Origin of the sequence: Planktothrix pseudagardhii (assembly GCF_904830925.1) — a bacterium.
Classification (GTDB): domain Bacteria; phylum Cyanobacteriota; class Cyanobacteriia; order Cyanobacteriales; family Microcoleaceae; genus Planktothrix; species Planktothrix tepida.
In genome coordinates this window covers 4,152,343-4,267,685 of record NZ_LR882967.1, presented here as the reverse complement: position 1 = coordinate 4,267,685, position 115,343 = coordinate 4,152,343, and the positions used below count along the sequence as shown (strand labels likewise).

Below are 115,343 nucleotides of genomic sequence, written 5' to 3'. Positions count from 1 at the left end.
TTTGAGAGTCAGGATGTTGCTGGAAGTTACGGATTAAATGAACACCCCAACGACCTGCACCAAAGATAGCAATATTAATTGGATGAGTCATAGAAATTCAGGGTATATTTTGTCAGTTATCAGTTGTCAGTTATTAGTTGTTCAGTGTTTAAGGGATTAATGCTGAAGAGTTGTCAGATTTTGGGTATCTACTAAAGAAAGAAATGCAACTTGAGCCGCCGCTTGTTCAGCCGATTTAATTGACCGTCCCGTTCCTTCACCCAGTTTACGACCTTTTAACCAAACTTCTGCGGTAAAACGTTCTTCATCATTATGAATTTGGCGATTTTGCTGCACCTTATATTCGGGCAAAATTTTATGATGGCTTTGCGTCCATTCCTGTAAGGCAGCTTTATAATTATGACGAGCCGGATCTCGAATAATCTCTGCGGCTCGTTGTCGAAAATGGGGATCTAACCAAGGACGAATTAAGGTTAAATCGTGAGTCCCAAGATATAATGTTGCTAACACCGCTTCAAAACAGTCCGCCAGACGAGATTCTTCCCCAGCTTTATCCCGCATTGCACTACCGGCGGCGAGCAAAAATTGGGACATTCCGTAATAATCTGCGATTTCTGCTAAGGTGCGATCGCTCACTAAAATTGAACGAATTGCCGCAAATTCTCCGACCGGACAGTGGGGATAAACTTCAAATAGCAACTCAGATGCCACCAACCGCACCACCGAATCTCCGACAAATTCCAATTGTTCATAATTGGCTTCTGCTGACAATGTAGGGTGAGTTAAAGCCAAATCTAACAAGTCCCAGGGAATGGGAGCCTGATTAGAAAGTCCCAAACGTTGGATCAGCTTTTGTAACTGGCGTTTTCGATTTGGATAGCCAAGAGTCATAAGTGTGAAAGTAGAACAGGCATCTTGCCTGTCAATCAAGTCAGGTGTGTGTCACAGGCATCTTGCCTGTTAGTCAAAAAGGGAGGGAAAGAGTCAGACATAAGCCGGGTTCTGTTATCCAGGCTGAAATCAGCTTTAGATGGCGATTATCTATCTGGGATGTCTGTTACCAAACACCTCTAGCGGTACCACTTTTGATCGGAACGGGAAAAAGACCAACCTTAGTTCCTCCGACCTTGCTCCCAACCGGGGTTTACCGAGCCAACGCCTCACGACGTTGCTGGTGCGCTCTTACCACACCTTTGCACCCTTACCCCTTATCAGTTATCAGTTATCAGTTATCAAAAGATTGACTGTTCACGGTTGACTGTAAAAAGGCGGTATCTTTCTGTGGCACTATCCTCACGATTACTCGCACTGGGCGTTACCCAGCAAGTTTGGTCTTTCGGGAGCCCGGACTTTCCTCAGACTCTTAACAAGTCCGTAATCGCCTGCGCTTACTCTTTACCCCCTTTCCCATACTACTGCAACTGTTCTCCAGTTGATAGCATTTCCCCATAGACGAGAAGCTGACTAATCCGTTAGCATCGATTCCCCAGACAAGTTTAAATCCCTGAAAGAGATTCGTGGTTATAACAAAACAGCGATCGCCCTAACAAAGATTACATTTGTATTATGTTTTTAACAAACAGTAAAACGCAGATGAATAGGACTCTCCTATACTTAGGGTGATAAGTAAAGATTATATAAAAAGGCAAGCTAGTAGCTTTTCACGGATCATCTCAAAATTTTTGAAGCCATAGCTTTGACGAAGAATTAATTTGATTCGGTTGTTTAATCCCTCCATGACTCCACTGGTTGTTCGATATTGTTCGTTTTGGCTGACTTGTTCTACAGTTAATTCTTTAACTCTTTCATAGATATATTCTTCATAACGAATGATGTAATTCCTTTAATAGTTCTAACTTAAGAACAACAAAACCTTCTTTTTCTTGGCAACTGAACACCGTAATATTCGGGAGGGTGAGTAAGACTTCCAAATCATTTGTCTTTGGGGATTAATTTCCCCCTTTCATCTGCCTTTATCACGGTGTACAAGCTGAGGTTTTATTACAAGAATTAAACCGCTAGAGAATTATCCAGCAGGCGGACTCGGAAATTATTGGCGAAAATCTGCAAGAAACGCGGCGGTAGAATACCCACGATTTTACTCAAACCCAAAAGGTGATCGGCAAAAATCACTGTGGGATTTTGTAGAATTTGTTCGGGAAAACGAGCCAAATTTAGCAGTCTTAGAGCCGACGGGTATTCATTATAGTCGCATCTTCTATCAGATTTTAAAGGGTGAGGGAGTTGAGGTTAAATGGGTCGGTCACATGGAGCTTAAACGCTATCGTGAGGGAAAAAATTTACCCGGCCACGGGAAAAACGATGCGGTGGATGCGTTGGCAATGGCGGCTTATCCGTTTGACCCGGAACATTTTTTATATTCTATTATCGCTCCCCCTTTCTCCTGTTGATGTCTAATTCCGTCCCCAGCCCTGGCTATGCGCTCGCTTCGTGGTCTTGTGCTCAGGTGCGATGCCGACAGGCGGCGGCTACGCCATCGCTTCGTCGAACTCACGTTAACTTGCTTTACTCAGAATTACTTAAGCGGTTTAAACGCTAAACTTTTTAAAGCCCTACTGAGTTCCTTAATCTTGGTAGGGTTTTAAAAATAGGGTAATTTCCAAAGTAGAGTAAAATGTGAAGCGTGTGGATAACATCATCGCTTGATACCGTATTAACGCCCACTGCCATTGCTTTGGGGAACTTTGATGGCTTACATCGTGGTCATCAACAGGTGATTCAGCCGATTTTAAAGCGACACTCACCTTTAGATTCCCGACAACGGACAGAGATGCTTTTAACGAACCCCGTCACCCTGTTGACGTGGGATAGAGGGCTGTTGGATAACAATTTAGGAGAATCTCAACCCTGTTATAGTACAGTGGTAACGTTTCATCCCCATCCTCAAGAATTTTTTACAGGTCAACCCAAAAAGTTACTCACCCCCTTAGATGAAAAAGCTGAATGGTTAAAAACAATGGGGGTAGAACAATGGGTGTTGTTACCGTTTGATGAACAAATGGCAACCTTAAGTCCGAGGGAATTTGTTGAAAGAATTTTAATTCAAAAATTGCAACCTCGTTGTATTAGTGTAGGATTTGATTTCCGCTTTGGAAAAAAGCGAACGGGAACAGTGAAGGATTTAGAAAAAATTGCCGGACATCACGGAATTAAAGTTAAAACAGTTCCTTTATATTTATGTGAAAATGGGGAACGAATTAGCAGTTCAGAAATTCGCACGTCTTTAGAAAAGGGTGCAATTCGTCGCGCCAATCAATTATTAGGAAGATCCTATCATTTAGTCGGTTCAGTGGTTCAGGGTCAACAGTTAGGACGAACCATCGGATTTCCGACTGCTAATTTACACCTCCCCCCAGAAAAGTTTTTCCCTCGGTCTGGAGTTTATGCGGTGAAAGTCTCAGAAACCGAAAATAATGCTAATTTGGGATTAGTAAATCATCCGGGGGTGATGAATATTGGCTGTCGTCCAACGGTCGCAGGTCAAACCATCACTGTCGAGGTTCATTTATTAAATTGGTCAGGAGATTTATATGGGAAAACCTTAAAGGTTAGCCTAGAAGAATTCTTGCGACCGGAACAGAAATTCCCCTCTTTAGAGAGTCTCACAACTCAAATTCAAGCTGACTGTTTACACGCAACAGAGGTGTTAGCAGTGGAGTCACAGAAATAAGCAGGGGAAGTAGGGACAAGGGGATAAGGGGACAAGGGGAAAGGGGAAAAGAGAAGAGGGAAGAGGGGACAAGGGGAAGAGGGGAAATTATGAACGTCTGACTCGTGACTAACTAACGGCTAACTCTTACACTGATAACTGATAACTGATAACTGATAACTGATAACTGATAACTGTTAATATGAAAGAACGAATTGAACGTCTAAAACACAATTTAAGCCGGACGATTGTAGGAAAAGAAGATGCTATTCGGCTAACGTTAGTTGCCTTATTAGCGGGAGGTCATGCGTTATTAGAAGATGTACCGGGTGTGGGAAAAACCTTACTCGCAAAATCCCTCGCGCGTTCCATTGCGGGACAATTTCAACGGATTCAATGTACACCGGATTTATTACCGACAGATATCACCGGAACCAATATTTGGAACCCCCGCACGGGAGAGTTTGAATTTCTCCCTGGGCCAATTTTTACCAATATTTTATTAACGGATGAAATTAACCGAGCAACCCCTCGAACTCAGTCCGCGTTATTAGAAGTCATGGAAGAACGACAAGTCACCGTTGATGGGGTATCTCGGTTTGTTCCTAAACCGTTTTTTGTGATAGCGACTCAAAACCCCATTGAATATCAAGGGACATTTCCTTTACCGGAAGCCCAAATGGATCGATTTTTATTATCCTTAACGTTAGGATATCCCAGCGAAGCCGAAGAATTGCAAATGTTACAACGATTATCCGATGGGATAAGCGTTGAGGAATTAGAACCTTGTATTTCTCAGGATGAAGTCTTAGAACTGCAACACTGGTGTCATCAAGTTAAAATGGAAACTTCGTTACAACAATATATTCTCAATTTAGTGAGAGCTACAAGAGAATCAGAAGAAATTACATTAGGAGTAAGTCCTCGTGGCGCAATTGCTTTACATCGAGCCACACAAGCCTTAGCCTTTTTATTAGGAAGAGATTATGGCACACCCGATGATGTGAAATATCTCGCACCTCATGTTTTATCCCATCGTTTAATTCCAGCCGGAGGAAGACGGTCAAAAACAATTATTGAACAGTTATTAAGAACAGTTCCTATACCCTAAGTTGTGAGGCGTTCAGGGTTCTTTAGGATGCACTCAAGCGCAACAACGGTTACAATAAAAACGCATAGTAGTGAGTGTTTACCGTTGTTAAGCTATGACTGAACTACTTCGACAAGCGATTGCTCAAATTGAAAAACTTCCACCCGATCAGCAGGATGCGATCGCTGCTTGGAGATTATCTGTTAGTATTGGAAAGCAAATTATCGAAAAGCTATCTTTAAGAATTATGTATATTAGACATCTCCGAAAATCTCCAAATGCCCTCTATCGCTACTTTTGGAATCTCTAGCACTCCTGTGCCGGCTTCTCCAAAAGTAACGGATTCATAGGCTTTTTCAGTCACATTAATAATAACTAATGAATTTTATCTCTGATATACAATTATTTCTCAAAAGAATTCTGGGCAATTCTTAGATGGTAATACAATCGCTCCTATTCGCCATCTTATTAATCCACATACTGTCAAGATTACTGCTTCATAATTTTGCCTCTTTAACTGAAATCTTTCTGAAGCAACTCGATAAATTTTTATCAGTCTTATTAAATGTTCAACTACAATCCTTTGTTGGGCTTTTAACCGATTTTCTTCTCGCTTTTCCGCCGACATCTCTTGATTCCTCGGTTTCTTATACGGTGTATTAATTGCTGTTTCTCCTACATAAGCTTTATCCCCTCTGTATTTTTGATTATTCCCCAATTCCTGGCTTCTTTCTCTCCACAATTTCAGATCACTTGTTGCTCCGGTATAACCCACAGCTACATCCACTATTTCTTTTCCATTTGGCATGACAATGACTTGATTTTTAAAGGTATGTGTCTTTTTCTTTCCTGAGTAATATTTTTTCTGCTCTTCATTGTCTGTTGGTCTTTCCCTGGGCTGTTCATAGCTATCTACTACTAACTCAAATTCCACCAGAATTTTTTCTACCCACTCCCAATCACTCTCGTTTTTTTTTACTTGCTCTAGCAAACTCGCTGGTAGTAATTCTCTCAAGATTTTTATCCAGTTATGGAAAATATCATTCGCTGTTGATTCACTGACTTCAAACTGTAACCCTAACATTTGAAATGTCGGCATTTGATGCAGATAAATTAGAGTCAGTAAGATTTGTTCCTCCACAGATAATTTCTGCCGACGACCCCCACCTGCTTTAATCAACCTGATTTTAGTTTTTTCTTTTTCCTGTCGTTTTTCTTCTTCTAATAACTCCGCAGCTTGAATGAGTTCTATCATCTGTTCATATTCCATCCCTAATAGCCTTTTTGCTTGCTGGGGATTCTTGTCCAGATAGTCTCTTAATTTACTCATCTCTAATCCGGGGTAAAATTTAATTTTATCATCTTTTTACCCCTCCTTTTTTCTATTTTGGAGATGTCTAATGAGGTCTATCTGAGTGCAGTTTCAATCTGGGAAGCAATTGTCAAGCACCAGTTGGGCAAGCTACCTTTGCCGGAGCCACCCGAAACATATTTACCTAAACAGCGCGATCTGCATCAAATTGCCAGTCTTGCTCTTGATGAAAGTAGCGTGGTTCAATTGGCTAAACTGCCCCCATTACACCGTGATCCATTTGACAGAATTGGGAAGAATTTGAAGCAGAATATGAAGAATTATTCTCATCTGTGATGGGAGCACCAGCCAAAAGATTTAGAATGGCATTGGGAGCCTTAATCATTAAAGAAAAATTAGGGATAAGTGACAGATCCGACGGACTTAAAAATTTTAAATCAAGCCAGAGAACAAACGGAAAAAATCATTGATAGTTTGTATAAAAGCCGTCAGGATAAATCAGAGAAGAAACCTAGAACTTATAGAAAGAAAGCCAGAAAAGACTACCTAGAAATAGCCAAACAACGCCGACCTTCCCGACAAAAAAGACGAAAGGCAGTTAAAAAACAACTGCAATATATTAAACGAAACTTAGGACATATAGACCAACTTATCGCCAATAGAGCAACGCTGGATAGCTTAAATAACAAGCAATATAAGAGTTTATTAGTAATATCAGAAGTTTACCGTCAACAGCAATGGATGTTTGATAATAACAAACAGGGCAAATTTGGGCAAGGGAAAAGAAGATTTAGCCTGAATCGGATTATGAATAAACTAGCTCATACTTCCGAAACGGCAATTGCTATTACTTTTTTAGTCATGAATCTCTCTGCCATTCTTAGGCAGATTTTGGTGTCAATTTTTTTAGTCAATTACTTTTTTCGAGTCATTGATTATCATAACTTATCGGTTAACTTCTTTCCTCAAAAAAAAACTGATTTACCCTTCTAACTTCATTCGCTAGTTCATCATTCGTTTCCTTTTCTGTTACTTTTTCAGCAAGCCCTATGTAGCAGCACAACCCAACCATACCTTAGTGCGGACGGAACAGAGCTTATCGGTGAGAGTTCAAGGTTATCTGTCGCCACACAACTTTACCTTTATCTCCCATCCTAAACTACACTAACTCAATGGAGTTGCAAGTTCATCCTTGAGAAAATCAATAAAGCATCTTAACTTGGCGGGTAAAAATCTTCTTCTTGAATCTAAATTTAACCGATTGCATAACGAGTAAATTGGCGTTTGAAAGGGGAATGAAAACCCAGAATAATATCGGAAGTCGGTACACCCATTTCAACTAATCTCTCGGCAACGGAGTCTTCTGTCCCGTTATATTGAATCCAAATTTTGCCCTCTTGAATATCAAAGTGCATTACAGGGCCAAATACTCGCTTATCTCCTTGCCAACCGACATAGGCGAGTTGATAATGGTCATGTTCACTATCAAATATTAATTCTGCCTTTACCGTATCCGTAGTCATTGCAATCTGAGCGTGTTCGGTCAAAATTTGTTTAATATATTGGCGATAATATTCTACTTTATCCATTGCTTAATTTCCTCCAATTTGGGATTGTAAATTATCAACCTGACTTGATAACGTCTCAAAGCACGTTGGATGAAAGCAAGTTGAAAAAAATCTTCATAAGTTTCAGAAGGAATTGCTAAATAAACAATCCGCTCAGGTTCTTGTTCTTCAAGAGCCTGACAATAGTTAAGATATTGCCCCAAGGCCGTATGAAAGGCACTAATATCAGAATCTCCAATAAAGCTTTTAATTTCTACAGCAATTTTTTCAGAATCTCGTTCTGCGCCGATGGCACTTTCTGCCGCTAAATCAATTTGTAATTTAACAGCTTCACTAATACGAATCGTTAAAGGGTCATGAGTAATATTCCATCCATCTTTGATCAAGGCATTTCTAACCTGTTGATGGAAAATATCTTTAGCCATTGTGGATGCTGTCATCCTGATCAAGATTAACTTTAGTTTATCATAAAATCCCCGGAAAGTCTATTCATGTAGCAATACCCTAATTGGGGAGGCGTGAACGCCTCTTTAAGATGCGCTAAAGCGCAACAACTTCTACTTTAGTGAGCCCTGAAGGGCTCTATTGTTTGCCTGAGCATAGCAAAATCGGGGCTAAATGTGTTAAAGTTAAATTATATCTTTATCAAAATTATTTGACAAAACGTCAAATAATAAAACATTAAGAAATTCCAGTGAAACTAAGTTTAAAAACTCGAATCAAGTTAAATTACTCATCGATGAACTGATCGAGATAAACATGGAATTTTTGTCCGATACTGTGGTTTTGTCACGGATTCAATTTGCCTTGACTGCAATTTTCCATATGCTATGGCCAGTGCTAACAACTGGAATGGCAATTTATTTAGTCATTGTTGAAGGCTTATGGCTAAAAACTCGCAATCGAGACTATTATTATCATGCTCGATTTTGGTCAAAACTCTATGTGCTTAACTTTGGAATTGGCGTAGCATCCGGTTTACCGATGGAATTTCAATTTGGCACAAACTGGGCGCCCTTTTCAGAAGCCGTCGGAGATTTTTTTGGTAGTATTTTAGGCTTTGAAGGCTCGATGGCGTTCATGCTAGAAGCCGGATTTTTAGGAATTATGCTATTTGGCTGGGAGCGAGTTAATCCCCGGATTCATTACCTAGCAACTATCATGGTCGCATTTGGGGCGAATCTTTCTACCTTCTGGATTTTAACCGCTAATTCCTGGTTACAAACGCCATCGGGTACAGAATTAGTTAACGGTAAATTTATCGTTAATGACTACTTTCAAGCCATTCTAAATCCATTTATGGCGAAAAGTTTTCTCCATATGTTTTTCGCCACCCTAGAAACCTCCCTATTTGTAATTGGTGGAATTAGTGCTTGGTATATTCTGAATCAACGTCATCCTGCTTTTTTTGCTAAGTCTTTCAAAATTGTCTTAGCGGCGACGATTGCAGTCACTCCCCTACAAATTTATATTGGGCATTTAAGTGCTGAACAAGTCTATCATTATCAACCGACTAAATTAGCGGCAATTGAGGCAAAATGGGAAACGACTCCCGCCGGAGAAACTGCTGATTGGACGCTGTTAGCCTTCCCGAATGAAAAAGCCCAAAAAAATGATTGGGAATTGTCAATCCCCAACGGTTTAGGATATGTATTAGAGTTTAAAAAACAACTCTCTGAACCCGTTTTAGGATTAAAAGCTTGGAAACCTGAAGACCGTCCTCGGATGGTGGGATTGATTTATTATGCCTTTCGGATTATGAGTGGAATTGGTTTCTTTTTAGCAGGTTTAATGCTAGTCAGTGTATTTCAATGGTGGCGAGGAAAATTATCAGCTTCAGAAATTTCTCAACAACGTTGGTTATTACGCAGTTGGTTGTTAGCTGCACCTTTAGGATATATTGCAGTTGAATCGGGTTGGATTGTGCGTTGTGTGGGACGACAACCTTGGACAGTTTATGGACAAGTTCGCACCGTTGATGCAGCGTCTCATTTACCGCCAGGAGAGGTTTTAAGCTCGTTATTAGTATTTACAACAATTTACACAATTTTATTGATTTCAGCCCTCTATTTTGGGAGCAAAATTATTCGCCAAGGGCCGAATTTACAACTCTCAATTCCTGGGGAAGAAAAACAGGCATTAGAGACAACTCCAGCGACCCATATCCCTGATAGTCGTCCTTTAGAAACTCAACAATAGGAGAATTATGGAGAGTTTAACGCATTTTTTGGATCAGGTTTGGTTTGTAATTCTAGCTTTGTTTCTACTTTTATATGTAATGTTAGATGGGTTTGATTTGGGGGTAGGAATTTTATCTCTCACCAGTTCTGATGAACAACGTCGCAGTATTTTGATGACCAGTTTGGGCAATGTTTGGGATGCCAATGAAACTTGGTTAGTGTTAATGGGGGGTGCTTTATTTGGGGCGTTTCCTTTAGCTTATGCTACTATCCTCAATGCTCTTTATATTCCCATTTTTGGGATGATTTTTGGATTGATTTTTCGGGCGGTGGCTTTTGAGTTTCGAGAACACGCAGACAACAAATTACTCTGGAATTTTGCTTTTGGGGCGGGGAGTTTTTTGGCTGCACTTTCTCAGGGATTTGCATTAGGAGGAGTTTTACAAGGGATTGCGGTAGATGAGCTTGGACATTTTACTGGGGGAATGTGGGATTGGTTAGATTGGCGATCGCTATTGGTGGCATTAACTTTAATTCAAGGTTATGTTTTAATTGGCTCTACCTATTTAATTATGAAGACTGAGGGAGAGTTGCAAATCATCCATTATCGCACCGCTAAACTGGCTGCTTTAACAACATTAGTCGGTGCAATTTTAATCACAATTACCACGCCTTTTGTTTCTGAAAATATCAGAATTAAGTTGTTTCATGAGCCAGAGATTTATGTGTTTGCGGTGATTCCGATTTTAGGTCTTCTTTTTGTTAGGTTGCTATTAAAAAGTCTGAAGCAACGGGAGGAAACAACACCTTTTATTTGGACTATTTTAATCTTTTTGATCACGTTTATCGGCTTAGGATTAATCGTTTTTCCCTATATTATTCCTCCTTCGATCACCATTTATCAAGCCGCAGCTTCCCCTAGCGCGTTAGTGTTCATGATCACTTTTATTGGTTTCCTAATTCCGATTATGTTGTTTTACAATATCTATAACTATGTTGTGTTTAGAGGTAAGGTGATTGAATCGTAGTGAGCCCTTCAGGGCTCTTTAACATCTGTTCAAGCGCAACAACAAATTATCCCCATAGGATTATCGATATCAATCCAGAATTATAGCAACCGCTTTAGTGGTTAGGACATACAATTTCGGGAGTTTGATGCAAAAGTTTTCCGTATATCGTAACGACACAGGATTAGTAGGTATAATTAGGACTGATACTTTTGACTTAAAGCCTGCTCTAGTAGTCCCTAATGGAGATAAAATTGTGAGTCTTGTCTTGGAGTGCGAGTCCCCACCACTTAGAAAAGATGCAACAGGAGCAATTCGGGTTGGTAACTCAAGGGTTCTCCTGGAACTGGTAATCCGAGGATTCCAGGATGGTGCTTCTCCAGAAACCATTGTGCAAAGATACTCAACACTTTCTCTGTCTGACGTTTACATCACAATTGGTTATTATCTTCGGCATCAGCAAGAAATAGAATCCTATCTGAACGAGCGCGAACAGTTAGCAGAATCCGTTCATCAACGATTTTCTGAAATTCAGCCTGATCTGAGCTTGATTCGATCCAGACTTTTAGCACAACAAACTCCCTAAGCTTTGTTATGTTGAGGTTGCTGAGTGATGAAAATTTTAATGGCGATATCGTGCGAGGATTGTTTCTTCGTCAACCAGATCTTGACTTATTGCGTGTTCAGGATGTTGGGTTGCGAAAAGTGGATGATCCAGAAATTCTAGATTGGGCCACAAGCAATGGGCGCATTCTCTTAACTCATGATCGTGCAACAATGCCAGACTTTGCTTATGAGCGGTTATCTCAGGGACACCAAATGTCGGGGCTATTTGTGATCAATGATCGGATGCCGGTTAGGCAGGTAATCGATGAATTGCTACTACTGATTGATTGTAGTGAACAAGATGAGTGGAAAGGCATCGTCCTGTACTTGCCCTTGTAAACTCAGTAGCGATCGCTGCATAACAAATTGATAGAGCCGACCGCCGATAGATTATGTCAATAAAGCCTCTTAGCTTGGCAGGTAAAAATCTTCCTTATAACGAATTATCCCCATAGGATTATTGACATCAATATTAGATATCAAATATGACTGAGCTACTTGGGGCTTGCTGAAAAAGTAACAGAAAAGGAAACGAATGATGAACTAGCGAATGAAGTTAGAAGGGTAAATCAGTTTTTTTTTGAGGAAAGAAGTTAACCGATAAGTTATGATAATCAATGACTCGAAAAAAGTAATTGACTAAAAAAATTGACACCAAAATCTGCCTAAGAATGGCAGAGAGATTCATGACTAAAAAAGTAATAGCAATTGCCGTTTCGGAAGTATGAGCTAGTTTATTCATAATCCGATTCAGGCTAAATCTTCTTTTCCCTTGCCCAAATTTGCCCTCAATTGAATTCCGAATCTTTTCATCGTCTAACGCCTGCTTCTTAGTAGCTTCACTCAGATTTACTGGGGGTCTCCCTAACGGAGGGCCACTGATTCTAATTCCTCTTTCTTTACACCAAGCTCGGTTGTCTCTAGTTCGGTAAATTTTATCTACATGGACTGACTCAGGATAATACCCCGTATATTCTTTAAAAGCCTCTATTTGTGCTTTTAATATATTGCAGTTGTTTTTTAACTGCCTTTCGTCTTTTTTGTCGGGAAGGTCGGCGTTGTTTGGCTATTTCTAGGTAGTCTTTTCTGGCTTTCTTTCTATAAGTTCTAGGTTTCTTCTCTGATTTATCCTGACGGCTTTTATACAAACTATCAATGATTTTTTCCGTTTGTTCTCTGGCTTGATTTAAAATTTTTAAGTCCGTTGGATCTGTCACTTATCCCTAATTTTTCTTTAATGATTAAGGCTCCCAATGCCATTCTAAATCTTTTGGCTGGTGCTCCCATCACAGATGAGAATAATTCTTCATATTCTGCTTCAAATTCTTCCCAGGGTATCACTTTTGCCATGATGACCCAGCGATTCTCTTCCGACAGCTTTCCCTCAAACGGCAGTTTGAAATCTTCTGCTGGTGTCCTTGGTTGTTCGTCTTTACGGTACATTTTCCCCGACTCCTGCAAGGTTTTTGGGCTATTTTACACCCCTCCCTTGCACCTGATTCATTTTTTCTTGTCTTCTCCTCCCCTCTGTTCTGGCTTTTCGCCTTTTTTCAGCAAGCCCTACTTAGATTCCTGTCCCGCCACTGAGTCCGGTCTATGGCTAATTTTAAAGGATGCTCAGGTTTAAACTTTTCTTTTAAAATTATTTCTATCAGAGGGAACCATAAAGTTTCGATTTTTAAACTTTCTAAGTTTAGGAATCTTTGGATGTTGCGTCGGCGACTTTCAAATTTAATCGGATACGGCATTAAAGTGGCTAGTGCTTCAATGCTGACTGTTTTATGACATTGCAACAAATACACTCTTCTGTTTGAGAGTTAGATATTCAGTCTCTTTGAGTTGTTGTTGCAGATAGATTTGGTAAAATTGAGGAATCATTTTGACTTGATGGGGCTTTTCACGAATACTACCCCATCTTTTTTTACCGCAATTTGGCTCCCTTCCCTCTAGCTCAGGTTTTTGACGGGGTTGTCACCCCGTGAGGAGAAATAGTTGAGATAAACTGAGTTTTCAGACGATCTGCCTCAATCAATTGCAAATTTTGAAGTTGTGTTTGGTGTAGTTCTTCTTCTGCTTGCTTGCGGGTTGTAATATCTCGTAAATTCTATTAGCAGCAATCTCAATTTTATGTAAAAGAATATTTTCCTGTATTAAGATAACCTACAGATCTTTGTAGAGTTACTTTATATCCATTGATTTGTAATCTCTCTTAAGAAAGAGAAGATCGGTTTTATTTATTTATTGAGATAAAGAAAAAAATTAACCACCTCCGTCATGATAACAAACTTGGAGATGGTAAGAATAATAGTATAGAAATACTTTTTTATTTTAAATTTCCATTCAGAAAAAACTAAATGTAGGTACTTTCTAATTCAGAATCAGGAGCACTGAAGATTGCAGAGAAAACTGGAGAGATGAGGTCAAGCCCTCGGTCTGTTAGTGTGTCTCGGCTGCATCCATCGCTGGACTTCGACCTAACACCTATAAACGGGTGTTCTGCCCGTGACCTTACTTGGTTAAGCCAATGAGAGTAATCATCTTGAGGTGGGCTTCCCACTTAGATGCTTTCAGCGGTTATCCACTCCGCACATGGCTACCCTGCGTCTACCGTTGGCACGATAACAGGTACACCAGAGGTGCGTTCCTCCCGGTCCTCTCGTACTAGGGAGGACTCCTCTCAATACTCTTACGCCTGCACCGGATATGGACCGAACTGTCTCACGACGTTCTGAACCCAGCTCACGTACCGCTTTAATGGGCGAACAGCCCAACCCTTGGGACGTACTTCCGCCCCAGGTTGCGATGAGCCGACATCGAGGTGCCAAACCTCCCCGTCGATGTGAACTCTTGGGGGAGATCAGCCTGTTATCCCTAGAGTAACTTTTATCCGTTGAGCGACGGCCTTTCCACACAGTACCGTCGGATCACTAAGGCCGTGTTTCCACTCTGTTCGACTTGTAAGTCTCACAGTCAAGCTCCCTTATGCCTTTACACTCTGCGAATGATTTCCAACCATTCTGAGGGAACCTTTGCGCGCCTCCGTTACATTTTAGGAGGCGACCGCCCCAGTCAAACTGCCCCCCTGAAACTGTCTTGTTCCCGGATTCACGGGAACCAGTTAGAATTCTAGCCTCTCTAGAGTGGTATCTCACCGATGGCTCCATCATCCCCACAAGGATGACTTCAACGCCTCCCACCTATACTGCGCAAGAGAAGCCCGAACCCAATTCCAGGCTACAGTAAAGCTTCATAGGGTCTTTCTGTCCAGGTGCAGGTAGTCCGTATCTTCACAGACAATTCTATTTCGCCGAGTCTCTCTCCGAGACAGCGCCCAGATCGTTACGCCTTTCGTGCGGGTCGGAACTTACCCGACAAGGAATTTCGCTACCTTAGGACCGTTATAGTTACGGCCGCCGTTCACCGGGGCTTCGGTCATCAGCTTTAGGTTTCCCCTGACCGACTTCCTTAACCTTCCGGCACTGGGCAGGCGTCAGCCCCCATACTTCCTCTTTCGAGTTGGCGGAGACCTGTGTTTTTGGTAAACAGTCGCCTGGGCCTCTTCACTGCGACTTACTTTCATAAGCACTCCTTCTCCCGAAGTTACGGAGCCATTTTGCCGAGTTCCTTAGAGAGAGTTATCTCGCGCCCCTGGGTTTTCTCAACCTTCCTACCTGTGTCAGTTTCGGGTACAGGCATTGATAAATTAACGGTTTTAGGGCTTTTCTAGGAAGCTTGATGCTCTCTACTTCCCCTCCTTAGAGGGTCGGACTCCCGCCTTAGCTCAGTCTGTTTTCTCCAGACCTCAACACCTTGAACGGTTGCACCGGTAACCATCGTCCGGCTAGCACACACCTTCTCCGTCCCCCTGACCAATCTACCAATGGTACGGGAATCTTCACCCGTTGTCCATCGACTACGCTCTTCAGCCTCGCCTTAGGCCCTGACTTACCCTCCGTGGACGAGCCGTGCGGAGGAACCCTTAGGATTTCGGGGTGTAGGATTCTCACCTACATTTTCGCTACTCAAGCCGACATTCTCACTTCTGGTTCGTCCACATCTGCTTTCGCTAATGCTTCTCCCTACGCCAGAACGCTCCCCTACCAATACAATACAATCATATTCCACAGCTTCGGTACATCACTTAGCCCCTTTCATTTTCGGCGCAGCAACGCTTGACCAGTGAGCTATTACGCACTCTTTTAAGGTTGGCTGCTTCTAGGCAAACCTCCTGGTTGTCTGAGCATTCCCACCTCCTTTCTCACTTAGTGATGATTTCGGGACCTTAGCTGGTGGTCTGGGCTGTTTCCCTCTTGACGATGGAGCTTATCCCCCACCGTCTGACTGGTTGCTTTCCTCTGGGTATTCAGAGTTTGACTCGATTTGGTACCGCTCTCGCAGCCCGCACCGAATCAGTGCTTTACCCCCCAGATTTTTCTGCAACCGCTGTGCCTCAACACATTTCGGGGAGAACCAGCTAGCTCCGGGTTCGATTGGCATTTCACCCCTAACCACACCTCATCCGCCGATTTTTCAACATCGGTCGGTTCGGACCTTCACTTGGTTTTACCCAAGCTTCATCCTGGACATGGTTAGATCACCCGGGTTCGGGTCTAAAAACGATGACGACTTCGCCCTGTTCAGACTCGCTTTCGCTTGGGCTTCGACCTCTTCGGTCTTAACCTGCCATCGCCTTTAACTCGCCGGCTCATGCTTCAACAGGCACGCGGTCATCCGTTTAATCGGACTCCCACTGCTTGTAAGCTGACGGTTTCAGGTTCTATTTCACTCCCCTCCCGGGGTTCTTTTCACCTTTCCCTCGCGGTACTGTTTCTCTATCGGTCACACAGGAGTATTTAGCCTTACCTCGTGGTCGAGGCGGATTCACACGGACTTTCACGGGCTCCGTGCTACTCGGGATTCAGCTTGGCTCTTCAAACTTTCGACTACAGGACTTTCACCTTCTCTGGTGCAGGTTTCATCTGCTTCGTCTAATTCTCTAAGTCCAGTCTTGCTGTCCCACTACCCCAACTGGATACCCAGTTGGTTTAGGCTGTTTCCCTTTCGCTCACCACTACTGGGGAAATCGCTTTTGCTTTCTTTTCCTCGGGCTACTAAGATGTTTCAGTTCGCCCGGTTCGCTCATCTACATCTATGGATTCAATGTAGTGTTTCTAGGTTGCCCTATTCGGATACCTCCGGCTCATTGCTTGCTTCCCGCTCCCCGGAGCTTTTCGTCGGTCGCCACGTCCTTCTTCGCCTCTGTGTGCCAAGGTTTCCACCGTCAGCCCTTTCTATCTTGACCAATTCTCTTTTTTTGTTTGTGGTTAGTTCTTTTGCTTTTGGGTCTGTTTCCTTTCCCTGAGCTTGAGTTCTAACTACGAACTACTACCAGTTTTTTCTTTCTCTGCAATTTTCAAGGTTCTGGCTGGAATCCTCTCCAGCAGTCTTGCTGTTTTCTAACAGCTAAGGTGCTGAATTATCCTGCTTTTTGAACCGGACTTGGGAGTTTGAAAGCTTTTGTTTGACTCATTCTTCTCGACCGACCTGGGATGACTTCTGTGAGTGCTTTTTTTGTTGGGATTTGGCACTTCTCCAGAAGTAGGTCTCCCTAAAAAGGAGGTGATCCAGCCACACCTTCCGGTACGGCTACCTTGTTACGACTTCACCCCAGTCATCAGCCCTGCCTTCGGCACCCTCCCCCCTTGCGGGTTAGAGTAATGACTTCGGGCGTGGCGAACTTCCATGGTGTGACGGGCGGTGTGTACAAGGCCCGGGAACGGATTCACCGCAGTATGCTGACCTGCGATTACTAGCGATTCCTCCTTCATGCAGGCGAGTTGCAGCCTGCAATCTGAACTGTGCCAAGGTTTCTGAGATTCGCTCTCCCTCGCGGGTTGGCTGCTCTCTGTCCTTAGCATTGTAGTACGTGTGTCGCCCAGGACGTAAGGGCCATGCTGACTTGACGTCATCCTCACCTTCCTCCGGTTTGTCACCGGCAGTCTCGCTAGAGTTCCCAACTTAATGATGGCAACTAACGACGAGGGTTGCGCTCGTTGCGGGACTTAACCCAACATCTCACGACACGAGCTGACGACAGCCATGCAGCACCTGTCTTCTGGTTCCCTAAGGCACTCCCCCCTTTCAGAGAGATTCCAGAGATGTCAAGTCCTGGTAAGGTTCTTCGCGTTGCATCGAATTAAACCACATACTCCACCGCTTGTGCGGGCCCCCGTCAATTCCTTTGAGTTTCACACTTGCGTGCGTACTCCCCAGGCGGGAAACTTAACGCGTTTGCTCCGGCACGGCCCGGGTCGATACAGGCCACACCTAGTTTCCATCGTTTACCGCTAGGACTACTGGGGTATCTAATCCCATTCGCTCCCCTAGCTTTCGTCCCTCAGTGTCAGTTGTAGCCCAGCAGAGCGCTTTCGCCACCGGTGTTCTTCCTGATCTCTACGCATTTCACCGCTACACCAGGAATTCCCTCTGCCCCTACTACACTCTAGCTCTCCAGTTTCCACTGCTTTTACGAAGTTAAGCCTCGCTCTTTAACAGCAGACTTGAAGGGCCACCTACGGACTCTTTACGCCCAATCATTCCGGATAACGCTTGCATCCTCCGTATTACCGCGGCTGCTGGCACGGAGTTAGCCGATGCTTCTTCCTCAGGTACCGTCACTTTCTTCTTCCCTGAGAAAAGGGGTTGACAATCCAAGAACCTTCCTCCCCCACGCGGTCTTGCTCCGTCAGGCTTTCGCCCATTGCGGAAAATTCCCCACTGCTGCCTCCCGTAGGAGTCTGGGCCGTGTCTCAGTCCCAGTGTGGCTGATCATCCTCTCAGACCAGCTACTGATCGTCGCCTTGGTGCGCTCTTACCACACCAACTAGCTAATCAGACGCAAGCCCCTCTGTTGGCGATTAATCTTTTACCTCTCGGCTCATCCGGGATTAGCAGTCGTTTCCAACTGTTGTCCCCGTCCAACAGGCAGGTTCTTACGTGTTACTCACCCGTCCGCCACTAGAATCCTAAGATTCCCGTTCGACTTGCATGTGTTAAGCAGACCGCCAGCGTTCATCCTGAGCCAGGATCAAACTCTCCATTTTGAAGAATCTGTTTTTTTGGCTCTAAAACTTGTTTCTCAAAGTTTTAGAATTTTTTGCTTTTTCAGAAAGTTTGTGTTAAACTCCCCGATTAAGAAGAAATTCTTAAAGACGAGATATACAGAATGTGCTAACTTGGCTTTCAAACTCTTAAGTTGTCCAGGTTCGGCGTGCCGTCTTTGTTTTTCGACACTCTTATTAATCTAACAGCCTTTCTTGGCTGTGTCAACCCCTTTGGGGGATTTTTTGCATTTGTAATATTTATAAAGTAGAGTATTTTGCATAAATTTAAATTATATATACCTCAAACACTGATACAGCTTGAATTACAGTTCATACTGATCTGTTAAAAGTTCTTATATATATAGATATAACTTGAGGATAGAGCCGTTGAATCTTTTAGAGATAGGTTTTAATGGGTGCGTTAGTCCTGAAGGATTTATGTCTGTGTCTGAGGATGCCCATTTCAAGCTAAAGTAAGAAACGTTGCTCTATCGGTCAGCATGATTGAAGTTGAGAAGTTGTGTAAAACCTATGGTTCTACTGTGGCGCTGCGGGATGTTTCCTTTGCGGTGGAACCTGGGGCAATTTTGGGATTTTTAGGGCCTAATGGGGCGGGTAAAACAACCACCCTGCGAATTTTATCAGCCTATCTTCCCGCAACAAGTGGAACGGCCAGAATTGCTGGGTTTGATGTCCACGAACAATCAATGGATGTGCGACAACGAATTGGATATTTACCAGAAAATCCGCCGTTATATCCTGATATGACGGTTGAAGGATATTTGCATTTTGTCGCACAGATTAAACGAGTTGTCGCTGGTGATCGCAAAACCAATGTAGAAACGGCGATGGCAAAATGTGGATTATTAGAACGACGAAAATCTTTAATTCGGAAATTATCAAAAGGTTATCGACAACGGGTCGGAATTGCTCAAGCTATTGTTCATGATCCGCCTGTGATTGTATTAGATGAACCAACGGTAGGGCTAGATCCCCGGCAAATTATTGAAGTCCGTAATTTAATTAAAAGTTTAGCGGGAAGCCATACGATTGTTTTATCAACTCATATTTTACCGGAAGTAAGTATGACTTGTAGCCAAGTTGCCATTATTAATCGAGGTCAAATTGTGGCAACGGGAACACCAGAAACCCTGATGGAACAGTTAACTGGGGGATCAGGATATGAAGTAGAAGTTGAGGGGGAAATCACGTCTGAAAAATTAGTTACCTTAAACCAGATCTCCGGGGTGAAAGTTGTTGAGCAACTCAAAATTTCAGAGGGAAGCAATCGAGAACAGTTAAGGCTAAGTTGTGAACTGGATCAAGAACCTGCGCCTGAAATTCTTGCAGCTTTATTTGCCTTAGATTTAAAAGTGTATGAACTGCGACGAACTCGCGCCACTTTAGAAGATGTATTTTTAGAGTTAACGACCCAAAATCCGCCTCAAAAAACTGAGTTTATAACAGACACAAACTCAGATATGATAACGGATACAGAAACAGAGGAAGACCTGGCTTCAGAACCGGAAAATCAGGAATCTGAAAGACGAGAAGATACTGACTTTCAACCCGAAAATTTAACATCTGACTCGGATAAATAATAATTATGTTAGTGATTCTGAACAATATTCTGGCAATTTATCGGAAAGAGTTACAGGGGTATTTTGCCTCTCCCTTAGCCTATGCCATTGCAGGAGTTTTTTGGCTGATTACGGGTTACTTTTTTATTGCGATTTTATTGGGGCCAGATGGGTTAATTCAACAGGTTGCTTATCGAGATCAAATGGGAATGACTGACCCACCAATTGATTTACCTTATGAATTTTTACAAGTCTATTTGCGATTAATTGGAACGTTATCTTTATTCGTATTACCGATGTTATCAATGGGATTATATGCGGAAGAACGCAAACGGGGAACCTTAGAACTATTAGCCACTTCTCCCCTAACAAATTGGGTAGTAGCAACCGGAAAATTATTGGGGGTACTGACCTTTTATTTCACGATGATTTTACCATTGATGGGATTAGAAGCGTTAGCGTTAAGTGCTTCTAACCCGCCTCTTGCGCCGCAGGTATTTCTCTTGGCTCATCTAGGGTTAATTTTATTTGCGGCGGGGGTTTTATCCTTGGGAATGTTTATTTCTTCTTTAACGGATAGCACAATTTTATCGGCTGTATTTACCTTTGCCCTAATTTTATTTTTATGGGTTATAGACTTAATTGGAAGCAGTGTAGGGGGAATTTTGGGAGAAGGGTTAAAATATTTATCTCTAATTTCCAGCTACACCAACTTTATTCGAGGAATTGTTGATAGTAGTAGCATTATTCTATTAGCTAGTTATATTATTGTCGGAATATTTCTAACAGCCCAATCTATTGATGCGTTACGCTTCCAACGAAGTTAATAATCAGCTACCTTTTGAATCTAAATCTATCAAAGTTTTTTATCCTAACTCTTGATTAAATTATGAAAAAAAAACAATTCAAAATCAATAGTAAACTCATTCCCTTTCTATTTTGGCTGGGGCCGTGTCTAATGGTGATGGGGATATCGGCGGGTGTAGTTATGGGAAGCTGGGAACCGATTTCCTTAATTTTAATCATTACGGGAGTGGTATTTTTAGGCTTATGGTTTTTGTTCCAAGCTTATTTTAAACCCCAGGATAAATCTCAAACACCTTATTGGAGTCGTCGCTCTACCCAAGCCGGAACAAATGCTTTAGCTTCTACAATTTCTGTCTTGGTTATTTTAGGACTCATTAATTTCATTGCCATTAGAAATAACTGGCGAATTGATTTAACGGAAAATCAACAATTTACGTTATCTCCACAAACCCAAACTTTAGTAAAAAGCTTTAAAAAACCTGTGAAAGTTTGGGTTTTTGACCGAGGAGAAAATCCTCAAACCCAAGAATTATTAGTCAGTTATGAACGCATTGGCGGCAAAAATTTTCAATATGAATTTGTAGACCCCCAAGCTAAACCGGGGCTGGCTCAACAATTTGGAGTACAAGAATTTGGAGAAATTTATTTACAATCGGGAGAAAAACGTCAACGAGTCAGAAAAGAAGCGTTAGAACCGTTAACAGAAATAAAACTAACGAATAATCTTGAACAATTAGTCAGTAACCGCGCCCCAAAAGTTTATTTTCTGCAAGGTCATGGGGAACGGCCTTTAACCGAAGGACAAGGCGGATTATCAGAGGCTTTAAATAGTTTAAAAGAAAAGAATTTTATAGCAGAACCGATAAATTTAGCCGAAAAAACAGCAGTTCCAACGGATGCGGATGTGATTATTGTTGCTAGTCCTCAACGGAAATTATTTGAAGGAGAAGTCAAAGCATTAGAAGCTTATTTAGACCAAGGTGGCTCTATTTTATTAATGTTAGACCCACAAACCAATCATGGTTTAGATGATTTATTAGAAAAATGGGGCGTTAAAGTTGATACTCGCCTTGCTATTGATGGGTCAGGAAGTGGGCGTTTAGTAGGGTTAGGGCCTACGGTTCCGATTGTGCGAGAATATGGTCAACATCCGATTACGCAAGATTTTGGCAATGGCATTTCCATTTATCCCTACGCTAGTCCCGTTGAAACTCGCACCATTGATGGAATTACGGAAAGTCCGTTAATTTGGACAAATGATCAAACTTGGGCTGAAAGTGACCTGAAGAGTCCCCAACTTCAGCTTAACCCAGGAGTTGACCGACAAGGCCCCCTATCTCTAGGGGTAGCGTTAAGTCGTACCCCAAAAAAAGCTGAGGATGCGACTAATAAACCATCACCAAGTCCAACACCGACATCCCAGCCCACCCCGGAAAAACCTGAAGCGCGGTTAGTGGTGTTTGGAAATTCACAATTTGCAACCAATGGATGGTTTGGTCAACAACTCAATGGAGACGTGTTTCTAAATTCAGTGAGTTGGTTAAGCAAGTCTGACCAAGAAACGTTATCCATTCGCCCCAAATTACCCACCAGTCGTCGCCTTGCTATAACTCCAACTTTAGGACAAACTCTCAGTTGGTTAGGGTTAGTCATTTTACCCCTATTTGGATTTGGAATGGCTGTGTTTTTGTGGTGGAAAAGACGGTAAATCTAGGTGTAGAAACCCCGTTTCTGGTTGAAAAGTAGTTTAATGCTGAATTGGTTATGAAATTTCAACGTTCAACTTTAATTTTAATGACTTTAGCCCTAGGTTTAGCAGGGTTTGTTTATGTGTTTGAAATTCGAGGAAAAACACAGCAGGAAGAAATCCAAGCCAAACAACAAAAAATATTTTCCTTTGGTAAGGATGAAATTCAATCTTTTACGGTGACAACTCCTCAACAAATCATTACTGTGGAACGAGTTACGAATGCCGATGAGTTAAAAAAATCCCCTTGGAAAATTACAACCCCAACACAATTTTTAGCAAACCCTGCTTCAGTAAATTATCTTTTGATGGAATTATTAAAAAATCAAAGCATCCCCTCTGACCCTCATTCGGGAATTCAAAAGTTAACCGTTTCACCCGATAAAATCAAGGATTATGGGTTAGATACCGTAACCGATAAAATAGATATCAAACTCAAGAACAATACAACTTATCAATTACGATTAGGAAAAAAAGATTTTCAAGGAAAGTCTTTATATGCTCAAATTAACTCACCTCAACCTACACCAAAAGATATCACAGTTTTAGTCATTTCTGATGAGATTTTATCGGCAATGAACCGTTCCCTGGAAGATTGGAAACTTCCCCCAGAAACGCCTAAAGTTCCTCAACAAAGTCAAACACAAACTCAAACTCCAAACCCGTCAGCAACCCCTAAATAACGAATTTGTGCTGCGTTCTCGCTACAAAATCTTTGACCAAATGGTGCTAGCACCCTGACAATTAGTTTCTCCTGGGTACTTCAGGTGATTGAGAGAAATTTATGGCAGCGATCACTGATCGTCTTGTAAACTTAGAGAAGATGTTAATTTTTCAGAGGGAAAGTATGAAAATTTTATCTTTGTGGGTAAAAGTAATCATTACCTTTATCTTAGCCGTTGTTCTAGGCTTCAATGTATGGGGTGGTCAGGCATGGGCAATTGGTGAATTTAGTAATACCTGTACAGATATTACTGTTTCGAGTGGTACAGATATGGCAAGTTTAGGAAAAGCAATTCTCTCAGCAAACTGCGAGAAAATGAACGGTTCTTATCAGCAAACAACGCTGGAATTAAATCCATATCTTGAAAATAATCGCGAAGGAATTCTATCTTGGAAACAAGAAAACTTAGGACGGCAAGCATTAATTAATTGTTACGACTTGACTGTATCTGATCAGGGGGTACTTCAAGGGATGTGTTTCAATTTATCCAAAAAAATGAGTTCAGATGTGGAAACATCAATTAACTTGAATGAACATATTGCCAATATTGATGGCAGCCTCAAATATGAATAAGATCACAAAGTTTCCCTAAATTTTGTGTCTGTTTAACCTTAACTTTCATCTTCAGTTGTGGGTTAAGGTTAAGAAGGATTGCCAATTTTAAGTCAGATTAAGAGCAATGACTGAAAGTGTCGGTAAATATACGGATATAGAGTTAAGTTTAATATTTATTAATTATTATTGCAATTTAGTCAACTGCCCAATATAACTGATATTTATATCATATTTATGAGTTAAAATCCCATTTTCAAACCCGTGAATTTAAACCCTGAAACCTTTTCTTTAGAAGTTGCTAATCGCTTTGCTGAATTCGGCTTGAAATGTACCCTTCAAGAATATCCTCATGTTCAGTGTTACTGGTTAGAAAGTGATGCTGATTTGATTCCTCCTCGAAAACTCAATCCGGCTTTTTATGGCTGTTTAGATTGGCATTCTGCGGTTCATAATCATTGGATGTTAACCCGATTAATTCGATATTTTCCAGAAGCAGATTTTGTTACCCCCGCTAGAGAAATTTTAACTCAAAATCTCACACCTGAAAATATTAGAATTGAAGCAGAGTTTTTAAAGTCTCAACCTCGATTTGAATGTCCCTATGGGTTAGTTTGGTTTTTACAATTAATAGCAGAATTAACCGAATGGAACGACAACCAAGCTAAATGTTTATTGGAAGATTTAGCACCATTAGAAACCGTTGTCGTGAATAATCTGCGAAATTGGTTAAATACTTTAACCCATCCTAATCGCACCGGATTACACAATCAAACTGCCTTTGCATTAGGATTAATGTTAGATTGGGCAACGATTACGGATCAGGAAAACCTCTTAGATGAAGTTGAATATAAAGTTCAAAAATTCTATAGCCAAGATCACAATTATTCCTTGCATTGCGAACCCTTGGGTTATGATTTTCTTTCTCCGTGTTTAGCAGAAGCAGACTTAATGCGACGGGTGCTTCCGGCTGTCGAATTTAGCGAATGGTTAACTCTTTTTTTACCCGAACTTCCCCTTGACTTGAAAACGGACTGGCTTTATCCGATTACTCTGGAAAATACTGAAGATTACGGACAATCCCATTTTGATGGGTTAAACTTAAGTCGGGCATGGATGTTAGACGGGATTATCTCAGGCTTATTTCCAGAAGATAACCGAATTCCTGCTTTAAAAGCTGTGGCAAATCTTCATCGCCAAGTCGGTTTAAATCCTTTATCAGGAAATTCCTATGGGGGAAGTCATTGGTTAGGGAGTTTTGCTGTTTATCTAGGGACAAAACGAGGACTAACTCTACCTAATTAAATCATTCTCTCTGTTCCTCCTTTTATATTCAGCCTTTTCAATTCATTTTTGATAATATGACTGAACTCAGACAAAATTTAATTACAAGAGATTGGGTGATTATTGCCACTGAACGGGCTAAACGACCCGATGAATTTTCTAAGCCTGAAATGTCTCTCACCCCTATTCCTCACTATCGTTCTAACTGTCCCTTTTGTGCTGGGAATGAACCGTTAACAGGAGGTCGAGAAATGTTAAGGTTATCGAATGATTTAGAATGGCGAGTCCGCGTTGTTTCTAATAAATATCCCGCTTTATCTCCTGAAGGTGAAAGAGTCCGAGAAACTGACGGTATTTTTAGAGCTTTATCAGGGTTTGGATTTCATGAAGTTGTGATTGAACATCCTCGCCATGATTTAACAATGGCATTAATGGAAATTAACGATTTAGCCAATATTATTCGAGTTTATCGCAAACGCTATGCTGATATTCGCCTAGATTCTCGTGTGGAAACTATTATTATCTTTAAAAATCATGGTCGAGGTGCGGGAACTTCCTTAGAACATCCGCACTCTCAAATTGCCGCCATTCCCATTGTTCCCTATCAATGGAGAGATCGTGCACGGGAAGCAATTCGCTATTATGATGATACGGGAGAATGTATTTTTTGCCGAACTTTAGCAGAGGAATTACAAGCACAAGAACGAATTATTTTTACCAGTGAACATTTTGTGGCGTTTATTCCTTATGCCGCTCTTTCACCGTTTCATACTTGGATTTTTCCCCGTCGCCATACGTCTTCCTTTGATGAAATTACCGAAGTGGAAATTTTAGATTTAGCTAAAACTTTAAAAACTGTCCTAGCCAAACTTTACTATGGGTTAAATAATCCTGATTATAACTATACCATTCGTTCAATCCCGACTGCTGAACAACGTACCGATTATTCCCATTGGTATATTGCTTTAATTCCCAGAGTTTCTTTATCCGCCGGATTTGAACTCGGCAGTGGAATGTATATTAATACGGCTTTACCTGAAGAAAGTGCTGCATTTTTACGTTCGATTGAAATTCCCCCATATTCTATTTTTAATAAAAACTAATTTTTTTTAACGGGCTTTAAAAGCAGCTAAACTCTAAACTTAACTCTATAATAAGATAGAAAAATATCTGAGGTTATCAGCCTATGGATAGAAGCTTAATTTCCCCCTTTTCATAGAGACTTTTGCGGAAAATAACCGTTATATTATAAAGATAAACCTTTTTAGCAGGGTGTATTTCATTTAAAAGGAATACTCTTTAATCATCCCACAAAGAGGGAGGTTGATATGACTCATAAAGTGAATTGCCCCTATAAAAATCATGAAGGTCTTCAAAAACTTCCCTGTGACTTTCTACCCCATCCCTACAACAAAAACGTGATGTTTTGTCAAAGTTGTGGCGGGAATGAATATGATATTCGAGAGATTGGAGAAAAATCCGCTAGCTCTAAACAGAAATCCTCCGAAGATTCATTCTGGCCGTTGATGGGAGTGATTTTGGTATTATTAATAGGATTAATTCGGGTGGCAAGTCAACCTAAAACCATTGATACCAATCTTAATCCCTCAGCCCCCATCGAACAAAGCCGTTTATAGCTTAATTTACAGGAGTAAAGGTAATTAAAATTATCTCTACCTTTTGTTAGTTAGAAGAAGCAATTTCTGCTAATTCTAGCCACCGTTCTGTGGCATTATCAATCTCTTGGGTAATGGTTTCTACTTGTTGATGTAAGTCTTGAACTTTAGAAACCGCCCCCGGAGGTGCATGATATAATTGCTGTTCTAACTCTATTTTTTTCGCTTCTAACTCAGCAATTTTTGTCTCTAACTTTTCATATTCTCGCCGTTCTTTAGACGATAATTTCCGTTGTCCACTTTTATCCCAAGAATACCGTTGAGATTTATCAGACTCTATTCCTGCATCTTTCAGTTTTTCTTCAACTTTTACCGTCTGGCGACTTAACTCTAATTCCTCGGATTTTTTATAATCTAAATAAACCGAATAATTCCCTGGATATTGTCGTAAAATCCCCCCAGATTCAAAGGAAAAAATTGTTTCAACGGTTCGGTCTAAAAAATAACGGTCGTGGGAAACCACTATCACACAGCCATTAAAATCCTCTAAATAATCTTCTAAAACCGATAAAGTTTGCACATCTAAATCATTCGTGGGTTCATCCAAAATTAATACATTCGGCGCACTCATTAATACTCGTAATAAAAATAACCGTCGTTTTTCACCTCCTGAAAGTTTGTTTAATGGTGAATATTGTTGATTGGGAGGAAACAAAAACCGTTCTAACATTTGAGAGGCGGTAATTTGGGTTCCATCGGCGGTTTTAACGTATTCAGCTACTTCTTTTAAATAATCAATTACACGCTGGTTTTCATTCATGGCGGCTAACAAATCTTCGGAATGTTGGTCAAAATAACCGATATGAATCGTTGACCCTATTTCTAATATTCCGCTATCCGGTTGGACTCGACCTGTAATCATATCTAATAACGTTGATTTTCCGACTCCATTTCCCCCAATAATTCCTAAACGGTCATCGGGATTAAAACTATAGGTAAACTCTTGAATTAAAACCCGATTATCATAGGATTTAGAAACGTTATTTAATTCAATTACCTTTTTCCCAATCCGACGACCTGGAGTTGAAATTTCCACTTTCCCCTGAATTTGTTTAAACTCCGTTTCTTGCATTCCTTCGATGCGTTGAATTCGAGCTTTTTGTTTGGTACTTCTGGCTTTTGGCCCTCGCTTCAACCATTCTAATTCTCGACGTAAAACCCCCCGATGTTTGCGTTGTTGGCTTACCGCAATATCCTCCGCTTCTGCTTTCTTTTCTAAAAAATAAGAATAATTCCCTGAATAGGTAAATAAGTCCCCTCGGTCTAATTCTAAAATTCGATTCGTTACTTGGTCTAAAAAATAACGGTCATGGGTAATTAAAAGTAAAGCACCACGATAATTTTTCAAGTAATCTTGCAACCATTCAACGGACATTGCATCTAAATGGTTAGTCGGTTCATCCATTAATAAAACATCCGGTTCAACTAATAACGCTGTTGCTAAAGCAATGCGTTTGCGATATCCCCCGGATAACTTACGAATAGGTGTGTCAAAATCTTCAATGCCTAATTTTGTTAAAATAATTTTAGCTCGGTTTTCTAATTCCCAAGCGTTGGTTGCATCCATTTTTTGAGTCACTTGGGAAAATCGCGTTAAGAGTTGAGAATCTTCAGGATGTTTTGCTAATTTATGAGATAAATCTTCATACTCTTGAATTAAGTGCATTTGTTCGCCACTATCGGCAAAAATTTGTTCTAAAACCGTGCGATTTTCATCTAAATTCGGTTGTTGCGGTAAATAGATGACTTTAGCTCTAGGGTTCACCCAAAGTTGCCCCCCATCAATGGGTTCCTGTCCAGCAATCATTTTTAATAAGGTTGATTTTCCTGACCCATTGGTTCCAATTAAACCGACTTTATCCGTTGCATCTAAACTAAAGTTAGCTTCTCTGAGAATTTCTTTGGTTCCAAATTCTTTTTTAACAGATTGTAATGTAAAGATAGACATGATTTTTAATTCTTTAAAATATAGAAATTAGGTAAATCTGATATGATTATACTCTAATTATTCTTCAAGTTGTATTAAACTAACGCCAAAAGCTCCGAAATTTATTTGGGGCGTAAGTAAGGGCGAGGTCACCTCGCCCCTACAGATGGTCTAAAAAAATTTACCTAAAAAACTGATTAGTTCATTTTCTTAGGATTTTTTTAACCCTTATTCATAACCCATTTCTGGGAGATTTCCTAAATTAAATAAAAACGGCACCATACTTTTATTATCCCCATTCAAAATCAACACTTTTGGCATTTGGGCTCCTCCCTTTTCCCAAGCTTCAATAGCTTCTTTTTGTAAGACTAATTGTCCCCCTGTGGCTTTCAATGTTTCTGCTAATAATCGTTGAGCTTCCGCCGTTCCTTTTGCCCGATTAATATCAGCTTGAGCTTGTTGTTCTGCTTCTTTCGCAATATAAACTGCCCGTCTTGCTCGTTGTTCAGCAATTTGTTTTTCTTCAACCGCTTTGGCAAATTCAGGAGAAAAAGCCAAATCAACCACACTGGTATCTAAGACAATAATTCCATATTTATCTAATCGTTCATTCAGTGCTTCATCAAAGTCTGATTTCAATAATTCCCGTTGCGTAATTGCTTCTTCAATGGTTCGTTTTGCTGCTGCAATTTTAAAAGATTCTTGAGTTTGGGGAGCAACTACTTTAGAAACAACATTTTGTAACGTTCCCTGTTCTCGTCTAATTCTGACGACTTGTACCGGGTCAAGCCTAAAGTTAATGGCAAAACTCGCCGATAACTGTTGTAAATCCTTTGTAGAACTTTGGGCAGGTACTTCAAATTTCTGCACCGTTAAATCATAAATGTCAACATTAGAAACTAAGGGAGGTTTAAAATGAATTCCTTCTAATAATACCCCATCTTGCGCTTTTCCTAAAATACTCAATACTCCTGCTTGACCAGGGTTAACAATAACAAAGGAATTGACAGAGATTAACGCCAATATTGCTAATGCAATTCCTAAAATAATACTGGTTAAACCTGTTTGAGGTTCTGCTCTTTTCATAATGTTCACTCTAATTGATAAATTCATTATAGCGGGATTTATCCAATATGAACTACAATCAGTCATTTTGTAGAGCTAATTATCTTAATCCTTATCATTTACAGAATTTTCGTTGTCGAGTTTCTTCCAAATCTTGCCAATCATAACCATAATGACTAAACGCATTAATTTGAGGAATCATTGCAGAAATATTCACCATTTGCTGTTCTAAAGAAGGGCGATTTTTTATGGATTTTCCCCAGTCTCCGGCTAAAGCGGGAATCACTTGAGTTCCTGGGGGAGCTTGCTGAATAACTTGCTGAACTTGTGCTGTAATACAGTTCGTTTCCCCACACACTGCATAGGACATGGGATGCCATTCAATTGAGGGTGAAAATTGATCCCAAGGCTGCATTCGGGAGTCAAACCCCATGGCTCCTATTTTACGATTTCCTTCAGGAAAAAACACGGCTCCCGCAGGAATTCCTTGGCTTTGAACAGGTTGAGTTACGGTTGCTAAAAAGTCTAAAACTCCCTGTCTAGCATGGGCAACACTTAACCGCCATAATTGTAATTGTAATGTTTCTCCCAGTTTAGGAACAGAAGCTAAAGTTTTCCACTGTTTCTCATCAGGCCAATAAGGTTTATCTTTTTCATCAGGGTATTTTTCTGTCACCGCTTTTACATCATTTTCAGTAATAAATCCTTGCTGTATAAATCGCTGCATTAAGTCTTTGCCTTTTTGACTACTGGCTCGATTTAAAAATGCTTGTTGAGACGCTTCTCCATAAATCCATAAATCTTTTACTTTGGTCGCAACGGATTCTCCTCCTAACCCTTTGGGATAGCGGACATAATCAAATAAAACGCCATCTGGACGACGTTGTAAAATAGCATTTAATAAGGTCAAATAATCTTGTCTAGCAGTGGGATGATAGGGGTCAACAAACCCTTGATTGACAAAACTTTCGCCATATTCGTCGATTTTCGTTTGATCAATGACTGCTGTTGTTGTTGTTTCTCCCTTACCATTACGAGCTAAAACAGTTTGTTTATCGGGTTTTAAAGTATAAGTATAACCATAATTTAACATAAACATCCAAGCATAAACTTTTAAGCCCCGTTGTCTACCTTTTTGGATGGTTTCTGCTAATAAATCGCGGTTTTCCATTCCTGGTGATCGCATTGCTGATAGCCAAGCAGTGGGATTTTTACTAGCAGGTAACAACACTTGACCATCATAAAATACTTCTAAATAAACTTTGTTATAGCCTTGATTAATAATATTATCTAAAATCCGCTCAATTTCTCCGGGTCGAGCATCACAGGGATATAATCGTAACCATATCGCTTGAGTTTTGGGGTTAATTCGTTGACGACATTGATTGACTTGTTGAGCGTGTTGAATTAAAATGGTATTATAGTTTTGAATACCCTGGGCATCTCCGGTTAATGCGGTTTGTCGTAAACTTTCTTTTTGAGCGATCGCTTGCGGAGATAATTTACAATAAGCTAAAGTTTGAGAACGAGCGACAGACGCTAACAGGAAAGGATTCAAGGAAAAAGTTATCAAGAAACTCAATAACAATCTGGAAAAATGCTGTTGATGAATCATTAAACTAAACATAAATTATTACAGAATTTCACTATATTAAATGATTCACAACATTCTTAAACAGATCAGTGGAAAAGAGGGATGTTGGCTCTTCCCCATTCCCCATTCCCCATTCCCCATTCCCCATTCCCCATTCCCCATTCCCCATTCCCCATTCCCTATTTCAAGATTCCCTATTTCAAGATTCCCTATTGACTGATAACTGAGTCCGGGCGGTGAAATCCATCCCTGAAAGGGATTAATGGCTATTATAACGGGTCAAGTACCAACGCATCGTTAAAGAACGCGGCAAGGTTTCAATCCCTGAAAGGGATTAATGGCTATTATAACTATTGCGCTACAAACGCCAGCCCTTGCCCAATCTCGTTTCAATCCCTGAAAGGGATTAATGGCTATTATAACTCATCATCACTAATGTTTTTACCTTCACTCCAACCATGTTTCAATCCCTGAAAGGGATTAATGGCTATTATAACCATGGCAACTGATGAACCATACTTATTAATTAGTTTCAATCCCTGAAAGGGATTAATGGCTATTATAACAATAAGAACACCCCGACCACCTTACACCTAAACCCGTTTCAATCCCTGAAAGGGATTAATGGCTATTATAACCACGGGCTGGACAATTTGATGTTGTTCATAAGTGGTTTCAATCCCTGAAAGGGATTAATGGCTATTATAACAGCTCTGAATCCTTCAGCAGTCCATTCACCGCTAAAGTTTCAATCCCTGAAAGGGATTAATGGCTATTATAACGTTTGATGGGGAGTGTGCCTACTGTAGTAGTAAAGTTTCAATCCCTGAAAGGGATTAATGGCTATTATAACAAATCATTTTATGAGCAGGAAAGAAATAAGAGTCAAGTTTCAATCCCTGAAAGGGATTAATGGCTATTATAACTTTAGCATCGAACAGGAACCGCCCACGACTAGGTGATTCTGTTTCAATCCCTGAAAGGGATTAATGGCTATTATAACTTGGAAGGATAAATGGGCTTATACAGTTTTGCACGTTTCAATCCCTGAAAGGGATTAATGGCTATTATAACCGAATGACATGATCTTTAAACTCCTGTTTTTGTTGTTGTTTCAATCCCTGAAAGGGATTAATGGCTATTATAACCGCTGTCATTGGTTCCACTGATTCGGCACTTTCAGCGTTTCAATCCCTGAAAGGGATTAATGGCTATTATAACACAAATCGTTCGGACTAGCAAAATCTGAACTAATGGGTTTCAATCCCTGAAAGGGATTAATGGCTATTATAACATCTAACTTATAAATGTCTGAAATGATTACCAGGTGTTTCAATCCCTGAAAGGGATTAATGGCTATTATAACAGATTAGGACAACACTCATCTTTAGAAATGCTTGCACAAGGTTTCAATCCCTGAAAGGGATTAATGGCTATTATAACTTATAAGATTCAATTCCCCTAGAACATAGCAGAACGTTTCAATCCCTGAAAGGGATTAATGGCTATTATAACGATGCCACTAATACCACCAAAGCTAAATATCGTCAGCAGTTGTTTCAATCCCTGAAAGGGATTAATGGCTATTATAACTAGAAAATTTTAAGATAGACTCCAGAAAATTGTTGTTTCAATCCCTGAAAGGGATTAATGGCTATTATAACTGGAGATTTCGAGGGAGTAGGAGCGAAGCCATAAGCGGGAAGTTTCAATCCCTGAAAGGGATTAATGGCTATTATAACCCCCTATCTTGTCACTTGCTGGTTTCATCTTCTCACTATGTTTCAATCCCTGAAAGGGATTAATGGCTATTATAACCTCGGCGCCCAACCTATAAGTGAAAATGGGCGTGTTTCAATCCCTGAAAGGGATTAATGGCTATTATAACCGCAGGCTTTTGAAACCCTTAATTTATGAAGTTTTCGAGGTTCGATTGCGCCAACGTGATCTAAATATACCATTTCAGCCATTGACGTAACAAGGGGTAAAAAGAAAAATATCCTAAAATCCCTTTCCCATAAGACTTTCAGAACTTGCGCCAACCCCTTAATCAAGTAGATAGGCTTCAAACCCAGAATAGACAAAGATTTCAGCCCTAAATTTTACCTTCCTTGTTCCCAACACCTATCAGTTGTCGCTAGTAGAAGCCAAAAGATTGATCAAATTAAGTTTGTTTTCAATAGCGATCACAAATTTCCCGATTCTATCTCGTTATAGCAAACCATAATCACTTGTCAACAGCGTTTAAACAGTACGGTTATCCCCCAAGAAAGGGTTTAGGAAAGACAACATATAATATTAGTATGGTTTCCAAAAATTAAGCCATCGTGAAATAGTCCAGATAAACAATCAAATCTGTTATTATATAGGAGGGGATTTTGAGAACTAATCCTCTAAAAAAATGGTTAGTCATTGGAATGATAGAAGTTTTTATTTCTCTATTCTTAATTGCAATGGCTCCTCATTTTTTAAACTCTAATCTACCAATGATTGGCTTTTTAATGTGGCTTTTCGTTTTTATCTTATTAAGCAGTTCAGGAGTTTATAGCTTATTAAAGATAGGGCAAGCTTCTCAAGCAAAAAAAGTATTTATTTCTTACTTTCCTGAATATAAAAAATTAAAAATCTGGGATTTTATCGAATTATCTCCAACTTCAATTCAGGAAAAAATAGAAATATATCAAACCTTAAAAAATGATCCTGATTGTTCTCAATTAAATTTTTCACCCCTTGATTTATTACAGGGAGCTAAAAAGCGATGAAATTCACCCGTTTTTCATCTATTCTATTCACCACTCTTTTAGGAACCAGTTTAAGTTCCTGTGGTATTGTTCCAGGAACCAGTGTCACCACTGTTGAACCGGGTTACGCTGGGTTAAAAATTCAACTTTATGGCGGAGAAAAAGGCATCGAAAACGCCAAAGTAGTTACAGGAAGAGTGTGGTATAATGGTTATACAGAAGAAGTTGTAGTTTTCCCTACATTTATTAATACCTATCCCTTTACTCAAGCTGCAACCGAGGGTTCACCGACGGATGAATCCGTGGTATTTTCAGTCGGAGGGAGTCCCGTTTCTGCGGATGTCGGAGTTTCCTTTGGATTTAGTACAGAAGCTCTTTCAGGAACAACAAAAACCAAACTTCATCAATTTTATGAAACCTACCGAAAAACCCCTGAGCAATTTCGAGCTAATGAGTTAAGAAATGGGTTAAGAAATTGTTTTGGAGAAGTCGCAGAAAATCAGAAATTAACGCCAGCCATGTTACCGATGAATCAACAAAAATTAGTGAATGGTGTGAGAGATTGTACCCAAAAGCGGTTTCCAATTATTGTTGTTCAAGATATTTCTTTATTGAATCCTCTACGTTTACCACCTGAAATTCAAAAGAGTATTGATGAACAATTTGCGGCGCAACAAGCGGCTCAAACGGCTGAATCTAATCGTCGTAAAGTCGAAGCAGAAGCTGCATCTAATGTTGCTAAAGCTAAAGGAGAAGCTCAAGTCACCATTGAACAAGCCAGAGCCGAAGCAGAATCAAACCGTTTATTAGCCAATTCCATTACCCCCCAATTATTAGAATTAGAACGTTTAAGAGTAGAACGAGTCAGGGTGGAAAAATGGAATGGTCAACAAGCGAATATTATTCAAACCCCTAATGTGCAGTTAGGAAGTGGAACGCCTGGGGGAACACCATAATTAAGTTAGAATCAGAACTAACGTTTATTGGTGGGTTTTGGTTGTTCAGGAATTGATTTGAGTTGAGATTGACTAACTTGCCACCAAATCGCAAAACCTGCGGATATTACTATAGCAAATAAACTCAGAATAAAGGCAACTTCCTTCCATTTGGAGGGAGGTTTTGGTGTGGGTTGAATTTCTGGTTCAGGAATAGATTCACCATATAATAAAACTTTGGATGCTTCCGTTGGTTCTGTTTCGAGGGGTTCTGGTTTTGTGGATAACGGGATGGTTTCTACTAACACTAATTTTTGAGGAGAAACCCCACAATACGTTAAAACAACGGAAACATTATCATGACCATTTTTGTCATTAGCAACATCAATCCATCCTTGCACAGCAGATTCTAAAGATTGTTCTCCATTTAACACCGAAGCGGAAAAATCTTGCCAACATTGTTCCACCCGTTGATTATCACTTAATCCATCGGAACATAATAATAATAATCCATCTTCTTCGATAATAAATCGTTGCACCATTGGGCGTAAAAATTCCGCTTCTCTAGTTCCTAACGCTTGGGTTAAAGCACCGGAACCAGAGCGTTGAGCAGCATCCCAATATAAACAGCGACCATGACGGACTTCTCGATTTACCACGTCATCATCGATGGTTAATTGTTGACAGGAATTCTGGGTTATCCAATAAGCTCGACTATCCCCAACATTAACAATATAAAGTTCATGGCAATTATTCAATTCAACTCCCTCTGGGGTTTTGACTTTTTGGGGGAGTTGCAACGCCATGACTAAGGTTGTTCCCATCCGTTGTCTAAATTCTCGTCCCTGTTGATTATTTTGTGCCGCAATTACATTATTAACAACGCGGGCAATTTCTTGCAATTGTTCCATAATTAATTCCGGCGGTGCTAACTCTTCTTGAGCATAAATTTCCGCCATTAAACTATGAATTAACGGTTTAACAGATTGTACCGCTAATTGACTGGCTACCTCGCCCCCGTCATGACCGCCCACACCATCACAAACAATACTTAAATTAGGAATTAATTTATCATTGGGATAAATATAAAGATTCCGTACATCGTGAAGATTCGGATAACAACTATCCTCATTATGGGAACGTTTAATCCCCACATCGGTTAAGCCCATGACCGCTAAATGTAAGGGTAATTGAGCCGCTTGTTCCATTAATAAGTGATTCAGTTGACTCGCCACTTCTTTTAACGAGTCTTCCTGATGACGCAGCAATTGATGCAGGGTTTGTAACCGATATTGGATGGTGGGATGGGCGGTTTCAATAAACGCTGTCCAAGACTCGGCTAAATCTCGTTGGGTAGGTTGAACTTTACCTTGATGCAGTTCTCGCAACCGCACCCGCCATCCATCTACTCGTAAATTATCTTTGACTAATAAACTATAGGAGGCACCTTGTTCAGTTAACGGTGTCCATAATTGCAGCATTTGCCATAACCAATACACCTGACGTACCGGGTTCGTTTTTGGCCATGCTTCTACTAACGTCGGTAACAATTGACCCCGACTATCAACGGGAATGTTATCTAATAATAAAGTTTCCGTTGCTTCTGGGGGAATTCCCAAGGGATACACCCCAAACACCCCAGGAATATGGAGTCGATGGGGATGTAAGTATAAATAGGACAAAATTGACTCCGAGAGCATATCGGGCAAAATCGGCGGAGCTCCGGGTTTGGTATCTAACCAAACTTGCGGAAAGGTCACATAATAGCGATTTCCCACTAACTGACCCGGTTGAATTTGATTCGCCCCAGAACCCGTCGCCCACAAATATCGATAGGTTAGGGGAGTTTGACAAGCTTCACAAATGTGATTTCCTAACGAGTTACGCGGTTGGGGACAGGCGGGATTTGTACAATGGATAGGCGGCGGCGCCGAAGTGCTAATTTGAAATAATTTTTGTAAGGACACGGCTAGAACTGTTAATAGGGGGACTTAATCGTACAAGGATTCATAATATAAAACGATTGTAGCTTTTATTGATTTATCAGAGGGTTTTCCCTCAACATCTTTGATTGGGTGTAGTCGTTGGTCACGTTAGCACAACCATCTTGTAGATTGATAGATAATAAAGAATTGATGGAATTTTTAACAGCCATGAACACGGAATCTTATATTTTTGTCGCTGGTGCGAGTCGAGGTGTCGGACGAGAAGTGGTGAACTGCTTACGAAACCAACAGCAAAACGTGAAAGCATTGTTAAGAACACCGGACACTCGCCCCGAATTGGAAGCAATGGGGGTACAAGTGGTCATGGGGGATGCGTTAGAGATAACAGCCGTTGAACAGGCACTATTAGGCCCAGAACCCATTTCCGCCGTGATTAGTACCATTGGCGGTTTACCCAAAGAGGGAGAGAGGGCTGATTATTTAGGAAATAAAAATTTAATTGATGCGGCGGTGAAAGCGGGGGTCAGGAAGTTTATTTTAGTGTCTTCGATTGGGAGTGGGGAGAGTGTGGTGGCTTTACCGCCCCAAGCGTTGGAAACCTTAAAATCGGTTTTGGTGGAAAAGGAAAAAGCAGAACAACATTTAATTAATAGTGGGCTGACTTACACCATTATTCGTCCGGGGGGGTTAAAGTCTGAACCCGCAACGGGAAATGGGATATTAACGGAAAATTACCGAGTTGCAGGTATCATTCATCGGGGGGATGTGGGTCAGTTGGTCTGTGATTGTTTATTTTCAGATTTAGCAAATGGTAAGATTTTGTCAGCCATTGACGGCAATATGACCTATGGAGAACCGGATTTTGAGGTTTTGAATTTAAGTTAAAATTGGCAACCGGGAATAGGGGGAAAAGTTTAACAAAAGGGTTTAATCCAACCTTTTTGTAAGGCTTTATCTAAGATTAATCCCGCTATTCCAAATAATAATAAACTTTCGCCAGCTACAATAACTATTTGTTCCAGGGAAGTTTGGGTTTTAAGTTGGATGTCAATTTCTGCCAAGCCGCGAACCAGTCCAAAGGCAAAAATTCCTCCTAATTTTAATTGCGGGTTATTGTCACCCCGAATAATATATCGATAGGTGACACCAAATAAAAACCCGCTAACTCCTGCGATGGGGACGGAAAACCAAACATTAATCGGTTGTCCCCAAAGCCACAGGTTAAGGCTACTGAGGAGAATATGAGTCAGTCCGACACAAAATCCGGCTAAAAGACCTCCCTTGAGAGATTCTAACCGTTCGGTCGCCGTAAAATTTGAGGAGGAGTTTAGATTCACGCGATCGCTCCGTTTCAAGTTATGATCTACAGTGCAGTTATTTTGCAACGTTTTTTTTAACATTACTATGGATATTGTCTCACTGGGCTGGGTTTCGCTGTTAGTGCTGTTTACTTTTTCAATTTCAATGGTTGTTTGGGCTCGTAACGGATTCTAACATTGATTCCTTCTCTAACCCTTACCAAAATCTGTAGAGACGTGCCATGGCGCGTCTCTCTAAATTATGGCGCGTCTCTCTAAATTATGGCGCGTCTCTCTAAATTATTTATAGGTCACGTCTCTATAATTATTAGGATAAATCGCCATATTGTTCTCGATAACGCTGCAATAGGGCTTCTAATTCTTCAACTTTTTGTCGTTCTTGTTCTATTTGTTCTGTCGGTGTTGGTATCCAATTCTGATTTTGATCATACCAACGCAACCAACATCCTGCAATTCCTTGATAACATCCTTGCCATAATCCTAAACCTAATTCTAATTCGGGCATCCAAACCCGTGAATTTGAAACCGTTAATTCCTGATAGCGACTGGCATTATTTTGAAACACCCGCAGTTCATTGGTATAACGACTAAAAACTACATAATAAGGAATGCGTAAAATCCGTTCGTAGACTTCCCATTTTGTCGGAGGTTGATGAATTTCCCGCAAGGTTTGACCTAAATCTTCGGCTTCTGTTCCGGGTGATAATAATTCTACCACCACAAACGGGTTTACTCCTTCTTGCCAAGTTACATAACTTAAGCGTAAATCCCGTTGTTCATATAACCGAGATACCCCCATAACTGCAAACCAATCTGGGCGTTTATACCAGTTCAAATGGTGAGGGTCATAATAGAGATTGAGGTCACTGGCAATAAAAACCGAGTCAGGAGAATAACCGGGGGGATGAAACGTTATTCTCAATAATTCGGGTTGTAAATCATGGAATTCGTCTGGCAAACCGGGTTCCTCCGGGTCTTCACTTTTGAGGTCATACATCGTCGGTAGGACTTCTTTCGGGGAACGTGGGGGGTCAGTTTGAACCATAGCAGACTGAATAAATGCTTAAGGATTAAGATAGCATAAAATAACCGAAATAGCCATTAATTTCAAAGGAAATTATAGCCGTTCTCAATCATTAATGAATTCAGACCAGAAGCTGGGTTTTTAGCTGTTTGATGATCTAAAATAATTATTAATAAAAATCTAACTCGCAAGATTAGCCGTTATCGTAGACATACATCAAAATCCATTCCGTCTTTTCCCCAAAACCCTATTTCTCCCCATGTCCCCTTCAAAACACCTGATTCGCATCTTAATTCAAGCTGATACAACTAATCCGATGATTTTAGAAGGGTTAGAAGCTTGGTTGCGTTTAGGTTTATTATCCGATGCCCAAGTGCGCGAAATTGGTGAACTTTATTTAAGTGACCCTATCCCTCGAAAGGTTGTCTCTTCTGAGAAAACTAAAGTGGTTAGCACGGAAACAACAACTCGAAATTCTGTTGTTTCTAAACCGCCTCAACCTGCTTTTGAATTACCAGCGATTATAACAGATTTAGTGGAATCTTTAAAAGCTGAATTGAGTGTTCGCTGGCTATTATTTTTAGGGTTATTTTTAGTCATTGTTTCCTCTGGGGTTTTAGCAGCGAGTCAATGGGAAAAATTTCCAGCCACCGGACAATATTTAATCTTATTTGCCTATACCTTTGCGTTTTGGGGGACGAGTTTATGGGGAAGTCAACAGTCTAGCTTACCCGTGACGGCGGAAGCTTTAAAATTAGTTACCTTACTGTTAATTCCTCTAAATTTTTGGGCAATGGATGGATTAAAGTTGTGGTTATATCCTTTGGGTTTAGTTACAATAGCGATCGCTACAATTGCGCTAACTGCCCTCACTATTATCTTATATCGAAATCAAGGACAATTGCAATGTCGTTTCCTCTTCAACCAGTTAGGATTAAGTTATCTAAACTGGGGGTGGCAAATTCCAGGTTTTCCCATCATAGCGGTTTATTTAGGAATTATCATCAGTGGAATTTTAACTATTGCTAACCTGCCCTCAACATCTTCGACTCCCAACCAACGCATCGACCCTAAAATTATTGTGATTTATCTTTTAGCCTTGCTGTTTGGTCGGGCAATTTTTGGGGTTGATATTCCCATTAGTGAACTCGGATTAGCATTAGGAATCTTTTCAATATTTTTATATCTTTCTCCTTCTATTATTTTACATCGGTGTAGCTATGGTATTCTAATTTTCGGCTGGTTAACAACTCTTTTTACTCAACCCGGACAAGCCTTTTTAATCAGTGGAATTGGAGTTGGAATTTTTACTCATAATTTATTAAAATACTGGAAACGACAAGATTTAGCTGCAATTTTTGGTTTTGGATTATCAATGGTGGTGTTAGTAGGTCGTTTAATTCCACCGGAACTTAGACAAACAGCCATTACAGTTGGAGTAGAAGTTGCCCGTTCTCAGCAGTCTCCTTGGGCTTTACTCAGTTTAACCTGGTTTCCCTATCTCATTGCAATGGTTGTCTTTACGGATTGGATTTACCACCGTCCCCAACGAAAATTAGCTCAGTTTGGAGATCAAATGGGTTTAATTTTCGGGTTATTTTTAACCAGTTTATCATTATTAAACCCCCCATTGCGATCGCTAAATTTATTAGCCTCTACTATTACTTTAGCGGTGATTACGAGCCGTCGTCAACCCCTAAAACCCCCCTTAGTTTTAGCCACCCATCTTTTAGGGTTAGTTACCGTTTGTAATCTAGTTTACTGGCAATTTCCCAACTTAACCTTAGAACTTTGGGCAATAATTTTATTGGGCTTAATGCTGGGTGAATTTTTATTATTTACGGTCAATAGCCCCTTAGATAATATTATCCGAAAAGATGCCTTAAACCTAGGAATAGTATTATCTGAACTCAGTTATATGTTATTTTTAACTAACTTTTATTTTGATAACAAAACTTTAGAAATTACTTGGTTAATCACACCCCTAGCCTTAACAGTTGTAGCAACCCAAACCACAGACACCCAACGAATAAAAGCCAGCCAATTTAGTCTTGTAGCTTGTGGGTTAGTTCAAATTTTAACGTTACCCCATCCTGAAATCCGTTTATGGAGTTTAGGCTTAACAACGCTATTAATGGTTGTTAATACTCAAATCCTAAAAACATTATTTACATCAACTTTTACCGTTGGTTTAGGATTAACTTTACTCTTTTTATCCGTACAGGATTTTGTAGTTAGAGAAGGATGGTTAATGCTATTGAGTTTAACCGTCACCGGGTTATGGATATTACGTTTAATGTTATCTCGCTATGGTTCACCTCAATCAAAGATTATTAAACTTTATAAAAAATCCATTGATGGTTGGGCAATGGTACTATTAGGGTTTGAACTTTCAGCGATAACCCTTCATTCCTTTGGATTATATGCAGCGAAATTTCCAGCGAATTCTAACCTGATTTCAACGTTAATCATTGTAATAATTGCCTTAATTCTCCGAGGATTCAATATAGCAGAACCACCCAGAAGAGACAGGTCTGGATTCTCCCCTTGGATATTATATAGTTTAGCTTGGGCGGTTGAATTACTGATTGTTGAAATTCTAATTTTTAACGACCGTTCTTTAGTTAGTTTAGCAGTTACTAATATTATTTTAGGACTGATTACACAACTTTTTGGAGATTGGTGGCAACGTTATTATCAAATTAAAAAACTGCCTAACCCTTGGCAAGTTATTCCTATTCTTTACGGTCTTTTAGGTGTTATTTTCCGCTTCCAAACTGTTGCTAATTGGACAGGATTAACATCTTTAGGGCTGGCTTTAATTTTAATCGGTATTGGCAGACGCAGTAACGACACCAAACCTTTAACTTATTTAGGATTGATAGGGGTTTCTGTTTCTACCTATGAAATTTTATTCTATCAAATTCAGTCTCAACCTTTAGCCACACAATGGATTGCTTTTGCCACATTAGGAACCAGTTTAATGTATGCCTATCGAGTTCTCAGTCCTGGGTTAACGGTTTATTTACGACTGCTGGAAAGTGAAATCAAATTCATTGCCCATCTTCATTGGTTTATTAGTAGTCTATTTTTAGTGTTAGCCAGTTTAACTCCAGGTTATTCTCAACCTTTTTTAGCCATTGGAACCAGTATATTAGTCGTGCGTTATGCTATTTTCCAAGGTCGTTATAATTCCAATCCTACAGCCTCTGAAATTTGGGTCTATCTCGGTTTAGCAGAAGCAACCGCTTTAATTCTTTATCTTCAACATTTATTCAATTTAAACGGATTTTTTATTCCTTGGTCAGGGTCAATTGTATCAATCATATCCTGGTTCTTTTATATTTTGCCTTGGAATAATGGTGGATGGTCGGAGAAACCCTGGAAAAGAGCAGCCATTATTCTTCCGATTATCACGGTTATCACTTCCTTTTTCCTCTTACAACCCGAACAACAATTAACGTGGTATATTTCAGCCATTCTTGCCATAATATTGTATATGGTGTTATCGAGCTTTACCCGGAATATTCGCTTAAGTTATTTCAGTTTAATCTTAATTAATTTTACCTTTTATAATGGGTTAGGGTTTATTAATTATCAAGCGGATGAGTTTATTCTGACCCTCCCCATTGCCTTATCATTACTTTATTTTGCCCAATTTGAACCCAATTTAACCTTAGAACAAAATCGCCCTTGGCGACATGGATTTCGGATTTTTGGAACCAGTCTATTTTGTGGAATGTCTCTGATAACTAATCAAGGGATAGGGATTCTTCCGGGAATCTTAAGCTTAATCACAATTTTTGCTGGGTTAGGATTTAAAATTCGAGCGTTTCTCTATATTGGAACTGCAACATTTTTAATTAATATTGTAGAGCAACTGATGATTCTCAATGCTCATTATTCTTTTATGAAATGGGTAATTTCCTTTATTTTAGGGTTAATTTTAATTTGGATTGCTGCTACTTTTGAAACCCGTCGAGAACAATTAATTGCTCTTTGGAATAACTGGATGACAGAATTAGAAACCTGGGAATAAGGCAAAAACTCTGCATTAATTTGGCTCAAACCCCGATACAGAAGCATTTTCGATAATATTTTCAAGGTAAAATAAAAAATTAATTCAACGAAAAATAACAGAAACCCTGCAATTTTCAAAAAAATGTTAAATAATGTAAAGCAGTTCTTCTGCGAATCTGAGTCTTAGGGATGACCTCTGACTCAATACAGACTAAATGCGTTCCAATAGGAGTTTCTGCATTATGACATTTGGGTTTAGTAGTCAACGCCTGAAACGGTTAATTTTGTTGGGATATCCTCTCCCTCAAACGGCCACTTTAGTGTTTCTGGGATTAGTTACATTGATTACTGTATTGAGCCTAGCGTGGTTGAACGGCGAACCCAACATTACCAAATTTTTTAATCTCCTTTGTAACTTCCAAAATAATCCTCCCTGGTGGTCTGAAGTTCCTGAATTGTCTCCTAAATATTTGTTGTTACCGACCCTAATTTTTTCTGGAATTGCAGCAATTATTATTAAAGTCTCTCCGCAGCCTCAAACTTGGACAAGAGCGTTAATTATTAGTATTAATTTAGCCATTATTCTGAGATATTTATTATGGCGGGGTATTACCACACTCAATTTAACTCATCCTGTTGCTGGAATCTTAAGTTTAGGGTTATTTTTAGCTGAATTACTTATGCTGCTTCTGAGTAGCTTACAACTTTATTTATCCCTAAAAATTAAGGATAATAAATCTGAAGTCAATCCCCTAGCTAAGGATATTATAGAAACTCGATATACCCCTTCAGTGGATATTTTTATTCCCAGCTATGATGAACCTGAATTTATTATAAAACGGACAATAATTGGCTGTCAAGCTTTAGATTATCCCCATAAAAAAATTTATCTCCTTGATGATACTCGTCGCCCAGAAATTAAAAAATTAGCTAAAACTTTAGGATGTCAATATATTACACGGGTTGATAATCTTTACGCTAAAGCCGGAAACTTAAATCATGCGTTAATGCAGACAAAAGGAGAATTAATTGTTGTATTTGATGCAGATTTTATTCCCACCAAAAACTTTATAAATCGAACCATTGGCTTTTTCCAAGATTCTCAAATTGCCTTAGTTCAAACCCCCCAAACTTATTATAACTTTGACCCAATTGCCCGAAATTTAGGCTTAGAAAATCAATTACTTCCTGATGAAGAACAATTTTATCGTCAACTGGAATTAATCAAAAATTCGGTGGGGAGTACCGTTTGTTCAGGAACCTCTTTTGTTGTGCGCCGCAGTGCTTTAGAGAGTATTGGAGGGTTTGTTACAGAATCTATTTGTGAAGATTATTTCACCGGAATTCAGTTAACAGCTAAGGGATATCGCCTGGTTTATTTGAATGAAAAATTAAGTGCTGGGTTAGCAGCAGAAAATATTAATGCTCATTTAACGCAACGAGAACGATGGGGACAAGGAACATTACAAGCCTTTTTTATTAAGTCTAATCCCTTAACCATTCCAGGTTTAACCCTCGTACAACGGTTAGCTCATTTAGAAGGATTAGCCAGTTGGTTTATGTTTGGATTGAGAATCTATTTACTGATAATGCCCTTAATTTATGCCTTCTTTAATATTCTTCCCGTTCAAGCCTCTTTAGATGAATGGCTTTACTTTTTTACCCCCATTTATTTCTTTCAGATGATAACTTTTTCTTGGTTCAATTATCATAGTCGCTCTTTTATTTTTAATGAAATTTGCTCTATTCAACATTGTTTTCAGTTAGGATTAATGGTATTTAATACAATCCTTAATCCTTTTAATCAAGGATTTAAGGTAACGCCAAAGGGTATCATTCAAGATCGCTATAATTGGAATCATAATTTGGCTTTACCCTTAATTGGATTTTGGATCTTAACAGCTTTAGCTGTCCTGAAAATTACGATTTTAGGAACACCTGAAATAGACGAAATTAATACCGAATCTGGAATCAGTTTAGGAATTATTTGGGGCGTTTACAATTTAATTATTATTACCTTATCTATTTTAATGACAATTGATGCCCCTAAACCTGATCATTATGATTGGTTTGAATTACGGCGAGTGGTACAAATTCAGATTCAAAATCAAACTCTTTGGGGAATTACAACCCAAGTCTCAGAAGCTGGTGCAGAAATTGATATTACAACCCAATATCCCCTGGATTTTTCGACTCAGCAGACCATTAAACTAGATTGGGTTGAAGAAAATTTAAGCCTACAGGGACACATCAAAACCTTCGATTACAAAGGAGATAACTTAACCCTACAGGTCGAATTTGAAGCCGTGAGTTTATCTCAATATCGTCAACTGATTGAACTTTTATTTTGTCGTCCCGGTCAATGGAAAAACCAAAAAGTTCCAGGGGAATTGAGATCGCTTTTTCTGGTTTTTAGAGCCTTAATTAAACCCCGATTTTTATTTGATAAAAAACCCAAAATTAAAGCCATGAAAGTCTCCCAATTCTAAATCTTGTAGGGTGTGTAAGCTCCGCGCACGCACCCCAAAAGATTAAGGTTCTAATTGAGCCACTAACTTTAACCCATAGTTAGTTTCAAAAGCTTCTTTCTTGAAGTCTAAACTCCATAATTCTAAAGCACAATCATCATCAGCATGGGTTGGTTTTAATTTCAAATAAAACTCCCGTGCCATCGGTTTATATTCACAAATAACTTGAGAAATGGCACCAATTAAACGTCGATCTAATGCCACTGCTAATCTTAATAAAGGATGCAATTGATCAATCACTTGTCGAAACCGTCGCGGTAAACCTTGATAAGCTTCATGTTTCTTTTTAGGACTACTTTTCCGGTGATATCGAGCTAAATTTGCGATCGCTTCAATTTCCATTTCTGTAAATCCTAATAATTCTCCATAGCGAATTAAATAATAGGAATGTTTATGATGAGCAGAATGACTCACATATAATCCGCAATTATGAAGAATACTCGCCGACCATAATAATTCCCGTTCAGTTTCTCCCCAATTATGTAATAATCCTTTTGTCTGATCAAATAAACTTAAGGCAAAAGTAGCAACCCGTTGGCTAGATTCTAAATCAACTTGATATTTTTGAGCAATTTTTAACACGCTTCTTTCCCGAACTGAACGGCCATAATGAAGTCGATCATCAATTAACCCATGAGTTAACATCCAGTCTACAATCACCCCTTCTCGGAGACTGCGTTCACACACCGTTAAAGACCGCAGATTTAACAACGTCATAGCTTCTTGTAAAATTAAAGCCCCCGCTAAAATAATCTCGGCGCGACGGTCAGCAATTCCCGGAATTTGTAATCGTTCTTGATAAGATAATTTGCGAATGCGATTAATAAATTCTTGTAAGTCTTCTAAGGTTAATTTATACCCAACTAACCGAGTGGGGTCTGTTCCTGACTTCTCTCTAGCTTTAATTCCAACTAAGGTTTCAATCGTTCCTGAAGTTCCCACTAAACGAGGAATTTCCCCGGATTTTAAATGGGAAGATAATTCATCAACAACTCGTTCTAATGTGCCTCGAATATAAGCTTGTAAATATAAAAATTCCGCACGACTAATCGGATCTGTATGCACAAAATCATGGGTTAACCGCACCGCCCCCACTTTTGTACTACTTAAAAATCGAGGTTCCCAACCATCTCCTAAAATTAATTCCGTAGACCCCCCACCAATATCAATAATAATATGGGGTTGGTTATTAAATTCCATTGCCGAAAGTACCCCTAAATAGATGCGTCGGGCTTCTTCCTGACCGGAAATTAAACTAATTTCTAAATCTAATTCATCAGCGACTCGGCGAATAAATTCTCGACCATTGGGGGCTTCTCGAACCGCACTGGTTGCTACGGCCACAATTTGTTCCGCATTAAAGGTTTGAGCAATGCCTTGAAACCGTTTTAAACAATTAATCGCCCGTTCCATTACCTCTGGTTTGAGGTTGCCCTTTTCTCCACAATCTCCCAAACGAACGGTTTCTTTTTCCCGTGCAATAATTGTAAAAGTGGTCAGTTGGGGCTGAACTTTCACCACAACCATGTGCAGAGAATTTGTTCCTAAATCAATGGCGGCTAAGATTCGATCTCGATCATCTGCGGGTTCAAAACTCTTCACCAAAGGCATTGATGTGACCATAATCACTCTCTAAGAAGCTATTCTTTTTAATTTTAGACCGATTGCGGATCTGTGTTAAAAAATATTGTGAAGACTCCATCTCTTAATCTCGATATCAACGCGCAATGCTGACCCAATCTAATCTACCGGAACCGACTTGGCAAATTATTATTCGACTGTTGCGATGGGATAAACCCGCCGGACGCCTAATTTTGATGATTCCTGCCTTATGGGCTATTGTTTTAGCAACCAATGGCACACCTCCTTTAGCTTTAATTTTAGTGATTGTCTTTGGAACCTTGGCCACCAGTGCCGCTGGGTGTGTCGTGAATGATTTATGGGATAGGGATATTGACCCGGAAGTAGAACGCACTCGCACCCGTCCCCTCGCTTCCCGTGCCTTAACGGTCAAAACCGGGTTGGTTATCGCTGGGGTTGCCTTCATTTGTGCGGCGGGACTGGCCGTTTATTTAAACCCTTTAAGTTTTGGCTTATGTGTGGCGGCTGTTCCGGTGATTATTGGCTATCCTTTAGCAAAGCGGGTGTTTCCCATTCCCCAATTAGTTCTATCAATTGCTTGGGGATTTGCTGTCTTAATTAGTTGGACGGCGGCGGTGGGAAATTTAGAAACAGCTACTTGGTTTTTATGGGCTGCAACGGTATTATGGACGTTGGGATTTGATACCGTTTATGCCATGAGCGATCGCGAAGATGATATTCGTTTAGGGGTAAATTCTAGTGCCATCTTTTTTGGAGAACAATCTGCTAATGCCGTTGGGATCTTCTTTTTAGGCACAGCAATTTTATTAGGAATTTTAGGCTGGAATCTACAGTTACATTGGGAATATTGGCTGACCCTAACTGCTTCTATTGTGATCTGGTCAAAACAATATTGGCAACTGCGAAACCCCGATCTTCCTAGACCGATTTATGGCAAAATTTTTAGTGATAATGTCGGAATTGGTTTTGTTTTATTAGGGGGAATGATTAGTGGGTTGTTACTGTAGAGACGTGCCACGGCACGTCTAAATAACGGCACGCCTAAATAGCAGAGATTTAATCCCCAAACCTATAATGTTTGCGAACATCTGCCCGGATTTTCCACCGACAAGACAGTCCCGCCTCAAAGGTGACTAAATCCCCTTTCCCAAACTGGACTGGTTCGCCAACCTCTGGGGTAACGATGACATCCCCCGCTAATAAATAGCAGGTTTCGCTTTCATCATACGTCCAGGGAAACTCTGAAACCTCCTTTTCCCAAATAGGCCAATTAAAAACCCCCAATTGTTCCAATCGTTCTAAACTGGGTTGAGATTCAACGTGAATGCTCATTTCAATTTCCTATCAACATCTACGCCCAAATTTTACAGGAAGGGAACCTCAACCCATACAATATTGGTGAATAGAATTTTTTAGGATGTAAATCTCAGTGGCGAATCCCTTTTTAACCGTTAACGACGAACCCATTATTTTAGGTCAAGCACTGAAATATTTGCAAACGGCTGGAAAATTACAGCCGATGATCACAGATATTCTGCGAGAATATATTCTGGATCGGGAATTGCAAGCTCGGTCTGATTTAGATGTCCCGGCTGCGAGTATTGAACAAGCGGTTGTGAACTTTAGGCTAGAACGCAATCTCAGTGACCCTCAAGCGTTTCAACAGTGGTTAGAAAATAATCGCATGAGTTATGAAGGGTTTCACCAGCAAATTATGCTGGGGTTCAAACGAGAAAAACTTAAACTTTTGGTGGTAGAACCCGAACTGGAAAACTATTTTGTCCAACGAAAACCCGCCTTAGATGCGGTGATTCTGTCCCGCATTTCTTTAAATGACTATGAATTAGCAGAAACATTATTCAACCGTTTAAAAGAACAAGAAACCCGGTTTGAAGAATTAGCAAAAGAGTATTCTATTACCAATGAAAGCTCGTTTAATGGCATGATGGGAGCCGTTTCTTTGTCAACTTTACCCGATTCTCTTAAGGTCATTGTGCAGCAAACCCTACCCGGACAAATTATTAGCCCCCAAGAAGTGGAGGGAGGCTGGTGTATTTTCCGAGTTGAACAATTTTTAGAAGCGTCCTTAGAGAATCCTCAAATCAAACAACGGTTGCAAAATGAGTTATTTGAACGCTGGTTAAATCAACAACTTCAATCCGCTAAAATCACCCTCAATATTCAAGATTAATTTTCTAATAGTAGGGAACAGGGAACAGTAAGTAGATGTTCAGTTTTAATAAAAAATTGCGATCGCTCTTGATTTTATTAGATGCGACCGCTTTTTCTTTATTCTTTCTGACCTGACCCATGAAACAGCCCTAGCCCTTGCTTTTTAATCCTCTCCTTTTGGCCCAAATACCATTTGTACCACCATGGGTTCTCCCCCTTTTTCATGATATCGATCAGCCCATTGACGAATAATTTCATCTAATTCTTCAATCGCTTGATCAATTCGTTCAGGAGGGATATCTAATTCTTCCAAAACCCTCATGACCCTGGGTTGACGTTCAGCCCAATCTTTCATTAATCTGAAATATCGAGCTGTATCTTCAACCATAATATAAGTGCGTTCTTCCTGATCTTCTGGAGAATAGGACGAACGATTCAAGGCATAAAAGGGCATTCCCCAAGGAGATTCTATTTTAATAACTGTTTCGGAATAAGTTAAACGTCGCTTAATATGTTCTGCTAAAGCTTCACTTAAAGGCATTCTGCGACTCGGTTCTAAATCTTCTTGAGAACGCCTATGCAAAAATTCAATTAATTCCATAAATTGAAAGGAATTAATTAATTGAGCATCGGGTAAATATTTCGGGAGTTTACTTTCAATAACCCGCTTTTCTTCTGAGGTTAAACTACTACCGGAAATGCGAGATTTACCGGGTTGCCAAGGATAATGTTCTAACCAAACATAGGGAAATTGAATCAAATATCGAGGTTCTTGAGACCCCAACATTTTTAACAGTTTACCTTCGGTTAATGCTTGTTGAACTTCCTCAACAATCACTTTAACTCGCTTCGGTTCAATATGGTGCAGGTGTCCTGTCATTCTCAGGTTTTTTCCCTGCTCCATATAAGTCATATAGATAGCGCATTTTGCCGCCGTTGCGGCTGCATCCAGGAAAGCCCCATGTCGATGTCCACTGGTTCGCATCGCGCTAAAGGCCAGATATAACATGATCTGATCCATGGCGCTGGGGCTCAGACTTTTGATCAGATCGGTATCTTTTGTCATAATCATCCCTGAAATCGCCTACCTTGGAGGCATGGTAGCATCCTCCCTAAATTGTGAGAAATTCTCTGACTTGGAAACCCTAAGTTTAGGGGAAGTCAGTTTTTTACTCAATCTACGCCAGTTCCTATCCCTGAGATGAGTGAGGTTTTGACGCTTGAGTGAGCGTTGTGAATTGAACTGGGATGTGACGACACGATTATTGATGAGCATCGTCAAAAATTAAGTAGATTATTTCGCACCCTTGGCACTCAGGGTTCTTTATTGATGGATGTGTCACACGACTCTATTATACAAGACCTCTTGCTTTCTACAAGAATTTGCTGAATTCTCAATAAAATTCCCCCAATTTTTGGATATTTTTCATCCCTCAGAAAGAGAACAACCCCCCTAGCCGTCTCAATGAGGTTAGGGGGGTCTAAAGGCTTGAAAAATTGTTCTGAAGGATTGATATTGATTAAGAACGATTCATCTGATTTGCCATAGTTGTAAACATTGCCATACTTGGCCCTGGCCACCGGCGAGGAGTAGAGGAGTTCGGCATTAAATTATCTGGGGCGAAGGTCATCCCCGCAGGTGTTTTGACTTGTCCCGGGTTGAGGGGTGCAGGTTCCTTAGCAGGGGCGGGTTTAGGTTGAGGAGGAACAACGGCGGTGGTCTGAGGTTGCGCTGATGGAGCCGATGGGGTTTTAGTCTTTGCAGATTTTTCTGGTTTTGTTTGAGCTTGGGGTGCAGGTTTGGACTCAGGTTGAGGAGCCTGCTTATCTTTCGCTTCGCCAAACTCTAAAAAATATTCATCTTTTTTAGAATTGAATAGTTTACCTAACATTATGTTTACTCCGTCTGTATTTTTAACAAATTTAAAGCTTTAGCCCTAACGATAGATTAAAGAAGAATGAAAGATTTGTCTATAAAAATTTACATTTTGTTACATTTATTCCAAGATAAGCCCCTGTCTTGGGCTTGATTCACCATAATTCTGTTAAATCTTTGCATTTATTTACAAAATTCTCAGAATTGCTTGACGGTTGCCCATTCCCTAACACCCAATTCCCGGAGTGTCATATCCCGTAGTCGGGTAGGGTTTGTGATAGTCTAAGTTGGAACCAGATTAATCTCGTGTTGATCCGATGAATAACAGCACCCCTCGCAATCCGGTTTTATTGATTCATGGTATTTTTGATACTAAAGCTATTTTTAAAACCATGACAGCCCATCTAACTCAATGGGGATGGAATGTTCATAGTTTGAATCTCATTCCTAATGATGGCCGATTAGGATTAGAAGTCTTAGCCAAGCAAGTTGCTGATTATGTGACTCAAACTTTCCCCGCCGAACAACCGATTGATTTAATCGGCTTTAGTATGGGGGGAATTGTCAGTCGTTACTATGTCCAAAGGTTAGGCGGGATTGAACGAGTTCAACGTTTCATCACCATTTCCTCACCTCATCATGGCACTTTAACCGGATACCTTTACCCCACGTTAGCCGCATCTCAAATGCGTTCAAATTGTCCGTTTTTACAAGACTTAAATCGAGATTTAGAAACCTTAGACCGAATTAATTTTACCTCAATTTGGACACCCTATGACAGCATGATTGTTCCGGCTCAAAGTTCTCAAATGCCCATTGGTCAAGAATTTATTGTAAATGTTTTAGTTCACTCCTGGATGGTCAATGATCCAAAGTGTTTAGTTCGGGTTGAGGAAGCCTTAAATACACCGTTAAAAACCCTCCCCACTCCGGTATCACCCGCTATGGTTTCCGGTCATAACGGGTAACAAACCGAATTTTAAGCGTCTCCGACTTGGGCGTATTCATTACAACCGAACACCGCTTCGGGATAACAATAGTATTTGAACTCTAAAAAATTATGAAAGGGATCTTCTAAGAAAAAGGTGCGGTGTTCTGTGGGTAAATTCGGAAAACGGCGTTTAGGTTCTTGGTAAAATTTAAGATGGTTTTGTTGGGCATGGTTTAAGAGGGTTTCCCAGTCAGCTTCCGAGGTAAAGACTAAGCCAAAATGTCGCGGATAAATCCCGTTTTGGGGTGTTAGGGGTTCTTTACTGACATGGGCAACAATTTGATGACCATAAAGGTTCATAATAATGGAATTGGGGGTTTCTCGCCCCAGTCCACAGCCTAACCCTTCCCCATAAAACGCTTTGGTTTCTTCAATATTGTTCACGGGAAAGGCAAGATGGAATAAAGTTTTGTTCATCGTTTTGAGATCCAAATCATGATTTATGAATTAGTGTGGCTTAATCCTTGGCTATTTGCGATCGCTTTAAATACAGTTTTAATTAGTTTAGGGGTAATTTTAGCCAAAACGTTATTAACAACCGCCGGATGGCTGCACGCTTGGCTGTTGGGGGTACTAATTTGGGGGTGTTTAGGATGGCAAGGTTATGTAATTGTGGTGTTTTATTTTTTAGTGGGTTCGGGTGTGACTCGCATTGGAAAAACCCAAAAAGAAGCCGCCGGAATTGCCGAAAAACGAGGGGGGGCTAGGGGGCCAGAAAATGTCTGGGGTTCGGCGTTAACCGCTACATTATGTGGGTTAGGAGTATTTTTCCTAGAGGGTTTTTTTCCTAATACAGTTGAACTACAGCCTTGGATTCCGCTATTATTATTAGGATATGTTGCCAGTTTTAGTACAAAATTATCCGATACTTGTGGGAGTGAAATTGGTAAAGCCTATGGTAAAAGTACATTTTTAATTACTACCTTAAAACCCGTTCCTAAAGGGACAGAAGGGGCTGTAAGTTTAGAAGGAACATTAGCAGGTGTTGTGGCTTCTATTATTGTTTCTGTTTTGGGTTATAGTATTGGGTTAATTGATATCTGGGGGATTCTTTGGTGTGTTATTGCTGCGTTTATTGCGACGAATTTAGAAAGTGTGATTGGGGCAACCTTACAAACAAAGTTTACCTGGTTAACCAATGAAATTGTGAATTTTATTAATACATTAATCGGTGCGATCTCAGCTATCCTTTTCGGTTTTTATGGGCAATTTTTCTCCTAATTCGTAATTCCTAATTCCTAATTCCTAATTCACCTTTCCAATGGCTTGAGTAATTCGATCAAGTAAAATAGCCAACAAAACAATTGCTAGTCCCCCCACCGCCGCCATTCCCACATCCAAACGTCCCATCCCTTGTAATACCGTTAAACCCAGCCCTGGAACTGCAATCATCGAAGCAATAACCGACATTCCCAGAGAGAATAATACCGTTTGATTGACTCCCGCCAAAATTGTCGGGATAGCCAGGGGAATTTGCACATCCCAGAGGATTTGTCTAGGGGTTGAACCAAACGCATAACCCACCTCAACAAACTCGGTCGAGACTTGTCGAATTCCCAAATTTGTAAACCGAATTAAGGGAGGAAGGGCGTAGATAATTGTAGCAATTACTCCCGGAACTTCCCCAATTCCAAATAACATAATCACCGGAACTAAATAAACAAAAGTGGGTAGGGTTTGCATCACATCCAGAAGGGGGAGAAACCCTTGTTCAAATCGGTTACTGCGTGCACAAGCCACACCCAACGGAATCCCCACAAGAATACAAAAGATCACCGCCGTAATGACCAAAGCCAGGGAAATCATTGCTGCTTCCCACTGTCCTATAAAACCAATTAAAGTAAGGGCTAGTACGCTAAAAATTCCGACTCTTCGCCCAGCTAGTTTCCAGGTCGTTAAACCCAACAGCAGCAGGAAAATCAGAGGAGGAATTGTTAACAATAAACGGCGAATTTCTTCAAGTACCCAACTAATCGGAATCCGAATGGCTTGGAAAAAGGGGCGAAAGTGGTCTACTAGAAAATTAATGGCGGTGGTAATCCAATGAGCGAGAGGAATTGTGTAAAGTTGGAAGGGATTTAATAGAATATTTAACTTGTTTAAAGCTTCTGGGTTAGTTGGATTCGGGATACTGGATGAGGGTGCTTCGGGATTGTTATTAATCTGCTTAATTTGATTAATCCACCCTTCAAATTGGGTTTGATTCTCCTTAATCCATTCTTCAGCATGACGACGAATATCTTGGGGTTTATCTTCACCTTGTTTAATGCGAGAACTTTCTCTAGCCATATCTTCAGAAGGGATTTTAACGAGTTCAAAAAAACGTCGAATAGATGGATTATTTTCTAAAAATTTCTGATTAGCAATTACTCGATATTTTCCTTGAACCATTCCCAGATTTTTACCATTGACAGATGTATCTTTTTCAGTTACTTTTCCATAACCTGGGCGAACAGCAGTAAAAGGAACTTCTAACCAGATCACATCTTGATTTACTTTCAGAATATCACCCAACCAGAAGGGACTATAAGCATACAAAAAAACTGGTTTTCCTTGTTGGTAACGAGTTAAAGCATCTGCAATTAAGGCGGTATAATTTCCCTTATTAATTTCTACAGTATCCCGCAGTTTATAAGCATCTAAATGGTAATCCATTTCTAACTCACAACTCCAACCGGGATCGCAACCTACGAGATCTGCTTTCCCATCTCCATCGGTATCAAAGATCTTGGCAATACGCGGATCTTGAAATTGTTGTAAGTTAGTAATTTTATATTGATCAGCCGTTTTTTTATCAATTTGATAACCTTGAATCAGGGGAAACAGTAGACCCACTTTCTCTAATTTTTTGTCACCGCCCGCATTTTTATAAAATTCATTATGTCCAGGATCTCCAAAAATGGGCGCAAAATCTAAATCTCCATTCGCCACTGCGGTATAGACAGCCGGATAAGTTGCTGCTATCAGGGGCGCTATTTTATAACCGAGTTTCTCTAAGCCTATATTAATAATTTCAGCTTGAAATCGATCGTCAATCCAATCACTTGTTGCGGAACGAATCATCACGCCTTTTCCAGGTAGATCTGAATTAGTTGTGGTTTGTGCTAAGGAGGAAAAATTGATTAAACCGATTAACAATAGAATTGTTAAAATTAATGTTTTTAATAGTTTTACTCTTGAATATTTGAACATATTAGGAATTACGAATTACGAATTACGATTTTTTTAGTTAAAATTATCGCTAAACTTGCTTAGACTAGCGAGGATATCTGTGGGTTTTAAAACTCCTTTAAATTTTCCGGCTTCATCAACCACGACTAGGTTTTGTTCATGGCGGTAAAGGTGAAAAACATCTTCTAAAGGTACAGTTTCTGAAACTTTAGAAAAGTTGGTTTCCATGAATTGAGTAATATTTTTAACGTCTTGTTGAATTGCGAGATCAAGCTGTTTTGGATCAAGAAAACCAACAGGTTCTTTGTTAGGATTGAGTATATAGATTCGCTCTTTATTTGAGCTTTGTATCTGTTGGAGTGCGAGTTGATCTAAATCTTCACCGAGAATTAAGGAAAGGGTTGGACGGGTAATGGTTCCTGCTTTGAGGATTTGTCCTCGATTAACATCTTGAATAAAATCCCGGATATAATCATTAGTCGGTTGATTTAATAGTTCTTCAGGAGTCGCAAGCTGAACAATTACTCCTTCTTTCATTACCGCAATGCGATCGCCTAATTTTAAAGCTTCGGGAGTGTCATGAGTAATAAAAACGATAGTTTTGTTCAACTCTTTCTGAAGTCTTAATAATTCATTTTGCATCTCCCGGCGAGTCAAGGGGTCGAGGGCACTAAAGGGTTCATCCATCAGTAAAATCTCAGCATCCGTCGCCAACGCACGAGCCAGTCCCACCCGTTGCTGCATTCCCCCACTCAGAGCCGAAGGTCGGTAGTCGGCCCATTGAGCCAGCCCAACGACTTCCAAGGCTTCCAAGGCTTTTTTCCGACGTTGGGTTTTGCTGATTCCGCGTAACTTCAGCCCATATTCTACGTTATCAGCGACAGTTCGATGGGGAAATAACCCAAAATGCTGAAATACCATTGATATTTTAGTGAGGCGAATTTGACGAATACGTTTTTCATCAATATAGGCAATATCCTCATCATCAATATAAATGTGTCCACTGGTTGGGGTAATCAAACGATTAATACAACGAATTAGAGTCGATTTACCTGAACCGGACAACCCCATCACCACAAAAATTTCACCTGGGTTAATGGTAAAAGACACATCTGCAATACCCAAAACCTGACCCGTTGCTTGCAAAATCGCCTCTCGGTTTGCGCCTTGGGAAAATAGTTTCAGTGCATCACGACAATTTTCTCCATAGATTTTGATCAGATGTTCAATGCGGATTTTGGGTTGAGAATCATTCATGAAACATAAGTTGTAAGACGGGTAGAACTCGGTTTATAATTTATCTTTTATTTTAGCAAATATCTGCTCTGGAATAGCGTGTTCTTTGGAGTAAATAAAATTATACTTTTGTTCGATATTTAGCCAATCTATAGAAAAATCTGAAAGAATGGTTTGAGCAAACATTTCTAAGGCTTTACCTGATAAACCTTTTTCAAAATCAAACAAGTTAGATTGAAACACAGCATAAACCTTTTTCGGTTATGACTTATCTTTGATAAACCATTGATAAACTCTTTTACTAATTCCATAACCCGCTAGAACACTTAAAAGAATTGTTAACAGTGACCCTAACCATAAACTATTAATAGAAGGTTGAGTTGAATTTTCATCCAAATGTTTAGAAACCGTGAGTGTAATAGGAGTATTGAGAATTTGACCAATAGCAATAGCAGCGCAGGAACCTGTTAATAACTGTCCTAGTTTAGCCTGTCGTTCTTGAATTGTTGCTTGATCTAAACTTACTTCTGTTTGTACACTTAACATTAACTTTTCATAAAGTTCAATCCCAGGACGCAAAAAGTTAATATTGGATTCAATTTGGTCTGAATAAAATTTAAAATCTTTTTGAGCTTCAACAAAAAAATCGGGCATTTTATTATTTATTTTTTGTTCAATATTCTTGATAAGACTATCGTAGTTCGTACTATTAATTGAAATCGTTCTTTGTTGATCTTCTAAAAAAGATAGCTTTTTATAATAGTTTAAGGATTCTTGAGGCAAATTTCTAATTAACGTTAGTTTATCCAGTGTTAGATGCGATTTTTCGGTTTGACGTTCCAGAATTTCATACTTTTGATTAAGTAACTTTTTTAAAATTAGACTTTGAGAATCAAAGAAGTGAATTTTATGATAACTAAGCAACAATTCTGGCAAAAGTTGATAAACTTTATCTGCTTTTTTTTCTGTTTCTTCATTGGCATAAAGGAAAACACAAACTAATTCTATTGATTTAATAGTATATTCCTTCACTTGTTCAGCGATCACCATTTTCTTATAAATATAAAATTTGCTTCCTAAAAATTCATTTTCAATCAAGTTCTTAGCTTGAATAGAATCCTCACCCTCAACCGGAAAATTATAGTAATAATTTAAACAAGCTGCGGCTATTTCCGTAGGCGATGACACCGATTGCGGTAAAATTCCGGCTAAAATAACAGTTTTTCCTAATTTCGTTTCTAAGTTAGAAATTGGTTGTCTAAGATGGTAGAATTGCTTTAGGGATTGTACTCCATCCTGATTAGAAATATATCGCGTAAACCTTAAAAAATAAGTATCGTTTAAACAACGAACTGCTAAACGGTTTTTAAACATTCCATAATCGATATAGAGGCGATCATCATTGGGTTTATAATAATCAGCAGAAATCGCTTCAAAATCTAATAGTGATCCTGAACCTAATATATCCGGTTTAAGGGGAATTAATTTAACTAAATTATCATTGTTTTTACCTAATTCTATCTTTAAATTTTCTGCAACTTTGTTGAGATTATCACTAAATATTTTTCGCCTTTCTTTCAGACTGGTAGGAGAATCATTAAGACTATTTTGCAGCACATAATAATAGCAATGCAGCGTCGGGGATAATAATTTAATATCGGTGTTATTTGGAGTCTGAACCATTTTGATTTTCAGGATTATCTGGTTTTGGGGTTTCTTTTGCCCAATCTTGTATAAATAGACAAATATCTCGACTATCGTTTTCTAAACCATCTAAATTATCGATAGGTTGATCCGCTTCACCCCCAGGATCTCCAGTTTTTTTGAGGATGTTATTAATGCCATCTATATCGAGTTGATCGTAAATTTTCCCTAACCATTCATATAATACCTCATTCCCGGTTTGCTGACAAAAAGCAGTAATATGACTTGCCATTTTAGACCCATATAAATAATCATCAACAGGTATTTGGGTTAAATAATTAGCGATCGCTAAATAACCCTTATCCCCTAGTTTAGCATTCAGTTCTGTGCGGGGCGTTTTTAAAATTTGTTCAAACGCTTTACAGATAAAGAAATCACTCTCTGTTATCTCAATTTCAGGGTAAATCATCTTTTAGCACCCAACTAAAATAAACGCTGACCAATAATAAGGATTTTGAAAGGGAATACCTTCTAAACGATTAACCGCTCGTTCTAAACGAAACCTAGATTTTGATTCTAGCACACTTAAATCCCAAGTGTTCGCCCGTTCTCTTAATTTTTCGGCGGTACAGCAACGTAACCAGTTTTGGGCATTTTGTAAAGCGATCGCTTTATTGCCAACAGCATCAAACTGGCGGTAAAATTCATCTAGGAGAAAAGCAGTTGAAATCGAGTTAACTTGCCATAAACTCGCTAGAATTGCCTTAGCACCTGCTAATAAAAATCCGGTTGCTATTCCTAAATGCTCATCGGTTGGTTGTAACCCATCCACAACCCCTGTACAGCAAGCGGAAAGGGTGACTAAATCCGCACAAGACATCTGCATTTCGACTAAAATTGTATTCAAGGTTAAGTTATGTTGGTAATTTTCAGATAGCATTAAATAAGAATTAAGGGGATTTTTAAAATTGTATTCAGCATGACCCGAAAAATGAAAATAATGCTCATCTTGTGCGAGTTTTAAAATATCTGATTTTAAGGCGTTTTTACCTTTAATAATATGGGTTTTCTGGAATTTAGAACACTGAATAATACTGGCAACTTCCGCTTGAGCAAAAATTAGATCTTTGTCTTGGGTGGGATTTTCAACGGCAATAAAATTCTGTTGCGGGCGTTGGCGTTGTTGGCAGATTTTCCACAATAGTAAATTTGGATAATACTGGACTGAAAACTTGTTAATTAAAGGTTGATTATCGTTAATTAGGAGAGCGTGCAGAGGAAACAGATGTAAATAGGTATTCGGCACTAAAATTAAATGTTTGATTTGTTTAGGAAGATAATTTTCTAGTTGACTAAAATTAAGGAAAGCAGACAGTTTTTCTATTCTTCCTTGAACATCTAACGCTTCAATACGGGATTTATCTTTTTCTGAATAATGTTTTCCACTAATATCATTAACCCACGCTTCTGCTAAAGATTTTAAAGGATTTTTTTGAAACTCTAAATAGAGTTCTGGAGGAACAATAGGATCGGATGTTTGGGGTAAAATAATCTGAGTAATTAAGCGATTTTCGGTAAAGAAAAAATCAATAATAGCAGTATCGGAGGGTAGAAGGGTTTGAACTTCATGAAAAGAAATTGGATAAACTTGGGTTTTGGCAATAAATTCTGGTTCAGTTAAAGCGACTTGTTGATATAGCTGTTCTAATTTCTGTTTAGCAGTTTCCCATTGTTGGGAGAGTTGATCAATTTCTGGTTTAGGCAGGTTTTGTAGGAGTGCATCGGTATAATTAATTAGGGTTTTGCACTCTATTTGTTTTGCTTGTTCGATACTTTTAGTTAATTCTATATCTAGGGTTTTAGGTAAGGGAGTATCATATTGGGTAATGCGTTCGACTAAATAGCGATTTCTAAAGATTTGAGCATAGAAAAAAGCAGTTTTAAAGTCCTGAGTCTTGATAGCAAAATTAACAATTTTTTGATAAAGGTTTAAATAAGATTCCATTAAGGTGCGACGAGTAATAATATCTTGTCCCACTTGCAACCTTTCCAGACAAGCAATGATGCGATGATAGCAAAATTTTGCTTTTTGATTATGGTTGAGATAAAAATAATGATCTGCGGTTTCTTTAATTCGAGTTGTTTGTAAAAATAACTGTAGCTCATCTTCAAATTGTTCGGTTTTCCAATCCGTTATAGTATCAATTTTTGCTAAAACTTCAATTAAGCGCAAACGAGTTAAGGCAGACTGAGTAGTTTGAATTAATTCTCTTAACCCGGCAATTGCTGTTGCATTTCCTACCGCAATTTGTCCTAAGATATCAACAATTAGTTTCTCAACCTGTACTTTTTTGTTGTTGCGGAGAATATTTAATAATTTCTCAATCACTTGTGAGTTTCCTGGATCAATTTTCCCCAAAATTACTGCTACTCTGCTACGGGTATCTTCATCTTTAGTGGTATCGAGGAGTTGAATTAATACTGCGAGTACCTTGGGGTTGATAGTAGCAATTTCCCCCAGAATTGCTGCTACTTCCCTACGGGTATCTTCATCTTTATATTTAGTAGTATCGAGGAGTTGAATTAATGCTGCGCTCACCTTGGGGTTGCCTGGATCAATTTTCCCCAGAATTACTGCTACTTCCCTACGGGTGTAATTATCTTTAGTAGTATTGAGGAGTTGAATTAATGCTTCGAGTACCCTGGGGTTTCCCGGATCAATTTTCCCCAGAATTACTGCTACTTCCCTACGGGTGTAATCATCATTAGTAGTATCGAGGAGTTGAATTAATACGGCGATCGCCTTGGGGTTTTCAGTAGCAATTTTTCCCAGAATTGCTGCTACTTCCACACGAATGTAATCATATTTAGTAGTATCCAGAAGTTGAATTAATACGGCGATTACCTTGGCGTTTCCCGGATCAATTTCTCCTAGAATTGCTGCTACTCTCCTACGGGTGTCATCATCTGTAGTAGTATCGACGAGTTGAATTAATGCTGCGATCACCTTGGGGTTTTCAGTAGCAATTTCCCCCAGAATTGCTGCTACTTTCATACGGATGTAATCATCTTTAGTAGTATCGACGAGTTGAATTAATGCTGCGAGTAGCTTAGGGTTTTCAGGATCAATTTTCCCCAGAATTGCTACTACTTCCATACGGGTGTAATCATCTTTAGTAGTATCGACGAGTTGAATTAATGCTGCGAGTAGCTTAGGGTTTTCAGGATCAATTTTCCCCAGAATTGCTACTACTTTCATACGGGTGTAATCATCTTTAGTAGTATCGAGAAGTTGAATTAATGCTGCGAGTAGCTTAGGGTTTTCAGGATCAATTTTTCCCAGGATTGCTGCTACTTGCATACGGGTGTAATCATTGTTAGTATTATCGAAAAGTTGAATTAATACGGCGAGTACCTGGGGGTTTTCTGGATCAATTTTCCCCAGAATTACTGCTACTATCCTACGGGTGTAATCATTGTTAGTAGTATTGAGAAGTTGAATTAATGCTGCGAGTACCCTGGGGTTTCCAGTAGCAATTTTCTCCAGAATTGCTGCTACTTCCCAACGGGTGTAATCATCTTTATTGGTATCGAGGAGTTGAATTAATGCTGCGATCTCCTTGGGTTTGCCAGTAGCAATTTTCTCCAATCTTCGCACTGCGTCGAATATACTCGACGAATCTTTACTACTGTTTAGAGTCTCAATTAGTGCATCAATTTCCTGATCTTCCATAACATTTTCAAGTTTTAGTTATATAATATTTATTGATAATTTTTAAGGCGATTATCCATTTATTGGTGTCAACAACCGCCGAAAACTGGTGATTACAGCCGTTTGGTCGATCCCCCCCTGTCTAATCAGGGCTGTTTCATGTTTGAAAATTATAGCCTACTTTTGAGCCATAATTCTCAAACATGATAAGCTGTTAAGCATCTAAATAGGGTATAATGAAAAACCAAGTTTAGAAAAATCAATCAAAAGATGCCTGCTAAAAATCATTTAAATGAAAAGCAAGTAGAGAAACTACAGAAAAGATTGAAAGAGGAAGAAAATGGACAAATCCGAGAAAGAATCTTGATTTTATTATTGCTAAATGATGGTAAAAAGCAAAGTGAAATTGCCAAGTTTTTGGGCTGCTCATTAAACAAAGTATGTTATTGGTGTGTACATGGAGACCCTGACAAATTAGAAAGCCTAAAAGATGAAAGAATGAAAGGAAATTATAGAAAAGCCACAGACAAATATATAGAGATATTATTAGAAACAGTAGAAAAAGAACCGGAAGAATTAGGATATGAATTTGGGAGATGGACAGGAGAAAGATTGGCAACTTATTTAGAACAAATCACAGGAATCAAATTAAGTAGTTCACAAGTGAGAAAGATATTAAAGGAAAAAAAGTATGTTTATTTGTGGGCAAAGTATAGCTTAGAAGAGAAAAGAGATCCAGAAAAAAGAAAATTATTTAAAGATAAAATAGAAGAATATTTGAAAATAGCAAAAGAAAGTCCAGAACAATTACAGGTATGGTTTTGGGATGAAAGTGGATTTAATTTAAGAGTGATAAAAAGAAAGAATTGGTGTAAAAAAGGGAAGAGGAAACAGATTAGAGGAGACAGGAGGAAAGGAAGAGTTAATGTGATGGGAGGATTGAGGTACTCGGATAAAAAAAGATTTGTAGAATTTCTGGATAAAGGAAATGCAGATAATTTTTATCAAGTGTTAAAAAGTTTTTATCAAGAGCTAATTTATGAATGGGTATTAGCGGGAAATCAAGCAGAAGAATTTGTAGAAAAAGGAGCTAAGATCCTGATTATTCTTGACAATGCAAGTTTTCACAAAAAAGAAGAGTACCTAGAAAAAATTAAAGCAGAAATGCCGAATGTCTATTTAGAATTTCTTCCAGCATATAGTCCAGATTATAATTTAATTGAATTAGTCTGGCATTCAGCTAAAGAATATATAGCTCATCGACTCTTTAAATCAGTTGATGAGCTAGAGTGTTTATTACATCAGCTTTTAAATGAAGGACAGTTATCTATTAAATGGGGACGTAAACTTAAAAACAAAGGTAATGCTATAATCACAGTTTAAATACACAACAGCTTAGCTATTTTCAGAAGAATTAATAGGGGATATAATTAATATTATCTATCAGTTATATCCCCTATTAGTCTAAACAGCATAAATACCCCTATTCCCTACGGAGTAAGACTTACATTCCTCATTCTTTTATCTATTTTCTCTAAATTAATCGCTCTATTCTTTAAGTTTTAACGTTGGGTTCAAGAGATAGCCAGTAATTTCTTCCACTGATTTCCTAACCACCTTCTTCCCTCTGTTATTGATAAAAATCCTAAACCTCTGAAAAGATTCAATCCTAGGGTGTTGAGCAGTGCCCAATTAGTCGCCGCTTGTACTTGATTAATTTTCATACTATCCTCTTTAAATAACACATCTTTTACCCAATGAACTTGATTCTCAATCCCCCAATGCCCTTTAATCTTTTGGGAAAAAAATTCTGCTTTTTCCCAGATACTACTTATATAATAAACCGTTTCTCTATAAGGCTTTTTTCCTCTGTATCCCCATCGTTCTACCTGAATTATACTTTGAATATGTTCCCAAGGGCTTTCGATTTTTATCGGATTTTTAAACACTGATACCCGACGAGTTATTTCTCGTCCATGACCCCGCTCTTTTTGAGTATCTATACTTTCAGCTTTCGTCGTTTTTGTGATTTTTTCGATTTGATTATACAGTTTGATTTGATTCTTCTTAACCGCGATTAAATAATCGTTTCCACTCTCCATAATCTTTCTTGTTGTGGTGACATTACAATGTAACGCATCCGCCGTTATTAACTTTCCTTTTAGACCACATTTTCCTATTATCTCTTGGGCTACAGCTTGTTCTGACCCGGTTTTACTCTCGAACTTTTCCGTCGCTAATACTAATCCGGTTTCTTGACTAAATAGAGATACCATTATTACCATATTTTGTCTTTGATTTCCGGGGTCTTTTACCGTACTTCTTAAGCTTTTTCCATCTATTGCTAATCCCTCTATCCCCTTTAATTTAGGAGAATTCTCTCTTGACCATTCTTTTACTATTTTGCTTAAATCCTTCTCGTCTACTCCTCTCATTACCCTCCTTATTGTTGAATAAGATGGCATTTCTTCACTATAGAGCTTGAATGTTCTTTTCAGGATAACTTCGTTCGCTTTGACAAAATACCCCATCTCTCGATATCCTTGATGCCCTGACATCACCCCTAAAACTACTACTAATAACACTTCCCATAACCTATACCTTTTTCCCTGACTTTTTCTAAAATCCTTGACTTCTTTTAATTTTTCTATTAAACTTGTTAGCATCTTTATTTGACAAAAAAATCAGCGACCGCTCTTGATTTTATCAGGTAGCGATCGCTATTTCTTTACTCTTTTTCACCCGACTTTGAAACAGCCCTGCCTGTCTAATGGGGGTTAGGGTGGATCTAATACTTCAGATCAGATCAACAGACTTATGGTTTTCTAGCCTAATTTTAGCCGAAAGTTGACACCACTGTCGCCCATCTCTCCCCAGGAGTTAACTTATTATGAATCCATCGCCTGATGCTGAACACTGGTTTGATCAAGGTTTGAATGATTATGATCAGCAACAATATGACCTAGCTTTAAATTGTTTTCAAGAAGCAATTAAAATCAATCAACAGTTTATTCCCGCTTGGATTTATCAGGGAATGACCTTAGAACAAATGGGAAAATATGAAGATGCGATCGCCTCCTATAATCAAGCGATTGACATTAATCCTAATATAACCGATCTTTGGTATAATAAAGCCACAACGTTAAGTTATTTAAAACGATACCCAGAAGCCCTAGTCTGTTTTGATCAAGTTCTGGAAATTGACCCCAATCACGCTTTTTGTAAAACAGCCCGTTCTCTAACCTTAGCCATTTTATCTAATCCTCGCAAGCCTTATCAACCCATAATTGAAACGGAGGAACGTGAACCCTTAACTGCTGAAGCAGAAGCGTCGATGCAACTTCAGAGAAGTCGGGAAAGTTATACCTCTTTATCACAAATTAATGAAATAGATGAATATTAAAGCCACAAGAAAAATTAGCAGTATCAGTGAACAACTCATTTTTATAACTGATCTTTGAGTTGAGCAAAAAGCTGATCAGGAATGGCGTGTTCTTTGGAGTAAACAAAATTATATTTTTCTTCTATACTTTGCCAATTTATAGAAACATCTGAAAGAATTTCTTGAGTAAACATTTCCAACGCTTTACCCGATAAACCTTTCTCCAAACATTTTTTCATCAGCAAACGGCTTTCATCGATTTCGCCAATACATTCAAACGGAGTATGGGTTGATAAACCTAACATTTCTCGAAATGTAGGCTGTAAATCTTCATCATCAAATAAGTTAGATTGAAATACAGCATCAACCTTTTCATGCTGACAAAAAGCCATTAACCCCAACCAAACATAAGCACATTTTGGGCATTTTTTACACCAAGGTTTTTGGATATTACAGGAATAGATTGTAGAAATAACTTCGGGATATTTGCTTAAGTTTTGAAAGATGCGGAAGTCGTAAATCGGTTGTAAGATGCTAAAATATTTAAAGTTGGATAAAAGATGATCTCGAACAAATTGATCTAAAATCTGTTCAGATTCCAGACTTTTACCCCATTGATGATTAACTTCTTGTCCAATTTCTGACCAAAACAGATTTCCTGTATTAGCACTTTTTTCATGGGCTAAACATAAATAATTGTATCCTCCATCGAGCATTAAAATTAAGGATTCAAAGATAGAAACAGGGGTTTCTGGGGCGGTAATTCCTGAATTTTCGGGAAAATAAAGTTGGAAAAAGGGAAAGTCAACGAAATCGTCAAAAATTGAGATTTTATGGCTTTTAATCGGTTGAACATTTTCCAATACTTGAGCAATTAATTGATGTTGTAAATCAGCTTTGCCATAAACACTATGAGAATATTGCATAGAAGCGAAAGGAATTTCTGCTTCTTGCAACATTTTCATTGCTAAAATACTATCTTTGCCTCCTCCACAACCTGTCAGAATTGTATGATTATCCCCTAAAATTGAAACCGGATGACTTTCTCCTAATGTTTGTGAATAAATGATTTCAGGATGTTGATAATTGGTAATATTATTTTCATACCAATGTTGACCAAATACGCCTTGATAGATTTTGATAAATAAATCTAAAACAGGCTTTTCCAGATGGGGAGAAATTTTTGAAATATCGTAATATTTGGGAAATAAAGAACAGAATTTCATGCCTTCAAATAAGGCAATATGGGCAGTAATGCGTTCTATTAAGGGTTGAGAATACTTTTCTATCAGGGCTGAAAATGAGACATCATGATAAAAAACTTTCGTGGAAAATCGAAATTGATCGGCACGATAGGAGATATCAAGATGATGTTCATGAATTGCCAAATCATCTATTTTAATGACTTCAATTTTCATGACTTACCATCCATAAGTCCCAGGGCTACCTTTAAACGGCCCCACAATATCAGCCGTAATCCATCCCCCATAAAACTCCCCCGGTTGAGGGATTACTTGCTCATCGTTAACATAGCAAGCATCCATTAAACTAGCAATAAAACCATAGTATTCTTGAATCGACTCAAAACCGGGGGTCGGTTCAAAATAACACCAAGCGGCATGGTTAATATATTGATCACCGATGCTGACATCGTAATACTGATATCGCCCTTTCCATTCACACAATCCTTTTTTGGGTGTTGCAATCAGATGTTCTAATTTAATGTCTTCTGGAGGAAAGTAATAAGTTGGAGGATGGCTAGTTTCTAAGACTCTTTTGCCTCTATTGGTTTCGGCTAAAATAATCCCCTTACAAATCACCTTCAGATGTTTATTTGTATCTTCTAAACAAGCAGGACGGGGATAATCCCAAACGGATTCTTGACCGGGTTCTGGTGGAATAGGATTGGGTGTTCTCATTGTTGTATAACTGGGTAGAATTTCTGTTTAACTAGCGGTTGATAGTTTGGTCAGTCCGCCATGATAGTTAATCAATTTAGATTCAGCTTTGCCAATTTGAGCTAATCGAAATTGCCACTCAGAAATCTCTTCATAACTGAGGTGGTGGGTGTCACAACAGGGCGTCCATAAACCACCCACAATTGAGGGATCATCAAAGCGTAATAAACCCGATTTACGGATATTTTCGCCTTGGGGTGTTCCGGGTATGGGAGAAATAGAATAGGAAGCAACTTGAAATTCTAAATCTGGGTTAATTTCTCGCAGTTGTTGATGTAGTTCTAAAATGGCTTCTTCAAGACGCAATAAACTGTCATGGTTGTCATCAGGAAATCCAATGATAAAACCATAGACAATTACCGGAAGACCGACTCGAACAATGGCTCGCATCATCTCACAATGTTGCCGCCAAGGGAGAAGCTTTGCATAGGATTCTCGGCCAAAAACCGGACGTTCGGCGGGAATATAACCGAGAAACCCCCCAACTTTGCCATCCCATCCCCAAAGGGCTTCGATTAATTCTTCGTCTGGTGAAAGGTCTGTATGATCATAGTTACGTCCTCGGCCTAAAGTCGCTTTTCTCAGTTCCAAACCATTAGGCCATAAAAGCGGCATTCCAATTTCTCTGGCGCCTTTAGTAATTTTTAGAACTTCTTCTCGTCCCTCTGGAAACAAAACGCGACCCAGAAATTGATCAGAACCCATCACTGTACATTTTGCCCCGGCTTCCTTCTGACGAGCAATCCATTTGAGGGTGGTTTCCGGTGACATCCGCCGATAACCTGATGTGTAGGTTGGGGTTTGGCAAAAGTCACATTTGCGATCGCACCCAATATCAGGATAGACTGAGCCGATGGGTACAAGGTCTTCAATAAAAGGCTCTTCTGAATATTCTTGGCCCAAACATTGCTGGGCTACGTCCACCGATGGCAATGCCCACTCATCCGGGCTCATGGCTTTAGTACGGTTGGGATAAGAACGACCATCCGCAAAAAGTACACCCGTCAGCTTTTCTCGTGGCAGTGTTCCCACTACATCGTCAAAAATCGGCCAATTGGCTGCACCGGATTTATCAGTGACGATGGCTGTTGCACCCGCTTTTAGGTAATGTTCGGGTTCAGCAATAGCATCAGAACCGCCCACAACAACGGGTTTGCCTTTACTGGCGAGATGGGCGATGGTCATACAGGTGACTTGGCGTTCTTGGGTGTAGTTAACCGTCACTCCCCAAGCATCATAAGCGTCTGGATCGACATCAAAAATCCGTCGCCCCACATAAGCTTTGGTCAGATTCATGCCTTTCCAGGTCACTTCTCCAAAGGGTTCTCGACAATCACCATCTTTGAGATTAACCAATTGAGCATCGAAACCACCCGCTTGTAAGTCAGCCATTAAAACCTGCTTACTGAGTAGAGTATTCCGTCGATATAAGGCTGTCCAATTATGCCCCTCTTCGTCATATAATCCCAGGGCGGGTACTTCCACAAGTCCAATGGTCGGAGCCTTTTTTGAGGGTAATGTCATGAGAATCTCCTAAAAACAGAGGGAAAATTTTAATGTCACTGGATGTAGATTGTTGGAGACATCAATCTCTAAGTTTATAGACCTATAGGGAGGGGGAAATTTCAGAATCTGTTTATGTTTTATTGATTGTAGGGGTAGTCTTTAGGATTTTCAATACCAAACGCACCCATCGTTAATTAATCTTTACGATTTCTTTATTCAATTCTTAAATTAAAGGGTAAACGAGCATAAATTCCTTTGGGATCATTCATTGTTGTTAGGGTCGATAATTCCTCTTTAAGTCTGAGAAATTCATCTGTCAAGGGATCAACAGGCATCGCTACGGAATGTCTGGTATTTTCTCCAGATAAATTTTCCAAGATTCGTTCTTCTAAGCTTCGAGGTTTCGGAGCTTCTTGTAATGTCCAATTATCCCCTAAATTCGCTTTTTTAACGGCTGCTGCGATCGCGGCATCTAACCCTCCAATTTCATCGACTAACCCTAACTGTTTGGCTTGTGATCCTGACCAAACTCGCCCTTGAGCAATTTCTTGAACTTTAGTCTTGGGTAATTTGCGATTCGTGGCTACATGAGAAACAAATCGTTCATAAATTAAGTCTACAATCCGTTGTAGTTTTGCTAATTCTTCAGGGGTTTTCGGGCGACTAATGCTTTGAATATCGGCAAATTTACCCATTTTAACAATATCCCAAGTAATGCCATTTTGACTAGAAATATCTTGAATATTAAATAACAATCCAAACACCCCAATTGATCCAGTAATGGTATTGGTTTCGGCAAAAATTTGATCCGCACCCATTGAAATCCAATATCCCCCGGACGCGGCATAATTTCCCATCGAAACAATCACAGGTTTTTGCTTGCGGATCAGTTCTATTTCCCGTCCAATTACCTCTGAGGCTGTGGCACTTCCCCCTGGACTATTAACCCGTAAAACTACTGCTTTTACCTTTACATCTAAGCGAAGTTTTCTTAATTCTTTCGCTAACCGATCTCCTCCAATTTGAGTTGAGGTTCCTTTTCCATCAACAATTTCACCCTCAGCATAAACAATGGCAATTTTATTATCGCTATTTTTATCGCCACTATTGTTTTTAGCAACATCAGGTAGTTTTGAATAGGAAGTAATACTGATTTGGCGAAATTGCTTATCCTCTTCTGGAGATTCTCCCGTGATTTTTTTGAAGTTAGTAACCACTTCATCTCCATAAGCAATCTGATCTACCAGCTTTCCTTTTAATGCCGTATTTGCTAATAAAATTCCCTCCGTATTAGAAAAAGCTTGTAACTGTTGGGGTGTAACTTGACGACTAGGAGCAATTGTTCTTAACCATTCTCCCCAAATATTTCCTAACAATTGTTGGGTTTGTTGCCGACTTTCGGGACTTAATTTTTTGAGTAAAAAAGGTTCAACGGCTGATTTATATTTCCCCACCCGTGTAACTTGCACGCCAATACCATATTTTTCTAATGCACCAGTTAAAAACATGACTTGAGAACTCAAGCCTTTAATATCTAAAGAACCTAAAGGATTAACAATGACTTGATTCGCCACGGAAGCTAAATAATATTCCGGTGCTGTCCAGTCCATATCATAAGCAATAATGGTTTTCCCGCTATCTCTAAACCGTTGTAAGGCTTGACGAATTTCTTTTAAATTAGCTAATCCTGCGGAGGTTGGACTATTAGTTCCTTGCAAATAAAGGGCGATAATATTCTTATCTTTGCTGGCTTGATCAATGCTTTGAACTAAGGTTCTTAATTGAATTTCTGTGGAAGTATTTTCGGATAAGGCTTGTTGTAGTGCTTCTGAAGTAGAGGGATTAGGGCCAGTATCACTAACACTTAAGGATAAATCAAATACCAATACGGATTTATCTTTAACTTGTGGCCCTGAATCTTGACTGGCACTCATAATAATCAGGAAAATTAATCCACCAATTCCCATTGTGGTAATTAAGACAAGTCCGATTAAATTTCCTAATAAACTTGCCAATGTAAACTTGAAAAAATCTTTCATAATTATGATTCAGGGATAGGGTTAAATCTATTGTAATTAATTTCAATTAGGAGGGAGGAGAGGGAGGGATGATTTTATTTTTCCAGAGTTAATGCTCCTGATGTTTGCAGTTCAGAAAGGGTACGATTATTCGTACAAAAAAGAACCGTAATCAGTTCAGCTTGTAAAATTTCCACTAAAGTATAGACGGCTGCTTCAGACTCAGCAGCGGCTTGCAAAAACGGCCATGCTAACCCGGCTAAATTTGCACCCAAGGCGATCGCTTTTGCCGCTTCTAAACCATTGCGTAATCCCCCGGAAGCAATTAACGGAATATCGGGGGAAAGTTCGCGAATTTTGCTAATACAATCAGCCGTTGGAATTCCCCAATTGGTAAAGGTTTCCCCTAGGCGACGTTGTAAGGGGTCTTGAGCGCGTTCTCCTTCAATTTTAGCCCAAGATGTGCCGCCTGCGCCTGCAACGTCAATGGCAGCAACTCCGGCTTCGATTAATTGTTTTGCCATGGCTGCATTAATCCCATTTCCGACTTCTTTAGCAATCACAGGAACAGGAAGTTGAGCACATAATTGTTCGATTTTAGGGAGTAATCCTCTAAAGTTGGTATCGCCTTCGGTTTGAATACATTCTTGTAAGGGATTAAGATGTAAAATTAAGGCATCGGCTGCTAATAAATCAATGGTTTTTCGACATTCTTCTAAACCATATTGATAATTTAACTGCACCGCTCCTAAATTGGCAAAGAGTAAAATATCAGGAGCAAGGGATCGCACGGCAAAAGTATCAGCCACATCAGGATTTTCTACCGCTACCCGTTGGGAACCCACCCCCATTGCAATATTATAGTGTTGAGCGACAGCCGCTAACCGATGATTAATTAATTTTGCTTGTTGTGTTCCCCCGGTCATTGAGGAAATTAAGAACGGTGATCCTAATATTTTACCTAAAAACGAGGTTGTGATTTCAATTTCACTGCGGTTTAAATCCGGTAAACAACAATGGGTAAAATGATAACGTTCTAATCCCGTTGTTGTTTGTCGAAACTGCACATCTTCTTCTAAGCAAATCCGCAGGTGATCTGCTTTGCGGCTTTCAATTTGAGTAGAAGCAATATCCATCGGAACAGTATTCGGGGAAATTGACACAGACATTGAGTTTCAATAAAACTCAACTTTTAACAGTATGACCTATTTTGGTTGACGCTTGGCTGTTAACGGTTGGCTTTTAGCTTTTGACGCTTGACTTTTGACTGTTAGCGAGCGTCCCCTTCCCCTTGTCCCCTCTTAAGAACTCGGGGACAACAATTCAACCGCATCTCGTCCATCCAGGTCTTCTAAATAAACTTTTACCTGTTCTTCTTTGGCGGTGGGGAGTATTTTTCCAATAAAATCGGGGTGAATGGGAAGTTGACGATGACCTCGATCTACAAGAACAGCTAACCCAATGGTTTCAGGACGGCCATAATCGATCACGGCGTTGAGGGCGGCGCGAATGGTTCTCCCTTTATAAATGACATCATCAACTAAAACAACGGTTTTCCCCGTCAAGTCAAAGGGAATGGTGGTTTTTTCAGGAGTTCGCATTCCGACTTGATCCAAATCATCTCGATAAAACGTAATATCTAACGCACCCACAGAAACCGAAACCTGTTCTAAGACCTCAATTTGGTGAGCCAAAAGTTTCGCTAAGGGAACCCCCTTGGTATAGATTCCCAATAAAACTAAATTTTCTAAATCCCCATATTTTTCTATAATTTGGGAAGCCATTCGGTTCAGGGTTCGCCGGAGTTCAGTCGCCGATAGAATTTCAACTATTTTTGTCATATTGGATTAAAGATTAACAATCTTGAGTTTTTTAAAGATATTCAGGATTATTTTCCCAGGCCCCAAAGGATAAATCCTCCTGCAAATAATCCTAACGCGATTAAAAAACTATATCGAGTCAGTTGTAATGCGTGTTCAATTGTGGTAGATGTAATCGGTTGTTGGGGATCTCCCAATAAAGGTTTGTGTTTGATCACCCCGCGATAGGAATTTTTTCCTCCGAGTTGTACTCCTAAAGCGGCAGCATAAGCACATTCACTCCATCCGGCATTCGGACTCGGATCAAAAACCGCATCTCGTTGACAAATGTTTAAAACAGATTTAGGTTTTCCTGATAAGATAGCAATTATGATTACCGTTAATCGACAGGGAAGCCACGTTAAAACATCTTCTAATTTGGCACTAAACCATCCGATATCGTTGTAAAGTGCTTCTCGATAACCCACCATAGAATCGAGGGTACTAGCGGCTTTGTAAGCAAAAGCAAGAGGGACACTACCCACAACTGGAAATAGCGCACCAATTAGGGCATAAAATAAAGGAGCCATGACACCATCGGTGGCATTTTCTGTGACCGTTTCTAAAACGGCTCTAAGGATTTCTGACTCGGATAGGCTTTCAGTATCTCGACCCACATAACGGCTTAATCGTTGACGAGCCGTGACTAAATCTTTTTGATCAATCCAGTACAGAACATCCTCGGCGGCATCCCTTAAACTTCGACCCGCAAAACAACTGGCCAAGAGGATACTTTCTACTGCAATGCTCAAAATTGGATTCCAGGGAAATTGAACGACTAATGCTTGCACACCATATCCAATTAAAGCCGCTGTCAAGGCACTCCCTAACACGACAATCAGGGTGAGGAATACCCCTGCAATCCGAAGCATTATGGGTTGGTTTAAGTGTTTAAAGAAAAATTGCGTATAGTGAGTAATTACCCACCCCATCCCCTGCACTGGATGAAACCAACTTTGGGGATCTCCAATGAGATAATCTAATCCAGCAGCAATGAATAAAATGATCAGGGAATTAAAATCCGTCATGGACAAAGGATAAATCGAAAAGGACACTGGATCTTGGAGGAAGATTCTCGGATTCAAAATTCTCTAAACAACAAAACTTGTTTCTTCCCCTTGTGCAGCTTGCCAACTGCGAGCATCATAATAGAGATCTTCGAGGGAAATCCCATAGAGAGCCTCTTTGAGCTTTTGGTGTAAGCGATTCCACAGGGTAAAAGTTACCCAATCTTCTGCTTGTTCAATATCCGCTTGATGGCGGGGTAAAGGTTCAATGGTTTCTCCTACTGCTTCTAAGATTTGTCCTAGGGAGATTTGGGCTGGAGATTTTGCCAATTGATAGCCTCCTTGAGCTCCTCGAACTGATTCAACTAACCCCGATCGTCGCATCTCAATTAGGAGTTTTTCTAAATAAGGTGCAGGAATATTTTGGCGCTGTGCGATCGCGTTTACAGAAGTCGGCCCGATCCCCCGTTGTAAGGATAGATCGAGTAAGGCTTTAACGCTATAGTGTCCCCGTGTAGTTAACTTCATCCTCGGTAATAAAATAGATAACTTTGCAATTGAGTTTTAAAGGGTAAAGATGGTCTTGACAGATTCTACCAAGTTGAGCATACCTAAAAGGAATTCGCTACAACTCACAGGAAAATGGCAGTAATAACCCCCTCCCAAGAGTTTAGTCTGGAGTTGATAACTTCTCATCAGTCTGGACAGGTAAGTTTTCTGTTCAAAGGGGGGTTTGACTTGATGTGATGGAGATCGATACTATTCCTGACAAGCTGATAGCTGAACGTGATCGACAGGTGTTGGATGTCCCACCCTTCCACTCAACTCCTTGATCTCAATTAGATCTGTTAAAAAATTTAAGAAACAGGTGAACAATTTCGTTAATTAGTGTAATATAGTTTCTCAAGTAGCGATCTAGCTAAACCCTCTGGATGACTGAACAGCCATTCCAGAAAAAAGTCAAGACCTTTTGCAAAATATTTACAGGAACAGTTAATGGTTAAAAAGAAAAGTTCTGATCCTCAACCTCAGCCTCTGACCGGAGAAGCTTTACTCGATAAAGTCAAAGGACTTGAACATCTGAGCAAAGAAGAGAAAGCTAGAGAATGTGGTTACTACACCCTGACTAAAAACAATGTTGAGCGCGTCAACATGATGAAATTCCTGAATGCTCTAATTGATGCAGAGGGAATTGAGTTAGATGGCAAACAACAAGGAAACGGACGGGGTGGACGCTCCGCTAGTTATCGGATTAGTGTTCAGTCAAATGGTAACTTGTTAATTGGTGCGGCTTATACAAAACAAATGGATTTGAATCCTGGTGATGAATTTGAAATTTCTCTAGGACGTAAGCATATTCACCTCAAACAAGTTGAAGCCGGAGACGAAGAAGAAGAATCATAGGATTATCGTCTTCTATTTAATCCTCAGACTGAATTTAATTACTGTTGTACGCTGTTTTAACGTACAAATTTTTTAGACTGGCAATGGCTATTTTTAAGTCGCTGCCAGCTATTGTTATATTCATAAATTCGAATAAGTTGCCTGTTTTGATCGTCCCCATCTTAAATTTCCTATGGCAATCACACAGACACAGTTTGACGTATTTAGTCGAAAAGTTGGAAACTTTCTCGAAAAGTCATCCTCAAAGTTATCGTCTACGAGTTGCCCTGTTTGCGGTATTAGGGTATGCCTATAAGCTGTTGTGTATTTAAACTGTGATTATAGCATTACCTTTGTTTTTAAGTTTACGTCCCCATTTAATAGATAACTGTCCTTCATTTAAAAGCTGATGTAATAAACACTCTAGCTCATCAACTGATTTAAAGAGTCGATGAGCTATATATTCTTTAGCTGAATGCCAGACTAATTCAATTAAATTATAATCTGGACTATATGCTGGAAGAAATTCTAAATAGACATTCGGCATTTCTGCTTTAATTTTTTCTAGGTACTCTTCTTTTTTGTGAAAACTTGCATTGTCAAGAATAATCAGGATCTTAGCTCCTTTTTCTACAAATTCTTCTGCTTGATTTCCCGCTAATACCCATTCATAAATTAGCTCTTGATAAAAACTTTTTAACACTTGATAAAAATTATCTGCATTTCCTTTATCCAGAAATTCTACAAATCTTTTTTTATCCGAGTACCTCAATCCTCCCATCACATTAACTCTTCCTTTCCTCCTGTCTCCTCTAATCTGTTTCCTCTTCCCTTTTTTACACCAATTCTTTCTTTTTATCACTCTTAAATTAAATCCACTTTCATCCCAAAACCATACCTGTAATTGTTCTGGACTTTCTTTTGCTATTTTCAAATATTCTTCTATTTTATCTTTAAATAATTTTCTTTTTTCTGGATCTCTTTTCTCTTCTAAGCTATACTTTGCCCACAAATAAACATACTTTTTTTCCTTTAATATCTTTCTCACTTGTGAACTACTTAATTTGATTCCTGTGATTTGTTCTAAATAAGTTGCCAATCTTTCTCCTGTCCATCTCCCAAATTCATATCCTAATTCTTCCGGTTCTTTTTCTACTGTTTCTAATAATATCTCTATATATTTGTCTGTGGCTTTTCTATAATTTCCTTTCATTCTTTCATCTTTTAGGCTTTCTAATTTGTCAGGGTCTCCATGTACACACCAATAACATACTTTGTTTAATGAGCAGCCCAAAAACTTGGCAATTTCACTTTGCTTTTTACCATCATTTAGCAATAATAAAATCAAGATTCTTTCTCGGATTTGTCCATTTTCTTCCTCTTTCAATCTTTTCTGTAGTTTCTCTACTTGCTTTTCATTTAAATGATTTTTAGCAGGCATCTTTTGATTGATTTTTCTAAACTTGGTTTTTCATTATACCCTATTTAGATGCTTAACAGCTTATCTTTTTGATCAATACTTCGGACAGTTTTTAAGCAGCTAAAGTACCGTAAGACAGTGCAGAAGGAAAATTGGAGTGATTTAAAATCAAATTCGGGTCTAAATCGAACTTGTCAATAAAGGTAGAAATCAAATGGCGATTAAATTCCAGACGTTTATATGAAGCCATAGAAAACACAAAAGGCGAACTGGATGAGTGAGAACAATAAGATTGATATTTAGGTTTCAGTATCAAACATCTTTCAAAATGGCTTCACCATAACTCAACAGGAGATCGAGGCGATTTTGAATTTGGGTGAGGCGGGTGCGGAAGGTGGCAGATTGATGGGATGCTTGTAGAAATTTGAGATCCATTTCTAAGAGTCGCATCTGTTTATGAGTTTCCGTTAAATAGGATTGGATTTGAGACTCAACAGGGGGATCAAAATCACTCTCGTTGATCCCCATAATTTGGGTTTGAAAGGTGACTTTTGCCTGTTGAAAGGTCTGTTTTAAATCGGTAGAATCGAGAGGGGCTGAGATCAAGGTCGTGTGAAGCTGTTTCAAGGTATTTTGGAACTGATCGATCACTTGAGAGGTAGATTTTGATAACATATTGTTAAGAATTTTGTCTATATTATTAAATAATAGACAAGGATTCAGGCTTCATTCACTAGAGGTTTAGCAAAATCCGATCGCAGTACCCCCAAGACCAAATCCTGATTTTGAGGGAGATGAGCGGTTGATCCTAATCTTCAAACCTGCACTTGGGGGCAGGTTAAGCTGACCTTAAGAGAGTGGTATTGTTTTATCAAGTGCTGTTCACTTCTCAGAGTGAAGGGGCGGATAGTTGTAAATCAACTCCGTGAAACTTAACCGTTTCACCTGTTTGGATTTTCTCGTTTTTATTTGTATAAAAAAATACACAAGTCTCTGTCACGCCTGATTGTCTTATCAGTATGATTACCCTATAGGTGTAACTATCATGAATACTCAAATCCTTGCTAAAACTGACCTTGACTATGAATGTAGCATTCCTGACTGGCTGCAACAGTGCATGGAGGTTTCTAGTTCTCTGGTCAAATCTGATACCCCGTCTTCTGCCAAGAATGATTTGATTGTGCGGGCTTTTCAATTTGCCTATCAACTACACCAAGGACAGTATCGCAAATCAGGAGAACCCTATATTAATCATCCCATTGCCGTAGCAGGGTTGCTGCGGTATTTAGGAGGAGATTCTGCCATGGTGGCGGCGGGTTTTCTCCATGACATTATTGAAGATACGGAGGTGACTCCAGAAGAATTAGAACAGCATTTTGGGGCAGAAGTTCGCCATCTGGTCGAGGGTGTCACTAAGCTGTCTAAATTTAACTTTTCTAACACCACAGAACGGCAGGCTGAAAACTTCCGACGAATGTTTTTAGCCATGGCGAAAGATATTCGTGTGATTGTGGTGAAACTCGCTGACCGACTTCATAATATGCGAACGCTAGATTTTCTTCCTGAGCATAAACAGCGCAGTATTGCGTTAGAAACTCGTGAAATTTTTGCACCCTTAGCAAATCGTTTAGGGATTGGTCGGTTTAAATGGGAATTAGAGGATTTATCCTTTAAATATTTAGAGCCAGAAGCTTACCAAAATATTAAAGAATTAGTCTCTGATCGCCGTGTGATTCGAGAAGAAAAATTAGCCGAACTTGCCCAGGTTTTGCGCGATAGACTAGAGAATGCAGGAATTAAATGTTATGAAGTCACCGGACGCCCCAAACATTTATATGGCATTTATAAGAAAATGCACCAAAGACAGAAACAATTTCATGAAATTTATGATATTGCGGCGTTACGAGTCATCGTTGAAACCAACGAGGAATGTTATCGTACCTTAGCCATTGTCCATGACGCTTTTCGCCCTATTCCTGGACGCTTTAAAGATTATATTGGATTGCCCAAACCTAATCGGTATCAGTCCCTACATACTGGGGTGATTGGCAATACGGGAAGACCCGTTGAGGTACAAATTCGGACAGTAGAAATGCACCATATTGCCGAATATGGGATTGCAGCCCATTGGAAGTACAAAGAAAAAGGAAATTCTAATGGGGGCCAAGTCACAGGAATGGATGACAAATTCACCTGGTTACGGCAATTATTAGAATGGCATAGTGATTTAAAAGATGCCAAAGAATATCTCGAAAGCGTTAAAAGCAATTTAGAGTTTGATGATGTTTATGTGTTTACTCCCGAAGGAGATGTGATGGCATTAACTCATGGGGCGACCCCCGTTGACTTTGCCTATCGTATCCATAGTGAAGTGGGAAATCATTGTAAAGGAGCAAAAGTTAATGATCGCATTGTTCCCTTAGATACGCCTTTAAAAAATGGGGATATTGTGGAAATATTAACCCAGAAAAATATTCGCCCTAGTTTAGATTGGTTGAATTTTGTTAAAACCAGTGCGGCTAAAAACCGAATTCGTCAGTGGTATAAGCGATCGCATCGAGACGAAAATATTGCACGGGGACGAGAATTATTAGAAAAAGAAATGGGCAAAAATGGCTTTGAATCCTTGCTCAAATCTGAACCGATGCTTTCTGTTTCTAAGCGATGTAATTATCATAGTGTGGATGATTTATTAGCCGCCTTGGGTTATGGAGAAATCACTTTAAATTTAGTGGTGAATCGTTTACGAGATGTGGTGAAATCCCAAAGCCAAGTTCAAACAACTTCTCAAGAACTTACCACGACTTCTTTACAAGTTCCTAATTTTTCTCCTCCTTGTCCCCTTCCCTCTTCTTCTCCGAGTAATTCTCCGATTATGGGGGTTGAAGGTTTACTCTATCATATTGCTGGGTGTTGTAATCCTATTCCAGGGGAGCCGATTATCGGGGTTGTGACTCGAACAAAGGGGATTTCTATTCATCAGCAAGGATGTTCTAATACCGCAACGGTAGAAGGAGAACGGTTAGTTCCTGTCGGTTGGAATCCGAACTATCAAAGTGGTGGTCGTCCTCAAACCTATGCGGTGAATATTTCCATTGAAGTGTTAGATCGAGTAGGCGTTTTGAATGATATTTTATCCCGCTTGAAAGATAATAATATTAACGTTTGTAGCGCCCAAGTAAAAACTTTTCCTGATGCACCTGCGTTGATTGAATTAGGAATTGAAATTTGCGATCGCGAACAATTTGAACGCACTTGTACCCAAGTTAAAAACATTAGCGATGTGTTGACATTACGTCGAATTAATAGTAAATAAAACCGCAGTTTGATCAAAACCCTGGTTTCTTCAAGAAACCGGGGTTTTAGTCAACTATAAAAACGTATATTGAGAAGAAACCGCAGCTTGTCCACAGCGTTGATTGTCTTCATCTAAAAGATTCCAGATTAATACATCTTGAATTAAAAAACGTTTGCGGCTACTTGAAATTCTCACGCCTTGATAATTTCTCACAAATCCCTTAGCTTCCGTTTCAGCTAATAAACGATTTCGGGCTTCCTGTACCATCGGTTCAGCCGTTTTTCGAGAAGGCATTTGGGTTAATTCTTCCCAGGTTAATTCCCAAAGTTCTAAGGCTTTTTGATTTCCATAATTAAAAATTGGGTCAGGTTCAATGCCATGAGACACTAACACAAAAGGCGCATAAAATAATGCTTCTGCAATGGCTTCAGGGGTTCCTTGAAGGTCTAACAAGGTTTCTCCTGTCCAATATTGATAACTCCTCAACAGACGTTGAGTATGCAGAATAATGGTGTCTTGTTTCCAAGGTAAAATCATCGGATTTATCACTGGGTTCAACTAAGGTTTTCTATCAAATTCATCTATTATAGAAACATAGCGTTTACAAATCTTCATAAAATGACAACAACGACCCCCGCCAAAACAACAACCTTGTTTGATTCCCTCACCTGGGTCTGGAAAGGACACCAAATTCACTACACCGTCACAGGAAGTGGACAACCTTTAGTCCTGATTCATGGGTTTGGCGCATCCATTGGACATTGGCGTCAGAATATTCCTGTTTTAGCCGAGGGAGGGTATCAAGTTTTTACGTTAGATTTATTAGGATTTGGTGCTTCTGCTAAACCCAACCTCGATTATAGTTTAGATTTATGGCAAGAATTACTAACGGATTTTTGGGCAGAAAAAATTCAGCAACCTGCCATTTTTATTGGGAATTCCATTGGCGCATTATTGAGTTTAATGATTGTTGCTCATCATCCTGAAATTTCCTCTGGGGCTGTTTTATTAAATTGTGCAGGAGGGTTAAATCATCGCCCAGAAGAATTAAATTTACCGTTGCGGATGGTGATGGGATTCTTTACAAAATTAGTCAGTCATCCGATAATAGGGCCGTTTGTGTTTAATCAAATTCGACAAAAACATCGAATTCGCAATACATTAAAACAAGTTTATGGCAATAAAGCTGCCATTACCGATGAATTAGTTGAGTTATTATATGCTCCTTCTAATGATATTGGTGCTCAACAAGTTTTTGCCTCAATTTTAACGGCTCCTCCTGGCCCCCAGCCTTCGGAATTATTACCCCAAATTCAACATCCTTTATTAATTATTTGGGGAGAAGCTGACCCTTGGACACCGATTACAGGGGCAAAAATTTATCAAGATTTAGCCGATATTAATCCATCTGTTGAGTTTATTTCGATTCCGAATACTGGTCACTGTCCCCATGATGAACGTCCTGAACAAGTTAATACCCTTATTTTGAATTGGTTAAACCAATGCAGCTTATGATGGTTTGATGTTTAGGATGGGCGAAAAAATCCTGTAGGGGTGGCTTTTTTTCTCACCTAGATAGCTAGAGGGTTTGAAAACCAAACCCCTACAATAAAATTTATATTAAAATCGATTGAAAATTGCTTTATATAGGTTACATTACACGATATTATAAATAAATTCATCAATCAATTATTATGGGAATCGGAAACTACCAACAGCAAAAGTCATATTTTAATACCGATCAAATTTATAAACCCTTAGAAGAAATTTATGTAGATTTAGATAGCTGGACAAATGAGATTTTTGAGCCGGAATCAGAACGCTATGAAAACGTAAATTTCTCGATCATTTTGCCGCCTTTAATGTATGAAGATAAATTTATTAAAGGATTATATTTTAGTGAATCTGTTGATTTATTAAATAAAGTTTTACCTCAACTTTCTGATACATTCTTTTCAATTGCTGATTCTCGTTGGTGTTCCTATCCTTGGTCAAATACGGCGGATGCTTATTTTACCTTATATGATAATCCATCCCGTGAAACATGGTTTAGAAAAATCGACCCACAACGAGCCAATAAAATTTTAATTCCAGCTTCTCATTCTGATTTTATTCATGAATATTTAATTGCTCCTCAGCCTTTTACCGTTAAAGATATTGATGTTTTATGTGTATCTCGATTATCTCCTGTCAATAATCTCCCTATCATTGCTGAGGCGTTAAAGATTTACAAAAAAAAATATAATAAACTTTTAAAAACAATATTTATTGTAGAAGATGATTTTGATCCCAACTCTATTCATAAACTCAGTAGCGAAGCACAATTAGAATGGCAAAAAGTTAAAAATATTTTAGTGAATCCTTTAGATTATATTCAGATTATTTCTCAGGTTGACTATTATCAAGAAAGACCGCTTTATTATTCTCGCTCTAAAATTTGCCTTATAGGTTCTCTTTTAGATGGAAAAAATAGCAGTCTTGCGGAAGCGATGAGTTGTAATACTCCGGTGATTTGTTTTCAAGCCTTTAATCAATATGCTAGAGGTCAAGCTCAAATTTTTCCTCAAGGTTCAGGGTTATTATCAGAATTTGATGCTGAATTTTTAGCCGATACATTACATACAGCTTTAGATAATTTAACAACGTTTAAACCTCGGCTGAATTATTTAAAATATCAAGGACGAAAACAATTTTTTAATACTTGTTTAGATTACTTTTCCCATTATTCTAGCACGATTCCTGATTATGAGCAAGGACAAGCTTATCATAATTTATGGTTAGATTTAGCGATTCAACACAATTATCAAATTAGTCTCCATGATTTTTTGTACGGACGTTCACCGCGATCGCAAATTCAAGGATTAGTTAATATTTATAAAACCATCAACCAATGGATTAAAATTCAATCATAAAAGTTAGTCATTAGAATCATGAAAACGATTAACTATAGTAGAATTATTGATTTAAGCCATAAGATTCATCCGAATATTCCATTATGGCCTGGTGATCCTGCTGTTCAGTTTGAAACGGTGGCAGATTTTTCAACATCCGGTTATTATTTAAGACAGTTTTCGATGGGAGAACATAGCGGTACTCATCTCAATTCCCCTCAAAGTTTTTATCCAGCAGGAATGGGAGTGGAGCACTATTCTCCTGAGTCTTGTATTCTTCCCGCAGTGGTGATTGATATTCGCGAAAAAGCTATCTTAAATCCTGATTCAATTTTAACTGTAAACGATATTGAAAGATGGGAGAGTCAGCATCATCTTATTCCCGAAAATAGTATAGTTTTACTCTATACTGGATGGCAAGAAAAATGGCATGATCCGGCTGCTTTTTTAAATCTTGATGAACAGGGAAAACCCCACTTTCCAGGGTTTGGAGGTGAAGCGATTCAATTTTTAACTCAACAGCGAAAGATTCGGGGAGTTGGTATTGATAGTCATGGCGTTGATCCGGGTTTTGATGATAGTTTTACAACCAATAAACTAATTTTAAAAAACAACGGTTTTGTGTTAGAAAATCTGACAAATCTTAATCAAATTCCCCCCACAGGAATTACTTTGATCCTAGGAATTATAAAGCTTACAGGTGGTTCTGGATCACCAATTTCTGTGTTAGCCTTAATTTAAACTTCCGTGATAGCGGTCTTTCTTAACTATCAATTCGGAAATTATATTATGAGCCTTGATATTAGCACAATGTCCGTCATGGTCAGTGCAGCATCTATTTTACAATCTATTACCCTGATCTTTTTCTTCTTCCTGGCGAAGCAATATCAAGGAATTGGAATTTATGCGATTGGAACTGTATTATCAGCCATTGGGTTTTTAATTTTTCCGATTCGTCCCCTTTTTATCAATCAAGAAACAATTTTATTGAATCTTCGTTTCTTAGGAAATTCATTGATCGTTTTCTCTCAAATATTATATACCATTGGCATTATTAAGTTTTTGAATCAAAAAATTAATTCTTTCAAGCTCTTTATCAAGCCAAGCAAAATGGTAGAAATCAGGTTGTTAAAACTGAAAAAATTTAGATTAAAAATCCTTGCTTTAGAATTAAAATTGCTATAGAATAGATTAATAAATATAAAAAAATCCCCCTTTTCCTGTAAATAAAAGGGAAGATGTAGAAAAAACCTCTGCACTTATTACGCGACTTTGCGAATTTTTTGGGTACTTCTGACTAAACTTTGAGCGAATTCATCAAACCGTTGTGAGAGCTTTTCATCGATGACTTTGCCGTCAGAATTAAAGGCTTTCCAGGCTTGTCCAATGGCAACTTGCTCAGGAATTACCCACGCATGAACCCATCGCATAATCACTCGTAAATCATTGAGGGCATTGCTATTTGATTGACCCCCTAAGACACTGATTAAACCAACAACTTTATCTTCTAAATGTTCAAAACTCATCAAATCTAAGGCATTTTTTAACACACCACTGACACTACCATGATATTCAGGTGTTGCTAAAATTAAACCGTCTGCCTGTTTAACGGTTTCTTGCAGTTTTTCCACATCAGGATAGTCGGGATAGTGATCTTCACCGTTGCAAAAGGGGAGATTCAGCGATCGCAAATCCAATATTTCTACCTCTACACCCAACACTTCGACTCGTTTCGCTACTTCCATCAGCGCTTGATAACTATGGGAACCCGGACGCAAACTGCCTGCGAGTCCTACGATTTTAACCATAATGGGGATCTCCTGGTTTTATAATGTACTCATAACGACTTCGCTTAATTAAACAATAGCATAGCTAAATCAAAACGGGTACAGAAACCCAGTTTCTTCAGTCGTCAACCGATCAACCCAACGTCGGAGCGTTAAACTAGATTTACCCCCACTTCTGTTAAAAGTTGGGAACATAGCAACAGGAAAAGGTAGAGTTATTTTATGAAGAGGTCTTGGATCAAAGCCTGGATGGGATGGCCAGATGCCAAACAGATCGTCCCCCAAAAAACCATCATCGCCAAACGACTAGGGCGAATTTTAGGCAGTTGGATGATGGCTCAGGGTCTACTCTTGGGGACTCCAGCATTTGCCAATAATACCCCAAAAACCCTAACCTATAGTCAACTGTTGCAGAAAATTGAGGCTGGGGAAGTCCAAAAAATTGAAGAAGATCCCTCGCGACAAATGGCAAAAGTCACCTTGAAGGGAGACAAAGACAAAAAGCCATCGTCGGTGTATTGGGTTTCTCTGTTTGAACAAAACCCGGAATTAATGCGGGAAATTCGGGCGAATAATGTTGAGTATGAAGTTAGCCCTACGGCGGACAATAGTGCAGCCATGGGGTTAATTATCAATATGCTGATTATTTTTGGCGTATTGGCATTTTTATTAATGATTCTGCGACGGTCTACCCAAGCATCGGGCCAAGCGATGAATTTTGGCAAATCCAGGGCGAGATTCCAAATGGAAGCCAAAACCGGCATATTATTTGAGGATGTAGCCGGGGTTGAAGAAGCCAAGGAAGAACTGCAAGAAGTCGTTACCTTCCTGAAGCAACCGGAAAGGTTTACAGCCATTGGGGCGAAAATTCCCAGGGGGGTGTTGTTAATTGGGCCACCGGGAACCGGAAAAACTCTATTAGCCAAAGCCATTGCTGGGGAAGCCGGAGTTCCGTTTTTCAGCATCTCTGGGTCAGAATTTGTGGAGATGTTTGTTGGGGTCGGTGCTTCACGGGTGAGGGATTTATTTAGAAAAGCTAAGGAAAATTCCCCTTGTTTAATTTTTATTGATGAAATTGATGCGGTCGGACGTCAACGTGGCGCTGGAATTGGGGGGGGAAATGATGAACGAGAACAAACCCTGAACCAATTATTAACAGAAATGGATGGGTTTGAGGGTAATACCGGAATTATTGTCATTGCTGCTACGAACCGTCCTGATGTTTTAGATGCGGCGTTATTACGTCCGGGTCGATTTGATCGACAAGTCATGGTCGATTTACCCAGTTTTAATGGTCGTTTAGGCATTCTTAAAGTTCACGCTCGCAATAAAAAGTTATCGGATGAGGTTTCTTTAGATGCGATCGCCCGTCGTACCCCTGGATTATCCGGTGCAGATTTAGCCAATTTACTCAATGAAGCGGCTATTTTAACCGCCCGACGGCGCAAAGAAGCCATTACACCTTTAGAAATTGATGATGCCATTGATCGGATTACCATTGGGTTAGCGTTAACGCCATTATTAGATAGTAAGAAAAAACGTTTGATTGCCTATCATGAAATCGGACACGCTTTATTAATGACATTGTTGAAAAATTCCGATCCCTTAAATAAAGTCACCATTATTCCCCGTTCTGGAGGCATTGGGGGCTTTGCTCAACAAATGTTCAATGAAGAAATGGTCGATAGTGGCTTATATACAAAATCCTGGTTAATTGATCGAATTACCATTTGTTTGGGAGGACGAGCCGCTGAAATGGAAGTTTTTGGGGATGCGGAAGTTACCAATGGCGCCACGAGCGATATCCAAACCGTGACTAATTTAGCACGGGAAATGATCACCCATTATGGAATGTCAGATTTAGGATTAGTAGCCTTAGAAAGTCCATCGGGAGAGGTGTTTTTAGGGCGAGGATTTCCCTCTCAATCCGAATATTCTGAAGAAGTCGCCACCCAAATTGATCACCTGATTCGATCTCTAGCCAGTGAATGTTATGAACAGGCGCGAGCAATTATTCGGGAACATAGAATGCTCATTGATCAGTTAGTGGAATTATTGTTAGAGGTGGAAACCTTAGATGGTGAACAATTCCGACAACTGGTTGCTGAAAAAACTCCCCTTCCAAAGCGTCAGTTAGCAACCAGAAGTTAACTTTATCGGGTTGTTTTCTTACTTCTGGAACACTGATTTAACCTCTCCCCTAGCTCTTCTGTTACTAGGAAAGCAGCTTAGGGGCAGAGGTGATACTAATACTAACCTATTGTTTGGATAGTCTCTTGACCCGCTATCGAGAATCTCTCAATCTTGAAACTGCGATCCTTATGTACGTTCAGATCCACCATCCGGATCTGACTGTTCTCATAAGTACGAAAATAGTATTGTTTCAGTTGGAGGTCACTCGCGCTTGTCCAGAGTGTGTAATCTGCTGGGACAAGGGTTGTTCCTGTTTCCTCTACGATATGTTCATGTTCACGAGCCACACCCTTCGGAATATCGAAGTTGTTGAGGATATGAAACGCCTGTAAAATTGCGTCTTTACCTGTGGCTGCGTGAAAAGATTCTCCCTCTCCCTTGTCATTGTATCCCTGACTGAATGCTTCACTGACTGATTGACTATATGCCACGGCTCTTACGAAGCGTGAAGGGGGTGTAAAATCACCTGGTATTCCGAGCATTCCCGAACCCTGTCCGAATGGAGATAGCTGAACTGACCCTAGTTTGAAACCAGAAACATTTGTGAACGAGAAATTCACATATCCCTCTTCTGTCACTCTCCGAAATCAACAAGTAATAAAAAGTAGAGTTATCCATTGGGAAAATAAGATTGAAATTGATTAATATTCTCAATTAATTTATGAAAACCCACTAATAAATGGCGGTCGGGAAAAATATCTAGCCACGGGACAATCAACCACAATATAATAGTAGGCTGAATTATTAAACGCAGATTATTTAAAACATTTTTCCATCCCTCTTTGTGATTCCATTGTTGATGAGTTGAGCAATCGGTGGTGTTTTTTTTGCTCTCAGATTCTCGGGGACTGCCTTGACTTAAAGACCGGAAAACTTCGGAGTTGAAACTAATCATTAAATACACACAGAAAATGATTTCCCACCATTTTTCTATATCGGGAAAATCCGTCAACCGATAATCAGTCCAACCCAGTTCTTGTTTACATTGTCGAAATCCATATTCCACCCATGTTCTTAACCCGTATAAATTACCTAATGTCTTTTTCATCTGGCTTCTCTTCTCTGTTAAATTTGTCATGACAAACGAAGTTGATGTTTCTGGCATCGTTTCTGGATCTGTGGTAATTTCCCAATAGGTTCTTGTACTTCTTTTCCCAAATATGATTTCTCTAATATATCTGGTTTCTGATTCTTGATTGCTAAAAATCCTCTCAAATTTACACCATTTGTTGGCTCTAACTTTCTGCTCGCTTGACATCCAGACTCCATGATTACTTCTTATTGCTAGTACCCAAGGAATTTGAAATTGATCTAATGTACTGATAAACGAACTACTTTCACCATAAAGGCTATCTGCTAATACCAATTCAATCTGAAATCCCCAATCAACCAATTCTGTTAGAATTTCTGATGCGATTTCAATCTTAGTTTTGTAGACATCTCCTTCTTTTAATGTTCCTTTGGGTTTAAATACTCTAAACACTAAAGGAAAGGTTATATTTTTATAAACACCGTAAGCATTAACTGATACTATTCCCCGATCTGTTTTGCCCACACTTCCCAAGTATTGTCTAGCTATATAGTCGGTTTTTTTTCCCTTTCTCCTATCTCCTGTCTCATCAATTATTACTATAATCTTCTCTCCTTTCAATGCTTTTAGAGTTCGGGCTAATCTTCTTTCCTTTAATTCCCTTGCTGACCAAGGCGAATTGGCTAAGAAATGATGCAGTGATTGTGGCGACCTAATTCCTACTATTTTAGCAATTTCCGGTAAAGATTTTCTCGGAATTGGTGAGATAATTCCTAGATGTAAGTATTTAAAACATTCGTAACTTCTCACTTCTGGGAATAGGTCTTTATAACCTTGACAATATTCATCAATCACTGAAACTGTTGGTTGTGCATCTCGGGCTAAATGTTTGATCATCTGTAATTCTACATCCATTACCCTATCCCCCTTCTAGCTACCCATCTGGTTTATTTTCTAATTTTACTCCTCGGAGACTGACAGAAGAGGGTTAAGCAGGTTAAATACCATTTCCTGCGATGCGATTATTCTACATACGTCTTTTGGGAATTAATCCATTCCAGAATTTGAAGGCTACAATTTCACTGAAATAAGGCTACAATTTCACTGAAATAGGGAACATTTTAATCGACTTTCAATTATTTTAAATATAAAAAAGGCTACAATTTTACGGAAATAGAGAACATTTTAACGGAGAAGCGGTTGGTATATCTATTAGACTGCATAACTTAGCCCCCCAGCCCCAACCATTTTCCCCTAGAGGAGGAACTAGCCCTGGAAGATTTAGGGAGATCTGAACTGAACTTTTCTATCCTTTTTTGTAGGAATCTCTATCCCCAGAGAGACGAGTAAAAACCTGAAATCCTGAACTTATCCCTATCGACAAACGAGGAAGTTATAGAACAAGCTAGGAAGAAAGGTACTTCTACAAGAATTTTAGATTGGAGGATAACTCATGCTGATTCCCATCCCTTTAACTCCCTCATCAACGGCACAAAACCCTTGGGAACAGGATCTTAAACGCCATCTAAGATCGCATCCTTTACCCACCTCTACGGGTTACACGTCTCCAGGGACAAACTATTACTCATTGCTTAAGAAAAAATATCGAAACTGTACCTTTAGCAGTCAACCTCAACCTGAAGAATTAGAAGTTTATTTAGGTTGGACGACCAGTGATGTGATTTCAGAAATGCGAGATTTAGGGTATAACGTTAGCCTAAATATCCCCCAAAGTATAATCTCTTTTGATCTCGGGTTTGGACGTTTAAACTTCCATTTTGAACCGGAGAAATCTATGATTGATTCCGTCGAGTTTCACCCCGAAATTTAAGAAACCCTGAGTTTTAATGTTGTGAAATGGGGGGCTTGGGGTTTCCCCATCCCGTCAGTTAAAGCATAACTGGTTGTTAATAACCACATCCAAAGTTTAGGATATCGAGGTTCTAACCAAGGTTGAATTTGACGAGTGAAATTGGGAAGCCAACCGAAAAGAAAACTCAGCACAGACAACACCATAAATTGCATAAAATTCTTTGTCCAGCGTACTACTTCCCCAAAGCTTACAAAGTCTAAAATCCACAATAATAATAAAGGATTCATGCGGGCAGCTTTTAAGGCTAACCGGGTAAATATCCACCAAGTTGTCCGATCTTTAATAAAGGTTTCTGCAATGTCTTGAGGTTCAGTGGCTAAAATCCCAAAAAAGGTATTTAAAATTGAGTTAATTTTTTCGGGCGGTAAATATTTTCCTGTGGGAACCATCATTCCTTTAGAAAATAACCACGTTACAGAAATATTGGTTTGATAGGCTCGAATTTTATCTAACCAATCTGCGGTTAATAAATCATGCTTTAAAGCCGTATTTAATAAATCCGTTAATCGAGATAAATTTCGGACTAAAGAGCCAAATCCAGTAAAGACTAACGGAGATTGTAAAGAAGCTGCATCTCCAATTAAAATTAATCGATCAAAACTAACTTTTCGATCGCTACTTCCGGTACTAAAATGCCCCGGAATATAGCCAAACGTCGCTTTTTTCCAGACTAATTGATCCAGATCACATCGACGATATTCGGGTAAAATGGTAAAAAAGTCTTCATACATTTCTAATAGGGAACCGGGGTTTGTTGGATTGACTTGATGATAGTGAAATAGATAAAAGGTTAATTCATTTCCCGCCCCTGGAAACAGTTCCCAAATTAACTGTCTTCCCCGTGAAATATCCCCATGAGTATTTAAAACATCTCCTAATGTGGAATCCCAAACCCCCGGTTCAAACCCGCCATCAATCACCGCCCCAACGGTCGGACAAACACTATCAAACGCTCGTCCTCCGTTCAATTGCCAAGCAATGGGGGAAGCCGTTCCCATCGCATCGACTAATAAACGGGCAGTGGCGTTGCGTTGGGTTTGGGTGGGAAGATGGAGACATTGAATATTAACTAAATTCGGATGAATATCGGCTTTTAAAAATTCTGTCTCATCCCAAATTTCTCCTCCAGCTTGTTTAAGTTTCTCCCCAGATAATTTAAGTAATACATCTGCATTTAAAGCAATATTTAACACCCTAGGCGTATGTAGAATTTGAGCTTTAGCAATGTCAGGATTATAAGCATCAAAAAACTTATGAAATCCGTCTTTATATTCTCTGGCGATAAAACTTTCAATCTCGGTTTGAGTAAATAATCCTAAATCTGTTAAACTTTTTAACTCACTGCGAGAAATATTCCATTCTCGGTTCATCCGACCAAAGGGCAACCGTTCAATTAATAATACTTTATAACCTAATCTTGCCATTACAGCAGCATGAATGACTCCTAATGCGCCCCCAATATAAATTAAGTCATACTCAGGGGAATTGGATTCCTGGGATGTTTCCGTCTTAAAGATAACTTGTTGAGGCGTTTGTGGATTTCTCACCCCTTCTCGCCAACGTTTTTCCCACCAATAAACCCGTTGGAGATCAAATTCTCCATTGGGCATTTTTTTAAAGTATTTGACCGTTAAGGGATAATCCTTTTCTAAGGCTTCAAAAATGGATTGTTCGGATAAATTAATCTCTGGGGGTTCAGGATATTGATAAGGAAATTTTATTCTAAGTTCAGTTTCTAAACGCTTTAAAAACTTCTGTTCCTGCGCTTTGGGAGGTTGACCTACTCGAAAGACTTTTAAATAGGTGGTGCGTTGAACTGACCAAACAAAGGTTGAAAGTTCACTCCATTCTGTTGTATTTTGATCAGGCTGGGAAAATCGCAACCGAAACCCATCGGGAGTAATAATTTTTTCTCCCACTTCTGCTTGAAAGTTTTGTTGCAACCAAGTACAAACCTGTTGAGTATCGGGAGTGGGAACTTCAAGATATAAAATTTCTTTTAGGTTTGCCATTTTTCAAGGAAACAGGGAACAGGGAACAGGGAACAGCAATTGACTGTAAGCAGTGAAAGGGTTTGCTGGATTTAGAATTGTCAAACACCTTAATGGGTAGCACTATAGATCAAGTTGTACCTTGACATCCGCCCCGGCGTGAACGCAAGGGGATTCCATCTATTTTAGCAGATCAAATATTGACAACTGCTTAAATACTGGACGGGTTGACGCTTCAGTGAGATGTGCTTTCTTCACAGAAAGTAGAAGAGTCGAGGGAGATGTTACCATCTTCCCCCTCTCGTCCGAAACCGTGCGTGAAACTTTCATCTCACACGGCTACTCAATGGTGTTTCCTTTTGTCATAGGACTTCCTGACCGTTTTATTCTTGAAATGTTGGGATTATCATTGTTACATTCCCACTCGTATTTATCCCATTCTTGAGATAGTGTTGAGCGAAATATAGAGCATTCTTTCATCCTAATTTCTTTAAGGTCAATTGCGGTCTTTTTATCGTGACAGTGCCGATGTAATAGTTGTAAATTTATGTGTTCATCCTTTCCGCCGAGGGTTTTAGGAATGATGTGGTCAACTTCCATTACATCCCAGTTTTGGAAACTTAATCCGCACTCCTGACATTTACCCTTTTGTCGCTTAAGCAACTTAGCCGTCCGACTCGGCAATTCAGGGTGTGTCCCTAGTCTTGAACTCCAGTAAATTAAATCGCCGTCGAATGGGCTTTTATCGCCTTTAACTTTGACGTACTCAGTGCTACTGCTGCCGAATTCTGAGTGTCTAAGTAACCGAAGGGGGTTCGCTTTCCCTTCATTGGTTGCGAATATCCAATTGTTATTGCCGATGCTTGTCCAATATAACTTGTGACCATCATTGATATTTCCGCATCGGCGTTTTGCCCATCGTCGAAGTTTCAGGTATGTGAGTTTATCTTGTTTTGATAATTCTCCGACTGTTTGTGCGTCTGAGAAGTGGAAGTAAGAAGTCCATCCCCTTATTACAGGGTTGAGGTCTTGAATTAATGCTGCCTGTGGGCTTGACCTGTGTTTTTTGATGATTCTTCTAATTTCTTCTTGGTGTACCTTACTCGCCTTCTTCGTTGGGGTGATGAGTGTTATAAAACCTAATATTCTACCTTCTGCACTTTTTCTGCTTCGATATTTACCAGCAGGGTATTGTTGAATATGATGTCCTAAGAAATCAAATCCAGCTTTACCATCCTCACTTAGCTCTGGTTGGAGTGTATGAGTTAGCCTCGTTTTCTCAGGTTTTAATTCAAGTCCAATGTCAGATAACCATTCCGAGATTATTTCTCGACATCTTTGGATAACGGATTTATCTTTATGAATACAGACGAAATCATCGGCATATCGAATAAAGCTAAGACTTTTAACTTTATCCCGTTTGGAATAATGTCGTCCTCCCCGATATATCATTTTTAGGGTTTTGATATATTCGTTGAGTTTGTTTTCTAATCCGTGAAGGGCAATATTTGCCAACAGAGGGCTAATTACCCCCCCTTGTGGCGTACCCTCAGATGTAGCAGTAAAAGCCCCTTGGTCTATGACTCCAGAGGAGAGCCAGGATTTGATTTGTTGTCTGACTTTTCCTTTGATGTTTATTTTCTGGAGTAGGGCTGAATGGTTGATGCGGTCAAAGCATTTTGATATATCAGCATCAAGCACGAATTTGGCTTGATTTTGGATGCTGTTCTTTATCTGCCATATCGCATCATGACATGACCTTCCGGGTCTAAAACCAAAGCTGTTTGGCTCAAATATTGCCTCCCATTCTGGCTCTAAGGCAGCTTTTACTACTGCTTGCAAGGCTCGGTCGTACATTGTGGGTATTCCTAATGGTCTTTTCTCATCTGTTCCAGGTTTTGGAATCCATACCCTACGAGTTGGTTTAGATTTTCCTGTTATTTTGAGTTGACCTACGAGGCTCATACGTTCTTTGGGGTTCAGAGCTTTCACTCCGTCCACTCCTGCCGTTTTCTTGCCTTGATTTTCTTGTGTGACCCGACGAACCGATAAAACCCTGTTAGACCAAGACCTCATCAACGTTCTTTGGAGTTTGCGGACTCGTTTGACATCGCCACAACGGGAAGCAGCATAGATGTTCTTTTGCAACTTGAAAACGTATCTTTCGACTTTACGCCAATCGATTTCGTCCCATCCCTTAGTATTCGGATTTGAATCTAAATTAGGCTTATTCATTGCTACTTGTTCCTCTAGCTTTAACACATTGCGGTTCACGTCTGCTTATCTAGGAAATTACTCCATCCCTTTTCAGGCATTACCCGTTATTTCGGGTTTAGCATTTGCTTCTTGAACCATCTCAACTCCCTTAGCGTCTGGCTTGACTGCCTACCTAGTTAACCGACCTAACTAGGAGCGTTCAGGAGGTTATTTCGTTCCTACTATCCATTGATTGAGTCTTTAGGGCGTGTCTTTCCACCGGGGGTTTAGGAAGTGCGCTATCTCGGTGTCAGAAACCTGATAGTCCTTATCCTTGTCGGCTATTTCCGACCCAAGAGGTAGGGTATTCCTACGAGCTTATATCCCTTGGTGAGAGATTTCGATGGTTCAACAACACTTTGTCTGTTCTACCCATAGACTCCTGATAACAGTAGGTGCTTTCAGCTATTACCACCTATTCCTGTCTTCACCCCCGCTTTACGGATTTGATAGTCAGTCTCTCCCGTAGGGGCTACCAAGTTGATTTGGTAGGTTGTGTGCTTTCAATCCCGCACTAGGACGATAGGGCTTGGTTTATTTTGGATTGGGTTATGATGTTGGTGTAATCCTTCATCTTTCCCATTTTTCCCCTAGCTATCTAGGCTAATGCTCGGCTAGGTTTCTTCACCTATATGGATATGTAAGTTGTCATCAGTAGAGGATTTTAAAGTGCGAACTCAACATAATTGTTACTCTACTGAAGCCAGTCATCCCTGAGTATTTCTACTTATTTCGACTGAACGAATCGCACCTGACCTTCTCTCCACGTCCGTTTAAAGTCTCCGAAAGTCCTCCGGCGACTAAAATATTGTTTGCGGCGTTAATATCTCGGTCATGAGATTTACCACAATTTAAACAAGTCCACTCTCTAATATTTAATTCTTTTTTACCCCCGCGAAAACCGCAGTCCGAACAAATTTGAGAAGTGGGAATCCATCTATCGATGACTCGAAAATCACGTCCGTACATAACAGATTTGGCTTCTAGCATCGTTCTAAAATACTGCCAACCTAAATCTGAAATAGCACGGGCTAGTTTCCGGTTTTTCATCATTCCTGAAACGTTTAAGTCTTCCAAAACTATCGTTTGATTTTCACGAATAATCTGGGTTGACAACTGATGAAGAAAATCGTTTCTGGTATCAGAAATCTTAGCGTGAAGTCTAGCTAGTTTCTTTCTAGTAATTTCCCTTCTTTTGCTGCCTTTCTGTTTTATTGACAAATTCCGTTGTAATCTCCTTAAACGCTTTAAGTGTTTCTTTAAAGGTTGAGGAGATTTAATCTTTTCACCGTTGCTTAATGTCGCAAAATCAGTAATTCCTAAATCGATTCCTACGGAATTTTGATTTTCAGGTAAGGGTTGAGGATTAAACTCAACAACAAAACTCACAAAATACCTGTCAGAACTATCCTTAATTAAGGTAGCACTGGAAGGCGTTGCGGGTAATTCTCTACTCCAGACTACTTTAATCTCACCAATTTTAGCAATGTAAATGTAATCTGAATTAGGGTAGAGTTTAAAACCGTTATCCATAAATCTAGCTGATTGCTTAGATTTACGCTTTTTAAACTGGGGAGGTTTAACTTTCTTGCCTTTTCTTTGTCCGTTGCAGGATTGGAAAAAGTTGGAGTAAGCTTGTTCTAAATCTCTCAAAGACTGTTGCAAAGGAATAGAAGAAACTTCTGTTAACCATTGCTTTTCAGTGGTCTTTTTGAGTTCTGTTAGCCTTTTAGAAAGTTCCTTGCTATTAGGTTTTTTGTGACCCGCACGGTATTGTTCTTTACAGTAAGCCAAGGCATCGTTAAAAACGACCCGACAACAACCAAACAATTGAGACATTAGCCTCTTTTGTTGGTCTGTTGGGTAGATTCTGTATCGATATCTTAGCTTCATGATCTGCGATTAAAATCTTATTCTTCAGTATACACTACAATTGAATCAAAAGCCGTCCTAGAAGACCTTGCCCTGAGCGTTCGACTGAACTCACGCCGAAGTCCTGTCGAAGGGACGGGGTTTTAAACCCAAAATTTTCGATAAAAGGGGATCAGGGAGATTTGGAGAGGTAAAAATGACTGAAAAAACTGCTATTCAAAGTTTAATCCAGCAACAACGAGACTTTTTTGCGACGGGACAAACCCAGGATATCCAGTTTCGTCTCGAAAAACTTTATCGGTTAAAACAAGCGATCGCAGACCATGAAACGGCTATTATTAACGCAGTCAAAGCGGATTTAGGCCGTCCTGATCTGGAAGCTTATTTTGAACTGGCTCCCGTTGCTGAAATTAATTATGCCATTAAACATCTCAAATCTTGGGTTAAACCACAAAAAGTTACCCCATCTTTAAGTCAATTTCCTGCTTCAACATGGATTTATCCTCAACCGTTAGGAGTTGTATTAATTATAGCTCCTTGGAATTATCCGTTTCAACTGCTTATTTCTCCTTTGGTTGGGGCGATCACTGCTGGCAATTGTGCAATTTTAAAACCATCAGAAATTAGTCAAAATACATCTAAAATTATTAGTGAAATTATTAATAAAAATTTTAATTCTGAATATATTACTGTCGTTGAAGGCGGGGTGGAAACCAGTCAAGAGTTATTAGCTGAAAAGTTTGATCATATTTTCTTTACTGGAGGGGCAAAAGTAGGAAAAATTTTGTTAGAATCAGCCGCTAAATATTTAACACCTGTAACCTTAGAGTTGGGTGGAAAAAGCCCTTGTATTGTGGATGAGGAGATTCAATTAGATTATACAGCAAAACGGATTATTTGGGGAAAATTTGTGAATGCAGGTCAAACTTGTATCGCCCCAGATTATTTGCTGGTAGATTCTCGGATTAAATCAGAATTAATCACAGCAATGCAACAATCTATTCAAAGTTTTTTTGGGGATAATCCCGCCATTAGCCCTGATTATGCTCGAATCATTAACCGTTTCCATTTTAACCGATTACAGGAATTTTTAAAAGTAGGTAAAATCATTACAGGCGGTGAAAGTAACTCCGAAACTCAATATATTTCCCCCACGATTATTGATCAAGTATCTTGGGATGATCCAGTTATGCAAGAGGAAATTTTTGGGCCGATTTTACCCATTTTGGAGTATGATGATTTAGGAGATGCGATCGCTCAAATTAACAGCCGTCCCAAACCCTTAGCTTTATATTTATTTTCTCAAAATAAAGACAAACAAAACCGCATTTTACAAGAAACTTCATCAGGAACTCTGTGTTTAAATGACACGTTATTACAGTTTAGTAGTCGAACTTTGCCTTTTGGGGGAGTAGGACAGAGTGGGATGGGAAGTTCTCACGGAAAAGCTACGTTTGATCGATTTTCCCATTATCGTAGTGTGTTAAAACAAACCTTTTTATTTGATTTACCTTTACGTTATGCACCTTATAAAGGCAAGGAATGGTTAATGAAAAAATTATTATTAATGTAATCGAAACTATGGTCTAGTAGAGACGCGCTATGTAGAGACGCGCCATGGCACGTCTCTACAGGATAGGAATGCGTAGCAAACATTTAAGAATTACTATTGTTAAGGTTTAACCCTGAACACTAGAAAGTTGCTGGGCAAAAATCTTTTCAATGACTTCTTCAACGACTTTATCAGGAGTAGACGCACCAGACGTAATTCCAACTAAAATTTCACCCTCTGGAAGCCAATTTTCTTGAATTTCTAAAAGCTTTCCTAACGGTTTATGTTCAATACGATTATCAGTTAAAATGCGTTCTGAACAATCAATATGATAAGATGGAATTCCTTTTTCGACAGACATTTCTTGTAAATGGGTCGTATTAGAAGAATTAAATCCACCGATAACCACCATTAAATCCAAGGGGTCATCTAATATACCAATCATTGCATCTTGGCGTTCTTGGGTCGCATCACAAATGGTATTAAAACTTTGGAAATGTTGATTTAAGTTATCGGGGCCATATTTTTTCATCATCGTATGTTCTAAAAGTTTTCCGATTTGTTCGGTTTCACTTTTTAACATTGTTGTTTGGTTAGCAATACCAATTTGGACTAAATCTTGGTCGGGATCAAAACCTTCGGAACAAGCACGACTAAATTTTGCTAAAAACTCCTCACGGTTGCCCCCATTCAGAATATAATTCGAGACATATTCTGCTTCTTTATAATTCAAAACAATTAAATATTTATCTGCAAAAGAACTGGTGGCGACGGTTTCTTCATGGCTATATTTTCCATGAATAATTGAGGTGTAATCTCTCTTTTTATGTTTCTCAACGGTATTCCAAACTTTAGAAACCCAAGGGCAAGTTGTATCGACAATTTTACAGCCTTTTTCATTCAAGATTTGCATTTCTTGAACACTTGCCCCAAAAGCGGGTAATATCACCACATCCCCAGAATTGACCACTGAAAAATCCTTATTCCCATTTTCTACCGGAATAAACTCAACTTTCATATCCTGTAAATGTTGATTTACAGAAGGATTATGAATAATTTCATTGGTAATCCAAATATTTTCGGTGGGGAAATGCTGGCGAGTTTCATAGGCCATTGCCACCGCTCGTTCTACACCCCAACAAAACCCAAAAGATTGAGCCATTTTAATGGTAACATTACCGCGTTTAATAATATAGTTATTGTCTCGAATTTCTTGAATTAAAGAGCTTTGATAGGCAGATTGCATGACATTTGCCACTTCTTCTTCATGACCAAAGCCCTTACGATGATAGCTTTCTGACTGTTGCAATGAACGTCTAAATGCTTTTGTATCCATCTTTTTTTAGTTTTTAACTCAGATGCGTTTATATATTGATGATTTTAACAGAAAACACCTCTTAGCTAACTTTCCAAGAGGTTGAATACTGCTGTACAATTGTCTCTAATTCCGTATCCGATAGGGGTTCTATTACCCATTCCACCCCAAAACAACGACTAGCTGCCATCGTCAAAGCTTCGATAACCGTTGGAATTAAGCTGTCTGGTGAAGCGACTGAGGTTAAAGTAGGCGCAGGCATTTCCAAACCAAATACTTGACGAAATAATTCTGTATCGGGGGTTAACCGGATTGACCCATGTTGTAAAATGGTTCCATTCCCCCTCAGTTGGGCGCTCCCAATTAATTTGGTGCCATCGGATAAGACTAAATCGGCGCTGGTGGCAGTGGCGAAACAGTTCGGGTTGTGAATGTATCCTCGTCCCCCGCAACCATAGTGTAGTTCAACACCGAGCGATCGCCATCCTTCGATTAAAAATTGGCATAATATTTCATAAGCTACCTTGCGATTTTCGGGCAATCCAGAGGTAATCACCCCATAGGTTAAATCTCCCTGATGTAAAACAGCCCTGCCTCCCGTTGGACGTCTGACTAAGGGTAACGGTTGATTTTCCCAGGTTAATTGTTGCCAATGTTGCGGCCATTTTTTTTGATGATAGCCTAAAGAAATCGTTGCCGTTTCCCACACATAAAACCGCAAAGTCGAGGGATGTTGACCTTGCTGATGTTGTTGAAATAACCAATGGTCAATTGCCATTTGCAGATGTCCCGATGCCTTCAATACGGGAATTAAACGCCAAACTTTAGACTCCGAATTCCGCTTGTAATTGATCATCGTTATTATCAGCAACCGTCGCTACAATCGTAATAATTCGAGAGATTTCACTCGCAGAAATATCCGCTAATGTCCGACTGGATAAAACCACAACTTGATCATTAACAATGGCAAAATGGGATTCTAAAGTTGATAACCAGTTCATTTCTAATAATCTTCGCATTAACTGGTCTTCGTTTTTCACTGGGAATTTCAGTACAGAGGCCCAAACTCTGAGGGTGTCTTCATCGGTTTCTCCGGTGAGTTGGACAAACACTTCGACACTCCCATATTCAAACTGCCAAACCTTACCCGCTTCGGACGTTGCTACCATCACCTTTTGGTCTTCAGCTAACCCAGCGAGAACCGCTTCAATTTCGTCTGACGGTTTGACGGTCGCCATGGCATCTTCAATCAGTTCGTCGTTCGTTTCAGTGGTTAACGGGGCTTGTTCTGTACTTGTCATAAACTGTTACTCGCGTTTAGTTAAATTGTATCCTAAATCGCCCTCCCCTTGCTAAGGAGAGGGTTAGGTGAAGTCAAAAGGGTTGTGTCAACTCCACCTTTAAACCGATTTATGGGCAATCCAATATTTACTGGCAAAATGGTTTTGAGTGGTAATATTTTGGAATCCTGCCTTTTCCAAACGTTCGACTAAATCATCCCTAATATAATGATTATAATAGGGTTCATGCAAGGTTTTAGGAAAGTTTTCCATTAGGGGTGTCAAATCGGGATAATCCGAAATTTGCATAGAATCACAAATAATAAAAATGCCTCCGGGTTTGATGATTCGGAAACATTCATCGATTACCTTTTGACGAACATTAGCGGGTAATTCATGGAATAAAAAAACGGAGGTAACACCATGAAAGAAATCATCACAAAAGGGTAACTCTTCAGCATTGGCTTGAATGAGTTGGGGTAACTCTTGGGGAATTTCCGATAAAAGTTGATTGGCTTTTCGTAAATAAGCCGGAGATAAATCCACACCAAATAAGGAAGCTTTGGGTAACATCGCCCGAATATTTTTCAGGGTTCGACCTGTTCCACAGGCAACATCTAACACTCGAATTTGTTTTTCAGGAATATCATTAAATGCGTTTAATCCTGTTTTTAAAGGGGCAAGAACCCGGCGACGCATGGCATCTGCACCCCCATAAAATAAAATTTCTACCTGCAAATCGTATAAATTTGCGGACATCTCACTCAAATATCCATCGGTTTGATGATGGAAGTTCTGCACATAATAACTCGGATATCCTTCTATATCAATATTAGCAGAAAAATCTTGATGTTGTTTTTGATTTGCCCGTTTTCTGCGTTCAGGTAGCTCTAATAAAATGCTCGGATAGTAATGAAAGAAATCCTCCCAGGGATTATCAAATAAAATAGAAACGGGATACACCCCTTTTTCAGCATCTTTCCAGTCTGTTTCGATAATTTCATTCAACAACTGTCGGATTTTTAACAGAATTTCAGGACTCAGGGGTTCGGTTTTCCGCTCAGGAGAAATGGGATTAATCCAGTTCAGCAGTTGATGGGTTAGGGTACTATGAGCTACGCTAAAATAGCTTTTTCCCTGCTGAAATGCTTGGTAGGTTAATTTGGTGAGTGGGTCAGTCATGGTTCAAGATGAGATAGATGTAACGGGTTTTTCTGTCTTATTAAGTATTGTAATATTTTGCTTAAAAATTGCAACTTTGGGTTGAGATTGGTTCTGGGATTAGATGAGATTAAAGGCGATCGCTTATTAAATATTAGAGTAATCATTCCGAATTTGCTGTAACGTTTGATAGAATTTTTGAGCATGAATCCATCCCACATAACCCGCAAAACAACAATTTCCTGAAGAATCAAGGACAAAAACATGATCAACCCCTGCCAAGTTTTTCCAAATATTAATTTTAAATTTCTTCTTTAGAAGAATATAAGGAGTAGAATATTGAACATCTTTAGAATTAGCTGAGGTCATCCCTGGAATATTTTCTAAACGACTAATAATTTTTAAAAGTTCTTTGTCAGGCTGATCAGGATTATTTTTGCTATGATCAATATCAATATTGAGTTCAATTTGAGCAACGGTATATTCACGGGAACCGAGAATCACACCGCCACTTTGATTATAAGTTCCTCGTAATTTTCCATCAATATAAAGTTCAAAACGTCCACACCAATCTTGATTAAATAACCCTCTGCGGATTCGTTCTATAAGCGGATAGGTCTTAATCATTAAGTTTAATAAATTAACTCCTTCTTGTAACGCAGAAGAAATATTAATTTTTGTCCCCGTTACCCAAGAAAAATAATGTTCATTAACAGTAATATAAGCTTGATCTCGACCTTCAATTAAGCGAACTTCGATTAAACTGGTATTCAGGGCCGAAAGTTTAATCATTGATTCCATAATTCACCTCAATTGTAGGGTGTATAAGTGCAGTGTAGGCTATTCATAAGGCATTATACAATTAATAAATCCCATCTTTAATCTTAAAAACCCGCAGGCGCGGGTTTGGTGTGTGTTACCACAGATTTTAATCGGTTTAAAAAGTCGAAACCGATCAAAAATTTTATCGCAATAACGCTTCTGCAAGTTGCTCTAAACGAATAGCACTGCTCACTTCATAAAACGATGTCGTGGGTGCTTTGACAAATAAAGTTGCCATTTCATTCATAATAGATTGATAGGCTTCTGTTTGATTATCAGAGACATCCATATCGCCAATATCTTCCCAAAAAATAATGGCAATTCCTTTATCGGTTCCCGGCTCTTGAAGTAAGTAAGCCCCTTGAAAGCCTTGTTTATAAGTGGCTACGGCTTTTTCAAATAATGTTTGAGCTTCTTTAAATTTACCCGGTTTGAATTCACCGATAGCAACGTAGGCAACTTTTCGTCTTAGAAAATCCTGAAATTCAGACATAAGTTAAGGGATGTAATAAACGATAATTTTTCCAGAGATTCTATATCTGGTGTTTCGGCCTGTTGATGAAGGGACTCAGGTTTCACTCTTGACCATCACCGTAAACCGGAGAAAATAGGCTAAGGGGAACTAAAAAATTTTGACGACTGTTCCCGACCTCACAGGCTGAGTCAAATAGCAAATTGTTCAGGCTGTATTCTTCGGGGAAAGAGGATAGCAAATGGTATTTTTTTGGTAAAATAGTCACTTGAAATCCAGTCTTATACAAAAAAATCAATAGAAAGCCCCTCTATTTCCCAAAAGTGAACCAAAAATGAGGTACTCTCCGACAGGAAGAATTGATCACCCTTGCACGCTCTTGGGATGCAGATTCAACCTTTAACAATTTTACCAGTTTAATCCCAAAAAATTATAGAAAATAAGTGAACTACCCAAACTTCTCTACGAGTAAGTGTGGGCTTCTAGCATCAACGGGGATAGCATCAGAAGAAACAGAAGTTTTTTCTGATGGCTGACATCCCCTCAGACTAGCAGTATCGCTGGTTCCCAACGATAAAATCCGCTTGGCTTCAGTTTTGATATTGATTGCAGCGTTGATATCACGGTCATGAGTTGTTTGACAATGTTCGCAAGTCCAGCTTCTAATATCCAGTGGTAAACTACCCACTTGATTTAGACAGACGCTACAAGTCTTAGAAGACGGGAAAAACCGATCAATTTCGATATAGGTTTTCCCTTCTTTTTCAGCTTTATATTTGAGCATTGTGCCAAACATTCCCCAACCACAATCACTAATTACTTTAGCTAACTTATGGTTTTTAACCATATTTTTAACTCCCAGATCTTCCACAGCAAGTACAGACGTGCCATGGCACGTCTCTACGTTTTCGTTGACTATCTTGCGGGATAGCTTGTGTAGAAAATCTTCTCGGCAACGAGCGATTTTAGCGTGGACTTTAGCGACTTTTAATCGTGCCTTTTGTCTACTGTTACTGGCTTTTTGTTTACGAGATAATTTTTGTTGTTTTCGTTTTAAATTCTGTTGATGTTTGACAAAATGCTTGGGATTACTATATTTATCTCCATCACTGGTAATCGCAAAGTGGGTCAATCCTAAATCAATCCCAATTGCTTTCCCGTTAGTTGACAAGTTAGGTGTTTCCTTGCCATCATCGACCAAGATGGATGCGTAGTATTTCCCATCACGATTCTTTGAGATGGTAACAGTTTTGATTGTTGCCTCAATTTCTCGATGACGACGACAATAAATCAACCCAATCTTACCCGGTAATTTTAGGTAATCCCCTTCAAATTTAACGTTTTGAGGATAACTGATTGATTGTCTACCATGTTTGGATTTGAATTGAGGTAATCTAGCCCGTTTTTCAAAGAAATTTTTGTAAGCAACAGACAAGTTAAGAGCGACAACTTGTAAACATTGGGAGTAAGCCTCTTTCAACCAAGGATATTCCTTCTTCAGTTGAGGTAACAATCCTTGAATTGCTTTTCTTGATAACCCTTTTCCTGTTGTTTTGTAGGTTCCTTGACACAAATTCAGAGCATAATTCCAATACCATCTTGCACAACCAAAGCTTTTGGCTAAGGCAATCTGCTGTTCAAGTGTTGGATAGATTCGGAACTTATACCCTTGAAACATTATCGCTTTCAAAACTCTTAGATATAATCTAACATATTATTGTTAATTTTGTCGGGATTTACCGCTCAAAATTAACTTGGGGGAGTCCATGTAACCCACACTGATTTCTGGTTATTTTTTTTGTGAGCGTGAAATTCAGTGTGGGACTTATCGCTCCCCCAAACCCCCTCGTCAGTTAAATTTTACTTGGTGGTGTGAAACGTGAATACAGTCCCTCCCCTTGATTTAAGCCAACAGTACAAATTAATTCAGGATGAAGTCAGCCAAGCGGTGCAAGCGGTCTTGGCTTCGGGTCGTTATATTGGAGGTGCAATCGTCGAAGCCTTTGAGCAGGAGTTTGGGCAATATATTGGAGTCCGAGAAACCATTGCTTGCAACTCAGGAACCGATGCTTTATTTTTGGCTTTACGCGCTTTCAATATTGGGCCAGGGGATGAAGTCATTACCACGCCGTTTACCTTTATCGCCACAGCAGAAATGATTAGTGCGGTGGGGGCAACTCCTGTATTTGTTGATATTGATCCCCAAACCTTTAATCTTGATCTCGAACAAATCCCCAACGCCATTACCGAAAGAACCAAGGCTATTATTCCGGTGCATTTATTTGGTCAACCTGTCAATATGACTCGGTTAATGGCCATCGCCCAATCCTATCATTTAGCGGTGATTGAAGACTGTGCTCAAGCAACGGGAGCCACTTGGCAAGGGCAAAAGGTCGGCAGTATTGGGCATATTGGTTGTTTTAGTTTCTTCCCGACTAAAAATTTAGGAGCTTGCGGAGATGGGGGGGCTGTAACGACCCAAGATCCAACTTTGGCTCAGTCCATGAGAATTATTAAAGAACACGGTCAAGCCAGCCGCTATCGTTCAGACACCATCGGGATTAATAGCCGTTTGGATGCCTTGCAAGCTGCTATTTTACGCATCAAACTGCCGTATCTCGACACTTGGAACCAACAACGGCAAGCCGTCGCCCAACGATATCACCAATTTCTCTATCCTCTTGCTGAAATCATCACTCCCCAGGAAATTGCTGGGAGCCAGAGTGTGTGGAACCAATACACCATACGGGTTCTATCAACCTCTGAGCAATTAAATTCTGATCTCAAACCCCGAGATTACCTGCGAAATTATCTCCAGGAAAAGGGAATTGGTTCTATGATTTACTATCCTATTCCCCTCCATCAGCAACCCGTTTATCAAAATTTAGGATATCAACCCCATCAACTGCCCAATGTTGAAGCCGTTTGTCAGGAAGTTTTATCTTTACCGTTGTTCCCGGAATTATCCCCAGACCAACAACAGCAAGTGATTAATGCCCTTCAAGAAGGATTAGTTCAAACGACCCAACAGTAGAAATGTGCTATGCCGCGTCCCTACCGTTGCAATTTTTGTATACTGTAATGTAATGAAACGATAAAAAATTTCACAAATCTTGGTTGATTCGGTATCGGTTGTCCGTTGTCCATTAATCGCCAACCCTCAACCGTCAACTTTTTATCCAAAACCTAACAATTTAACGGTAACAGAGGACTATTACAAGCGTGAATCCACAGGCAGGAACATCAAGACGACGTTATGACCCAGAGGAGATTGCCCGCTATTATCGTCGTCGTCCTTGGTTAGCAATCGGGCGAACAATCCTAATAATTTGGCACTTTGCCGGGTTTCTTCTGGGTTTATTGTGGGATCAATGGCAACATCGAGATGTTGAACATACCCCCGAACGAGCCACCCACCTTCGCCACGTTCTCACCGATTTAGGCCCAACCTATATTAAGGTCGGTCAAGCTCTTTCCACTCGTCCTGATTTAATTCGCAAGGATTTTTTAGAGGAATTAACTAAACTGCAAGATCAATTGCCTCCCTTTAATCATGATCAGGCAATGGCGATTATTGAAGCAGAATTAGACCAAGATTTAGATCTAATTTACAGCGAAATTTCTCCTGAGCCGATTGCTGCGGCAAGTTTAGGTCAAGTTTATCGCGCGCGACTGCGAACCGGAGAAGAAGTTGCCGTTAAGGTACAGCGCCCGAATTTGTTACCCGTTTTGACCTTAGATTTATATTTAATGCGCTGGGCTGCGGGATGGCTTTCTCCTTGGTTGCCGTTAAATTTAGGTCATGATTTAACGTTAATTGTCGATGAATTTGGTATCAAATTATTTGAGGAAATTGACTATATCAATGAAGGGCGCAATGCGGAACGCTTTGCTACCTATTTTGCCGATGATTCTCATGTTAAAGTTCCCTCAATTTATTGGCGTTACACCACAACTTGTGTTTTAACTTTGGAGTGGATTAATGGTTTTAAATTGACGGATACTGAACGAATTAAAGCCGCCGGATTAGATCAAGATGCTTTAATTCAAATTGGAGTTACCAGTGGTTTAAGACAATTGTTAGAATTTGGCTTTTTCCACGCCGATCCTCACCCCGGTAATTTATTTGCTTTGCCCGATGGTCGCATGGCATTTATTGATTTTGGGATGATGGATCAGTTAGAACAAATCACGAAAGAAACCCTTGTGGATTCAGTGGTGCATTTGATTAATAAAGATTATGATCAACTGGCGATTGATTTCGTTAAATTAGGGTTTTTATCTCCCGAAACTGATATTAGACCGATTATTCCGGCGTTAGAATCGGTGTTAGGGGATGTAATGGGAACGAGCGTTAAAGATTTTAATTTTAAAACCATTACTGATAGTTTTTCGGAATTGATGTATGAATATCCCTTCCGAGTTCCGGCTCAATTTGCCTTAATTATTCGCTCTCTGGTGACACAGGAAGGCATTGCTTTGAGCTTAAATCCTGATTTTAAAATTGTGGATGTTGCTTATCCTTATGTTGCCCGTCGCTTATTAAATGGGGAAACTCCAGCTTTACGCCGTCGTTTAATTGAAGTTTTATTTAAGGATGGGAAATTCCAATGGCAACGGTTAGAAAATATGATTGCGATCGCCCGTTCAGATCGAAATTTTGATCTATTACCAACGGCACAATTAGGATTAAAATATTTACTGTCTGATGAGGGAGACTTCTTACGACGACAAATTATTTTGGCGTTAACAGAAGATGATCGCCTCCATACAACAGAAGTTCAACGGTTATGGAGTTTAATTCAACCTGATTTACAACCCAGTCGTTTGTTCGATGCGGCTTGGGGTGCAATCTCCCAATTTTCAACTGATCAAGTTGCTGCCCTTAAACTTTCTTAAACTTTAATGGTTGTCGGTTAATAGTCAACAACCAACACATCTCAGAGATTCATACAGATTTCGCTGTTCCCTGTTCCCTGTTCCCTGTTCCCTGTTCCCTGTTCCCTGACTCAGACATAATTTATGTATAATTCTGCTGATCCACCTTTGATTTTACTGGTTGCAGGTTTATTCATTGGAATAACCTCCTGTACCGCATTTGTTGTGACGCTCAAACAACTGTTAAAAGAATGGTCTAAAAATCGTTCAACTCGTAATTTAGCGAACCTGCGAGGCGCTCAAGTCTTTTTTCCATTTTCGGGAGTGGCAGTGGGAATTTGTATTTTTCTAGCTTCCTGTTTGCAAGTTTTTGCCTTTTCAGAAATCATTGCTTATGGGTTTTCTATTCCTTTAACAGTATTAATGGCGGGATTAGTTTGGTATCAGCTAACTCGGTTATTTAATCAACTTGAAGAAAAAGGTTTAAGAGGGATTGATTTAGACGATTTAAGTTTAGGTAAAATCATCCCTCAACAAAATCCACGGGATAATTAATCGCGGATAAATTCTAACCCGCTAAACGATTAATATCTTGATTAGAACCGACAACAACAATCAACGTTCCTTTGTAAAGTCGTCGATTAGAAAGGGGATTAATATCCATTTTATCCCCTTCGTTTTTGATTGCTAAAAGATTCAATCCATAGCGACGACGGAGTTCTAATTCAGCAATGGTTTTCCCATCAAATTCATCAGGAACAATTATTTCTACAATACTATGTTCCGCATCCAGTTCAAATTGTTCAATTAAACGAGGACGGGTTAATTGTCGAGCTAATTGTTGTCCCATTTCCTGTTCGGGAAAGACCACCAAATCCGCCCCAACTTTATTTAATAATTTAACATGGGTTTCTGATGAAGCTTTGGCAATCACATTAGGAACGCCCCCTTCTTTTAAGTTTAAAGTGGTGGTAATACTTTCAGCCAAAAAACTACCCACCGCCACAATTACCGTATCAAATTCTAAAATTCCCGCTTCTCGAAGTGCAGAGGTTTCTGTTGAATCTAAGAGTAACGCATGGGAGGCTATTTGATCCCCTAATGCCGAAGTTACTCGTTTTTCTTCTTTATCAACCGCCAGAACTTCATAACCGCTTTTGTGCAATGTTGAACAAACGGCACTCCCAAAACGACCTAATCCAATTACAGCAAATTGTTTTTTTTCGGTTCTGAGATTGCGTAAAAAATTCCAAGAAGAGAGATTCATATTGTGGGTTTTCCAGAAAGAGGAAATTAAAGTTTTATCCGACTAAAAGATTTTCTTCAGGATAGTCAATGGAGGTTGGTTTAGGATCTCCTAAAATTGCTGACATTAACAACAATACCCCAACCCGACCCATATACATTGTACTAATAATAATCAGTTTACTCAAGGGGGTTAAACTCGCGGTAATTCCCGTTGATAATCCCACGGTTGCAAAGGCAGAAACGACTTCAAACAAAATGGGATCGAAATCAATTTCAGGTTGACTTAAAGAGATGAGAATTGTCGAAATACAAATGACGACAAATGAACCCAATAAAACACCAATAGCTTTTAAAATTAAAGGTAATGGAATTTGGCGTTTATAACAAATCACTTCTTCTCGTCCTTGTAAAGCCGAGCGAGTCGCATTGAATAAAATCCGAATCGTTGTGGTTTTAATCCCTCCTCCCGTTCCCCCTGGACTAGCCCCCAAAAACATCAAAATAATCGATACAAATAACCCGCCAACGGTTAATGCTCCATTATTAATGGTATTAAATCCGGCGGTTCGAGTCGTGACCGATTGAAACCAAGCAGCCATGATTTGATCAGGAAAATTAAGGGGTTCTAAGGTTCCTGGATTACGATATTCTGTGAAGAATACTAAAACTGTCCCTAAAATTAATAGAAAAACTGTTGTGGAAGTAACAACTCGAAAGTGAACGGAAAAATCCCGACGCAGGGGATTTTTAGAAAAACGATTCCGAATCCATAAATAAAGTTCTTGAATCACTTGATAACCCATGCCTCCCCAAATAATCAGAAACGTAATCACAAAATTCAATAAAGGGGAGTGAACATAGCTCATGAAATTATCAGATAACAAGCCAAAACCCGCATTATTAAAGGCATTAAAACTATGGAATAGGGCAAACCATAATCCTTGATTCCATCCCAAATCAGGAACAAATACGAATAACAACAGAAAAAACCCTGTTAATTCAAAAATAGCGGTGGTTGCTACAATCGATTTTAATAAAGGAACAGCCCCCGCTATTCCCGAAGCGTCTAAAGATTGTTGTAAAGCTAATTTATCTTTGAGGCGAAACTTCCGACCTAATACCAATAATAAAAAGGTGGTGACAGTCATGTATCCTAATCCCCCCACCTGAACCAGCAACATTAAAATAAACTGACCCCAAAAGGAGTAAAATTTCCCGACGTCCACAACGGATAATCCCGTTACGCAAACGGCAGAAGTGGCCGTAAATAAAGCCGTTAGAGGATCACCCCAAGTTCCCGTACTCAAGGAAAAGGGCAACATCAGCAACATTGTTCCAACGGTAATCACCGCCAGGAAACCTAAACCAATTGTTCGAGGTACGGTCATGGGAGTTTAGGATAAATCTTTAAGTTCAGTGACAAGATAATTCCGAATCAATAGAATCAAACTGTAGAGACGCTTACCTAAGCGTGTCCGAAAAAAATTCTTTGATTGATTCAGATGAACTCAGCATTATATCAACAAATTCAGCAATTCTATGATTCTTCTTCTGGTTTATGGGAAGAGATTTGGGGAGAGCATCTGCATCATGGATATTATGGGCCAGATGGAACCTTAAAGAAAGAGCGACGTCAAGCCCAGATTGATTTAATTGAAGAACTTTTAAACTGGGGATTGACCTCAAAACCTTTGACATTATCTCAAATTCTGGATGTGGGCTGTGGTATTGGGGGAAGTAGCTTATATTTAGCCGATAAATTTCAAGCTGAGGTCACAGGTATTACCCTGAGTCCCGTTCAAGCTCAACGCGCTACAGAACGCGCCCTAGAAGCTCAGTTACAGGCAAAAACGAAGTTTTTGGTAGCTGATGCCTTAGAAATGCCCTTTGAGGCGAATCGCTTTGATTTGGTGTGGTCTTTAGAAAGTGCTGAACATTTCCCGAATAAAATTAAGTTTTTGCAGGAATCCTATCGAGTGTTGAAACCCGGAGGAACTTTACTGATGGCGACTTGGTGTCATCGTCCCTTAGATGGAAATGCCGGACAACTTAACGATGCAGAACGTCGTCATTTAGCCGAAATTTATCGAGTTTATGCCTTACCTTATGTGATTTCTTTACCTGAATATGAAGCAATCGCCACTCAAATTGGGTTTAACCATCTCCAAACTGCCGACTGGTCTGTATCCGTTGCCCCTTTTTGGAATACTGTGATTAATTCAGCCTTCGATCTCCGTGCCCTGATGGGTTTGGTATTGAGTGGCTGGACAACCATTCAAGCGGCTCTGGCCTTACCTCTGATGAGCCGAGGCTATGAAACCGGATTAATTCGTTTTGGTTTATTACAAGGAACGAAATAGAGAGAGCAGGGGGAGAACAGGAGAAAGACGGGAAACCCTTTTCTGTCTCCTGTCTGCGGTCTGCTTCAAAATCGATAGACTTGGCCATCAATTAACAATCTAGTGATTCCTTTAGCCTGTAGATAGGGGGCTGCTTTTCTCAGGAGTCGGCCATCGGGGACTTTAAACACCCGTTGGTTTCGTCCTGAGAAACGACTCGCTACCCGGTGGTTATCAAAGACAGGAAGGGTTTTTTCCAGAATTTCCTCCTCTGGAATCGTTCCTAACTCACTAAACGCTCTCAGGGGTTTAGCAATCAATTCTGAGGAGCGGTCAATCACTAAATAGCACGTTCTGGGTAATGCCGTTTCTGTTAGAGGCAAAATCTTGACTAATGCAGTCCCTCCACTCGTCGGAGAGTGAGAAAATAGATTGTGCCGATTGTCGTCTTCATCCTCATCCTCATCCTCATCATCGCCAAACTCGTCTAGGTAGTCCTCCTCATTGTGATTTTCCCCATCCTCGTCTTCTTCGTCTTCCTGGTTTTCCTCGTCATCCTCATTATCTTCATAGTCCCCAAACACATGGCCCCTGGAATCAAGCAGATCTTTTGCTAACAGTTCTTCTAAGCCAGGAGTAGAAGGTTGATAATTAGACGTTTGAGTCTGTATAGAATCGGCTCCTAAGAAATGAGAAGCGTTAGATTCTATCGGCTCCGACTCAAGCGCAGATGAGCGTTTACGCTTACGAGGCAGTATCAGTGTAGATTCGCGGGAAACCTCTACAGGTTCAGGTGTCTCCAAATCAAGAGTGAGTTGGGTTTCGGCAATATCCAAATCACCCTGATCCTCTAGGGAGCGTTTACCCGCACGATGAAGACGCTGTTTTTGAGTTGTCAGAATGTCATAAACATCTTTAGGAACAGCATTTTGCAGGACTCGTCTCACCGTTGAGCTACTGACTCCATAGCGTTCTGCCAAAGTTATCGTTGTTTCCTCTGGCACCTCTTGATAGAGCCTAATAATTTCCTGTTTTTCAGATTCAGAAAGTTTCGTGGATGTCATTGAGTTGGGAGTCACTTCATAGTCAGATTTAACGTTGGGGTTAATCAGGGTGATCCGATGGATATCGAGAATTCGACTAACAGGTTAATCGATTAACCTTTCGCCGTGCGTCTGCTCCGTCGGCTTTGACGAGAACGGGTGGAGATGTCGTATTCCAAAATTGCGCCAACCGCAAATAAAACCCCCGTAAACACAAAGAACACCTCTAGCAAACCGCCACTTTCATAGTCCCCTTCCAGTCGGGAGTCAGACCATTTGAAGTACATATCCGCAATGTAAAGGGAAAAGATCGCAAACGCAATCATCCGCCAGGATTGAGAAAATCGTCCGCCCCAAAACGCTAAAATCAGGGCTGTTGCTAAAATTAACAGGAAAACATCCCCGATAATATAGAACAAGTTCACCCCGAATTCGAGGGGTTCGAGTTTACTATCAATGGCTTCTACCCATAAAGGAGCGGGTGAAGTTTCTTCCTCAGATTCAGCAGCAGGCGTCCCTCGGGTTTGAGTGCTCGGTTTTTCCACTTTAGGGGCAGATACCCCAGGAACCGGGACTGAAGGTGCAGCAACCTGTTGTTCAATAGCCACAGGTTCCGGTGAACCCAGCAATCCAAAAAAGGTCGGACTAGCCACCCACAAACCAAAGGCGGTTCCTGCAACGGCTACCCCCACCAAAGCAACCCACTGTGCAATTTCTAAATCCACTCGTTTAGAAAGCACTGCCAAAATCATCCCCGCACCCAGAAATAGGTAGCTGAGGACATAAAAGGCGTCGGCTATGGAAACCGCAGGGTCTAAATGCCAAACCAGTTCCCATACCCCAAATAGAACACCCCCGATAAAGTAGAAAAATACTCCTAACCCGATACACAACCAGACATTGCGACCGCTTACCATCTGGGGACTTTGCCAGTTTCTATAACAGACAATCGCTGCTCCCAGAAATGCCCCTAATTCAAAAAAGTAGGTTCCGATGGAGTACCACAGAGGTAACTCTTCTCCTTCTACCGTCACACTAAACAGCAGGAAGAATAACAAGGCAAGAACAGCCCACACAATCCCTGCAATCACCATGCCCTGTGCCGAAAACAGGGAGGACGATAAGGAGGACTTTTGTTGTGAAGTGCTACTCATAAGATTAAAATAACTAGCAACTTAAAGAATTAAGACAACCTTGAGAAGCTGATCGTTTTTAACTCCAGCATTTCAACAAGAGTCTTTGGTAAGATCGTCCCATATTTAGGTCAGATCAGCTAGTCTAACATGGGTCAATTCATAATCCAGAGTTTGTCCAAAGCAGACTGACTCAACCAATTGATAAACAGATCCCGATCATCTGGCGATAAATCTTCAAGCACTTCTTCTATTCCCTCAGCAAAACTGGTATTCCCAAAATAGCCTTTCCCTAACTTATAGAGTTCTTGCAGCAAGGTGCAGAGGTGATTCTCTTGCCAAGGTGGAATGTGCAGGCTATCCAGGGGATTTAGGGTCAGTAATGTTTTTATAGCCTCTGAATGATCGGCTTGGGGAAACTTAGACTTTTGAAAAATTTTGATCAAATCTTTTTCAAAAGAGCCCGCTTGTTTAGCCCCTAGCAAATCTTCAATATCAAAGTACACTGCTTGCAAGAGGAGTAAACAGGCTTGAGTCAAAATAGGTAATTTGGTGTCTGTTCCGCCGTGACCTTCCCCCAAGAGTTGATCTAAACGGACTTTTCCCCAAACACTATATCGATCTGATTCTTCTAATAGGACACAAGCTTTTCCCTTATTATCAGTGAGATCTCGCCACAATGCTCTCGCCTCTTCCGCTTGTTGGGCGCTAAACATTTTCATCAGGCGAAATGTTTGTCCCTGATAATTTAAAACAGGAATCTGCTGATCTTTACTAGGGTGTTGAACCGTTGTTATTTCAACATCCGTTCGTTTCAATATAAACATGACACTTCTGCACCTACTCCTGTCCTGGCGGTCGGCTGTGTCTTTGATTGTAGTCTTTAACTTCTGTCTCCGCCTAGAAGCCTCAGACTTTTCCCGACAAAGATACGCTAGGTAGATCTTTACGGGTTACAGTTGGCTTGAGATCAAACCTCTTATTTCCGCCATTTACTCAGAATAACATGGCATCTGTCAATGACTTGAGTAAAAGTCTTGTGAGATTGTGTTAAAAATTGAGCAGGAATAAGGTAAAATATCTTATAGATTGGGTGTGTAACTCAGGTGGATAGAGTAGCGACCTTCTAAGTCGTCAGTCGGGGGTTCAAATCCCTCCACACCCGTTAAAAACCAAGCCTTTCAGACCCTAATTTTTCTCTCAAATGTCTACGCAATGTCTACGCGAAATTTGTAGACATTGCGTAGACATTTAATTGCTTTTATCCCAACTTGTCAGAGTTCACAGTTTCCCCAGTCCCAACACAGCCACTAATCCTAAAACTTTATTTAATGGTTCAGGCAACGACGGTCGATCATATTGCAACTTCCAATCCCAACGACAACGACAACAACCGCCCCCACAATCCTGAACTCAACCCGATACCCCAACACCTCGTAGCCAGACTTTCACAGCCTACCCCACGAAATAATAGAGGCCTGTTAGAAACAAGCCTCAATCATCAATATTTATTGTTTAGCCAATCTACTGCCGTCAGGATTCGGGATTGGGTGAGTCATGAGTTCCGAGTTGTTAACCTGTTCTGTGATAAACGTATCACGGCAAGAATAGGGCGTTGTGTTACGTTTAACAATTGGATCAACGATTGTCTTCCAGGCTCTCTGAGAAAAGTTGCTGTAGTTGATGGGGAGATGGTCAGGGCTAGGGAAAACTAAATCATTAGGGTTAATATCCTCTGGCTTAATAGACTCAATAAAGTCTCGTAATTTTTCATTCATTGGAAACTTACGAACCTTATTGTTTTTACTGCCTTTATTCTTAACAACACGGCCACCAACGGTTGTAATAGATTCCTTAAAAACAATGTAGTTTGCGTTAATGTTCCCCCAGTTTAAGCCTATTGCTTCACTGGGACGGCAACCCGTCATAAATAGGAAATTGACAAAGGGATAATAACGCTTGTAACT

The 115,343-nt window shown here is 39.6% G+C and carries 97 protein-coding genes, 1 tRNA gene, 2 rRNA genes, 1 other RNA gene, 3 pseudogenes and 1 CRISPR repeat array (2 of these 105 only partly in view); of the genes and pseudogenes, 45 read left to right on the top strand and 59 right to left on the bottom strand.

Annotation, left to right across the window (positions count from 1 at the left end):
• The 4 genes and pseudogenes from NMK36_RS18165 to NMK36_RS28825 form a co-directional block, all read right to left on the bottom strand.
• Positions 1–91, bottom strand: partial view of a Gfo/Idh/MocA family protein gene (locus NMK36_RS18165; RefSeq protein WP_072719646.1) — the 5' portion only. Its footprint begins 926 nt before the window's first position; 91 of the gene's 1,017 nt are visible here — the first part of the coding sequence; it begins with the start codon at positions 89–91; its stop codon lies off the left edge, out of view.
• A gap of 65 nt (positions 92–156) precedes the next feature.
• A complete protein-coding gene (gene rnc / locus NMK36_RS18160) occupies positions 157–891 on the bottom strand; it encodes a ribonuclease III (RefSeq protein ID WP_254174341.1) in 735 nt (244 codons plus the stop codon).
• Between the two features lie 85 nt (positions 892–976).
• An RNA gene (rnpB, locus tag NMK36_RS18155) (RNase P RNA component class A) lies at positions 977–1,395 on the bottom strand.
• A 238-nt stretch (positions 1,396–1,633) separates the two neighbouring features.
• Positions 1,634–1,756 (bottom strand): annotated as a pseudogene (locus NMK36_RS28825) (transposase); the annotation flags it as partial.
• Between the two features lie 511 nt (positions 1,757–2,267).
• On the opposite strand from NMK36_RS28825, the gene NMK36_RS18145 reads away from it, so the two are divergent.
• The 5 genes from NMK36_RS18145 (at position 2,268) to NMK36_RS18125 (ending at position 5,070) form a co-directional block, all read left to right on the top strand.
• On the top strand, positions 2,268–2,411 hold the full coding sequence (locus NMK36_RS18145) for a hypothetical protein (RefSeq protein ID WP_186440371.1): 144 nt from the start codon (positions 2,268–2,270) through the stop codon (positions 2,409–2,411).
• Complete coding sequence (locus tag NMK36_RS18140; RefSeq protein ID WP_186440370.1) at positions 2,411–2,560, top strand: hypothetical protein; 150 nt, start codon at positions 2,411–2,413, stop codon at positions 2,558–2,560. Before NMK36_RS18145 ends, NMK36_RS18140 begins: the two co-directional genes overlap by 1 nt.
• A gap of 84 nt (positions 2,561–2,644) precedes the next feature.
• Positions 2,645–3,691: a bifunctional riboflavin kinase/FAD synthetase gene (locus tag NMK36_RS18135; RefSeq protein ID WP_072719644.1), complete on the top strand. Its 1,047-nt coding sequence runs from the start codon at positions 2,645–2,647 to the stop codon at positions 3,689–3,691.
• A 181-nt stretch (positions 3,692–3,872) separates the two neighbouring features.
• Positions 3,873–4,781, top strand: a complete 909-nt coding sequence (locus NMK36_RS18130; RefSeq protein WP_072719643.1) for an AAA family ATPase — start codon at positions 3,873–3,875, stop codon at positions 4,779–4,781.
• Positions 4,782–4,875: 94 nt separating this feature from the next.
• Positions 4,876–5,070, top strand: coding sequence for a hypothetical protein (locus tag NMK36_RS18125; protein WP_254174339.1), 195 nt, complete (start codon positions 4,876–4,878; stop codon positions 5,068–5,070).
• A 99-nt stretch (positions 5,071–5,169) separates the two neighbouring features.
• Here NMK36_RS18125 and NMK36_RS18120 read toward each other — a convergent pair whose 3' ends face one another.
• Positions 5,170–6,090 (bottom strand): transposase, encoded by a 921-nt coding sequence (locus tag NMK36_RS18120; RefSeq protein ID WP_254174338.1) that lies wholly within the window; start codon positions 6,088–6,090, stop codon positions 5,170–5,172.
• A gap of 63 nt (positions 6,091–6,153) precedes the next feature.
• Here NMK36_RS18120 and NMK36_RS29140 point away from each other — a divergent pair, with 63 nt between their 5' ends.
• Positions 6,154–6,408: a type II toxin-antitoxin system VapC family toxin gene (locus tag NMK36_RS29140; RefSeq protein WP_438822826.1), complete on the top strand. Its 255-nt coding sequence runs from the start codon at positions 6,154–6,156 to the stop codon at positions 6,406–6,408.
• Positions 6,363–7,065 (top strand): annotated as a pseudogene (locus NMK36_RS18115) (transposase); the annotation flags it as partial. The gene NMK36_RS29140 and the pseudogene NMK36_RS18115, both read left to right, overlap by 46 nt.
• Before the next feature lie 260 nt (positions 7,066–7,325).
• On the opposite strand, the gene NMK36_RS18110 reads toward NMK36_RS18115, so the two are convergent.
• Positions 7,326–7,661 carry a XisI protein gene (locus tag NMK36_RS18110; protein WP_190523279.1) on the bottom strand — a complete coding sequence of 112 codons (336 nt, stop codon included), beginning with the start codon at positions 7,659–7,661 and terminating at the stop codon, positions 7,326–7,328.
• Positions 7,649–8,065, bottom strand: coding sequence for a XisH family protein (locus NMK36_RS18105; RefSeq protein WP_190523355.1), 417 nt, complete (start codon positions 8,063–8,065; stop codon positions 7,649–7,651). The genes NMK36_RS18110 and NMK36_RS18105 overlap by 13 nt, the downstream gene beginning before the upstream one ends.
• Positions 8,066–8,399: 334 nt before the next feature.
• On the opposite strand from NMK36_RS18105, the gene NMK36_RS18100 reads away from it, so the two are divergent.
• From NMK36_RS18100 to NMK36_RS18085, 4 genes are all read left to right on the top strand, one after another.
• Positions 8,400–9,839 carry a cytochrome ubiquinol oxidase subunit I gene (locus tag NMK36_RS18100; RefSeq protein ID WP_254174337.1) on the top strand — a complete coding sequence of 480 codons (1,440 nt, stop codon included), beginning with the start codon at positions 8,400–8,402 and terminating at the stop codon, positions 9,837–9,839.
• A gap of 7 nt (positions 9,840–9,846) precedes the next feature.
• Positions 9,847–10,848 carry a cytochrome d ubiquinol oxidase subunit II gene (gene cydB, locus NMK36_RS18095; RefSeq protein ID WP_254174336.1) on the top strand — a complete coding sequence of 334 codons (1,002 nt, stop codon included), beginning with the start codon at positions 9,847–9,849 and terminating at the stop codon, positions 10,846–10,848.
• A 235-nt stretch (positions 10,849–11,083) separates the two neighbouring features.
• On the top strand, positions 11,084–11,413 hold the full coding sequence (locus NMK36_RS18090) for a DUF433 domain-containing protein (protein ID WP_072720065.1): 330 nt from the start codon (positions 11,084–11,086) through the stop codon (positions 11,411–11,413).
• A gap of 8 nt (positions 11,414–11,421) precedes the next feature.
• Complete coding sequence (locus tag NMK36_RS18085; RefSeq protein ID WP_254174335.1) at positions 11,422–11,772, top strand: DUF5615 family PIN-like protein; 351 nt, start codon at positions 11,422–11,424, stop codon at positions 11,770–11,772.
• Between the two features lie 217 nt (positions 11,773–11,989).
• Here the strand turns inward: NMK36_RS18085 and NMK36_RS18080 are convergent.
• The 3 genes and pseudogenes from NMK36_RS18080 to NMK36_RS18070 form a co-directional block, all read right to left on the bottom strand.
• Positions 11,990–12,876: pseudogene (locus NMK36_RS18080) on the bottom strand (transposase).
• A 973-nt stretch (positions 12,877–13,849) separates the two neighbouring features.
• Positions 13,850–16,735: ribosomal RNA gene (locus NMK36_RS18075) — 23S ribosomal RNA — on the bottom strand.
• A 310-nt stretch (positions 16,736–17,045) separates the two neighbouring features.
• A 16S ribosomal RNA gene (locus NMK36_RS18070) occupies positions 17,046–18,536 on the bottom strand.
• The 16S and 23S rRNA genes sit together here, the layout of an rRNA operon.
• A gap of 500 nt (positions 18,537–19,036) precedes the next feature.
• Here NMK36_RS18070 and NMK36_RS18065 point away from each other — a divergent pair.
• From NMK36_RS18065 to NMK36_RS18030, 8 genes are all read left to right on the top strand, one after another.
• Positions 19,037–20,137 carry an ABC transporter ATP-binding protein gene (locus NMK36_RS18065; RefSeq protein ID WP_072719642.1) on the top strand — a complete coding sequence of 367 codons (1,101 nt, stop codon included), beginning with the start codon at positions 19,037–19,039 and terminating at the stop codon, positions 20,135–20,137.
• Positions 20,138–20,142: 5 nt separating this feature from the next.
• Positions 20,143–20,943 (top strand): ABC transporter permease, encoded by an 801-nt coding sequence (locus NMK36_RS18060; protein WP_072719641.1) that lies wholly within the window; start codon positions 20,143–20,145, stop codon positions 20,941–20,943.
• A 62-nt stretch (positions 20,944–21,005) separates the two neighbouring features.
• Positions 21,006–22,631: a GldG family protein gene (locus tag NMK36_RS18055; protein ID WP_072719640.1), complete on the top strand. Its 1,626-nt coding sequence runs from the start codon at positions 21,006–21,008 to the stop codon at positions 22,629–22,631.
• Between the two features lie 56 nt (positions 22,632–22,687).
• Positions 22,688–23,353 carry a DUF4340 domain-containing protein gene (locus NMK36_RS18050; protein ID WP_254174334.1) on the top strand — a complete coding sequence of 222 codons (666 nt, stop codon included), beginning with the start codon at positions 22,688–22,690 and terminating at the stop codon, positions 23,351–23,353.
• A 101-nt stretch (positions 23,354–23,454) separates the two neighbouring features.
• Positions 23,455–23,967 (top strand): CVNH domain-containing protein, encoded by a 513-nt coding sequence (locus tag NMK36_RS18045; RefSeq protein ID WP_254174333.1) that lies wholly within the window; start codon positions 23,455–23,457, stop codon positions 23,965–23,967.
• Positions 23,968–24,210: 243 nt separating this feature from the next.
• Entirely contained in the window at positions 24,211–25,251 is a 1,041-nt protein-coding gene (locus NMK36_RS18040) for a DUF2891 domain-containing protein (RefSeq protein WP_072719638.1), read from the top strand.
• 44 nt (positions 25,252–25,295) lie between these two features.
• Entirely contained in the window at positions 25,296–26,333 is a 1,038-nt protein-coding gene (gene galT / locus NMK36_RS18035; RefSeq protein WP_281250337.1) for a galactose-1-phosphate uridylyltransferase, read from the top strand.
• 225 nt (positions 26,334–26,558) lie between these two features.
• Entirely contained in the window at positions 26,559–26,867 is a 309-nt protein-coding gene (locus NMK36_RS18030; RefSeq protein WP_072719636.1) for a hypothetical protein, read from the top strand.
• 46 nt (positions 26,868–26,913) lie between these two features.
• Here NMK36_RS18030 and NMK36_RS18025 read toward each other — a convergent pair whose 3' ends face one another.
• The 3 genes from NMK36_RS18025 to NMK36_RS18015 all read right to left on the bottom strand — a co-directional run bounded on the left by NMK36_RS18025 (position 26,914) and on the right by NMK36_RS18015 (position 31,525).
• Entirely contained in the window at positions 26,914–28,854 is a 1,941-nt protein-coding gene (locus NMK36_RS18025) for an ABC-F family ATP-binding cassette domain-containing protein (protein WP_254174332.1), read from the bottom strand.
• Between the two features lie 207 nt (positions 28,855–29,061).
• On the bottom strand, positions 29,062–29,919 hold the full coding sequence (locus NMK36_RS18020; RefSeq protein ID WP_072720063.1) for a prohibitin family protein: 858 nt from the start codon (positions 29,917–29,919) through the stop codon (positions 29,062–29,064).
• A 94-nt stretch (positions 29,920–30,013) separates the two neighbouring features.
• On the bottom strand, positions 30,014–31,525 hold the full coding sequence (locus NMK36_RS18015) for a family 10 glycosylhydrolase (RefSeq protein WP_072719634.1): 1,512 nt from the start codon (positions 31,523–31,525) through the stop codon (positions 30,014–30,016).
• Positions 31,526–31,731: 206 nt separating this feature from the next.
• Positions 31,732–33,380: a CRISPR direct-repeat array (repeat unit 37 nt; unit sequence GTTTCAATCCCTGAAAGGGATTAATGGCTATTATAAC).
• Positions 33,381–33,870: 490 nt separating this feature from the next.
• On the opposite strand from NMK36_RS18015, the gene NMK36_RS18010 reads away from it, so the two are divergent.
• Positions 33,871–34,254 (top strand): hypothetical protein, encoded by a 384-nt coding sequence (locus NMK36_RS18010; protein WP_139295064.1) that lies wholly within the window; start codon positions 33,871–33,873, stop codon positions 34,252–34,254.
• A complete protein-coding gene (locus NMK36_RS18005) occupies positions 34,251–35,189 on the top strand; it encodes an SPFH domain-containing protein (RefSeq protein WP_254174331.1) in 939 nt (312 codons plus the stop codon). Before NMK36_RS18010 ends, NMK36_RS18005 begins: the two co-directional genes overlap by 4 nt.
• Positions 35,190–35,206: 17 nt before the next feature.
• Here the strand turns inward: NMK36_RS18005 and NMK36_RS18000 are convergent, their stop codons facing one another.
• The gene (locus NMK36_RS18000) at positions 35,207–37,135 is read right to left on the bottom strand and encodes a PP2C family protein-serine/threonine phosphatase (protein ID WP_254174330.1); all 1,929 of its coding nucleotides are present in this window, start codon (positions 37,133–37,135) and stop codon (positions 35,207–35,209) included.
• A gap of 186 nt (positions 37,136–37,321) precedes the next feature.
• Here NMK36_RS18000 and NMK36_RS17995 point away from each other — a divergent pair, with 186 nt between their 5' ends.
• Positions 37,322–37,999, top strand: a complete 678-nt coding sequence (locus NMK36_RS17995; protein ID WP_072720062.1) for an SDR family oxidoreductase — start codon at positions 37,322–37,324, stop codon at positions 37,997–37,999.
• 29 nt (positions 38,000–38,028) lie between these two features.
• Here the strand turns inward: NMK36_RS17995 and NMK36_RS17990 are convergent, their stop codons facing one another.
• Positions 38,029–38,514, bottom strand: a complete 486-nt coding sequence (locus NMK36_RS17990) for a hypothetical protein (protein ID WP_245824257.1) — start codon at positions 38,512–38,514, stop codon at positions 38,029–38,031.
• 4 nt (positions 38,515–38,518) lie between these two features.
• On the opposite strand from NMK36_RS17990, the gene petN reads away from it, so the two are divergent.
• Positions 38,519–38,608, top strand: a complete 90-nt coding sequence (gene petN, locus NMK36_RS28820) for a cytochrome b6-f complex subunit PetN (protein ID WP_071782645.1) — start codon at positions 38,519–38,521, stop codon at positions 38,606–38,608.
• Positions 38,609–38,740: 132 nt separating this feature from the next.
• Here the strand turns inward: petN and NMK36_RS17985 are convergent, their stop codons facing one another.
• The gene (locus NMK36_RS17985) at positions 38,741–39,478 is read right to left on the bottom strand and encodes a Uma2 family endonuclease (protein WP_072719630.1); all 738 of its coding nucleotides are present in this window, start codon (positions 39,476–39,478) and stop codon (positions 38,741–38,743) included.
• A 238-nt stretch (positions 39,479–39,716) separates the two neighbouring features.
• Between NMK36_RS17985 and NMK36_RS17980 the strand changes: the two genes are divergently transcribed.
• A complete protein-coding gene (locus tag NMK36_RS17980) occupies positions 39,717–43,496 on the top strand; it encodes a hypothetical protein (RefSeq protein ID WP_254174329.1) in 3,780 nt (1,259 codons plus the stop codon).
• Between the two features lie 223 nt (positions 43,497–43,719).
• A complete protein-coding gene (locus tag NMK36_RS17975; protein WP_254174328.1) occupies positions 43,720–45,966 on the top strand; it encodes a glycosyltransferase family 2 protein in 2,247 nt (748 codons plus the stop codon).
• A 42-nt stretch (positions 45,967–46,008) separates the two neighbouring features.
• On the opposite strand, the gene NMK36_RS17970 is transcribed toward NMK36_RS17975, so the two are convergent.
• On the bottom strand, positions 46,009–47,628 hold the full coding sequence (locus tag NMK36_RS17970; protein ID WP_254174327.1) for a Ppx/GppA phosphatase family protein: 1,620 nt from the start codon (positions 47,626–47,628) through the stop codon (positions 46,009–46,011).
• Between the two features lie 104 nt (positions 47,629–47,732).
• Here NMK36_RS17970 and NMK36_RS17965 point away from each other — a divergent pair, with 104 nt between their 5' ends.
• On the top strand, positions 47,733–48,614 hold the full coding sequence (locus tag NMK36_RS17965) for a 4-hydroxybenzoate solanesyltransferase (protein ID WP_072719626.1): 882 nt from the start codon (positions 47,733–47,735) through the stop codon (positions 48,612–48,614).
• 49 nt (positions 48,615–48,663) lie between these two features.
• Here NMK36_RS17965 and NMK36_RS17960 read toward each other — a convergent pair whose 3' ends face one another.
• Positions 48,664–48,939 (bottom strand): cupin domain-containing protein, encoded by a 276-nt coding sequence (locus NMK36_RS17960; protein WP_072719625.1) that lies wholly within the window; start codon positions 48,937–48,939, stop codon positions 48,664–48,666.
• Positions 48,940–49,036: 97 nt separating this feature from the next.
• Between NMK36_RS17960 and NMK36_RS17955 the strand changes: the two genes are divergently transcribed.
• Positions 49,037–49,798: a peptidylprolyl isomerase gene (locus NMK36_RS17955; RefSeq protein WP_072719624.1), complete on the top strand. Its 762-nt coding sequence runs from the start codon at positions 49,037–49,039 to the stop codon at positions 49,796–49,798.
• A 144-nt stretch (positions 49,799–49,942) separates the two neighbouring features.
• On the opposite strand, the gene hetR is transcribed toward NMK36_RS17955, so the two are convergent.
• Both hetR and NMK36_RS17945 read right to left on the bottom strand, forming a co-directional pair.
• Positions 49,943–50,845 carry a heterocyst differentiation master regulator HetR gene (gene hetR / locus NMK36_RS17950; RefSeq protein ID WP_072720060.1) on the bottom strand — a complete coding sequence of 301 codons (903 nt, stop codon included), beginning with the start codon at positions 50,843–50,845 and terminating at the stop codon, positions 49,943–49,945.
• A gap of 454 nt (positions 50,846–51,299) precedes the next feature.
• The gene (locus tag NMK36_RS17945) at positions 51,300–51,671 is read right to left on the bottom strand and encodes a hypothetical protein (RefSeq protein ID WP_072719623.1); all 372 of its coding nucleotides are present in this window, start codon (positions 51,669–51,671) and stop codon (positions 51,300–51,302) included.
• Positions 51,672–51,972: 301 nt separating this feature from the next.
• On the opposite strand from NMK36_RS17945, the gene NMK36_RS17940 reads away from it, so the two are divergent.
• Positions 51,973–52,623: a lipase family alpha/beta hydrolase gene (locus NMK36_RS17940; protein ID WP_254174326.1), complete on the top strand. Its 651-nt coding sequence runs from the start codon at positions 51,973–51,975 to the stop codon at positions 52,621–52,623.
• 11 nt (positions 52,624–52,634) lie between these two features.
• Here the strand turns inward: NMK36_RS17940 and NMK36_RS17935 are convergent, their stop codons facing one another.
• On the bottom strand, positions 52,635–53,063 hold the full coding sequence (locus tag NMK36_RS17935) for a VOC family protein (RefSeq protein ID WP_072720059.1): 429 nt from the start codon (positions 53,061–53,063) through the stop codon (positions 52,635–52,637).
• An 18-nt stretch (positions 53,064–53,081) separates the two neighbouring features.
• On the opposite strand from NMK36_RS17935, the gene NMK36_RS17930 reads away from it, so the two are divergent.
• Positions 53,082–53,867: a TIGR00297 family protein gene (locus NMK36_RS17930; RefSeq protein WP_254174325.1), complete on the top strand. Its 786-nt coding sequence runs from the start codon at positions 53,082–53,084 to the stop codon at positions 53,865–53,867.
• Between the two features lie 24 nt (positions 53,868–53,891).
• Here NMK36_RS17930 and proX read toward each other — a convergent pair whose 3' ends face one another.
• Genes proX through NMK36_RS17900 form a run of 6 tightly spaced genes read right to left on the bottom strand, consistent with a single transcriptional unit; the run spans position 53,892 to position 62,430 of the window.
• Positions 53,892–55,838, bottom strand: coding sequence for a glycine betaine/L-proline ABC transporter substrate-binding protein ProX (gene proX / locus NMK36_RS17925; RefSeq protein ID WP_254174324.1), 1,947 nt, complete (start codon positions 55,836–55,838; stop codon positions 53,892–53,894).
• A gap of 33 nt (positions 55,839–55,871) precedes the next feature.
• Positions 55,872–57,074 carry a quaternary amine ABC transporter ATP-binding protein gene (locus NMK36_RS17920; RefSeq protein ID WP_072719620.1) on the bottom strand — a complete coding sequence of 401 codons (1,203 nt, stop codon included), beginning with the start codon at positions 57,072–57,074 and terminating at the stop codon, positions 55,872–55,874.
• Positions 57,075–57,107: 33 nt separating this feature from the next.
• Positions 57,108–57,296: a hypothetical protein gene (locus NMK36_RS17915; protein WP_254174323.1), complete on the bottom strand. Its 189-nt coding sequence runs from the start codon at positions 57,294–57,296 to the stop codon at positions 57,108–57,110.
• A gap of 18 nt (positions 57,297–57,314) precedes the next feature.
• On the bottom strand, positions 57,315–58,736 hold the full coding sequence (locus NMK36_RS17910) for a hypothetical protein (protein WP_254174322.1): 1,422 nt from the start codon (positions 58,734–58,736) through the stop codon (positions 57,315–57,317).
• Positions 58,717–59,166 carry a hypothetical protein gene (locus NMK36_RS17905; protein ID WP_254174321.1) on the bottom strand — a complete coding sequence of 150 codons (450 nt, stop codon included), beginning with the start codon at positions 59,164–59,166 and terminating at the stop codon, positions 58,717–58,719. The genes NMK36_RS17910 and NMK36_RS17905 overlap by 20 nt, the downstream gene beginning before the upstream one ends.
• A gap of 3 nt (positions 59,167–59,169) precedes the next feature.
• Positions 59,170–62,430 carry a HEAT repeat domain-containing protein gene (locus NMK36_RS17900; RefSeq protein WP_254174320.1) on the bottom strand — a complete coding sequence of 1,087 codons (3,261 nt, stop codon included), beginning with the start codon at positions 62,428–62,430 and terminating at the stop codon, positions 59,170–59,172.
• A gap of 249 nt (positions 62,431–62,679) precedes the next feature.
• Between NMK36_RS17900 and NMK36_RS17895 the strand changes: the two genes are divergently transcribed.
• Complete coding sequence (locus NMK36_RS17895; protein ID WP_254172743.1) at positions 62,680–63,792, top strand: IS630 family transposase; 1,113 nt, start codon at positions 62,680–62,682, stop codon at positions 63,790–63,792.
• Positions 63,793–63,983: 191 nt separating this feature from the next.
• Here NMK36_RS17895 and NMK36_RS17890 read toward each other — a convergent pair whose 3' ends face one another.
• Complete coding sequence (locus NMK36_RS17890; RefSeq protein ID WP_254174319.1) at positions 63,984–65,075, bottom strand: ISAs1 family transposase; 1,092 nt, start codon at positions 65,073–65,075, stop codon at positions 63,984–63,986.
• Between the two features lie 224 nt (positions 65,076–65,299).
• On the opposite strand from NMK36_RS17890, the gene NMK36_RS17885 reads away from it, so the two are divergent.
• Positions 65,300–65,812 (top strand): tetratricopeptide repeat protein, encoded by a 513-nt coding sequence (locus NMK36_RS17885; RefSeq protein ID WP_254174318.1) that lies wholly within the window; start codon positions 65,300–65,302, stop codon positions 65,810–65,812.
• Positions 65,813–65,853: 41 nt separating this feature from the next.
• Here the strand turns inward: NMK36_RS17885 and NMK36_RS17880 are convergent, their stop codons facing one another.
• From NMK36_RS17880 to NMK36_RS17845, 8 genes are all read right to left on the bottom strand, one after another.
• Positions 65,854–67,209, bottom strand: a complete 1,356-nt coding sequence (locus NMK36_RS17880) for a hypothetical protein (RefSeq protein ID WP_254174317.1) — start codon at positions 67,207–67,209, stop codon at positions 65,854–65,856.
• Positions 67,210–67,212: 3 nt separating this feature from the next.
• The gene (locus NMK36_RS17875; protein ID WP_072719618.1) at positions 67,213–67,710 is read right to left on the bottom strand and encodes a DUF427 domain-containing protein; all 498 of its coding nucleotides are present in this window, start codon (positions 67,708–67,710) and stop codon (positions 67,213–67,215) included.
• A gap of 27 nt (positions 67,711–67,737) precedes the next feature.
• Entirely contained in the window at positions 67,738–69,273 is a 1,536-nt protein-coding gene (locus NMK36_RS17870) for a radical SAM protein (RefSeq protein ID WP_072719617.1), read from the bottom strand.
• Positions 69,274–69,467: 194 nt separating this feature from the next.
• Positions 69,468–71,294, bottom strand: a complete 1,827-nt coding sequence (gene sppA / locus NMK36_RS17865) for a signal peptide peptidase SppA (protein WP_072719616.1) — start codon at positions 71,292–71,294, stop codon at positions 69,468–69,470.
• A gap of 74 nt (positions 71,295–71,368) precedes the next feature.
• Positions 71,369–72,442: a type 2 isopentenyl-diphosphate Delta-isomerase gene (fni, locus tag NMK36_RS17860; RefSeq protein WP_072719615.1), complete on the bottom strand. Its 1,074-nt coding sequence runs from the start codon at positions 72,440–72,442 to the stop codon at positions 71,369–71,371.
• Between the two features lie 132 nt (positions 72,443–72,574).
• On the bottom strand, positions 72,575–73,114 hold the full coding sequence (gene pyrR / locus NMK36_RS17855; RefSeq protein WP_072719614.1) for a bifunctional pyr operon transcriptional regulator/uracil phosphoribosyltransferase PyrR: 540 nt from the start codon (positions 73,112–73,114) through the stop codon (positions 72,575–72,577).
• A gap of 47 nt (positions 73,115–73,161) precedes the next feature.
• Positions 73,162–74,160 (bottom strand): adenosylcobinamide-phosphate synthase CbiB, encoded by a 999-nt coding sequence (cbiB, locus tag NMK36_RS17850; RefSeq protein ID WP_072720057.1) that lies wholly within the window; start codon positions 74,158–74,160, stop codon positions 73,162–73,164.
• 63 nt (positions 74,161–74,223) lie between these two features.
• Entirely contained in the window at positions 74,224–74,667 is a 444-nt protein-coding gene (locus NMK36_RS17845; RefSeq protein WP_072719613.1) for an Rrf2 family transcriptional regulator, read from the bottom strand.
• Between the two features lie 468 nt (positions 74,668–75,135).
• Between NMK36_RS17845 and NMK36_RS17840 the strand changes: the two genes are divergently transcribed.
• The gene (locus NMK36_RS17840; protein ID WP_072719612.1) at positions 75,136–75,543 is read left to right on the top strand and encodes an AbrB family transcriptional regulator; all 408 of its coding nucleotides are present in this window, start codon (positions 75,136–75,138) and stop codon (positions 75,541–75,543) included.
• Between the two features lie 307 nt (positions 75,544–75,850).
• Here the strand turns inward: NMK36_RS17840 and NMK36_RS17835 are convergent, their stop codons facing one another.
• From NMK36_RS17835 to patD, 3 genes are all read right to left on the bottom strand, one after another.
• Complete coding sequence (locus NMK36_RS17835; protein ID WP_254172743.1) at positions 75,851–76,963, bottom strand: IS630 family transposase; 1,113 nt, start codon at positions 76,961–76,963, stop codon at positions 75,851–75,853.
• Between the two features lie 91 nt (positions 76,964–77,054).
• Complete coding sequence (locus tag NMK36_RS17830; RefSeq protein WP_254174316.1) at positions 77,055–77,192, bottom strand: hypothetical protein; 138 nt, start codon at positions 77,190–77,192, stop codon at positions 77,055–77,057.
• A gap of 62 nt (positions 77,193–77,254) precedes the next feature.
• Complete coding sequence (gene patD, locus NMK36_RS17825; RefSeq protein ID WP_193869621.1) at positions 77,255–77,617, bottom strand: heterocyst frequency control protein PatD; 363 nt, start codon at positions 77,615–77,617, stop codon at positions 77,255–77,257.
• A 370-nt stretch (positions 77,618–77,987) separates the two neighbouring features.
• Between patD and NMK36_RS17820 the strand changes: the two genes are divergently transcribed.
• The gene (locus NMK36_RS17820; protein ID WP_254174315.1) at positions 77,988–80,258 is read left to right on the top strand and encodes a RelA/SpoT family protein; all 2,271 of its coding nucleotides are present in this window, start codon (positions 77,988–77,990) and stop codon (positions 80,256–80,258) included.
• Between the two features lie 54 nt (positions 80,259–80,312).
• Here the strand turns inward: NMK36_RS17820 and NMK36_RS17815 are convergent, their stop codons facing one another.
• Positions 80,313–80,777 (bottom strand): MEKHLA domain-containing protein, encoded by a 465-nt coding sequence (locus tag NMK36_RS17815; protein ID WP_254174314.1) that lies wholly within the window; start codon positions 80,775–80,777, stop codon positions 80,313–80,315.
• A gap of 81 nt (positions 80,778–80,858) precedes the next feature.
• On the opposite strand from NMK36_RS17815, the gene NMK36_RS17810 reads away from it, so the two are divergent.
• The 4 genes from NMK36_RS17810 to NMK36_RS17795 all read left to right on the top strand — a co-directional run bounded on the left by NMK36_RS17810 (position 80,859) and on the right by NMK36_RS17795 (position 84,316).
• A complete protein-coding gene (locus NMK36_RS17810; RefSeq protein WP_254174313.1) occupies positions 80,859–81,755 on the top strand; it encodes an alpha/beta fold hydrolase in 897 nt (298 codons plus the stop codon).
• A gap of 179 nt (positions 81,756–81,934) precedes the next feature.
• Positions 81,935–83,152 carry a glycosyltransferase gene (locus tag NMK36_RS17805; protein ID WP_254174312.1) on the top strand — a complete coding sequence of 406 codons (1,218 nt, stop codon included), beginning with the start codon at positions 81,935–81,937 and terminating at the stop codon, positions 83,150–83,152.
• An 18-nt stretch (positions 83,153–83,170) separates the two neighbouring features.
• Positions 83,171–83,872, top strand: a complete 702-nt coding sequence (locus NMK36_RS17800) for a cyclase family protein (protein ID WP_254174311.1) — start codon at positions 83,171–83,173, stop codon at positions 83,870–83,872.
• Positions 83,873–83,920: 48 nt separating this feature from the next.
• A complete protein-coding gene (locus NMK36_RS17795; RefSeq protein WP_254174310.1) occupies positions 83,921–84,316 on the top strand; it encodes a hypothetical protein in 396 nt (131 codons plus the stop codon).
• Positions 84,317–84,393: 77 nt separating this feature from the next.
• Here NMK36_RS17795 and NMK36_RS17790 read toward each other — a convergent pair whose 3' ends face one another.
• Positions 84,394–84,939, bottom strand: coding sequence for an NADPH-dependent FMN reductase (locus tag NMK36_RS17790; protein ID WP_254174309.1), 546 nt, complete (start codon positions 84,937–84,939; stop codon positions 84,394–84,396).
• A gap of 228 nt (positions 84,940–85,167) precedes the next feature.
• On the opposite strand from NMK36_RS17790, the gene ftsH reads away from it, so the two are divergent.
• Positions 85,168–87,069, top strand: coding sequence for an ATP-dependent zinc metalloprotease FtsH (gene ftsH, locus NMK36_RS17785; RefSeq protein WP_438822841.1), 1,902 nt, complete (start codon positions 85,168–85,170; stop codon positions 87,067–87,069).
• Between the two features lie 101 nt (positions 87,070–87,170).
• Here the strand turns inward: ftsH and NMK36_RS17780 are convergent, their stop codons facing one another.
• Both NMK36_RS17780 and NMK36_RS17775 read right to left on the bottom strand, forming a co-directional pair.
• Positions 87,171–87,689: a linear amide C-N hydrolase gene (locus tag NMK36_RS17780; RefSeq protein ID WP_254174308.1), complete on the bottom strand. Its 519-nt coding sequence runs from the start codon at positions 87,687–87,689 to the stop codon at positions 87,171–87,173.
• Between the two features lie 32 nt (positions 87,690–87,721).
• A complete protein-coding gene (locus NMK36_RS17775; protein WP_072718077.1) occupies positions 87,722–89,056 on the bottom strand; it encodes an IS701 family transposase in 1,335 nt (444 codons plus the stop codon).
• Positions 89,057–89,594: 538 nt separating this feature from the next.
• Here NMK36_RS17775 and NMK36_RS17770 point away from each other — a divergent pair.
• On the top strand, positions 89,595–89,972 hold the full coding sequence (locus NMK36_RS17770) for a hypothetical protein (protein ID WP_072719603.1): 378 nt from the start codon (positions 89,595–89,597) through the stop codon (positions 89,970–89,972).
• Here the strand turns inward: NMK36_RS17770 and NMK36_RS17765 are convergent.
• From NMK36_RS17765 to NMK36_RS17755, 3 genes are all read right to left on the bottom strand, one after another.
• On the bottom strand, positions 89,969–92,026 hold the full coding sequence (locus tag NMK36_RS17765; RefSeq protein ID WP_072719602.1) for a flavin-dependent dehydrogenase: 2,058 nt from the start codon (positions 92,024–92,026) through the stop codon (positions 89,969–89,971). The two genes, NMK36_RS17770 and NMK36_RS17765, sit on opposite strands and share 4 nt — an antisense overlap.
• A gap of 318 nt (positions 92,027–92,344) precedes the next feature.
• Positions 92,345–94,240 (bottom strand): group II intron reverse transcriptase/maturase, encoded by a 1,896-nt coding sequence (ltrA, locus tag NMK36_RS17760; protein WP_072717411.1) that lies wholly within the window; start codon positions 94,238–94,240, stop codon positions 92,345–92,347.
• A gap of 744 nt (positions 94,241–94,984) precedes the next feature.
• Entirely contained in the window at positions 94,985–96,100 is a 1,116-nt protein-coding gene (locus NMK36_RS17755) for an RNA-guided endonuclease InsQ/TnpB family protein (RefSeq protein WP_254174307.1), read from the bottom strand.
• 187 nt (positions 96,101–96,287) lie between these two features.
• Between NMK36_RS17755 and NMK36_RS17750 the strand changes: the two genes are divergently transcribed.
• On the top strand, positions 96,288–97,706 hold the full coding sequence (locus tag NMK36_RS17750) for an aldehyde dehydrogenase (RefSeq protein WP_302184691.1): 1,419 nt from the start codon (positions 96,288–96,290) through the stop codon (positions 97,704–97,706).
• Between the two features lie 106 nt (positions 97,707–97,812).
• Here the strand turns inward: NMK36_RS17750 and NMK36_RS17745 are convergent, their stop codons facing one another.
• The 7 genes from NMK36_RS17745 to NMK36_RS17715 form a co-directional block, all read right to left on the bottom strand.
• Complete coding sequence (locus NMK36_RS17745; RefSeq protein WP_072719599.1) at positions 97,813–99,021, bottom strand: 4-hydroxy-3-methylbut-2-enyl diphosphate reductase; 1,209 nt, start codon at positions 99,019–99,021, stop codon at positions 97,813–97,815.
• A 61-nt stretch (positions 99,022–99,082) separates the two neighbouring features.
• Positions 99,083–99,856: a lipoate--protein ligase family protein gene (locus NMK36_RS17740; protein ID WP_254174305.1), complete on the bottom strand. Its 774-nt coding sequence runs from the start codon at positions 99,854–99,856 to the stop codon at positions 99,083–99,085.
• Positions 99,825–100,301, bottom strand: a complete 477-nt coding sequence (locus tag NMK36_RS17735) for a YbjN domain-containing protein (protein WP_072719597.1) — start codon at positions 100,299–100,301, stop codon at positions 99,825–99,827. Before NMK36_RS17735 ends, NMK36_RS17740 begins: the two co-directional genes overlap by 32 nt.
• A 99-nt stretch (positions 100,302–100,400) precedes the next feature.
• The gene (locus NMK36_RS17730) at positions 100,401–101,462 is read right to left on the bottom strand and encodes a class I SAM-dependent methyltransferase (RefSeq protein ID WP_072719596.1); all 1,062 of its coding nucleotides are present in this window, start codon (positions 101,460–101,462) and stop codon (positions 100,401–100,403) included.
• Between the two features lie 126 nt (positions 101,463–101,588).
• Entirely contained in the window at positions 101,589–102,242 is a 654-nt protein-coding gene (locus NMK36_RS17725) for a hypothetical protein (protein ID WP_254174304.1), read from the bottom strand.
• Between the two features lie 163 nt (positions 102,243–102,405).
• The gene (locus NMK36_RS17720; protein ID WP_072719594.1) at positions 102,406–102,756 is read right to left on the bottom strand and encodes an antibiotic biosynthesis monooxygenase; all 351 of its coding nucleotides are present in this window, start codon (positions 102,754–102,756) and stop codon (positions 102,406–102,408) included.
• A gap of 427 nt (positions 102,757–103,183) precedes the next feature.
• Positions 103,184–104,413 (bottom strand): RNA-guided endonuclease InsQ/TnpB family protein, encoded by a 1,230-nt coding sequence (locus tag NMK36_RS17715; protein WP_072719593.1) that lies wholly within the window; start codon positions 104,411–104,413, stop codon positions 103,184–103,186.
• A gap of 201 nt (positions 104,414–104,614) precedes the next feature.
• Here NMK36_RS17715 and NMK36_RS17710 point away from each other — a divergent pair, with 201 nt between their 5' ends.
• From NMK36_RS17710 to NMK36_RS17700, 3 genes are all read left to right on the top strand, one after another.
• Positions 104,615–105,769, top strand: coding sequence for a DegT/DnrJ/EryC1/StrS family aminotransferase (locus tag NMK36_RS17710; RefSeq protein WP_254174303.1), 1,155 nt, complete (start codon positions 104,615–104,617; stop codon positions 105,767–105,769).
• 188 nt (positions 105,770–105,957) lie between these two features.
• Entirely contained in the window at positions 105,958–107,634 is a 1,677-nt protein-coding gene (locus NMK36_RS17705) for an ABC1 kinase family protein (protein ID WP_254174302.1), read from the top strand.
• A 123-nt stretch (positions 107,635–107,757) separates the two neighbouring features.
• Positions 107,758–108,168: a hypothetical protein gene (locus NMK36_RS17700; protein ID WP_072719590.1), complete on the top strand. Its 411-nt coding sequence runs from the start codon at positions 107,758–107,760 to the stop codon at positions 108,166–108,168.
• A gap of 13 nt (positions 108,169–108,181) precedes the next feature.
• On the opposite strand, the gene NMK36_RS17695 is transcribed toward NMK36_RS17700, so the two are convergent.
• On the bottom strand, positions 108,182–108,880 hold the full coding sequence (locus NMK36_RS17695) for a potassium channel family protein (protein WP_072719589.1): 699 nt from the start codon (positions 108,878–108,880) through the stop codon (positions 108,182–108,184).
• 34 nt (positions 108,881–108,914) lie between these two features.
• Positions 108,915–110,249 (bottom strand): TrkH family potassium uptake protein, encoded by a 1,335-nt coding sequence (locus tag NMK36_RS17690; protein WP_254174301.1) that lies wholly within the window; start codon positions 110,247–110,249, stop codon positions 108,915–108,917.
• Positions 110,250–110,363: 114 nt separating this feature from the next.
• Here NMK36_RS17690 and NMK36_RS17685 point away from each other — a divergent pair, with 114 nt between their 5' ends.
• On the top strand, positions 110,364–111,221 hold the full coding sequence (locus tag NMK36_RS17685) for a methyltransferase domain-containing protein (RefSeq protein ID WP_254174300.1): 858 nt from the start codon (positions 110,364–110,366) through the stop codon (positions 111,219–111,221).
• Positions 111,222–111,286: 65 nt separating this feature from the next.
• On the opposite strand, the gene NMK36_RS17680 is transcribed toward NMK36_RS17685, so the two are convergent.
• The 3 genes from NMK36_RS17680 to NMK36_RS17670 all read right to left on the bottom strand — a co-directional run bounded on the left by NMK36_RS17680 (position 111,287) and on the right by NMK36_RS17670 (position 114,203).
• Positions 111,287–112,264 carry a helix-turn-helix domain-containing protein gene (locus tag NMK36_RS17680; RefSeq protein ID WP_072719586.1) on the bottom strand — a complete coding sequence of 326 codons (978 nt, stop codon included), beginning with the start codon at positions 112,262–112,264 and terminating at the stop codon, positions 111,287–111,289.
• Positions 112,265–112,356: 92 nt separating this feature from the next.
• A complete protein-coding gene (locus NMK36_RS17675) occupies positions 112,357–113,397 on the bottom strand; it encodes a hypothetical protein (protein WP_072719585.1) in 1,041 nt (346 codons plus the stop codon).
• A gap of 134 nt (positions 113,398–113,531) precedes the next feature.
• The gene (locus tag NMK36_RS17670; protein WP_072719584.1) at positions 113,532–114,203 is read right to left on the bottom strand and encodes an Npun_F0813 family protein; all 672 of its coding nucleotides are present in this window, start codon (positions 114,201–114,203) and stop codon (positions 113,532–113,534) included.
• A gap of 264 nt (positions 114,204–114,467) precedes the next feature.
• Here NMK36_RS17670 and NMK36_RS17665 point away from each other — a divergent pair.
• Positions 114,468–114,541: transfer RNA gene (locus NMK36_RS17665), tRNA-Arg, on the top strand.
• Positions 114,542–114,884: 343 nt separating this feature from the next.
• Here the strand turns inward: NMK36_RS17665 and NMK36_RS17660 are convergent.
• Positions 114,885–115,343, bottom strand: partial view of a tyrosine-type recombinase/integrase gene (locus tag NMK36_RS17660; protein ID WP_186440368.1) — the end only. The gene runs 582 nt beyond the window's last position; only the last 459 of its 1,041 coding nucleotides appear in the window; its start codon lies beyond the right edge, outside the window; its stop codon occupies positions 114,885–114,887.

Bases quoted from the DNA above. Each gene is read 5' to 3' on its own strand.
- rnc (WP_254174341.1), bottom strand. From the start codon at position 891: ATGACTCTTGGCTATCCAAATCGAAAACGCCAGTTACAAAAGCTGATC.
- NMK36_RS18145 (WP_186440371.1), top strand. From the start codon at position 2,268: ATGGAGCTTAAACGCTATCGTGAGGGAAAAAATTTACCCGGCCACGGG.
- NMK36_RS18140 (WP_186440370.1), top strand. From the start codon at position 2,411: ATGTCTAATTCCGTCCCCAGCCCTGGCTATGCGCTCGCTTCGTGGTCT.
- NMK36_RS18130 (WP_072719643.1), top strand. From the start codon at position 3,873: ATGAAAGAACGAATTGAACGTCTAAAACACAATTTAAGCCGGACGATT.
- NMK36_RS18125 (WP_254174339.1), top strand. From the start codon at position 4,876: ATGACTGAACTACTTCGACAAGCGATTGCTCAAATTGAAAAACTTCCA.
- NMK36_RS18120 (WP_254174338.1), bottom strand. From the start codon at position 6,090: ATGAGTAAATTAAGAGACTATCTGGACAAGAATCCCCAGCAAGCAAAA.
- NMK36_RS29140 (WP_438822826.1), top strand. From the start codon at position 6,154: ATGTCTAATGAGGTCTATCTGAGTGCAGTTTCAATCTGGGAAGCAATT.
- NMK36_RS18110 (WP_190523279.1), bottom strand. From the start codon at position 7,661: ATGGATAAAGTAGAATATTATCGCCAATATATTAAACAAATTTTGACC.
- NMK36_RS18105 (WP_190523355.1), bottom strand. From the start codon at position 8,065: ATGGCTAAAGATATTTTCCATCAACAGGTTAGAAATGCCTTGATCAAA.
- NMK36_RS18100 (WP_254174337.1), top strand. From the start codon at position 8,400: ATGGAATTTTTGTCCGATACTGTGGTTTTGTCACGGATTCAATTTGCC.
- cydB (WP_254174336.1), top strand. From the start codon at position 9,847: ATGGAGAGTTTAACGCATTTTTTGGATCAGGTTTGGTTTGTAATTCTA.
- NMK36_RS18085 (WP_254174335.1), top strand. From the start codon at position 11,422: ATGTTGAGGTTGCTGAGTGATGAAAATTTTAATGGCGATATCGTGCGA.
- NMK36_RS18065 (WP_072719642.1), top strand. From the start codon at position 19,037: ATGATTGAAGTTGAGAAGTTGTGTAAAACCTATGGTTCTACTGTGGCG.
- NMK36_RS18060 (WP_072719641.1), top strand. From the start codon at position 20,143: ATGTTAGTGATTCTGAACAATATTCTGGCAATTTATCGGAAAGAGTTA.
- NMK36_RS18055 (WP_072719640.1), top strand. From the start codon at position 21,006: ATGAAAAAAAAACAATTCAAAATCAATAGTAAACTCATTCCCTTTCTA.
- NMK36_RS18050 (WP_254174334.1), top strand. From the start codon at position 22,688: ATGAAATTTCAACGTTCAACTTTAATTTTAATGACTTTAGCCCTAGGT.
- NMK36_RS18045 (WP_254174333.1), top strand. From the start codon at position 23,455: ATGGCAGCGATCACTGATCGTCTTGTAAACTTAGAGAAGATGTTAATT.
- NMK36_RS18030 (WP_072719636.1), top strand. From the start codon at position 26,559: ATGACTCATAAAGTGAATTGCCCCTATAAAAATCATGAAGGTCTTCAA.
- NMK36_RS18025 (WP_254174332.1), bottom strand. From the start codon at position 28,854: ATGTCTATCTTTACATTACAATCTGTTAAAAAAGAATTTGGAACCAAA.
- NMK36_RS18020 (WP_072720063.1), bottom strand. From the start codon at position 29,919: ATGAAAAGAGCAGAACCTCAAACAGGTTTAACCAGTATTATTTTAGGA.
- NMK36_RS18015 (WP_072719634.1), bottom strand. From the start codon at position 31,525: ATGTTTAGTTTAATGATTCATCAACAGCATTTTTCCAGATTGTTATTG.
- NMK36_RS18005 (WP_254174331.1), top strand. From the start codon at position 34,251: ATGAAATTCACCCGTTTTTCATCTATTCTATTCACCACTCTTTTAGGA.
- NMK36_RS17995 (WP_072720062.1), top strand. From the start codon at position 37,322: ATGAACACGGAATCTTATATTTTTGTCGCTGGTGCGAGTCGAGGTGTC.
- NMK36_RS17990 (WP_245824257.1), bottom strand. From the start codon at position 38,514: ATGTTAAAAAAAACGTTGCAAAATAACTGCACTGTAGATCATAACTTG.
- petN (WP_071782645.1), top strand. From the start codon at position 38,519: ATGGATATTGTCTCACTGGGCTGGGTTTCGCTGTTAGTGCTGTTTACT.
- NMK36_RS17985 (WP_072719630.1), bottom strand. From the start codon at position 39,478: ATGGTTCAAACTGACCCCCCACGTTCCCCGAAAGAAGTCCTACCGACG.
- NMK36_RS17980 (WP_254174329.1), top strand. From the start codon at position 39,717: ATGTCCCCTTCAAAACACCTGATTCGCATCTTAATTCAAGCTGATACA.
- NMK36_RS17975 (WP_254174328.1), top strand. From the start codon at position 43,720: ATGACATTTGGGTTTAGTAGTCAACGCCTGAAACGGTTAATTTTGTTG.
- NMK36_RS17970 (WP_254174327.1), bottom strand. From the start codon at position 47,628: ATGGTCACATCAATGCCTTTGGTGAAGAGTTTTGAACCCGCAGATGAT.
- NMK36_RS17965 (WP_072719626.1), top strand. From the start codon at position 47,733: ATGCTGACCCAATCTAATCTACCGGAACCGACTTGGCAAATTATTATT.
- NMK36_RS17960 (WP_072719625.1), bottom strand. From the start codon at position 48,939: ATGAGCATTCACGTTGAATCTCAACCCAGTTTAGAACGATTGGAACAA.
- hetR (WP_072720060.1), bottom strand. From the start codon at position 50,845: ATGACAAAAGATACCGATCTGATCAAAAGTCTGAGCCCCAGCGCCATG.
- NMK36_RS17945 (WP_072719623.1), bottom strand. From the start codon at position 51,671: ATGTTAGGTAAACTATTCAATTCTAAAAAAGATGAATATTTTTTAGAG.
- NMK36_RS17940 (WP_254174326.1), top strand. From the start codon at position 51,973: ATGAATAACAGCACCCCTCGCAATCCGGTTTTATTGATTCATGGTATT.
- NMK36_RS17935 (WP_072720059.1), bottom strand. From the start codon at position 53,063: ATGAACAAAACTTTATTCCATCTTGCCTTTCCCGTGAACAATATTGAA.
- NMK36_RS17930 (WP_254174325.1), top strand. From the start codon at position 53,082: ATGATTTATGAATTAGTGTGGCTTAATCCTTGGCTATTTGCGATCGCT.
- proX (WP_254174324.1), bottom strand. From the start codon at position 55,838: ATGTTCAAATATTCAAGAGTAAAACTATTAAAAACATTAATTTTAACA.
- NMK36_RS17920 (WP_072719620.1), bottom strand. From the start codon at position 57,074: ATGAATGATTCTCAACCCAAAATCCGCATTGAACATCTGATCAAAATC.
- NMK36_RS17910 (WP_254174322.1), bottom strand. From the start codon at position 58,736: ATGGTTCAGACTCCAAATAACACCGATATTAAATTATTATCCCCGACG.
- NMK36_RS17905 (WP_254174321.1), bottom strand. From the start codon at position 59,166: ATGATTTACCCTGAAATTGAGATAACAGAGAGTGATTTCTTTATCTGT.
- NMK36_RS17900 (WP_254174320.1), bottom strand. From the start codon at position 62,430: ATGGAAGATCAGGAAATTGATGCACTAATTGAGACTCTAAACAGTAGT.
- NMK36_RS17895 (WP_254172743.1), top strand. From the start codon at position 62,680: ATGCCTGCTAAAAATCATTTAAATGAAAAGCAAGTAGAGAAACTACAG.
- NMK36_RS17890 (WP_254174319.1), bottom strand. From the start codon at position 65,075: ATGCTAACAAGTTTAATAGAAAAATTAAAAGAAGTCAAGGATTTTAGA.
- NMK36_RS17885 (WP_254174318.1), top strand. From the start codon at position 65,300: ATGAATCCATCGCCTGATGCTGAACACTGGTTTGATCAAGGTTTGAAT.
- NMK36_RS17880 (WP_254174317.1), bottom strand. From the start codon at position 67,209: ATGAAAATTGAAGTCATTAAAATAGATGATTTGGCAATTCATGAACAT.
- NMK36_RS17875 (WP_072719618.1), bottom strand. From the start codon at position 67,710: ATGAGAACACCCAATCCTATTCCACCAGAACCCGGTCAAGAATCCGTT.
- NMK36_RS17870 (WP_072719617.1), bottom strand. From the start codon at position 69,273: ATGACATTACCCTCAAAAAAGGCTCCGACCATTGGACTTGTGGAAGTA.
- sppA (WP_072719616.1), bottom strand. From the start codon at position 71,294: ATGAAAGATTTTTTCAAGTTTACATTGGCAAGTTTATTAGGAAATTTA.
- fni (WP_072719615.1), bottom strand. From the start codon at position 72,442: ATGTCTGTGTCAATTTCCCCGAATACTGTTCCGATGGATATTGCTTCT.
- pyrR (WP_072719614.1), bottom strand. From the start codon at position 73,114: ATGACAAAAATAGTTGAAATTCTATCGGCGACTGAACTCCGGCGAACC.
- cbiB (WP_072720057.1), bottom strand. From the start codon at position 74,160: ATGACGGATTTTAATTCCCTGATCATTTTATTCATTGCTGCTGGATTA.
- NMK36_RS17845 (WP_072719613.1), bottom strand. From the start codon at position 74,667: ATGAAGTTAACTACACGGGGACACTATAGCGTTAAAGCCTTACTCGAT.
- NMK36_RS17840 (WP_072719612.1), top strand. From the start codon at position 75,136: ATGGTTAAAAAGAAAAGTTCTGATCCTCAACCTCAGCCTCTGACCGGA.
- NMK36_RS17835 (WP_254172743.1), bottom strand. From the start codon at position 76,963: ATGCCTGCTAAAAATCATTTAAATGAAAAGCAAGTAGAGAAACTACAG.
- NMK36_RS17830 (WP_254174316.1), bottom strand. From the start codon at position 77,192: ATGGCTTCATATAAACGTCTGGAATTTAATCGCCATTTGATTTCTACC.
- patD (WP_193869621.1), bottom strand. From the start codon at position 77,617: ATGTTATCAAAATCTACCTCTCAAGTGATCGATCAGTTCCAAAATACC.
- NMK36_RS17820 (WP_254174315.1), top strand. From the start codon at position 77,988: ATGAATACTCAAATCCTTGCTAAAACTGACCTTGACTATGAATGTAGC.
- NMK36_RS17815 (WP_254174314.1), bottom strand. From the start codon at position 80,777: ATGATTTTACCTTGGAAACAAGACACCATTATTCTGCATACTCAACGT.
- NMK36_RS17810 (WP_254174313.1), top strand. From the start codon at position 80,859: ATGACAACAACGACCCCCGCCAAAACAACAACCTTGTTTGATTCCCTC.
- NMK36_RS17805 (WP_254174312.1), top strand. From the start codon at position 81,935: ATGGGAATCGGAAACTACCAACAGCAAAAGTCATATTTTAATACCGAT.
- NMK36_RS17800 (WP_254174311.1), top strand. From the start codon at position 83,171: ATGAAAACGATTAACTATAGTAGAATTATTGATTTAAGCCATAAGATT.
- NMK36_RS17795 (WP_254174310.1), top strand. From the start codon at position 83,921: ATGAGCCTTGATATTAGCACAATGTCCGTCATGGTCAGTGCAGCATCT.
- NMK36_RS17790 (WP_254174309.1), bottom strand. From the start codon at position 84,939: ATGGTTAAAATCGTAGGACTCGCAGGCAGTTTGCGTCCGGGTTCCCAT.
- ftsH (WP_438822841.1), top strand. From the start codon at position 85,168: ATGGGATGGCCAGATGCCAAACAGATCGTCCCCCAAAAAACCATCATC.
- NMK36_RS17775 (WP_072718077.1), bottom strand. From the start codon at position 89,056: ATGGATGTAGAATTACAGATGATCAAACATTTAGCCCGAGATGCACAA.
- NMK36_RS17770 (WP_072719603.1), top strand. From the start codon at position 89,595: ATGCTGATTCCCATCCCTTTAACTCCCTCATCAACGGCACAAAACCCT.
- NMK36_RS17765 (WP_072719602.1), bottom strand. From the start codon at position 92,026: ATGGCAAACCTAAAAGAAATTTTATATCTTGAAGTTCCCACTCCCGAT.
- ltrA (WP_072717411.1), bottom strand. From the start codon at position 94,240: ATGAATAAGCCTAATTTAGATTCAAATCCGAATACTAAGGGATGGGAC.
- NMK36_RS17755 (WP_254174307.1), bottom strand. From the start codon at position 96,100: ATGTCTCAATTGTTTGGTTGTTGTCGGGTCGTTTTTAACGATGCCTTG.
- NMK36_RS17745 (WP_072719599.1), bottom strand. From the start codon at position 99,021: ATGGATACAAAAGCATTTAGACGTTCATTGCAACAGTCAGAAAGCTAT.
- NMK36_RS17740 (WP_254174305.1), bottom strand. From the start codon at position 99,856: ATGATCAATTACAAGCGGAATTCGGAGTCTAAAGTTTGGCGTTTAATT.
- NMK36_RS17735 (WP_072719597.1), bottom strand. From the start codon at position 100,301: ATGACAAGTACAGAACAAGCCCCGTTAACCACTGAAACGAACGACGAA.
- NMK36_RS17730 (WP_072719596.1), bottom strand. From the start codon at position 101,462: ATGACTGACCCACTCACCAAATTAACCTACCAAGCATTTCAGCAGGGA.
- NMK36_RS17725 (WP_254174304.1), bottom strand. From the start codon at position 102,242: ATGGAATCAATGATTAAACTTTCGGCCCTGAATACCAGTTTAATCGAA.
- NMK36_RS17720 (WP_072719594.1), bottom strand. From the start codon at position 102,756: ATGTCTGAATTTCAGGATTTTCTAAGACGAAAAGTTGCCTACGTTGCT.
- NMK36_RS17715 (WP_072719593.1), bottom strand. From the start codon at position 104,413: ATGTTTCAAGGGTATAAGTTCCGAATCTATCCAACACTTGAACAGCAG.
- NMK36_RS17700 (WP_072719590.1), top strand. From the start codon at position 107,758: ATGTATAATTCTGCTGATCCACCTTTGATTTTACTGGTTGCAGGTTTA.
- NMK36_RS17695 (WP_072719589.1), bottom strand. From the start codon at position 108,880: ATGAATCTCTCTTCTTGGAATTTTTTACGCAATCTCAGAACCGAAAAA.
- NMK36_RS17690 (WP_254174301.1), bottom strand. From the start codon at position 110,249: ATGACCGTACCTCGAACAATTGGTTTAGGTTTCCTGGCGGTGATTACC.
- NMK36_RS17685 (WP_254174300.1), top strand. From the start codon at position 110,364: ATGAACTCAGCATTATATCAACAAATTCAGCAATTCTATGATTCTTCT.
- NMK36_RS17680 (WP_072719586.1), bottom strand. From the start codon at position 112,264: ATGACATCCACGAAACTTTCTGAATCTGAAAAACAGGAAATTATTAGG.
- NMK36_RS17675 (WP_072719585.1), bottom strand. From the start codon at position 113,397: ATGAGTAGCACTTCACAACAAAAGTCCTCCTTATCGTCCTCCCTGTTT.
- NMK36_RS17670 (WP_072719584.1), bottom strand. From the start codon at position 114,203: ATGTTTATATTGAAACGAACGGATGTTGAAATAACAACGGTTCAACAC.